Below are 115,343 nucleotides of genomic sequence, written 5' to 3' on the forward strand. Positions count from 1 at the left end.
GTCCGGGCCGTCGAGCTCGATCCGCCGGGACAGGTCGGAGCCGGCCACGGCCCGCGCGGTGCGGGTGATGTGGCCGAGCGGCGACAGGACGCGGCCCGCCATCGCGTAGCCGAACGCGAAGGCGATGACCGCGAGGCCGAGCAGGGCCAGCAGCGAGCGGCTCAGCAGGTCGTCGAGGGCGTGCTGGCGCTGCTGGTTCACGCAGTCGGCCATCGCGCGGTTGAGCTGGTCCGCGGTGGGGGCCGAGGGCAGGTTGCAGGTGCTGCTGCCGACCTGGCCGGAAATGATCTTGAAGGGGAGTTCGCTGCCGACGTTCAGGGCCTGCGCCGCGAGCAGGTAGATGATCGACAGCAGCATGATGCCGGCGATCAGGAACATGCCGCCGTACAGCAGCGTGAGACGTATGCGAATGGTGGGACGCAGCCACGGAAAGGGCGGCTCGGCCCTTCTGGGTTCCCACGTCGGCTTCGGAGGCGCCGCGGGCGGCGCGGGGGTGGCGGCCACGATGGATCAGATCCTGTACCCGGAGCCGGGCACGGTGACGATCACGGCGGGCTCGCCGAGCTTGCGTCGCAGCGTCATGACCGTCACGCGCACGACGTTGGTGAACGGGTCCGTGTTCTCGTCCCAGGCCTTCTCCAGGAGCTGCTCCGCGGAGACCACCGCTCCCTCGCTGCGCAGCAGGACCTCCAGGACGGCGAACTCCTTGGGCGCGAGCTGGACCTCCTTGCCCTCGCGGAAGACCTCGCGGCGGTTGGGGTCGAGCTTGATCCCGGCACGCTCCAGGACCGGCGGCAGCGGCACGCTCGTACGGCGGCCGAGGGCACGCACGCGTGCGGTCAGCTCGCTGAACGCGAAGGGCTTGGGGAGGTAGTCGTCGGCGCCGATCTCCAGGCCCTCGACCCGGTCGCTGACGTCGCCGGACGCGGTGAGCATCAGCACGCGGGTGGGCATGCCGAGCTCGACGATCTTCCGGCAGACGTCGTCGCCGTGCACGAGCGGGAGGTCGCGGTCCAGGACGACCACGTCGTAGTCGTTGACCCCGATGCGCTCCAGCGCGGCCGCGCCGTCGTACACGACGTCGACGGCCATGGCCTCCCGGCGCAGTCCGGTGGCCACCGCATCGGCGAGCAGCTGCTCGTCCTCGACGACGAGTACGCGCACGTCGCTTGTCCTTCCTCTGTCCACCGGCGGGCACGCTTCGGCGCACCACGCGGGCAGGTCCGTCACGGATGAGAGCTCCATCCTGCCCGTTTCGGCCATAAACCGGCTGTAAGACGGGGGAGGCGCCAGGGAAGCGCGTCCGCGGGACCGGGAATGCGAGATTTTCTTGTCGGGTTGAGGTTTCCACGGAAGAGAGCGGGGGGAGGACGGCTTTACACCCCGCGATCACGCTCTGCATGTGGCAAGCCACAGTGTGGTACGTCCAACGCTCCCCGCAGAGCGGGCGTGGGTGTCCGGCACCGTCGCCGCCCAGACCGGGCAGCGTCTGGGCACCCCATTCGGAGACGTGATCGCCCCTTCCATCGGCACACCCCCGTGCCACCCGACCCACGACCCAGGACGAGGGGGCGCAGCATGGACGCATTCACGACAGGACTTCTGCAGCGCATAAGGGCGACCGAGACCGATCTGACCCGGGCTCGCGAGACAGGCGACGACTTCCTCGCGGAGGTCGAGCAGGCCGAGCTGGACGACCTGCACCGCCTTGCCGCGGAGCACGGTGTGGAGGTCGGCGCCGCGCGCGTCTGATCAGCACGTACGAGAGCGGGGCCCCGGTATCGATCCAGTACCGGGGCCCCGCTCCGTTTCATCTCCGCCGGCCTCGGGCCACGGCGGTGCCGTCAGTCGTGCCAGGTGCCGTCAGTCGTGCCAGGCCCCGAAGTCCTCCAGGAGCCGCTGGAGGGGCTCGAAGACGCCCGGGGAGGCGGCCACCGCGAGATCGCCCGTGGGGCGTTCTCCGGGGCGTCCACCGGTCAGCGCGCCCGCCTCCCGGGCGATCAGGTCCCCGGCGGCGAGGTCCCAGGCGTGCAGACCCCGCTCGTAGTAGCCGTCGAGGCGCCCGGCCGCGACGTCGCACAGGTCGACCGCCGCCGAGCCGGAGCGACGGATGTCGCGCACCAGCGGGATCAGCCGCTGAGCCACGTCGGCCTGGTGGGTCTTGACCTTGGTCACGTAGTTGAAGCCGGTGGAGACCAGGGCCTGGTCGAGCGGCGGCGAGGGGCGGCAGGCCAGCCGGCGCTCGCCGACCCAGCCGCCGGAGGCCCAGGCGCCCCGGCCGCGGACCGCGTGGCAGGTCTCACCGCGCAGGGGGATGGCCACGACGCCGACGACGGTCTCGCCGTCCTGCTGGGCCGCGATGGACACCGCCCAGGTCGGCAGCCCGTACAGGTAGTTGACGGTGCCGTCGAGGGGGTCCACGACCCAGCGGATGCCGCTGGTGCCCTCGCTGGAGGCGCCCTCCTCGCCGAGGAAGCCGTCGTCCGGGCGGTGCTCGGCGATCAGCGAGGTGATCAGCTTCTCGGCGGCGATGTCCATCTCGGTGACGACGTCGATCGGGCTGGACTTGGTGGCGGCGACCGCGAGGTCGGCCGGGCGGCCGTCGCGCAGCAGCTCGCCCGCGCGGCGGGCGGCCTCGTGCGCGAGCTGGAGGAGTTCGGTGTGCAGGGGCTCGATCACGTGGTTCCTCACGCGTAGGGGCTGTCGGCGCCCGCGGCGGCGGGCTTGGGGGTGCGGGCCGGGCAGCAGCCGACCGGGCACAGGTCGTGCGAGGGGCCCAGCGCCCCGAGGGCGCACCGGGCCGGCTGCCGTCCGCCCTCGGCCGCGGCCCGCTCCAGGACCAGGTCGCGGACCGCCGCGGCGAACCGGGGGTCGGCGCCGACGGTGGCGGAACGGCGTACCGGGAGCCCCAGCTCCGCCGCCTTCGCGCGGGCCTCGGTGTCCAGGTCGTACAGGACCTCCATGTGGTCCGAGACGAACCCGATCGGCACCATCACCGCCGCCGGGACGCCCGCACCGTGCAGCTCCTCCAGGTGGTCGCAGATGTCCGGCTCCAGCCAGGGGATGTGCGGGGCCCCGGAGCGCGACTGGTAGACGAGCCGCCACGGGTGCTCGATGCCGGTCTGCTCGCCCACCGCCTCCGCGATCAGCCGGGCCACGTCCAGATGCTGGCGGACGTACGCGCCGCCGTCGCCGTGTCCCTCGGCGGGGCCGGAGGTGTCGGCCGCGGCGACCGGGATCGAATGGGTGGTGAACACCAGATGCGCGCCGGCCCGGACGTCCTCGGGCAGCTCGGCCAGGGACGCGAGGACGCCCTCGGTCATCGGCTCCACGAACCCGGGGTGGTTGAAGTAGTGCCGCAGCTTGTCGACCCTCGGCGGCTCCAGCCCCTCGTCCTCCAGGGTGGCCAGGGCGCCCGCGAGGTCCTCGCGGTACTGCCGGCAGCCCGAGTACGAGGCGTACGCGCTGGTGGCCAGCACCGCGATCCTGCGCCGCCCGTCGGCGGCCATCTCGCGCAGGGTGTCGGTGAGGTACGGCGCCCAGTTGCGGTTGCCCCAGTAGACCGGCAGGTCCAGGCCGTGCTCGGCGAAGTCCTTGCGCAGCGCGTCGAGCAGCGCCCGGTTCTGGTCGTTGATGGGGCTGATCCCGTCGAACAGGAAGTAGTGCTGTCCGACCTCCTTGAGCCGTTCCTTGGGGATGCCTCTGCCCCGGGTCACGTTCTCCAGGAACGGGACCACGTCGTCCGGGCCCTCGGGCCCGCCGAACGAGAGCAGGAGCAGGGCGTCGTAGGGGGTGGCATCGAGCGCTTCTGGCATGGGTCCGATCCTGCCACCCGTCGCAGACGGGCGAGAACCGGCGGGGTGGCGGGCGGGCGGCCGTGGCGGGGCGTGCGCGCCCGGCGTGCGCCCCGCCACGACCGGCACGGGTGCCGGATCTGCGCCCCGGACGGGACCCGGACCGCACCCGAGCCGCACCAGGGCGGCACCCGGCGGCGGGACGGCCCACAGGGGGCTGTATTAGGGTTACCTAACCAGTAAGCTGTATAGGCCAGCTACACGCCTTACCGCTGTTCGGGCCGTCCGCCGTGCCGGGGAGGGTCCCGGCCGAGCCGAGCCGACGGAGACCCGCGTGCCCAGCCCCTACCGCGCCCTGTTCGCAGCCCCCGGCTCCAGGAGCTTCTCCGCCGCCGGCCTGCTCGGCCGCATGCCGCTGTCCATGATGGGCATCGGCGTGGTCACGATGATCTCCCAGCTGACCGGGCGCTACGGCCTCGCCGGAGCCCTGTCGGCCACCATGGCGCTGGCGGCCGCGGTCATGGGGCCGCAGGTCTCGCGACTGGTGGACCGGCACGGCCAGCGGCGGGTGCTGCGCCCGGTGACCCTCGTCGCGCTCGCGGCGGCCGGCGGGCTGCTGGTCGCCGCGCACTTCGGGTGGCCGGACTGGGTGCTGTTCGCCTGCGCGGCCGGCATCGGCTGCGTCCCGAGCATCGGCGCGATGATCCGGGCGCGCTGGGCGGCCCTCTACGGAGGCACCCCCCAACTGCACACCGCGTACTCCCTGGAGTCCGTGGTGGACGAGATCTGCTTCATCTTCGGGCCGATCATCTCCATCGGCCTGTCCACGGTCTGGTTCCCGGAGGCCGGACCGCTGCTCGCCGCCTGCTTCCTGGCGGCCGGGGTCTTCTGGCTGACCTCCCAGCGCGCCACCGAGCCCCCGCCCCACCCGCGCGGAGAGCACAGCGGCGGCTCGGCGCTCCGCTCGGCCGGACTCCAGGTCCTCGTGGCCACGTTCGTGGCCACCGGGACGATCTTCGGAGCCGTCGACGTGGTCACCGTCGCCTTCGCCGAGGAACAGGGCCACAAGGGCGCCGCGAGCATCGTCCTGGCCCTCTACGCGGCGGGCTCGTGCCTCGCGGGGGCCGTCTTCGGACTCCTGCATTTCAAGGGGGCCGCGGAAGGCAGGTGGCTGCTGGGCATATGCGCGATGGCCGTGAGTATGATCCCCCTCCTACTGGTCGGAAACTTGCCGTTCCTGGCCGTGGCGCTGTTCGTTGCGGGCCTGTCCATCGCTCCCACGATGATCACGACGATGTCCCTGATCGAGCAGCACGTACCTCGCGCGAAACTGACCGAAGGCATGACCTGGGTGAGTACAGGGCTCGCCGTCGGGGTCGCGCTCGGATCCTCCGTGGCCGGCTGGGTGATCGACTCCGCCGGGGCGAAGGCCGGGTACGGGGTTCCGGCGGTGTCCGGAGCCGTCGCGGTCGCGGTCGGTTTCCTCGGGTACCGCCGGCTCAGCAGGCCGGTTCTGCAGCGGGGAGGGTCTCATGAGCACCGCAGTGAGCGAGAAGAGCGGCACGTGGCGTAACTGGGCGGGCAACGTCACCGCCCTTCCCGTACGGGAGGTCACCCCTGCCTCGGTCGACGAGCTCTCCGCCGCGGTACGCAAGGCGGCGGAGGACGGCCTGACGGTGAAGGCCGTCGGCACCGGACACTCCTTCACGGCCGCCGCCGCGACCGACGGCGTATTGATCCGGCCTCAACTGTTGACGGGCATCCGCAAGATCGACCGTTCGGCCATGACGGTCACGGTCGAGGCGGGCACCCCGCTCAAGCGGCTCAACATGGCCCTCGCGCGCGAGGGGCTGTCGCTCACGAACATGGGCGACATCATGGAGCAGACGGTCTCGGGAGCGACCAGCACCGGAACCCACGGCACCGGGCGCGACTCCGCCTCGATCGCCGCGCAGATCACGGGGCTCGAACTGGTGACGGCGGACGGGTCGGTGCTGACCTGCTCCCGGAGCGAGAACCCGGAGATCTTCGCGGCGGCCCGCATAGGCATCGGCGCCCTGGGGATCGTCACCGCGATCACCTTCGCCGTGGAGCCGATCTTCCTGCTCACGGCCCGCGAGGAGCCGATGAGCTTCGACAAGGTCATGACCGACTTCGAGGAGCTCCACACCGAGAACGAGCACTTCGAGTTCTACTGGTTCCCGCACACCGGGAACTGCAACACCAAGCGCAACAACCGCAGTGCGGGCCCCGAGAACCCCGTCGGCCCCATCCGCGGCTGGATCGAGGACGAGTTCCTCTCCAACGGCGCCTTCCAGGTGGCCAACATGCTCGGCCGGGCCGTGCCCGCGGCCATCCCCTCGATCGCCGGGTTCTCCAGCCGCGCGCTGTCCGCGCGAACCTACACCGACATCCCGTACAAGGTCTTCACCTCGCCGCGCCGCGTGCGGTTCGTGGAGATGGAGTACGCGGTCCCGCGCGAGGCCCTGGTCGAGACGCTGCGCGAGCTGAAGGCGATGGTCGACGCCTCCACCCTGCGGGTCAGCTTCCCCGTGGAGGTGCGGACGGCACCCGCCGACGACATCACCCTCTCCACCGCCTCGGGGCGGGAGAGCGCGTACATCGCCGTGCACATGTTCCGCGGCACTCCCTATCAGGCGTACTTCACGGCCGCCGAGCGGATCTTCACCGCGCACGAGGGCCGGCCGCACTGGGGCAAGGTGCACACCCGCGACGCGGAGTACTTCGCCGAGGCCTATCCGCGCTTCGGCGAGTTCACGGCGCTGAGGGACCGGCTCGATCCGGACCGGCGCTTTGCGAACGACTACTTGCGGAGGGTTCTGGGGTCGTAGCCGTCGCGCTGGGGTCGGGAGCCGGGGTGCCGTTCCCGGCCTCCGGCTCCGAGGTCGCGCCGGTCCCGGGGGTCGGCTCCGCGGACGTACCGTCGCCGCCGCTCCCGGTGTCACCCGATCCGGTACGACTCGTGGAGGGTGCCGGCGTCTTCCGGGAGGCCGGCGGCTCGGTGGGCGAGGACCCGGTCGTCGGTGTCGTACCGGAGTCGCGGTTCCCCGAGCCCGCGGAGTGCCCCTTGAGCGCGTCGCCGACCGTCGTGCCCGTGCCGCCGCCGCTGAAGCTCTGCCCCGACACCGTTTCGTAGGTGGTGATTCCGGCCATCGTGACGCCGAACACCAGGGCGGTCGCGACCAGCGGCCTCTTCCAGCTCCTGACCCGGGCGCGGTAGACGGTCCCCTCGGTGAACTCCCCCGGGGCGGCCGCTACCTGTCGGGCCCTCGGTTTCGGGGGTGCCTTCGCGTCACGGAGCTGTTCCCCGGTGCGCCGGAAGAAGTGCTGGAAGACCGTTCCTCCGCAGGTGGCGACCACACTCACCAGCCCGGCGCCCAGGATCGTCCCGTAGACACCGAAGTAGGACGCCAGTTTCGCCGCCACCACCGCGGCGACCGCGCTCCCCGCCACCTGGGGGACGCTCAGGTCCAGCCGCCTCTTCCTCGGTTCCCCGTCGGCCCCCGGCTGTTCGCCGCCGACATCCGGCTTCTCACGCATTCCCGGACCTTGCCTGCCTTTCCCGTACTTGATCGACCGATCGCACGAGAAAGGGACGTACGGGCGAAACGATAAGTTCCGTTTCTGCCGATTACGTGAAGTGCGCCACGTCTCCGGGCCGCCGCGAGGGCGCCGGGATCGGCCAACTAGCACCCCCCTCTAGAAGTTGGGCGGCGTGCCGATCCACGCAAGTGGCCCGAATGGAGTACTGTTGCGAGCCCTGGGTCCGGACTCCCGCCAGGGTGTCCGGGGCCTTGCAGGACCACCGGGAGGGGGCTCGTTGCACAGGGTGATGGAGTTCGTCACTTAGCGTTGCAAAACAGGTAACCGTGCCATAACGGCGACCCCGGGCCCGCGCCCGACACGCCGGGCAACTCGGCAAGGTTGTGGCAGGCTGCACCCGGGCAGGCCACACTCGACTAGCGGAAGCAGCGACGCACGTGACGTCGGCAGGCACCACCCGGGAGGTCCCCATGCCCGAACTGCGTGTCGTGGCCGTCTCTAACGACGGCACACGGCTGGTGCTGAAGGCTGCGGACAGTACGGAATACACGCTTCCGATCGACGAGCGGCTGCGCGCCGCCGTACGCGGCGACCGTCCCCGCCTCGGCCAGATCGAGATCGAGGTGGAGAGCCATCTCCGCCCCCGCGACATCCAGGCGCGGATACGCGCCGGCGCGTCCGCGGAGGAAGTCGCCCAGCTCGCCGGCATTCCTGTCGATCGCGTACGCCGTTTCGAGGGACCCGTGCTGGCCGAGCGCGCCTTCATGGCCGAGCGTGCCCGGAAGACTCCTGTCCGCCGCCCCGGAGAGAACGCCGGACCCCAGCTCGGTGAGGCCGTCCAGGAACGGCTGCTGATCCGGGGTGCCGAGAAGGACACCGTCCAGTGGGACTCCTGGCGCCGCGACGACGGCACCTGGGAGGTCATGCTCGCCTACCGCGTCGCGGGCGAACCGCACGCGGCGAGCTGGACCTACGACCCGCCCCGGCGGCTCGTCCAGGCCGTCGACGACGAGGCGCGCTCGCTGATCGGCGAGTCCGACGACCTCGCGGCGCCCGAGCCGAGCTTCCCGTTCGTGCCGCGGATCGCCCGGCTGCCCCGCGACCGCCCGCTGGACCGCGCCCTGGACCGGCAGACGGAACGGCCGAGCCTGCCGCCCGCCTCCTCCCCGGAACCGGCCGACGAGGCCGAGGACCGGGACTCGCTGACCAGCCTCCTGGAGGCGGTGCCCAGCTTCCGCGGCGACATGGTCGTGCCCGAACGGCCCGCCCCCGCCGAGCGCCCCGCCGCCGAGGAGCCCGTCACCGAGTCCGAGGAGGAGGAGCCGCCGGCTCCCGCCGCCTCGGCGGGTGCCGGATCCGCGTACGCGGACGTGCTCATGCCCCGGTCGGTGGGCAGCCACCGCGACCGGCTGGTCGGCGCGACCGACCGGCAGGCCGAGGCCGACGGCGTCCGCCCGGGCCGCCGGGCGGCGGTGCCGAGCTGGGACGAGATCGTCTTCGGCACCCGGCGCAAGAAGCAGGAGTAGTCGCATCGCGTCGAGGGGCCCGCACCGGACCGGTGCGGGCCCCTCGACGCGCGCGCGGCAAATCCCGTCCGTGTGCGGGTGTGTTGGTGTCTCCGACGCGCACGTGTGACGGGACCCCCGGCGTGCGGGCGGGCGGAATCCTCGACGTGCGGGCGGGGCTGGACCCCCGACGTACGGGCCCGGCGGGATCCCCAACGCGCGTGTGACGGGACCCCCAACGTGCGGGCGTGGCAGGACCCCCGACATGCGGGCCTGGAGGGATCTCCAACGCGCTTGTGACGGGACCCCCAACGTGCGGGCGTGGCAGGACCCCCGGCGTGCGGGCATGACGGGACCCCCGACATGCGGGCGTGGCATGACGGAACGCGGGACCGGGCGGCGGTGCCCGGTCCCGCGGGTGTCACTGCGGGTCGGGGCCCACCGCCACGGGCCGGTTCCCGTCCTGGGACCACTCCGACCACGAACCCACGTACAGCGCCGCCGGAATGCCGGCGACGGCCAGGGCCAGCACCTCATGGGCGCCCGAGACCCCGGAACCGCAGTAGACGCCGACCTCGGTGGCCGGGGCCGCGCCGAGGGACGCGAAGCGGTCGGCCAGTTCGGCCGCCGGCAGGAACCGCCCGTCCTCCGTGACGTTGTCGGCGGTGGGCGCGGAGACGGCACCCGGGATGTGGCCGCCCACCGGGTCGATCGGCTCGACCTCGCCCCGGTACCGCTCCCCCGCGCGGGCGTCCAGCAGCAGCCCGCTGCGGGCGAGCGCGGCCGCGCCGTCCGCGTCGAGCGAGGGACGGGAACCCCGGGCCGGCTTGAACGATCCGGGCTCCGGCGCCGGGATCTGCGAGGACACCGGTCCGCTCCAGGCGGCGAAGCCTCCGTCAAGCACACGTACCGACGGGTGACCCGAATAGCCCAGCAGCCACCAGGCGCGCGCGGCGGCCCAGCCCTGCCCGCCGTCGTACACGACGACATCGCGGTCCTCGGACACGCCCGCGGCCCGCATCGCCGCGCCGAAGATCTCGGGGTCGGGGAGCGGATGGCGGCCCGCCGCACCGGCCGGACCAGCGAGTTCGGAATCCAGGTCGACGAAGACGGCACCGGGGATGTGCGCCTTCTCGTACTCGGGACGCAGGTTGGGGCCGCCCAGCTGCCAGCGGACGTCGAGGAGGACGGGCGGGTTCGGCCCGGCCAGGTCACCGGCGAGTTCGGGTGCCGTGATGATGGCGTTCATGACTCCATCCTTGCGCACGGGGTGGCCGCGTCGACCATGTCGGGCTACTCTGCTCCGCCAGGTCCGGTCACCAGGCGTATGGGATCGGGCACATGCTGTACAACCGATGGCCACCACAGGGCGATCGCTCCGCGACGGCCGGCGGACGGCGGATCATGCGTTGTCCGTCCGTGCGCCGCCTCGCCGAGGGGGCGTGGTCCGCCCGTTCGGTACGACCGGTGGTGCGAACATCGGCACGGGGCGCGCACGCACGCGACTGAGTACGCGTGTTCGCAAGCGGAAGGTGACCGGCCACCGCGAGGGGCCGAGAAGAGAGTGACGATGACCGAGGCACGGGAATCGGCCGGCCCGAACGGCACCACGCACGCTCGGCACGCGCCCGGGACACCCTGCTGGGTGAGCCTGATGGTGCATGACACGGCCGCTACCCAGGACTTCTACGGAGCTCTGTTCGGCTGGGAGTTCCAGCCCGGACCGGCCCGGCTCGGCCCCTACGCGCGGGCGTTCCTCGACGGCCGGGAGGTGGCCGGGATCGGCCAGTTGCCGCCGGACCGGAATCTGCCGATCGCCTGGACGCCCTACTTCGCCGCCACGGACGCGGACCACACCGCGGAGACGGTACGGCTCAGCGGCGGGACCGTGGGGGTGGGCCCGCTGGACGCGGCCGACGCCGGCCGGCTGGCCATCGCCTCCGACCCGTCGGGCGCCGTCTTCGGGATCTGGCAGGCGGCGGCCCACCTCGGCACGGAGATCACCGGTGTGCCCGGCACCCCGGCGTGGAACGAGCTCGTGACCCGCGACACCGAGAGCGTCGTCAAGTTCTACAAGGGAGTCTTCGGCTACGAACTGGAGCCGACCGTGTCGGCCGACTTCGACTACGTGACCCTGCACATCGAAGGGCGGCCGGTGGCCGGCGTCCACGGTGTCGGGAACGCGCTGCCGCGCGACCGGGGCCCGCACTGGCTGACGTACTTCGAGACCGCCGAGGTCGACGAGGCCGCCCGCCTCGTCGCGCGGCTGGGCGGGCGCCTCCTGCGGGCGGCCCACGACTCGCCGCACGGCCGGGTGGCGACGGTGGCGGACCCGGAGGGGGCGGTCTTCTCCCTGATCCACGCCGTGAGTTGACCGGGGGTGCCCGGGCCCGGGCTCACCGTGTCCCGGGCTGATCGTGTCCCGGGCTCCTGGGCTCAATGTTCAGGGGCGCTCGGGAGCGGGCCTCAGACGGGGGCGATCGGCAGGACGTCCGGGGACAGGACTCCCGCGCGGGCCGTGGCCGCCGTCATACGGCGCCGGTGATGCCGGCGGCACAGGACCTCGTAGCCGATGCTCTCGTGCTGGTTGACGTCGCCGACGACGACCTGGGCGCCCTCGACGACCATCTCGCCGCCCACGGTGCGGGCGTTGTGGGTGGCGCGGGCGCCGCACCAGCACAGGGCCTCGACCTGGAGCACCTCGACGCGGTCGGCGAGTTCCACCAGGCGCTGCGAACCGGGGAAGAGCTTGGACCGGAAGTCGGTGGTGATCCCGAAGGCGAAGACGTCGACGTCCAGGTCGTCCACCACGCGGGCCAGTTGGTCGATCTGCGCGGGCGCCAGGAACTGCGCCTCGTCCGCGATCACGTAGTCCGCCCGGCCGCCCTGCGAGAGGTGGTCCACGAGGTAGGCGTACAGGTCCTGGTCGTCGGCCACTTCGACCGCGTCGGTGACCAGGCCGAGGCGCGAGGAGAGCTTGCCCTCGCCGGCCCGGTCGTCACGCGTGAAGATCATTCCCTGCAGACCCCGTGCCGAGCGGTTGTGCTCGATCTGGAGAGCCAGCGTGGACTTCCCGCAGTCCATGGTTCCGGAGAAGAACACCAGCTCGGGCATGGGGAGTTGAGCACCTTTCGGCAACAGGGAAGGAAGGGGTCGGGCGTCAGGAGCGTACTTGGAGGAGGGGCACCAGTTGCTCGGCCGGGGTCATCGAACCGTGGTTGCCGACCATCAGCGACTCCTTCGGCTCCCGCTCCGAGGCGGTGATCAGGACGTCGTCCCGGGCGGCGGCGATGACGTCGCCCAGCCGGCCGTAGACACGCTCGTCGACCCGGGGGCCGAACCAGCCGGCCTCGATCGCCTCGTCGCGGGAGGCGACCCAGAACTGCTCGCCCAGGACCTCGCGCCAGCAGGTCAGCACGTCCGCCTCGGCGCCCGGGACCGCGTACACGTGGCGGGCACGGCCCTCGCCGCCCAGCAGGGCGACCCCGGCGCGCAGCTCCCAGTCCTCGTCGAAGTCGATGCGGTGCTGTTCGCCGAACGGGATGTCGATCATGCCGTGGTCGGCGGTGACGTACAGGGCCGTGCGCGGCGGGAGCTGCTCCGCGAGGCGCTGCACCAGCCTGTCGACGTACATGAGCTGGCCGCGCCAGGGGTCGGAGTCGACGCCGAAGCGGTGACCCTTGCCGTCCACCTCCGCGTAGTACGTGTAGACCAGGGAGCGGTCGCCGCGGGCCAGTTGATCGGCGGCCAGGTCCATGCGCTCCTCGCCGGAGAGCCGGCCGTGGAACGTGCCGCCGCTCAGCGCGATCTTCGTGAGCGGTGTGTTCTGGAAGGTCGGCGAGGAGACCTGGGCGGTGTGCACCCCGTCCGCGTCGGCCAGCTGGAAGACCGTCGGGTACGGCTGCCAGGCGCGCGGCTCGGTCCACGGATTCCAGCGGAGCTGGTTCATCAGCTCGCCGGTGGCGGGGTTGCGCGCGGTGTAGCCGGGCAGGCCGTGGGCGCCCGGAGGCAGGCCGGTGCCCACGGAGGCCAGCGAGGTCGCCGTGGTGGCCGGGTAGCCGGCGGTGATCGGGCGTCCGGTGCCACCGCGCGAGGACGCGAGGAGGGACGTCATGAAGGGCGCCTCGTCCGGGTGCGCCCTGAGCTGCTCCCAGCCGAGACCGTCGATCAGGAACACGCAGTTCCGGTCGGCCGGGGTCAGCTCCGGTATGGCGGCGGCCGCTCCGGGCACGGACATGCCGGCGGCGAGCGTGGGCAGCAGGTCGGCCAGCGAACCGGCGCCGTACTCGGGGACGGGAGCGGAGCCGACGGCGAGCGGTTCCGGGTGGTCCCAGGTGGGCAGGGCCATCAGCGGGCGACGTCCGCGGTCGCCTCGGAGAGGGACTGTGCGAAGGCGAGGGCCTGGCGGACGGTCTCCGGGCCGTCCCCCGCCTCGCTGACCCGCAGGCTCAGGTCGTCGGCCGTCGAGTTGCCGGTGTAGCCGTGGTCCGCCTCGCAGTTGGGGTCGCCGCAGGCGGCGGGCTCCAGGTCGATGCGGGAGACGGCGCCCCAGCCGATGGTCAGGACCACTTCACGGGGCAGGGTGCCGGGGGTGTACGACTCGGGGTTCGCGACGACGCGACTGAGGACGACCGAGGAGATCCGGCCGAGCTTGACCGATTCCGTCGAGGTCGTGGCGTAGGGCGTCGGGGAGGTGGTGTCCGCGTTCTGTTCGTCGGTGTGGCTCACGATGAAGCGGTTGCCGGTGAGGACCAGCACGGTGACGTGCCGCCGCACCTCGTTCGCGTCGAACGTCGTCTCCTGGTGGACCAGGTACGACCGGATGGTCTCGCCGCCGATCGCGGCCTCCACCGCCTCGGCCACGAGGGCCGGGTAGTAGCCGCTGCGCTCGATCGCCGCTCGCAGCCCCTGGGTCGTCGTACTGGTCTTGGCCATGACGTCCATCCTACGGGGGCCCACTGACTGCGAGGCACCGCTCGCGTGGGTCTGTCGTGGACTGATCAGATCGCATCGCGCACGGTCGACCGGTGCGACGGGGACACGCGGGGCACGGCACGGGCGCCGCGGACGGGACGGGGTGGTCACGGTCACAGGGGCTTTCCCCGCGCTTGGCTCCGACGGTCCGTCCGTAAGGCCGGCACGGCGCCGGACGACCCAGGACCGGACGATCGGGACCGGACGACCCGGGTTCGGGCACCACGACGCCCGGACGACCCAGGACCGGCGGCAGAGATGCCCCCTGACGTCCGGGCCCGGCCGCGGAGACGGCTCGGGCGATCCGGGACCCGGCGGCGGAGCCGGCCCGGACGGCTCAGACGACGGGCAGGGTCCGGGGGCCGAGGTCGTCCCGGAGCGGGGCGCGGGCCAGCCGCACCGTGGCGCCCAGGACGCTGACGCCGACCGGGGCGACCACCACGGGCTCCAGGGAGACCGCGACGACCTCGGGGTGGTCGTCGACCAGCCGGGAGACCCGCAGCATCAGCTCCTCGAGGGCCGCGGTGTCGACCGGTGCGGAGCCCCGCCAGCCGAACAGGAGCGGTGCCGTCCTGATCGAACGGACCAGGGAGGCAGCGTCCCGGTCGGTGACCGGGACCAACCGGTGCGCGGTGTCCCCGAGCAGTTCGGAGGCGGCTCCGGAGAGCCCGAAGGAGAGCACCGCCCCGGCCGCCGGGTCGATCACCGCGCGGACGACGGTGTCGACACCGCGCGGGGCCATCCCCTGGACGACCGGGCGCAGCACCGTCGGCGGTCCGAACTGCTCGACCAGCTCCGCGTAGGCGCGGCGCAGCTGCTCCTCGTCCGTGACGTCCAGGCGCACGCCGCCCAGGTCGGCGCGGTGGCGCAGATGGGGGGCGGTGGTCTTGAGGGCGACGGGATAGCCGATGGCCCGCGCCGCCGCGGCCGCCTCGTCGGGGGTGGGTGCGGGCAGGGCGTGGTGCACGTCGATGCCGTACCGCCCGAGCAGGGCCGCCGTCTGCTCGCCGCCCAGGGTCAGACCCTCCCCGCGCGCGAGGAGCTCGTCGATCAGCCGGGCCGCTCCCTTCTCGTCGATGTCCTCGTACTCGGGCACCTTGCCGGGCTCGCCGGCCTCCAGGCGCCACTGGGCGTACTTGACGGCTTCGGCGAGGGCGCGGACGGCTCGTTCGGCGGCGGGGTAGGCGGGGATGAGCCGGGTGTCCGGGGCGGGTTCGGCGCGTCCGGCGGCGGGGGCGGTGTCCGAGGGGTGGAAGCGGGCGCCGGGCGCCGCGCCGGGCGCGGTCGCGGAGGGCTGCGGGGCGGTGCTCGCGGCGGCGGACAGCGCCTCGGCGAGGCCGCCCAGTTCGACGTGGACGACGAGTACGGGCTTGGCCGGGGCCTCCAGGGCGGAGGAGCGGAGCGCCTCGGCGAGCGCCGCGTCGGCGGCCGAGGTCTCCCCCACGGCGGGGATGGCCGTCACCACGACGGCGTCACAGCCGTCGTCGGCGAGCGCCTGCGACAGGGCCTGGTGGAAGTCCTCCGCCGAGGCCGCCGTGGTCAGGTCGCGGGGCGGCAGCGGCCGCAGTCCTTCGGCCAGGCACGCGTCGTACGTGAGCAGTCCCAGCGACTCGGAGTTCCCGAGGATCGCCACGCGGGGTCCCCGGGGAAGCGGCTGGCGGGCCAGCAGCAGGCCCGCGTCGACGAGTTCGGTGATCGTGTCCACCCGGATCACCCCGGCCTGGCGCAGCAGGGCGGAGACGGTGGCGTGCGGCAGCCGGGTGGCGCGTACGGCGTGTCCCTGGGGGGCGGCCCCGCCGTGCCGCGCTCCCTGGACGACGACCAGCGGCTTGGCGGCCGCGGTCCGCCGGGCGAGGCGGGTGAACTTGCGCGGGTTGCCGATCGATTCCAGGTACATGAGGGCGACGTCGGTGTCCGGGTCGTCGTACCAGTACTGGAGGACGTCGTTGCCGGAGACGTCCGCGCGGTTCCCGGAGGAGACGAAGGTCGACACGCCGGTCACGCCCGTGACGCCGCCGCCGCGGCGGTGCAGCCGGGACAGCAGGGCGATGCCGATGGCACCGGACTGCGCGAACAGGCCGATGCGCCCGGGGCGGGGCATCTGGGGGGCGAGGGAGGCGTTCAGCCGGACGCCGGGCGCCGTGTTGATGACACCGAAGGCGTTGGGCCCGATGATGCGCATCCCGTACGTGCGCGCGTGCCGTACGAGTTCGCGCTGGCGTTCGCGTCCTTCGGGGCCGCTCTCCGCGTAGCCCGCGGAGACCACGACCAGGCCCTGGACCCCGTGTTCGCCGCATTCCGTCACGACCTCGGGGACGCGTTCGGCGGGCACGGCCACGACGGCGAGGTCGACGGGTTCGGCGATGTCCCTGATGGAGCGGTGGGCCGGGACGCCGTCGAGTTCCTTCTCCTCGAAGGCGCTGTTCACTGCGTACAGGCGTCCGGTGAACCCGGCGTCGCGGAGGTTGTCCAGGACGCTGCGGCCGACGCCGCCGGGTGTGCGTCCGGCGCCGATGACGGCGACCGACCCGGGGGCGAGCAGCCGGTGCACGGAGCGGGCCTCGGCGCGCTGCTCCCGCGCGCGCTGGACGGCGACGGACCGGTCGGTGGGTTCGAGGTCGAACTCCAGGCGGACGACGCCGTCCTCGAAGCTGCGCTTCTGGGTGTAGCCGGCGTCAGTGAACACCTTGATCATCTTGTTGTTGGCGGGCAGCACCTCGGCGGCGAAGCGGCGGATGTCGCGCTCGCGGGCCACCGCGGCGATGTGCTCGAGGAGCGCGGAGGCGACGCCCCGGCCCTGGTGGGCGTCCTGTACGAGAAAGGCGACCTCGGCCTCGTCGGCGGGCCCGGAGGCGGGCATGCCGTCCGCGTCGATCCGGTCGTACCGCACGGTGGCGATAAACTCTCCACCGACCGTGGCCGCGAGGCCCACCCTGTCCACAAAGTCGTGGTGGGTGAAGCGGTGGACGTCCTTGGCGGACAGTCGCGGGTAGGGCGCGAAGAAGCGGTAGTACTTCGACTCGTCCGACACCTGTTCGTAGAAGCTGACCAGGCGCTCCGCGTCGTCGGCCGTGATGGGCCGGATGCGTGCGGTGCCGCCGTCGCGCAGCACCACGTCGGCCTCCCAGTGAGCCGGGTACGCGTGGCCGTCCGACGAGGTCTGCATGCGCCCCAGACTACGGCTCGCGTACGACAACGGCGCGAGGCAGTCTGAGGACGACGGGCGTCGGAGCCGGGCTCCGACCGACACCGCGGCGGGCGGACCACCGGGACCGTCCGGGCACCCCTCGCAATATGGAACACTGGTCTAGACAACCCTGAACACCCGAAGGGCAGCATCACATGGCTGAGCGCCGCGTCAACGTCGGCTGGACCGAGGGCCTCCACGCCCGGCCCGCCTCCATCTTCGTCCGGGCCACCACGGCTTCCGGCGTCCCCGTGACGATCGCCAAGGCCGGCGGCAACCCCGTCAACGCGGCCTCCATGCTGGCGGTCCTCGGCCTGGGCGCCGAGGGCGGCGAGGAGATCGTCCTCTCCTCGGACGCCGAGGGCGCGGACGTCGCTCTCGACCGTCTGGCGAAGCTGGTCGCCGAGGGGCTCGACGAGCTCCCCGAGACCGTCTGAACCACCCCGGACGACGCATCCGGCCGAGCCGCGCCCCCTCACGGGGAGGCGCGGCTCGGCCGTTTTCCGTACCGCGCCCGGCAATTCCCCCGTACCCCCGGCGCGCCGCATTCCCGCGTGCCGTGCACCCGGGAATGCGGCGCGCCGGAATTCCGGACACGCGAATAAAAGGGCATCAGAATAGGTCTCTTCCTGATATCCCCTCTTTGTATACGGCGCTCGTGTTAAAGGCGCGGGCCCGTCATGTTTACGGGATGTTGCGAACTTCTCACACGGTCCGTCCGGTCGCCGCCCGGAAATCGGAGCCGGTGGGCACCCGTGGCCCGTTCGGTGTGCAGTGCGGTGATCGCGCGGGCCCGCTCGCTGTCTCCCCGGGCCACCGCGTCCACGATTCCGCCGTGCTCCGCCCAGGACTCCGCGGGATCGGCCGGCGCGTCCACCGCGTACATCCAGGCGATCTTGTGGCGCAGCTGGGCGAGCGTGGAGGTCAGCGCCGGACTGCCGGACGCCTGCGCGAGCGTCTCGTGGAACCAGCCGCCCAGCGAGCGCAGATCGTCGCTGTGGCCCCGCCTGGAGCGCTCCTGGCCCAGCCTGACCAGACCACGCAGCACCTTGAGATGGGCCTCCGTGCGCCGCTGCGCGGCCCTCGCCGCACCCAGCGGCTCCAGCAGCATGCGCATCTCCAGGAGGTCCGCGGCCTCCTGCTCGGTGGGCTCCGCGACACACGCGCCCGCGTGCCGGCGGGTGACGACGAAGCCCTCGGCCTCCAGGGTGCGCAGGGCCTCGCGCACGGGGACGCGTGAGACGCCGTAGCGCCGCGCAAGCAGTTCCTCGGTGAGCCGGCCGCCGCGCTCGTAGACACCCGCGACGATGTCATCACGGATCGCCGTGCACACCGAGTGCGCCGGAATACGCATGACCGACCTCCGCTTTAATCCCCGTGAAACGCCGTCGATTGACGCTTCTTCAGTGACTCTATTGCAGGAAGCCTGAATTTCCGATGGCATGCCTGTAACCATGGATATTTTTTGGACAGACGGCGTCCGGAAACGACGATGCCCCGGCTCGCTGAGCCGGGGCATCGAAAGCGGCTGAGAAGCCGCGAAGTGTTGGTCAGACGTTGACGCCGTGCGAGCGCAGGTATGCGACCGGGTCCATGTCCGAGCCGTACTCCGCGGTCGTACGGGCCTCGAAGTGGAGGTGCGGGCCGGTGGTGTTGCCGGTGTCACCGGAGAGGCCGATCTGCTGCCCCGGGGTGACGGCCTGACCCACGGACACCCCGATGGAGGACAGGTGGCCGTACATCGTGTACGTGCCGTCGTGCATCTTGATCACGACTTGATTGCCGTACGCGCCGCCCCAGCCGGCCGTGACGACCGTACCGGCGCCGACGGCGTGGACCGAGGTGCCGGACGCGGCGTGGAAGTCCACGCCGGTGTGGCTGCCGGAGGACCAGAGGCTGCTGCTCGCCTTGTAGCCGGTCGAGACGTACGAACCGGTGATCGGCATGACGAAGGTGTTCAGACGCTTGCGCTCGGCCTCGCGGGCGGCACGCTCCTTGGCCTCGCGGAGCTTGGAGGCCTGCTCGGCGGCTTCCTTGCGGGCGGTCTGCTCGGCCTGCTTGCGCGCGGCGGCCTCGTCGGCGGCGCGCTGCTGCGCGAAGGCCTGGGCGTCGATCTGGTCGGCGACCGTGTCGTTGAGGGTGACGGTCTGGGTGAGCCCGGTCTGCTCGACGGAGGCTTCCCCGGCGAACGCGGGGGCGGCCAGGGTTCCGATCACACCGGTGGTGGTGAGCGCCGCGACCCCGACGGCGGTCGTGGTGGTGCTGTGCACCCGGCTGCTCGTACGACGATGCTTGCCGGTGCCACAGGTGAACGCCATGTAGGGGCTGATCCTTTCCTTCCCTCTCGCCTACCGGGTTAGCTGACGGGTTCGGAGCAGGAAGGTCTCCTACGGACCCCCTCCAGGGAGGGCGTCCGATTCACCCCAGGGACTGCGTGTGGGTCCCCGGCTCCCCTGACTCGCGTCATGGGGGACTCGGCGATGACTGTCCGGTGCCGCGGGCGCGGCGCACTGCGTGACGAACAGCCGGACCGACGCTAGACGGGGCGTGATTCGAACAACAAACGGATCACGATTTTTGTAATCCATCCCACAGGGCAGAAGGGCAACCGCCGTACCAATGCGGACATCTTGGGTGCGGTGGGGGAAAAGGGGAGGGCCCCTGACGGCTCTTCAGCCGTCGGGGCCCTCCTCGACCACTCGGGTCCTACTCGGCGGCCACCACGGTGACTTCACCGATTCCGAGCGCCCTGACGGGCTCGGCGATCTGTGCCGCGTCGCCGACCAGGACGGTGACCAGGCGGTCCGTCGGGAAGGCGCTCACCGCCGCCGCGGTGGCCTCCACGGTGCCGGTGGCGGCCAGTTGGCGGTAGAGCGTCGCCTGGTAGTCGTCCGGAAGGTGCTGCTCGACCTGGTCCGCGAGCGTGCTCGCGACGGCCGCCGCGGTCTCGAACTTGAGGGGCGCCACGCCCACCAGGTTCTGCACGGCCACGTCCCGTTCGGCGTCGGTCAGCCCCTCCGCCGCGAGAGTGCGCAGCACCTTCCACAGGTCGTCGAGCGCCGGACCGGTGTTGGGGGTGTCGACCGAGCCGCTGATGGCGAGCATCGCGGCGCCCGTGCCGTCCGGCGCGGAGCGCAGGACCTGCCCGAACGCCCGCACTCCGTAGGTGTAGCCCTTCTCCTCGCGCAGGACCCGGTCGAGGCGCGAGGTCAGGGTGCCGCCGAGGCAGTAGGTGCCGAGGACCTGGGCGGGCCACACCCGGTCGTGCCGGTCGGCGCCGACCCGGCCGATGAGCAGCTGCGTCTGGACCGCTCCGGGGCGGTCGACGATGATCACGCGGCCGCTGTCGTTCGCGGTGACCGGCGACACGGGAAGCGGTTCGGCGGACGAGCCGGTCCAGGAGCCGAGCGTGTCGGCGAGCAGCTCGTCGAGGTCGACACCGGTCAGGTCGCCGACGACGACGGCCGTGGCCGTGGCGGGGCGCACGTGCTTCTCGTAGAAGGCTCGGACGCCGGCCGCGTCGATGTTCCGGACGGTCTCCTCGGTGCCCTGGCGCGGGCGCGCCATGCGCGCGCTCGCCGGGAACAGTTCCTTGGAGAGTTCCTTGGCGGCACGGCGGGCGGGGTTGGCCGTCTCGTGCGGGATCTCGTCCAGCCGGTTGGTCACCAGCCGCTCGACCTCGCTGTCGGCGAAGGCGGGGGCCCGCAGGGCGTCGGCGAGCAGGCCGAGGGCCTTGGCCAGACGGGAGACGGGCACCTCGAGGGACAGGCGGACGCCGGGGTGGTCGGCGTGCGCGTCGAGCGTGGCGCCGCAGCGCTCCAGCTCGGCGGCGAAGTCCTCGGCCGAGTGCTTGTCGGTGCCCTCGGAGAAGGCACGCGCCATGATCGTGGCGATGCCGTCCAGGCCCGCGGGCTCGGCGTCCAGCGGCGCGGCGAGGATCACCTCGACGGCGACGACCTGCTGGCCGGGGCGGTGGCAGCGCAGCACGGTCAGACCGTTGTCCAGGATGCCGCGCTCGGGGGCCGGGAACGCCCACGGCTTCGGCTGGCCGGCCTGGGGCTGCGGGTGGAAGTCCATGGTGGCGAGCTCGGTCACTTCGCCGCCTCCTCGTCGGTCTCGTCGGCGGAGTCAGCCGCGTCGGCTGCCTCGGCTGTGGTCGGCTCGTACACGAGCACCGCGCGGTTGTCGGGGCGCAGGCGGGCCTTGGCGGCCTCCCTGACCTCCTCCGCGGTGACGTCGAGGACGCGCTGCACGGCGGTCAGGGCGAGCTGCGGGTCGCCGAACAGGACGGCGTACCGGCACAGTTCGTCGGCGCGGCCCGCGACGGTGCCGAGCCGGTCCAGCCACTCGCGCTCCAACTGGGCCTGGGCACGCTCCATTTCCCGCTCCGTGGGGCCCTCCTCGGCGAACCGGGCGAGCTCCTCGTCGACGGCGGCCTCGATGACCGGGACCTCGACGTCACCGGACGTCTTCACGTCCAGCCACCCGAGCGAGGGCGCTCCGGCGAGCCGCAGCAGGCCGAACCCGGCCGCGACGGCGGTGCGGTCACGGCGCACCAGCCGGTTGTAGAGCCGGGAGGACTCGCCGCCGCCGAGCACGGTGAGCGCCAGGTCGGCCGCGTCGCACGCGCGCGTGCCGTCCTCGGGGAGCCGGTAGGCGGCCATCAGGGCGCGCGCCGGGACGTCCTCCTCGACGACCTCGCGCAGCTGCTCGCCGATGACCTCGGGCAGGGAGCCGTCCCGCGGGGCGGGCTTGCCGTCGTGCCCGGGGATGGAACCGAAGTACTTCTCGACCCAGGCGAGCGTCTGCTCGGGGTCGATGTCGCCGACGACCGACAGCACCGCGTTGTTGGGCGCGTAGTTGGTGCGGAAGAACGCGCGGGCGTCCTCCAGGGTGGCCGCGTCCAGGTCGGCCATCGACCCGATCGGGGTGTGGTGGTACGGGTGGCCCTCGGGGTACGAGAGCGCGGTGAGCTTCTCGAAGGCGGTGCCGTACGGGACGTTGTCGTAGCGCTGGCGGCGCTCGTTCTTCACGACGTCGCGCTGGTTCTCCATGGACTCGTCGTCCAGGGCCTCGAGCAGCGACCCCATGCGGTCGGCCTCCAGCCAGAGGGCGAGCTCCAGCTGGTGGGCGGGCATGGTCTCGAAGTAGTTGGTGCGCTCGAAGCTCGTCGTGCCGTTGAGCGAGCCGCCGGCCCCCTGGACGAGCTCGAAGTGACCGTTGCCGTGGACCTGCTTGGAGCCCTGGAACATCAGGTGCTCGAAGAGGTGGGCGAGTCCGGTCCGGCCCTTGACCTCGTGGCGCGAGCCGACGTCGTACCAGAGGCACACCGCGGCGACCGGGGTCAGGTGGTCCTCGGAGAGCACCACGCGCAGGCCGTTGGCCAGGCGGTGCTCGGTCGCTGTCAGGCCGCCGGAGCCTGCCTCAGCTGTGGCCGTGTGACCCATGGGCATGTACGTCCCTTCGATCGCGGAACTGCGTCATTCCTGTCGGTCCTGCCACTGTATGCAAGCGCGCGGACGGCTGGCGCGGTTCCCGCACCTCGTACGCCGAGAGCGAGACTCACGCGTGTCCCCGACAGGTTCGGGGAAGCCCTCCGGGAACCGCCCCGGGCGGGCCCGGGAGCCGCCGTGCGCCGGGCCCGACGGCCGTTCGTGATCGTTCCCGGCGGCGTCCGCGGAGGGTGCCGCGGGGCCGCTACGGACGGGTCGCGGTCGGCGTTGTCAGTGGGGCGGTCCACAATGGTGCGCGTCAGCACCCGTTCATGCCCCGGCAGAGACTGTGAAGGAGCCGCAGCAGCGATGGCCCGCCGCAGCACGAAGACCCCGCCGCCCGAAGACTCGTACGAGGAGAAGATCCTCGACATCGACGTCGTGGACGAGATGCAGGGCTCCTTCCTCGAATACGCGTACTCGGTCATCTACTCGCGCGCCCTGCCGGACGCCCGCGACGGCCTGAAGCCGGTCCACCGCCGCATCGTGTACCAGATGAACGAGATGGGCCTGCGCCCCGACCGCGGCTATGTGAAGTGCGCCCGTGTCGTCGGCGAGGTCATGGGCAAGCTGCACCCGCACGGCGACGCGTCGATCTACGACGCCCTGGTGCGACTGGCGCAGCCCTTCTCGATGCGTCTGCCCCTGGTCGACGGCCACGGCAACTTCGGCTCCCTCGGCAACGACGACCCGCCGGCCGCGATGCGGTACACCGAGGCCCGGATGGCCGACGCGACGTCGCTGATGACGGAGTCGATCGACGAGGACACCGTCGACTTCACACCCAACTACGACGGCCAGGAGCAGGAGCCGGTGGCCCTCCCGGCCGCCTTCCCGAACCTGCTGGTCAACGGCTCGTCCGGCATCGCCGTCGGCATGGCCACGAACATGCCGCCGCACAACCTCGGCGAGGTCATCGCCGCCGCCCGGCACCTCATCCGCTACCCGGGGGCCGACCTCGAGACGCTGATGAAGCACGTCCCGGGCCCCGACCTGCCCACCGGCGGCCGCATCGTCGGTCTCTCCGGGATCAGGGACGCGTACGAGTCGGGCCGCGGCACCTTCAAGATCCGCGCCACGGTGTCCGTGGAGGACGTCACGGCGCGCCGCAAGGGCCTCGTCGTCACCGAACTGCCCTTCACCGTCGGCCCGGAGAAGGTGATCTCCAAGATCAAGGACCTGGTCGGCTCAAAGAAGCTCCAGGGCATCGCCGACGTCAAGGACCTCACGGACCGTGCGCACGGCCTGCGCCTGGTCATCGAGATCAAGAACGGCTTCGTGCCGGAGGCGGTCCTCGAGCAGCTCTACAAGCTGACGCCGATGGAGGAGTCCTTCGGCATCAACAACGTGGCCCTGGTGGACGGTCAGCCGCTCACCCTCGGCCTCAAGGAGCTGCTGGAGGTCTATCTCGACCACCGCTTCGACGTCGTGCGCAGGCGCAGCGAGTTCCGCCGCGGCAAGAAGCGCGACCGGCTGCACCTGGTCGAGGGCCTCCTCGTCGCCCTCCTGGACATCGACGAGGTCATCCGCCTCATCCGCTCCAGCGACAACTCGGCGCAGGCCAAGGAGCGGCTGATCGAGCGCTTCTCCCTCTCCGAGATCCAGACGCAGTACATCCTGGACACGCCGCTGCGCCGCCTCACCCGGTTCGACCGCATCGAGCTGGAGTCGGAGCGCGACCGCCTCAACGGCGAGATCGACGAGCTGACCGGCATCCTGGAGTCGGACTCCGAGCTGCGCAAGCTGGTCTCCGGCGAACTGGCCGCGGTCGCCAAGAAGTTCGGCACCGACCGGCGCACGGTGCTCCTGGAGTCCGCGGGCACGCCCGCCCCGACGGTCTCGCTCCAGGTCGCCGACGACCCCTGCCGGGTCCTGCTGTCCTCCACCGGACTGCTGGCGCGCACGGTGACCGCCGAGCCCTTCGGCCAGGACCCGGACGCCAAGCGCACCAAGCACGACGTGATCGTCTCCGCGGTGCCCGCGACGGCCCGCGGCGAGATCGGCGCCGTCACGTCCCTCGGCCGCCTCCTGCGCCTGAACGTGATCGACCTGCCGCAGCTGCCCGACACGGCGTCGGCGCCCAACCTCTCCGGGGGCGCTCCGATCTCGGAGTTCCTGTCCTCCCTCGAGCCGGCCGAGACCGTGGTCTGCCTGACGACGCTCGACGAGACCTCACCGGGTCTCGCGATCGGCACCGAGCAGGGTGTCGTCAAGCGTGTGGTGCCCGACTACCCCTCGAACAAGGAGGAGTTGGAGGTCATCACCCTCAAGGACGGCGACCGGATCGTCGGCGCCGTCGAGCTGCGCACCGGCGAGGAGGACCTGGTCTTCATCACGGACGACGCCCAGCTGCTGCGCTACCAGGCCTCGCAGGTCCGCCCGCAGGGCCGTGCCGCGGGCGGTATGGCGGGCATCAAGCTGACGGACGGCGCGAAGGTGATCTCCTTCACCGCGGTCGACCCGGCGGTCGACGCGGTGGTCTTCACGGTGGCGGGTTCGCGCGGGACACTGGACGACTCCGTCCAGACCACCGCAAAGCTGACGCCGTTCGACCAGTACCCGCGCAAGGGCCGCGCCACAGGCGGTGTGCGCTGCCAGCGGTTCCTTAAGGGCGAGGACTGCCTGTCGCTGGCCTGGGCCGGTCCGGTGCCGGGGCGCGCGGCGCAGAAGACGGGCATGCCCGTCGACCTGCCGGAGATCGACCCGCGCCGTGACGGCTCGGGCGTGTCGCTGGGCAAGCCGGTGTCGGTGGTGGCCGGCCCGGTGTAGCCCGCGGTCAGCCCGCCTCGCCGGGTTCCTGTACGTAGCGGAGGACGCCCCACATGCTGTGCTCGTCGGCATGCGGGGCGTCCTCTTCGCATGCCTCCAGTTCCTTCGCCAGTGCCGCCGTGTCGATCCCGGAGCCGATGAGGACGAGCTGGGTGAGCCGCTCGTCCGCCTCGGTCCAGGGCTCCGGGTAGAAGCGCAGGAACCGCCCGACGGCGTGCACGGCGTACCGGTTGCGGGTGTCCTGGACGCCGAAGTCGACGTACCCCTTGATCCGGTAGAGCCCTTCGGGCCGGGTGTCGAGGAACGCCATCAACCGCCTTGGCCCGAGCGGCACTTCGGAGCGGTAGGAGACGGACGTGTAGGTGGAGTGCAGGTGGCCGGAGTGGCCGCTGCGTTCGTGACCGTGGGTCTCGTGACTCGGCGCCTCGCGACCGGGCCTCTCGTGACCGAGGGGTTCGTGACCGTGGGCTTCGTCGTCGAGGCGGTGGAGGTCGTCGAAGGACAGCTGTCCGACGCGCTCCTCGCTCGGCCTGCAGTCGAAGAGGAACTCCGGATCGATCCGGCCGTACGTGGCGGGGACGATCGCGGCCCCGTCGGTGAGCTCCCCGACGGCCGCCAGCACCCGCCCGGCGTCCTCGGCCCGGTCGATCTTGTTGACGACGACGAGATCGGCGAGGGCGAGGTGCCGGTCGATCTCGGGGTGCTTCTCGCGGGTGCTCGCGAACTCTGCGGCGTCTACGACCTCGACGAGCCCTCCGTAGACGATCCCCGGATGCTCGCTGGCGAGCACCATGCGTACGAGTTCCTGGGGCTCGGCGAGCCCGCTCGCCTCGATGACGATGACGTCGATGCGTGCGGAGGGCCGAGCCAGCCGGTCCAGGTATTGATCAAGTTCGGTGACGTCGACCGCACAGCACAGACAGCCGTTGCCGAGCGAGACGGTGGAGTCGCCGAGCGCCCCGGCCACCGCCATCGCGTCGATCTCGATCGCGCCGAAGTCGTTGACCACGGCCCCGATACGACTGCCACCACTGCGGTGCAGGAGGTGGTTGAGCAGTGTGGTCTTGCCGGAACCCAGGAAGCCGGCGAGAACGATGACCGGAATCTGGCGGGTACTCGACCGACTCACCATGCGCCCTCTCTGAACCGGTGCGCGCACCGGCTCACGGGACCGGCGCTCACGCGGGAATTGAATGCCGACCCAGCATACGAGTGGGGGGAAACACCACGAAATGAACGATTGTCGGCGGCGCTCGCGGGGCACACGTTGGACATGGCGCCGGTGGATGCGACCCGCACATCCCTCCGTGCGCCTCCTCTCCGCCTCCCCGCCGATCAGAGCCGCTCGGCAACACTGGGAGGCGGCAAGCGCGCCGCCCAAACGCTCGTCGGTCCGCTCCCTGTCGCCCCACAACCGACGGCCGGCCGGACGGTCGCCTGATTCGGGGGTTGACATGGCCACACAGAACCATGGGGTGCGGACGCTGGGTTCTGCCGCGACGGCAGGGCTCGCGTTCGCGGTAGGGGTCCTCGCGGTCCTGGTCGCCCAGCAGCGTCGGTTCGAGGCACTTCGCCTGCGTGTCGAGCAGGCGCTGGAGGCCGAGGACCGGAACGCACGGCTGGCGGAACAGCAGCGCTTTCAGACCTACCTCCTCGACAAGGCGCTGAACGACGCGGATCTCGCCGAGGTCCTGAGCACGATCAACGAGGTGGACCCGACCAGACGACGCCAGTACCTCTTCGCCAATGCCATCTACACCAACGTGCTGCGGGCCTACCGGGCCGGGGACGTCACCTGGGACGAGCTTCACGGCCACCTTCGGGTGATCTGCCAGAGCGCCATCTTTCGCGACTACTGGGACGCGACGCGCCATCATCGCGCGAGCCTTCAGACAGCGTCGCAGGAGGCGCGGGTGGGCCGAATGGTGGACAGGCTCATCCGCGATCTGGATGAGTCGGATACGGAGGAATGGTGGGTCGTGGGTGAGTCACCCCCGGAGTCGAGCTAACATCTCGCCCAACTTGCGTCTCTGGTAACTCAGTTGACTCGCCAGTACGCTAATCTTACGAGGTAAAATGCTCAACTTTTTTCTAGATCGTCTCGGTATTGATATGCACCCCTCAAGTGCACTATGTACCGAAATGTGCAATACTGTGCCCCCGGTTTGCTCCATCTAAACCTTAGGACCGGGATCCAGTTGAAGATCGTGCGTCGTATCGGCGCATCTCCACGCGAACGAGGCAGCCTGTCGGGCGAGACGTGCCCCGACATCTTCGAGCTGAGCGACGGCAATTTCGCTGTTATCGGCACAGAAGCGACAGCGGCACTCGATGACCAGCTACCTGAGGACGCGGCACGCGCCGATTACGAGCGCATCGTGATCATCAGCAGGGAGACACTCCTGCGCGCCAAGAGGGACATTCCCGAGCAGTGAAGCGGCCATGGGGCTCATAGCAGGACACAGTCGCAGTCCGTCGAGATACGTCGGCCACCCCGGCCCGTCTCCGGAGCGCATTCTTTTCCCGGCCCGCCCTAAAGCCACTGCAGCGCCCGCACAGTATCCCTGTCGCCGGAGCCCGAGCCGCACCGACGCCCACCCGGCGTCACACCGCTCGACAGAAGCTTCCGAGGTCCAGCCCCGATCGGTGCTGGACCTCTCGTCTCGGCCCTTCCGATCACCGGTCCCCCGAAGCCGGGCGCAAGGATTTCGGCTGGCCTAGACGGACACCACTCTCGGCACCGCCACCGGCGCCTGAGGTCCCACATAGCGGGCCGCCGGGCGGATGATCTTCGTGTCCTCCGCCTGTTCCATGATGTTGGCGCTCCAGCCGACCACGCGGGCGGCGGCGAAGGTCGGGGTGAACATCTCGCGGGGCAGCCCGCAGAGTTCCATGACCACTCCGGCGTAGAACTCCACGTTGGTGTGCAGCTCCCGGCCCGGCTTGAGTTCGGCCAGGATCGCCTCCACCTGCCGTTCCACCTCGACGGCGAACTCCACGAGCGGGCCACCGAACTCCTGGGCGATCCCGCGGAGCATCCGCGAGCGCGGGTCCTCCGTGCGGTAGACGGGATGCCCGAAGCCCATGATGCGCTCACCGGCGAGCACCCGTTCCCTGATCCAGTCGTCGATCCGGTCGGGGGTCCCGATCGCGTCGAGGGTGTCCAGGGCACGGCTGGGAGCGCCTCCGTGGAGGGGGCCGGAGAGAGCCCCGACGGCACCGACGAGGCAGGCCGCCACGTCCGCGCCGGTGGAAGCGATCACCCGGGCCGTGAACGTTGACGCATTGAACCCATGGTCAATGGTTGAGATCAGGTATTGCTCGACCGCACGGGCGCGGGCGGCATCCGGTACGGAACCCGTCAGCATGTACAGGTAGTTGGCGGCGTACCCCAGGTCGTCGCGGGGCTCCACCGGCTCCTGTCCCCGCCCGATCCGGTACAGCGCGGTGAGCAGGGTCGGCACGGCCGCCGTCGCCGCGAGGCCGTCGTCGCGACGCCGACCGGCGTCGATGTCGTACACGGGACGGAACCCCAGCGAGGCGCCGAGCAGTGACAGCGCGGTGCGCAGCCCGGCGAGGGGCCCCGACGGTCCGGTCGCGGCCGCGATGGCGGGCAGTGCGGCCCGTACGTCGTCCGGCAGCCGGCGCAGCCGCGCGGTGTGCGCGGTGAAGGCGGAGAGCCGGGCCCGGTCGGGCAGCTCGCCGTGGGCCAGGAGGTGCCAGACCTCCTCGAAGGAGCATGCCTGCGCGAGGTCGACGGCCGAGTACTGACGGTAAAGGCCAGTAGCCTCTGCTACACCCCATCTTCCCTGGTCAGAGCGTTGATCCGCTCTGCCGGTACTTACGGGGTCGAATCGGGGTCGAATCGAGTGCACCGATCGTTCCACGGACCGGTACCCCCTCGCGTCGCGATGGGTAGCCTCGAACTGACAGTGAGTCTTGCACAACAAGGTCGGGTCGGGTCAAGTCCCCACGACGCGACATATGCGCGCTGGGGGACGTTGGTCACGGCGCTGCGAACAAAGATCCGAAGGTGCTCACCTTGACCCCCTGAACGGCAAGCGGGGGGTGGGCGTACGTGTCCCACGTCTCGTTGAAGTTTGCGTGACGCGAGAGAGCCTGCACCGTCTTGGGGTCGAACTCGCCAGAAGCGCCGAGTCGCGTCGTGTAGAAGTGCTTGAGGTCATGGAAGCGGGTCTCGTCCGGCAGGCCTGCCAGCTCCACGGCAGGCTTCCAGTGGTACCGGAAAGCCGCCCGTGTAAGGGGCCGGCCGAGGCGGTTGGTGACGATGAGGCCCTCGTCTGGCGGCGGGGCGTAGCCCCTTGCCCTCCGCTGGCGCTCGGTGTCCGCGCAGACCGGAGCCACCTGAGGGAAGGTCTCAAGATGCTCCTTCAGGCGCATGATCAGAAAATGATCCACTGGCAGCGTCGCGTAGCTGGCCTTGGTCTTGAGCTTCGCGGACTTGCCTCGCTGTCGCTGCTCCTTCACGTAGAGCAGATCCTGGTCCCAGTTCACGGCCTGCCTGGTGAGCCCGAAGGCCTCCCCTTCGCGAAGCCCAGCACAGGATCCGATCCACACCAGGATCTCCAGCCTCGGGTCCACTTCGCGCATGGCCGCGGCAAGGTCCGCCACCTGCTCAGGAGAAAGCGCAACACTGACGCGCGGATCGACGTCTGGGAGTTCGATGCGGGCACAGATGTTGGCAGGCAGTGGAACGTCCGCGTCAATCATGTAGTTCATGAGAATGCGCCAGGTCTTGTACACCTGGATGACACTGGACCCCTCGTTGAGCCCCGGCTGCTCCAACAGGAAATCGATGAAAGCCATCGTGTCCCGACGGGTCAGAGACTGCGAAGGTCTGGTTCCCGCGAAGGGCTTGATGTGGCACTTAAGATGGCTCTCATAGTTGCCAATCGTGTTGTCATTCTTCTTCTTCTTTTTCCGCCTTGCGATCATCTCGTCCGCATAGAACGCGACAGGCTTCTTTCCGGGCTCCGGGTCCACCCACGAGTTGCTGCGCAGGGCTACTCGTATCTTGTCCAGGTGATCCCGGGCCTCCTCCCATGTGCCGAACATCGGCCGACGGGGCTTGCCATTCGGATCCGTGTAACGAGCCTGCCACTGCAACCCCCTCCCGTGATCGGCGGACGGGTACAGTGGGTTCTTCTTGGTGCCGCATTTGCACTGCACTTCACCTGCTTTCGGATGCTTCTTGTGCCACCGGTCAAACGGTGCGTCGGACTCGGCCATGTGCCCCTTCCATGGGAGATCTCCAATTCCTCTGGGCCTGCGACACCTAGGGATCCAGGGGCTTAGGTGATCTGGCAAGCTCACCCTTCTTGATGCGCTCGAAGAGGTCATTGACCTCATGTTCGCTATAGCGCACCCGACTGCCATTCCTGTTCCCTCCCCGATTGTCTCCTGGGCCGGGCCGGTAGTACGGACCAAGAGGAACAGCGCGCAGCAGACCACGATTCGTCCACCGCCGCCGCGTCGAAGGCGAAATACCAAGCCGGCGTTCCACCTCACGGGGCATCATATATCGGTCTGGTGAATTAAAAGAAGGAGCTTCGGCAGCCTTTCCCGCTTTCGTCATGGCCGTACCGAGACCGATACTGCGAATGAATCCGAGTCGGGAAACCACCTGTACACCAACCCGTAGTCCGACAAGATCACGCCTCCCTTTGCCTAGCGGTCCTCCCCCTGGATGGACGGGCCCGGCGCAGGCATCACACATGGGAGCACCGCCGCCACGCCATCAACAGGTGTAGATGATCGAGGTAGACGGTAGCCCAGTCGAGCATGATGCAACAGGCATCTAGAGTCCCAGTTGTCACATATAGCTAGCTTTTGCCGTAAACGCCTGTAGATGAAAGTCGATGCGACTGCGAGAGCGAGGGTGTGACGGGGTCAGATTGAAGGTGAGGCCTACACCGCCGCGCAGGCCGTCAGCCGTGGAGGTTGCACCTCCATTAGGGGCACGCCTCAGGTACCTGGCTGGCCGGCTGAGCGGTAGGGAGCGAAAGGGGAGGGCGCGTAATTTGAAAGACATCAAGCTCGGATTCGCTATCGCTCGGTGACGCCAACGAGCTAGGGTCGCGACATGACAACGAGCGAAGCAGAGCAGAAACCCCTCCTACCTATAACGGTCGCGCGAGCCGCCCTTCAGAGCACCCGAAGCGACCAACTTCTATATGCGGCAGCTTCGCTATTGCTGCTTGCTGGACTACGGAGGGGGGAGGTATCGGGGCTTCTTGTTGGGGACTGGTTGTCAGGCAACGAACCCCGCGTGACGATACGAGGGAGGCGGCGAGTTCGGGATATTCGAGTAGCAGCAACTGCAGCCGAGGCTGTTGACGCTCAGCTGGCGGTGGCGCAGGCCGAGCCGGACGAACCGCTGCTATTGGGATTGCAGACGGCTAGGAATTCTCCCTATCCACTATCGCGACTTTTCCGGGCGCGGACGCGAGAAGCTGGTCTCGACGTAACGGTGTCCGATCTACGCCGAGCCGCAATAGCAGCAGCAGTGAGGAGAGGAGAGCCCCTGGCGCACATAGAGGCGTACTTCGGGCTGTCGAAAGCGGCAGCAGATAGGCAACTGGTAACCACGGCTGAAGGATACGACAGGGAGATCGCGGCTCTACTGGAAGAGGAATTCGTTTCCTGAGTTCCGCGGGGCCCGTGATTAGAGCGGTCGCCGCCTTCTCGATCTCGCGGCAGTTGGGCGCACCCAGCGCTCTTTAAGGAGCGATAGTTGAGAACCTGCCCGGCCCGTGGCGCCGCCACAATGTTAGGCGAGGTACAGGTTGGCTAACCGACGGCTTTCCATCCCCATGGCCGAGGTCCTGCGAATCCGCGTACGCATGCAATTCGATATTTTGCCTGCCCCAATACTATTGGGTCGTCATTGGCTGCTTGCAGTGCGAATGAGGTAAGCCGAAGTTCTCTTATATCCCTCAATATGGGATAGCCGACCCATTCCATCACGTCATGTCCGTACGCCTCGCAGAATTTTTTGTAGGCAGAACGAGAGATCTTGCCGAACGTGTCGGCTGCCACTGCAGTTGAAGTCAAATCCCACTCCGGTGGGCCCACCGCAGTGCGCTCAAAGTCCATCAGAAAAACCCCGTCAGAGGTAACTGCTGCGTTCCCACCCCAAGCGTCCCCATGGATCACGCATCTGCGTAGGCCGGAGGGGAGCTCCGTCCACGCCGCCTGGAGCTCCTCAAGCCGGTGCAGGAGCCACGCTTGATCTCCCTGATCAATGGCTTGAGCACCTCCGATACGGTCCGCGATCCGTACGAACGGCGCTATCTCTCCCAGAGTGAAGGGTGGGGATGGGAGTTCATGCAGTCGGCGTAGGAGTGGGGCAAGGTCCGATTCGTCTCCTGCGCGGTGTGGCGGTAGCTCTTCCCAGAATGTTGCTGTGCGCCCATCGACGGTTACGGGTTGGTCTCTGTCCAGTGGCCGTACGGCTGGCACGCCGTTCTGTGCAAGCCACCGCGTGACCTGTACTTCGCGAGCCGCAGCCGTAGATTGTCCTTGACGGGCAATGCGCACGACGATTCTTCCAGGAAGACGCCATAGGTCGTTCTCGGCCAGTCGAATGGGCTCCGCACCGTCTGGACTGAGGCCGACCGCCTTCACGATCTTTTCGAGAACAACGAACGACTCTTGGATGCGAGGAGACGTCATGCTTGAACAGTAGTGCGGATGCGTTCGCGTAGATCAGCGACTCCGGCACTCCGGCTGCGTGAAGCCGCGATGCGTCGCAACTCTTGTACATCGTCAACGGCGCGCCGAGAGCGAAGACGTCCGACCTCGTCGAGGGCGCGGTGACCAACTGTCACGGCTTCCTGGGGGTCGCCGGTGGCCATTCGGAGTGAGGCGAGCTTCGTCCCGGAAAGCGCACGGGACCGCACGTATCCGTCTCCGTGCTCCGCGATCGCGATTTCCAGACGCTCGGCTGACGCAGCTGGAGAGTGGCCGGCGAGGAGCGTCAGGTCGAAGAGCGCGTGGCCCGTGTCCCCATGATGCTGCGCGCGGTCGTAGTAGCTCATCCACGGGGCATCCTCACCTACCGTGGCTTGAGCGAAGATCTCATCTGAACGGCCGATCGCTCGAACTGCTTCGTCGATGTCCCGCATTTTGGCGAAGGCGCGGGCACGGGCGTTATGCAGCATCGCCTGCTCCTTCGGCGTCAGACGATCGGAGCGCACCAGGCCGTTCTCTGCGTGAGTCAATCCGTCGTCTGGTTCTCCGATCCAGATTGCCTGACGAGCCAGCCAGTTCATCGCTGACGCCCGGAGGTGCCAATTTCCGGCCCGTTCAGCACACTCGACGCCAGCGCTCAGGTAGAGCCGCGCGTCGTCGTGCTCGTACGCATCGAATGCGCTCGCTCCCATAACGACAGCGAGGCGGCCAACCGCGGTGAATAGCTCGGGCTCTAGGCGACCCGGGCACCGCACACCAAGCAAAGACGTGGCCCAACGATAAAGACCAATCGACGCGCTACGGACCAGACCTACACCTCCGTACTGGTTATCCCACCGAGCAAGAAGGGCCGAAGCCATCCAGACCTGCTCGACGTCGTCTCTACGGATGACCTTTGGCAACGAGGCGCTGTCAGGGGTTGCCAACCCCAGGGGGCTCAGCAAGGCGGCGCCACCAGCGAGGAACGATCGACGTTCCACGTCACTCCCATCGACGTCAGGATGCGTCTTTGCCCCTAGCGTGCCCGGTCCGGCGAGGTTCGAGGCCTGCGCCGAAGGCTCGGACTGGCGTTTGTCCGCATCGCGGCTCTGGTTGTCCGCATTCGCTTCGACACGACGCCAGAGCCGCCGCAGCGCCCCTCGTGCGTCAAGTGCATCATCGAACGAAGCCGCCAGGCTCGCGTTGCACGACCGCTCCCCCTTCTCGATCCTCTGGATGGAGGACCCGCTGAGCTGCACCATTGCCCCGAGGGACGTAGTTGAGAGGCCCCGTAGCTCACGCCAAGTTCGCAGTTCCACCCCGAACCAATGCGCCATGGACTGCGAGTCATCGAGAGGCTTGGGCTTCTGTGGCATGGTTTCCCCCTCGACAGTCTGATGCGGACAGTTTGCCGCTCACATCCGCTGTCCGCATCAGCATCTCCGGAGAGTGGTTTGGCTCTCTGGGAGAGCAGCGAACCGGCTTAGTCAGTCAACACCCGGCATGGTTCATCTCAAGCTGGCTGGCGCCGAGTTGACGGTGCCCCAGGTTCCACCCGGAGTGAAGCGTCTGCGGCGCGGGTCCCGTTGAACTGGTCCTAGAGCTACCGTCTTGAGCAACGTCGGCCCGGCAGCCGTACGGCTGCCGGGCCCACGGTGCTCAAGACGGGAGCTCTAGGACCAGGTAAACGGGACCCGCGCCCTTCACCCGCATGGCAGCAAGGAAGGCGGCCTCTACGCAGTCCGTTGACGGTTGGCCGCTGTAGCTGCTTTTGAACCAGTTGAGCTGTTCGATCACTTGTCTTCCTCGTTTAGGCGCGCAGGTGCGTCTTGCGGGCCTCGGCGATCATCTCGGCCGAGGATTCTATCGGGAGGGCTTCGGCGTGCAGGTAGTCGAACGCTGCCGAGTACAGGCGACGTTCATCGTCTTGTTCCAGGTACAGCGAACCTGAAGTGTTTTCTGCGTAGATGACGTCGAAGGCGGGGTCGGCGGCCCCGAGAATGATGAAGCCCGTCAGTGCCGCTGAGTACGCGCCTCGATCGAAGGGCAGGACCTGCACAGTGGTGTCAGGTGCCGAGCCGCGTTCGAGTAGGTGATCGAGCTGCTCGGCCATGACGTCGGGGCCTCCGACTCGGCGACGGAGGACGGACTCGTCGAGGAGGACGTGATACCGAGGGCGGCTCGGCTGGTCGAGCAGCTGCTGCCGTCGCATGCGGGTATCGAGGAAGGAGTCGACTTGCCCCGGCGGCAGCTCGTAGCCCGGAGTGCTCTTGATTGACCGAGCGTATCGGCCTGTCTGCAAGAGTCCAGGAACAACGCTTGAAGCGAACTGTCGGAGGCATGTGGCCTCGTTCTCCAAGGCGATCAGCATGCCCAATGTGCTTGGCACGGATCCCGCACCCGGCACCCACCATCCGTTTGTGGCCTTGGATGTCTTGGCTAGCTCGACCAGCGCCTCGCGTTCTTCGTCGGAAGCCCCGTAGACCCTGCAGAGTTGGTCAACTTGGTTCCAGCGAACGTTTCCCTTGCTGGTCTCGTATCGGCTCACTGTGGCTTTGGAAACGCCGGCGCGCTCGCCAGCTTCCTCGGCGCTGAGGCCTGTGGATCTGCGCAGCTCCAGCAAACGGAATGCCAGCTGACGGCGGCGGGTCGTCGGGCCGGGACCTTGAGTCGACTCGACGGCTCCCCTGGAGCCGTGCGGCTCGTCGGTCATGCGGCCCCCTCAGGACATCGTGCTTCCAGTGTCAGGTTCAGCTCGTAGTAGCCACAAGGAAGTTACACGGCGGAACGGCCACAGCGTTATGGGCCTGGCAACTCGCGGATCGCTCATGCGGACACTTCCGCCATGAGCGTTACGTGGGGAGCGGTACGCGCTGCATACTCCACGTCAGCCGTTCCATCAGTAGTTGCTCGGGGACGGTGAGCGATCTCGATCCGAGTGCGTCACCCCCACCGCGAGGACAGCCGCCATGATCCCTTCCTCTCAACTCCAACCTGCCGCGTCTCTTAGATGTGACACGGGGATAGACGACGGAGTTGATGACGGAGTGACCACACGAGCGATCCCCGCTGATTGGCTCCAGACCGGACAGATTCGACGCGCGATCGACGAACCGTTGCGATGTGATGGAGCTGAAAGCAGCTTGATCGACTTCGGCGTCAACCACACTGCCGAGTTAGCGTTCGGAAGCGTCTCGCCAATAGTCGTTCAGCATCTGGCTCGGCCAAGAGGGCTGCGTAATGGGGCCGCGGGGGAGCATCTCCTCGAAAACCGCTACCAGATCGACCACGAGTGTGCCGTCATCTGCATCGAGATCGGTGACATGCAGATCGTGCCCTTCAACACGCAGCAGCCGTGGGAACGACGTAGCGAGTCGGGCCGGCCGTCGGTGGTTGTGGTGCACGAAGGTCCCCGTTGCCGGCCAAGCCGGATTGTCACGAGGGCTGCGAGCGTGGAGTGCAACGTCGTCGGGCGATCCGAAGTTAAAGAACCAGGTGACCTGGAGATGGGAGAACTCCTCGATCCCCTGCAGCGTCTCCACCGGGTAGTCCGGATGCAACCGAATGATCGATTCCACACCGCCCTTGAAGTCGTCGAGCCGCCCGGTGTGACCGCCAACCACAGTGGCGATCACAGGCACTTCAATGGACTGTGCGGACACAACCTTCCCCTTCTCAAAATCGAGCAGGGCGAGACGCACGGTTGCATCGTGCTCGTCCTCGCCACCACGGCGCCGTCAGGCTACTCGTTCGAGCACGGCCTTGGCTCGCTCGTCGATCTCTGCTACCGCCGTGATCTGACGGTTCCGGAAGGGAGACAGCACTGTGCGCATGTTCACGACAGCATCGCGTGCTCTTCCCGACTGGACGCCTTCCATGGCATCAAGAGCCTGTGCCCACGTGTGGCAGGCTGCCTCGACGTTGCCCTGCTTGGCCTGCACAGTGCCCATGTAGCCCAGTGTCACAGCATGGGTCCGGCTGAACGTGTCGGCCTTCCTTGTCAGCACGCTGCTATTGAACTCGCGAAGGGCCCCTTCGAGGTCACCGAGGGTCCACAAGGTGCGCGCAGTTTCGTGAGCCAGCGAGGCTTGTTGGAAAAACCACACCCGGGGGGGATCTTCGTCGCCGGGCCGGGCGGCAGCGAGGTCATCCTCGGCCCGGAGGAGGGCTGCAATCGCCTCACGCTTCTGTCCGTCGGTCGCGAGGCTGCGTGCCTGCACGACGCCGAGCAGCGCGCGCTCCCGAGGTGTTGCCAGGGTGTACCGCTTACGGTCCACCGAAGCTGCCGCAAGTCTCACCCCTGCCCTGGGATGTCCCAAATCGGTTGCCTGATGGGCCATTGCGCGCAGAATGTGCCCAGCCAGCGGGGCTTCATCGGCCTCGGCTGCGAGCTTCAGGGCCAGTGTGAAGTAGCGGCGTGCTGCTTCGTGTTGCGAAGCGTCGAAGCTCATCCAGGCGGCCACGTACACGGCTTCGGAGGCGGCGGCAAGAAGGTCACGGCGTATCTCTTCGTTCGTGAAGACCCCGCCGACGTATCGAGCGACGTCGTCGAGGATGTACTGCCGCAAGGCGGTGCGACCGTCCATCCCGCCGTGCCGTTGGTCTCGCTTGGAGAAGAACTCGGTCATCTCTCGTACGGCAGCGACCTCGCTGGCACCGATCCGACGGCTCGTTGCCGCAGCACGGGCTCTGGCCCGCTCTGGGGCGTCGTCCCACCACTGCTGCCCGGGCAACACAAGGCCACCTACCGAGTAGGCGGCGCCAGCCAGCAGTTGGCGGCGTTCCAAGTCCACGTCGCTTCTCCCCAGATCCACCAGCGCGGTCAATGTATCGACGCGCCATTCGGATGCCGGGGCGCCCTCGGGAGTCGATGCCGAGAGCCCAATTTCCGCCAGTGTGACCGGGCGTTGCAACCGCCTGGACAACGTCTCGCACAAGATACGGGGTGCCCTGCCGGTAGGGCGTGTTCCGGAGATCCACATCGCGATGTGCGAACGGCTCGTGTTGAACAGTTCGTCCGCACCGACCTCCGCAGCAACCCTGACTACAGCCGCGGCAACCACGGGCTGCGACCAGCCAGTCTCCGCGATCACAGCGGCCAGTTGCTCGTTCCTACGTGCCATCCTGCGTCCCCGTTCACAAGAGAACGATTTTTGACGGGTTTGACGGCATCGAGGACTGGCCGGGGATACCAACCCGTCGTCATTCACGGTTCGCTCAAGGTCAACGAAACCACCATCTGCCTTTGCCCGGGAGGAAATCCGGTGAAGACCAGCCACGCGTCTGGTGCCGACGCCGGGACCAATCCCGGCGCCTCAACAACTGCTACCGCCGTCTCGGGGGGCGAAAGAGGGCTGGGCGCCGCCGTCCGCTCAGGTACGAGCAGCCATGAGTCAAGCATGAAGCAGCCTCAGACACAGGACGACTGCATCGACATGGCGAGCAGTGCCGCGCGACCGACACAGGTCCTTCGCCGCGCGTTCCTCCATACCGCCCTCCGGGAGGCCCACCGATGAGTTCTGCGACAGCCGTCTCACCGGCTGATGCGACACCGAGGTCATTGACCTCGCGCGCTTTCGAGGCGGCCATCGATCCGGACCCCGTGTACGTCGCCGACATACGGCACACGACTGCGCTAGTCATGCGGCAGTGGGACATGCCCGAAGGAGTGGTGGGCGACGTCCTGCTCGTCGTCTCCGAACTGGTCACGAACGCGATCGAGCACGGCCGGGGATCTGTGCGCCTGCGCGTTTGCCACGACGAAGGCGAACTGCGCATCGAAGTGACCGACGACAACCCGGCCGCGGCTCAGCTTGGCACCGTAAGCGAAGACGGCGAGAGCGGCCGTGGCCTGCTCCTGGTCGCCGTTCTCTCTCGGGACTGGGGAGTGAGCGACGACGGTCGAACCACCTGGGCAACGTTCCGTCCCCGGAGGAAGTCGTGATGGAGCCCGCCAAAGTCGAGAGGCGCGACCACGCTGCAGCGGCAGCCGAGACCGTCGCGTTGGTCCTCGCCGAGGACTCGCCCCTACCTGACACCCCCGAGGACGTGGAACAACTCGCCACCCGGCTGCGAGGCCACATCAGCCGGTTAGGGGTCAGCCTCCCTATCGACGAGCCTGTCTTGGTCCGTGCTCGACAACTGGGATCGGCTCCTCTGCCGGACGGATTCATGCCCAGCCGAGTTCATCTGGTCCGGCTGGCCGAGGCGACGCAGGAACTCGCAGACGCCGTCGAAAGGCTGACCCCTGCGGACCGGCACGCGGGCCAACCAGCAAAAGAGCGGCGGGTGAGACCCAGTCGCAACACAGTGCGTGTGCTCGTGTTTGCCATCGCACTGATCACCCTGGTCATCGCGGCTTCGCTCCCGAGAACGTGATGGTCGAGGAGACCTCGAATTCCCAGCCAAGCCGTGTCCCCAGCCGCTGCGGCGGCCACTACACCTCCCGGAAACCCGGGCCCCTGGAGTCCCCCACGATGAGACACCTCCCCCGTATCGAGCAGTACGGCCTGATTGGCGACATGCAGACCAGCGCACATGTCTGCGACGACGGCTCGATCGACTGGCTCTGCCTGCCCCGCTTCGACTCGGCCGCAGTCTTCGCCGCACTGCTCGGTTCGCGCGATCACGGCGCTTGGCGCATCGCTCCGGACCTCAGCATCACCAACACCGAGCACAGCGCGGTCGCAGAGCGTCAGTACCGTGGCGACTCCCTCGTCCTCGACTCCGTCTGGCGAACGCCCACCGGCACAGCACGGGTGACGGACTTCATGCCGCCGCGTGACGGCGCTCCTCAAGTGATCCGGATCGTCGAGGGCCTGGCCGGCCACGTGCCCATGCTGTCGACCTTGCGTCCGCGGCCTGGATACGGGCGCGTAACCCCGTGGGTCCATGGGGAAGGCGGGCGCATGGTCGCCGAGGCAGGCGCGGACGCTCTGTGGCTCGACGCCGTGATTGAACAGGTTGAAAAGGACGGTGCGATGGTCAGCGCCTTCACTATCACTGCCGGACAGAGCCTTGCGTTCGCACTGACTTGGTGCCAGTCCCACGCTGATGCCCCGGAGGTTCCGGACCCAGACGCAGCACTCGCCGAGACGATGTCCTTCTGGCAGGTCTGGGCCAACCAGTGCACCTATGAAGGGCCCTACCGCGAGGCGGTCGTCCGGTCCCTGGTCACACTGAAGGCGATGACGTACGCCCCCAGCGGCGGGATCGTCGCAGCACCGACCACCTCATTGCCCGAACAGATCGGAGGCCGCCGGAACTGGGACTACCGCTATACGTGGCTACGTGATGCCTCCACAACCCTGGCCGCCCTGCTGGGAACCGGTTACCGAGATGAGGCAAGGGCGTGGCGTCGATGGTTGCTGAGGGCTCTGGCGGGCGATCCGGAGAACCTCCAGATCATGTACGGGGTCGCCGGGGAGCGCGAGTTGCCCGAGCGGGAACTGGAATGGCTGCCTGGCTACGAGAATTCGGCGCCCGTGCGAGTGGGAAATGAGGCTGCCAGGCAGCTTCAGCTCGACGTGTACGGCGAGGTAGTCGAAACCCTGTACCTCGCACACCACAACGGTGTTGCCCGCTGTGGTGATACCGCAGTCCTGCACCAACGGTTGGTGCGGCAGCTCGCGCGACACTGGCAGGAGCCAGACGAAGGCATCTGGGAGATCCGCGGAGCGCGCCGTCACTTCGTGCACTCCAAGGTGATGTCCTGGGTGGCCCTCGACCGTACGATCCGCCTGGCCAAGGCCGGTGCCCTCGACGTGGACCTGTCCGACTTGATGGAGTTGCGCGACACCATCCACCGGCAGGTCTGTCAGCTGGGCTTCGATCCGGTGCGCAACACGTTCACCCAGTCCTACGGTTCCCGGGAACTGGACGCGGCCCTGCTACTGATTCCCCGTGTGGGCTTCCTCCCTCCCGACGACCCTCGCGTCATTGGGACCGTGGAAGCAATCCGCCGTGAGCTGTCGACGCCCGACGGACTCGTCCACCGCTACCCAACCACTGCCACTGGCAGCGGAGTTGACGGGATTTCCGGAGGTGAGGGGACCTTCCTCCTGTGCTCCTTCTGGATGGTCGACGCCCTTGCCCTCATCGGGCGTCTGGATGAGGCTCATGCGCTGTTCGGTCACCTTCTCTCGTTGCGCAGCGACCTCGGTCTGCTCGCCGAGGAGTACGATCCCGCCGCCGGACGGCAACTCGGCAACTTCCCCCAGGCGTTCAGCCACATGGGCCTGATCGAAAGCGCCCTTCTGCTGCAGCGGTTGGCTCCGGCCACACCGCGCCACCTGCCCGACAACTCCTCCTGGGGCTTGCTCGGACCCCGCGGCGACGCTGCGACCCCCATCGGGGCGCTCCGATGACCGACCACTCAACCTCCGCCCCGGCCGAGCATCGCCTTTCGCATGCGGACACGGATACGGCCGCGGTCCGGTCCGTCTACGAGATGCGCTCCTTGCGCACCGACGCCGAACGGGCGGAGGCGGTCGCACTGGTCGAGGACCGTCTTGGCTGGCTCACACGGCATGGACTGCCCAAGCCCGCCGGCGCAGACATTCCGGAGCTCTTCTGGAGCAAGGAGTTACGTACGGTCGGGCTGTTCGAGGACGGCCTCCTGCTGGCCTGCATGATCCTCGGCCTGGAGGCCGGCTCCGGGCGCGAGGGCAGCGCCGAAACAGGCTCTCGCCTGCTCCTCCATCACGTGTACACGCTTCCCGAGCACCCGGACGACATCGTCAGGCTGATCACCTTGTGGTCATCCGACTACGCCGCCCGCCTCGACCGGCCGGGTGTCCGTGCGGAGACCTACGCACCGCGCGAACCGAACACCGGTCCGACCCGCCGCTTCCTCGATCGTCTGCAGGAAATGGGCTGGACCGTGACCGGGACGGCCGCGCTGTTCGGCGAGCACGTCATACGTCTCGAACTGCGTGCTGAGGCTCGCCCTCCGCTCCTGCTCCTCATCCGCTGCGAAGTCCCCCTTCCTTTACCAGCCTCGTCGGACAGCAAGGGGAGAACATCATGACGGCCGGAAATCCGCTGCGGCCCGATCTTGCCCACGAACTGATCTCGCGCGCGCAGCAGGAAGCCGAGCGCTGGGCACGGCATGTGCGCAATGAACTCGACTCGGTGCACCTGGGGCAGGGCCGGCATGCCGATCATGTCAACGCCAAGATGCTTGCTCGTGTCCTGGCCGATCACGGCTGGCCGGGCCATCGTCTCGTCGGGCCTGCGGCCTCCCGCGCCGCCTGGCTGCTCGCGCTGCACGCCGACGACGAACCCGACTTCCAGCGTACGGCCGCCCGCCTGCTGCACCGTGCTGCCCAGGCCGGTGACGCTTGCCTGCAGCAGTGGGCCCATCTCCAGGACCGTGCCCTGGTCAACAGCCTGCAGTCGCAGGAGTTCGGCACCCAGTACCGCCTTGGCCCCGACGGTCTGGAGCCCTACCCGATCCGGGAGCCGGATCTCCTCGAAGCGCGCCGGGGCGACGCAGGTCTCCTTCCCTCCGCAGCGGTCTTCGCTGCTCTTCAGCAACGGCTCTCCGCTCCGGCCTCCCCAGGGACGCATGACGACACGATCCGCCTCACGGCCCTTGCGGGTGCAGCGTGACGCGGCCACGCACGCGCGGAAGAGCTGCACTCCGACCTGTGTGTGCTGCAGGTCAAACGCAGGTTAGGCAGCGCACTACGGACGAAAGGCCACAGATGAAGACCTCCTACGCCGTCCTCATCGCCTCCGCGGTGGGGGCGGTCGCGACCGGACTTGCCGAACGCCGACACCGCCAGCGGCTGACGCTGGACGCCGAGGTGATCCACCAGCAGCTGCTGGCAGACATCGCCACCGACCCCCAGCAGCAGGCGATATGGGCAACCGACGGCCTGCCCCCGCAGGAGTACGCCGAAGCGGTGCACTGCAACCGCCAGATCAGCCTTCTTGCGGTCAAGTTCCGCACCGGCCTTCTCAACCGTCACGCCCTCAGGGTGCAGGCGCGCTGGTTGATGCAGCGCCCTGCCGCCCGTGCCTATTGGAGGCGTTTCGGCAGTTTCCGGAAGGACGAAGCCGTGGACCGCTGGGACCGGCACCTCGTTTCCGTGCTGGCCCAAGAGTTCACCGCCGTCCCCGGATAGGCCCTTCCCCTTCTCCGCCCGCCTACGACGTGCCGCCGGTGTCTTCCTTCAAACCCGAGCCGGGGCACCGCGCCATTTCCTTGCGATCCCACGAAAAGGAGCCTTGAGTGACCAGCTTGCTCGCCGCCGTCTCCTTGCCCCCGGGCACCACCACGATCGGCAAGACGTTCACCTTCGAAGCCGGGCATCGGCTGCCCGGGCTTCCGCCCGAACACAAGTGCAGCCGCCAGCACGGGCACAGCTACCAGGTTGAGGTCGCCTTGACCGCCTCCGCCCTGGAAGCGCCCGGATTCGTCACCGACTTCGGAGCGCTTGCCCCGTTCAAGGAGTTCCTCGACAACGAACTCGATCACCGCAATCTGCACGAAGTGCTGCCCTTCGACCCGACCTCGGAGCTGTTGGCTCAGTTCCTGGCCGGCTGGTTCATCCAGAACCTTGAGCCGCACATCCCCGGACGCCTGGTCTCGGTCGCCGTTCGGGAGACCGAGCGCAGCTGGGCCCGGTTCACCGTGGAGGGGCAATGACCATGCACGGACCTGCACTTCCACAACTCGCTGAGGCCGACGCCGACTTCCAGGTGATCATCGCGGAGTGTTTCGGCATCGAGACGCCGACCTTCCAGGGCGAGGGACCCAGCTGCGGGCAGCCGGCCTTGTTCATCCGGCTGTCCCGGTGCAATCTGACCTGCACTCTGTGCGACACGAAGTACACCTGGGACTGGAGCCGGTACGACCCGGGCGAGGAATCGGAGAAGCGGTCGGTCGCGGACCTGGCGGCCTGGGCCGCATCTTCGCCTGTCGAATTGGTGGTGATCACCGGAGGCGAGCCGCTGATCCAGCAGACGAAGGTAGTCCCGCTCGTCCAGCGTCTGCTGGCAGCGGGGAAGCGCGTTGAGATCGAGACGAACGGCACGCTGAAGCCCGACCCGGCGCTGCTGGTCGACGGCGTCTGCTTCAACGTCTCGCCCAAGCTCGCCAGCTTCGGGGCGGACGAGGCCAAGAGCCTGGTGTCGGGTGCGCTGGAGGTATTTGCCGCATCCGGGCATGCGGTCTTCAAGTTCGTCGCCTCGTCGCTGGCCGACCTCGACCGGATTGCCGAGGTCGCCGGTGCACATGCCCTCGCGCCGGTGTGGATCATGCCGGAAGGCGCCACCAGCGAGGTGGTCATCGCGCGGACCCGTGAACTCGCGGACGCGGTCGCGGCCCGGCATTGGCACTTCACCACCCGCCTTCATGTGCTGGCCTTCGCCGACGCGCGAGGCCGCTGACCCCCCGCTTGTCCCGTCCTGGAAGCGAGAAGACGCTCATGACGCATGCTGTCGTCACCCCCATCATCGGCTCGGGGGACGCCTCACCGGAGTCCGCCGTGCCCGTCTCGCCCATCGACATGGGCCGGGTCGCCGACCTGATCGGCCAACTCCTGGTCGAACTGGGCGAGGACCCCACCCGTGAGGGCCTGATCGGAACCCCGGAGCGGGTGGCCGCCTGGTGGAGCGACCTGCTGTCCCCGACTGGCTCCGCGGCGGCGACCTGCTTCGCCGAATCCCACCTGAGCAACCAGCTGGTGGTGGTCGGCGGCATGAGCGTGTGGAGCGTGTGCGAGCACCACCTGCTGCCCATGAACCTCGCCGTCGCGGCCGGATACGTGCCGGACGGTGAGGTGGTGGGGCTGTCGAAGTTCGGGCGGATCGCGCGGGCACATGCCGGGCGGCTGCAGGTCCAAGAACGTTTCACCCGCCAGATCGCCGAGGAACTCACCGGCGTGATCAAGTCCGAGGACATCGCTGTCGCCGTGCGCGGGACCCACCTGTGCATGAGCATGCGCGGGGTACGGATGGAGGAGGCCCGGACCACCACCGTGCACGCCGGCGGGCGCTTCGGCAGCGACCCGGTGTTGTCCCAACAGTTCCTCACCATCGCCGCCGCGCAGTGGGGAGCCCGGTGATGGCCCCCAGCATCGACTTCTCCGTCATCGCCCCGCCCGCCTATCTGGAGCAGTTCGTTGGCCAGGAGCCGGCCCGTGTCCACCACGTGGCCGCCCAGCAGGTCCTGTCCGATGCCATGTATCGGGCCTTCTTCGCCCGCGAGGCCGAGCGCGGCGCGGAGATCATCGTTGACAACGGCGTCTTCGACCTCGGATATGCCCTGCCCGCAGCCAAGTTGGTCGACGCCGGGCGGGCGATCGGGGCGAGGGAGATCATCCTGCCGGACGTCATGCGCGATGGCGCGGCCACCGTGAAGGCGAGTGAGCAGGCCGCCAAGGAGATCAAGGACCTGGCCGGTGACGCCTTCCGGCTGTGTGCGGTGTTGCACGCTGCGGACGACGAGGAGTGGCTGCGCACCTATGACGCCCTCGTCTCAGGTGGCTGGGCCGGGGCCATCGCCCTGCCGGCCTCGCGTCGACCTGACCCGACCAGGCAGCTGTGCCGCACCCGCTGGGCGGCCACGGCCTACCTGGAAGAGCGCGGTCTGGTCGAGGCGCGCCTCGTCTACCGGTTGCTCGGGCTGGGCCGTACCGGCCATCTGGAGCTCATCGAGCAACGCGAGCACGAGTGGATCGCCTCCGTGGACGGCGCGGCCCCCGTCATCCTCGGCGCGATGGGGATCGCCCTGCTGCCCGAGGGCCCCTACGAGAAGCCCTCCACTCCCCGGATCGAGCAGCTCGGCCCGATCTCCGAGGACCGCTTCGGCCTGATCCGGCACAACATCGCCGTCGTCCGCACGGCGGCTGGCAGCAGCGTCATGATCGCCGAGGAGCGCCGATGACCTCCCTGCTCGCCGAACCCGCCCCCGGACTGCTGCGCGCGGCCCCGATCCCGGCCGACGGTCACACCATGGGGTGGGACAGTCTGCTGCGCTACCTGACGATCAAGGTGCACCATCTCATCCAGGACCGGGACTGGGACAGCATCCGCGTCATCGGCGGCTACGACCGCACGGCCGTGATCTCCCACCACGAGAAGACCGGCAAGCTGTTCAACTTCGAGCGGCCCACTGCCCAGGTCCACGGCAACGATCTGGTCATCAAGGCGTTCCCCGGCGCCGACTACGTCCAGCACTACGCACTGATCATCGCCGCCTATCTGGCCATGACCAACCGCCCCGCCGGCGCGGTCACCTACCAGCCGCCCGGGCAGGACGAGTGCCGCACCGCGCTCGACGGGCTCGACCTCGACCTGGACGGCGATCTCGTGATCGTGGGCTGGGGCCTTCAGTACCTCGCCCCCGACAACGGGGTGTGGACCCGCGGGCCCGGCTACGCCTGGCAGTGCACCGAGATCGCCGGCCGCCGCGTGGTGTACCTCGGATTCCTCCACAGCATCTGGGGCGACGTCGCCGGACAGGTCGTCGCCCGCCTGGCCGCACTCGGAGCCCACGACGTCGTCTACGTCGGCAAGGTCGGAGCCCTTGCCCCCGGCATCGAGCCGAACACATGGCTGGCCACCGGCAACACGAGCCTAGTGAGCGGCGCGCTGGTGTCCTGGGACGACTTCTTCGGTGACTTCGCCTCCGCCCAGGCAGGCGTGCACCGCGGACTGCATGCCACCTCGCCGTCGATCCTGCTGGAAAACCGCGACTGGCTAGCCAAGCACGCCGCGTACGACTTCGTCGACCCGGAGATCGGCCCCATGGGGGCGGCTGCCCGCCAGGCGGAGATCAGATTCGGCTACCTCCACGTCATCTCCAACAACCTGGCCCGGCACTACCCCGCCGACCTGTCCAATGAGCGGCACCTCGACGTCCTGCGCCGCCGCGCCGTCCTGATCGACCGCATCCGCGACATCATCACCGGCTGCCTGACCGGCCGCCCGCCCCACACCCTCCAAGGAGCCCGATGACGACCCCAGCACCCCCCGCAGCCCGCGGCCGTGAGATCACGGTCACCGGCATCGACGGTGCGGGAAAGTCCACCCTCGCCGCCCACCTGCACCAGGCCCTCAACGACGCCGGCCACCAAGCGATCCTCGTCGGCAAGCACTCCACCGACGTTCCCATGGACGCCGACCTTTCGGCGTACGTCGACCGGCTCAACGCACTGGTCTACCGCCGCGACGCCCGCGTGGCCCAGGCGTGCGGCGACCACTACTGGCTGCTGGCCCTGGCCTCCTGGTACACGCTCCAGGACCAGCTCGTCATCCGGCCCGCGCTCGCCGCAGGCACCCACGTGATCCTCGACAACGCCCACCACAAGATCCTGGCCCGCTACGCGGTCAACCCCGACGTCTCCACCCGCCTCGCCGAACAGGTCTTCGCCCACCTCACCGAACCCGACCTGGTGATCTTCCTGCGGATCAGCGCGGCCGAGGCCCTCGCCCGCAAGAGGTCCTTCACCTCCCTGGAGACCGGCCACTCCGGCACCGCAGACGCAGACTTCATCCGCTACCAGGACACCGTCCTGGCCCAGCTGCGCGCCTACGAGCAGCGCGGCGGATGGCTGTCGCTGGATGTCACCGACATGGACCGCGACCACGTCTTCAAGACCGCCGCCGCCGCGCTCGCCGACCGCCTGCACCTTCACCTCTGACCTGCCGCCACCTGCGAGGAACGCACCATGAAGTCCCAGGCCCTCCCCACCAGCGGAACCTACGTATGCCACGGCGTCACGTGGGCGACGGGAGACCCACGCCTTCTGCTCGCCCCGCTGCCCGGCGGGCCCCTGGTCTACGCCGAGATCATGAACCAGCACCTCGGCTACCAGGTCATCGGCGACGACCGGTGGTGCACTGGCTGGTATCGCTTCACCGACACCCACCACGTCGAAGCCGCCGCCTGCCCCGACCGGGCCCCCGCTGGCCAGAGCGGCCAGTGCGTCCACTGCGCTGGCCAGGACGACTTCCACTACGCCCACAAGTTCCACCAGGGCGGCCACGCACCCAAAGCCCTCGTCGCCTACATGGCGCAACCGCACTGGCTCTACCTGGCAACTTTCGCCGACGGAACAACCAAGGTCGGCACCGCCGCCGAACCACGCAAACGCTCCCGCCTGGACGAACAGGGCGCCCTGGTGGCCACCTTCCTCGCCCAGAGCCCCGACGGACGCACGGTGCGCTTCCTGGAGGACGCCCTCGCCCGCCGCCTCGGCCTGACCCAGACGGTCCGGGCCGCAGCCAAGCTGAACTCCCTGGCCGCCATGCGCGACCTCGCGCCGGCCCAACTCGCCCACAAGCGCCACCTCGACAGCGCCCTCGTGGCCCTGGACGCCATGAACATCACCGCGACCCCGGAGCCATGGACGCCGCCCGAGGAAGGGGACCTCGTGCGCGCCGGCGCCGAGCGGGTGCTCTACCCGCACGACGTGCGCGAGGGCGAGCACGGCTTCACCCCCGTTGCCTGTATCGGCTCCCAGGTCCTGGCCGCTCTCGACAGCGAGGACGAACTGCGCTACCTGCTCGACCTCGGCGCCCTGAAAGGGCGCCGCCTCACCCTCGGGGCGTATGCCTCCCCGTCCACCGCCGTTCAGTCCGCGCTCTTTTGACCCTGCCCGACCAGCCCGGCCCGCAGCGGCCGGGCCCTGTATCCGGAAAGTGAGGCACTGGCACCGTGGCACCCCAGGACGCCGTGCTCGGCTGGGACGACGACACCACGGCCGAGGCGTACGCCGCCTTCACCCGGACCTTTCCCATGTACGGCGCGACCAGCCGCGATCTCGCCCGTTGGGCCGAGCTGTCCGACGCCAGCCTGGTGGTCGACCTGTGCGGTGGCGCAGGTGCCACCGCGCGCGCGATCCTCGAACGGGTCCCGCACGAGGCGACCGTCCTCTCCCTGGACAGCGCCGCGGCGATGCAGCGCGTCGGCCGCCGCACCCTGACCGACCCCCGCCTGTCGTGGATCACCGCCACGGCGGAAACCCTTGCCGCCCACGTCCCGCCCGCCAGTGTGGACGCCGTGGTGTGCAACTCGGCGATCTGGAAGACCGACACCACCACAGTGTTCGCTGCGGTGAGCCAAGTCCTGCGCCCGGGCGGCCGGTTCGTGTTCAACGTCGGCGGAGGCTTCGCCGGAGTCCGCCACCCCGACGAGCAGAGCACGCGCACCGGGCCGTCACTCAACGCCCTCATCCACGAGATCGCCACCAGCGACTACGGCTATACCCCGCCGCCCGCTGTCACCAGCTCACCCAAACTGCCCCCCGAGACGATCACCCAGTACCTGGCCGACGCCGGCCTGCCCGTGCTGGCCATGGACGTCACCGCCCAGCGCAGCACCATGGCGGAGAAGAAGGCATGGCTGTCCATTCCCGTCTTCGCCCGCCCCGAGGGCAACTTCACCCATGCCCAGCGCATGCGGATCCTGGACGCCGCGTACGCCCTGACCACCCCCGACACACCGACCATCACGAGCTGGCTCGTCGTAGTCGCCCAGCGGCCGGGCGGACCTCAGTGAACATCCAGCCCGGCAACACCGGGGAAGACCACTGTGATCACACCAGCGTCGGCGTGCTCATCTCCTCTCCGGACGGGCTCTTGGTGTTCGAACGCGCGACACCACCCGCCGGGATCGCCCCGGTCGCCGGACACATCGACCACCACGGCAGCCCCGAACAGGCCGCACAGGCTGAGGCCGCCGAAGAAGTCGGCCTCACCGTGGCCCACCTGCACCTGCTGTTGGAAACGTGGCGGCCCAACCAGTGCCGCCGCAGACCAACCGGACCTGTCGGCCACCGCTGGTGGGTCTTCGAGGCTCAAGCATCCGGTCCCCTCCGCCCCTCGCCCCGAGAGGTACGCACCCCCCAATGGATACACCCCGACCAGCTCCAGCCCTACGCGCTGCGCACCGCCACCTACGCGCAAGGACACCTCAGCAGGCAGGAGTTCGAGCAGGAGCCCGGCCTCGCCCCGGTATGGGTCCGCTTCCTCAACGACCTTCACCTGGTCACACTGCCCGACGAGGCCGTCGCCCAGATCGACAACGTCATCTGAGCGACAGCTGGCAGCAGCGTTCAGCGAGCCTCGACCGGACGCTCGCCCACCAGCCGCCGCACGTGCGAAAGGACGCGCGCGCGGTCCTCCGGGAAGACGCTCTCCCACTCCGTATCGAGGCTGAACCATGCCGCCGGCTGGCCTTTCTCCCCGCCCAGCGGCGCCTGACGGTCGACGATCGCGGCGTACGACAGACCGAGCGTACGGGACCAGTCAGCCCGGTAGGACCGGACCGCCACAGCCGCAGGTTCGGGCAGCAGCCGGGCCGACAGACCGGTCTCCTCTCGCAGTTCGCGAGCCGCGGCCTCGCGTGGTGTCTCGGTCGGCTCCACCTTGCCTCCGGGCGGGACCCATCCGCGCACCCGGTGCTCGACCAGCAAGACGTGGTCGAAGTGGGGGTCGGTCACCCAGACCTCAGCCGCCAGGGGTTCCATAGGACGCTGCCGAGCCTGCTCCAGCCATGCCCGGGCGTCATCGAACTCCAGCGCGGCCAAACGAGCGTCGGCGACCACTGCTTCCATGATCTTCTTCTCAAATTCACCACGACTCACTCGGCTCACTTTATGCCGCCGTCGCGCACACACCGCGACAACAGACAACGGGGCCACCCGACCGTGTCCCGGGCTCGGCATCGGTCGAACCGCAGTCACATGGCGACCAGCAGAAGATGGGGCGGCGGGCCTTCGCGCGGCCCGGTTGACGGGAGAAGTGACATCCATGCGCAGTGACGAGACGACCACACGACACGCCTGGATGGTCCTTGGCGGCATCCACCTGCTCAACCAGACCGCGCCCCGCAGGGCGACCGACCCGATCGTGCTCGTACGAGTAGCACCGCAGGAGGTCTGTGTACCGAGCACCACCGTAGTGATCCGCTGGAACGCGCTCGGCGATTGCCCCGTCCAGGCCCTGAGCGCGGACAGCACATGGCGCGGGACCAGCCGGATCGAGGGCAAAGCCCTGTTCCCCGACGCCATCGCCGGAACCCCTCTGCACGAGCTGGTCGGAACCGACGCCGCCCCGGGTCTCGTCCCGCTGTGCTACCTCGCCGAGCATCCGGCCGGCGGCTACCACGCGTACGCCCAGATCCGTTTCCACCCCGAGGACGCCTGTTTCGTCCGCACCACCCGTGAGCCTGTCGGACACGGGCCGGTCGAGTTGCTGCGCTGGCTGGAGCCGGTGCTGTCCTCCCGCGCCGAGCTGAGCATGGCGCTCAACAATCATCTTCGGTACTTCCGCACCCACTTCGCGGGGACCGAGCTGGAGTACAAGTACACCCTCGATCCGGCACCGGACATCTGGGCCGCGTCCATGGGACTGCTCAAGGCACTGCGCGACGGGGAACTGAGGGACTGCCGGCCGGAGTACCGGGAGGAGTTCCAGGTCCACCACACCGAGAACCACCTGTTCGAGGTGACCGGGCCTGGCAGCGAAGTCGGCTACGCCTCGTTCATCCCCACGGTCTCCGCCGGATACGTACTCAAGCGCAAGTGGTTCACCGAGGACGCCTTCGCCCGCCGCGAGAGGTTGTCGTCCGGCCTTGACGTCACTCCTGACCGCTTCGAGGAGTACCTGTGCTCGGACCTAGGGCTTCAAGCGCGGGCCATGCCGCCGTTCCAACGCGTCCGCTACGACGTGCAGTGCGAGTCCATGCGCACCGGCCACGTCTACGGCATCTTCTTCGACCGCTGCTCCCTTCTGGCAGCACCGAACGTGGTGCTCTCCCAGTGCGAGTTGGAGTACCGCCGCTCACGCAGTGTCCTGGACAACGACACGGACGAGGTGTTGCGAGAAATGGAGCGGGTCAACGCCTGGCTCCGGAGCCACCTTGCCGCCCGCGGCTGGGCGCAAGACCACACCTTCTACTCCAAGCTGAGTTTCCTGCGCGATGCCGTCGCCGCCAACCCGCTACTGGCCCGACCGTAACCCGCCAATGTAATCCGAGCCCGGATTTGACCGAGACGCCCATCAAGATACGCAATCGACGCAGCTAATCCATTCAAAGGGCAGATAGCTTCAGCATTCACCTTCAGAGGCGGGGCGCCATGACACCCCTTGCAGATAGCTGTTTAAACCTCGATATGTAAACCGACCAGACAGGGGAAAGAAAGCCATGCCTACACTGACGCGCCCAACACTGCTGTACGCCGTGCTGGAAAAGCGCCAGTGGCTACGTTTCGAGGTGTTCCAGCTACAGCTGAAGGACGCCGGCGCCCGGGCTGCGGCCCACTATCGCAATCCACGCCTGGCCACCATGCACATCACGAAGACCACCTTCAAACGCTGGCTGGTCGGAGAACAGGAGCCCCGCGGCGACACGGCCACGGTGCTCGAATTCTGGCTCGGTCATAGCGTGCAGGAACTCTTGGGCCCAGCTCCGATGCGGAAAGTAGTCCTTGCCCGAGTTCCCCACGATGCGTCGCTGGCAGCCGTGCACCGTTTCGACGTCCGCTTCGACAGTTCGCACCTGTCCGTCAATGGGCCGCTGCCCGGCACGGGCGGGGTGTGGCACCTCGACGGGCTGCGAATACTGGACGGGACATCCGTCGCGGTCCAGATGTATGAGGCAGAGCCACGAGGCGACACCGTGGTGATCGGGCATGAGGACCGGGAACACCTCAGATATTTCACCCGCGCTCGTCGCAGGGCTCTACTCATCGCGGCGTTGGGCGCACGCGGGGCGGATGACCTGTATGTCATGGATGCGGCCTACGCTCGACGTCAACTGCTGATGCCGGTCAACAGGCTGCCGATTCCCAGCGCATACCGGCTCGATGAGCTCGTCTACGCCTTGCTCTGGGCGGCGTTGAACGTGGATGACAGCCTCCTGGCGGACGACCAAGCGCTCCACATCGAGCAACAGCGTCTGGCAGCCCATCTCGACCAACCGCGGTCTGCGGCTGCTCGTGCCGCCTATCCCGACCTCACGGAGGTCGGAGCGGCCTGGCTCGGATCGCATGCATGCGCGTCATACCTGCGGCGCCACCTGAGCCCCGCCGACGCCGCCCCTCTGCTGTGGTCGAGGGCCCAATATGGCGGACAGGCCGCGGGCTGGTTGTTGTTCACCGAACGGCACCAGGTACTGCAGCTGATGCAGGAGTGCTCGGCCGGCGCCGAAGGCACGGCGGGCTGCGTCCTCGGCATCCCCGAATCCGCCGTTAAGGACAGCGAGGGGTACGAACGGATTTTGCTGCTGCTCACGATCGCCCTGATGGAGTCTTACGGCCTGACGGTGCACATACACAAGGAGCAGGCATACTCCGACACTGCAGAATTCATAATCTCGCCGCAGCGGCTCGCCGTTATCGCCGACTGGCTTAGCTCGGACGCCGTCTGGCATGTCGACAGCAGGACCAGCAAGAGTGAGATCGACTCCTTTGCTCACGCCGTTGATCACGCACGGTCCCACAGCATCGCCTCTGCGCGCACTCCGTACGAGAGACTGCGTCAAGCGGCCAACTACCTGGAGTGCGACTGGGATTGGCTGGTCATGCGATGCCAGGAAGTGAGTGCGTACGGCGTCGGCGGCCTGCTGCAACTACGAAGCCATCTGATCCAGACCTGCGGCATCGAGCGCGCTCTTTCCTTTCTCAGTGATTCTGCCGCGTCCAGATAGGGGCAAGGCCATCCGTCGGGGGACCGCGCCGCGGACGACACAGCAACAGGACGAAAGCCGATCGGGACGTCGTCGCTCCGGGGGCTGGGTGACGGCCGCCCGCATCGAATCGGCGTCGTTCCCCTGCCGTGCGACCAGCGGGCGATCTCACCTGATACCCAATGCCCGGATCGGATAAGCCGACGGGCGAGCGTGTAGCGGGAAACGACCTCCGAACGATTCAAGTTGCTCTGGCAACGATCAGATCCATCGACCAGGCTGTGCGGTGCTCCTGTTACCGCTGGCAACAGATTTCCGGTTGGGACCAGAGGTGTTGGCGTGGTCAGCCCTCGGGAACGGTACGGCGGCCCTGCCGTGCGTCACCGGGGGAATCCAGACCTCGCGCAGGTCCGCTGGACACGGCAGACGGCTCTCCCAACGGGTTCCCCTCTGTCAGCAGTGGCTCTGCACCCGGCTCCGAGCAGTTGATGGCATGTACTGCGTCACCGATCCGGGTGTCGCGCCAGGCTGATGCGGCATGCGGTGACGAGGCAGGGGCCCGCCCACCCGTCTTTCCAAGGACATCGATGTCTGAACTCTCCCCACCCGCTCCGGCGGGTGCCGGCCGTCAAGGCGCACGGCACGCCGCACGCGACAAGGCTGCGGACGAATACGGCATCCGGCTACGGCTCGTACGGGCCGTGATGGTGCCGGCGGTATCCGAGCTCGTGCTCCTGGCCGCCGCAGCGTTCTACGGTTCGGCCGCGAAGCTCTCCGTTCAAAACGCGGCGTTGCTGGTGACTGGCGCGGCAGCCGCCGGGGTCGGCATCCTCGTGATCGCCTACCGGCACGTTCTATCGATCGCCTGGTCGGTAGAGAAAGAGGACCAGCTGTTCGGGGAATGGCTCGCGTTCCTGCGCCGGCGCGTGCAGGCGGGCAGCCTGGCCCTCCAGGAGTATGCGGATGCCGTGCGCCGAGGCGATCGTTCTGCGCAGCCGCCGGAGCCCGGCCCAGTGGAAGGCACCCACACCTTCGCGGAGCTCGTCCGGGCCGTAGACGCGTATCACGAGGTCGCAGTGACCTCGGTCGCTCAGGCGGTGCAACAGCAGCACTTGGCGGTGTTCGTGAACTTCGCCCGCCGGCTCCAGTCCTACTGTGAATCAGCCGTCAGCCGGCTGGAGACGGTCCTTCGGGACGAGGAAGATTCCGACCGGCTCACCGAGCTCTACGGCGTCGATCATCAGATCACGCAGATCGTACGGTCCGCAGGGAGCATGCTGGTGCTCGGCGGTGACAGGTCAAAGCGCATCAGCGAGCCGGTTTCCGTCAAGGCCGTTCTGCGTTACGGGATCCAGGAAATCCAGCTCTTCACCCGGGTCCAGATCACCGAAGCACCCAGCGCTCTCCTTCACGGCTTTGTTGTCGAGGACGTCACCCATCTGCTGGCCGAGTTGCTGGAGAACGCCACCAGGTTCTCCGAGCAGGAGGTCTTTGTCCGAGCCGAGTACGTCCCGGACGGGCTGCTGATCGAAGTAGACGACCGCGGTCTGCCGATGGAGCTTGCCGTACGCCGCCGGTTGAACGAACTACTGCGGGACCCTGACCAGTTCGACATAGCTGAGCATCTGATCCAGGACGGCCGCAGTGGCCTGTTCGTCGTCGCCCGCCTTGCCCAGCGCCACAGGATCAGAGTCGAGCTGCTCCGCAACAGGTACGGCAGTACCCAGGCGGCCGTGGTGATTCCGCATGCGCTGCTCGCTCCCCATCCGGCGTCCATCCCCCAGCAGAGGGAAGTCACCGGCGCTTCACAGGGGGCGGCGCTCTCTCCTGGAGCGGCCCCGGTGCCAGGGCGTGTCCTGCTCGCAGGAGGGTTGCAGCAGGCCGTGGCTGGGCCGCCGCCCGTGCTTCGCGCCGTGCCCGATCGCCCGCAGCCAGCGGCTGCCGACAGCGAACACCCGGCAGCATGCACGGCGGAGGTCTCGGCGCCACTCGGCCGCCAGGTGGCCGTCACTCAGACGTCCGCCCACGCTGTCGTCCCGACCCCGGGCAGGAAGCCCTTGCCCAAGAGGACTGGCAGCCACGTGGCTCCCCAGCTCCAGCAGGACCAGGAAATCCGGCAGCCGCATGCCACGCACAATCCGCAGCTCGCGGCCGGCTTCGCCCGAGGGTTCCGCGCTCCCGCCGCCGAGCCCTCCGAGCGCGCCGTCCCGCTGCCTGCTTCCTCTGCCACTTCTGCCCCCACTGACGAGGAGATGTCCTGATGAGCGCTAATACCACGAACGAAATCCTCGAAGGGCTGCTGCGCGGCTTCGTCGAACGGGTCGCGCATACGCAGGCCGCGGTCGTCTCCTCGACCGACGGAATCCGCATGCACGTGTACGGGATTGACAGCAATGACGATGCCGACCAGGCCAGCGCGGTCTCCAGCGGCATGTTCTCGCTGGCCAATGGCGCCGACCGCTCGTTCCTCGGTGGCGCCGGCTCCACCCGGCAGATCATCGCCGAAGTCGACGGCGGGCTCATCTTCATCACCCGTCCTGCATCGGGAACGCTGCTGACCGTGCTGGCCTCCCATGACGCGGACCTGGGCCTGGTCGGGTACGAGATGAAGATGCTCGGTCAGAGTATCGGCCCGGCTCTTGCGACCGCGCCGCGCATTTCCGCGACCGGATGATGACGGCCCCCGATCAGCGGCCTTTCATCGACGCCGGCATCGCTGCCCTGCGCCCCTACGCGATCACTCAGGGCCGCACCGAGCCAACGCACGAACTGGATCTCGTCAGCCAGGTGAAAGCCCGCAGTCCGGCGCCTAATCCGCCTCAGGGGCTGGTGGAGGAAGCCGTGTTCCTCCTCTGCCACCCCGAGGCGTGCTCGGTGGTGGAACTGTCCGCGTGGCTCAAGCAGCCCGTACACGTCGTGAAGATCGTGGTCTCCGACCTTCTCGACCAGGGGGTCCTCATCCCAGCTATGCCCGATGAGACCGCAGATGCCGCCGATCCCGTCGTATTGGGGAGGATCCTTGAAGGACTCAGAGGAATCTGACGCGCCTCTGGCGCTGTGGAAGATCCTCATCGCGGGAGGGTTCGGAGCGGGCAAGACCACCCTCGTCGGCGCGGTCAGCGAGATCGTGCCGCTGACGACCGAGGAGACCCTCACCCAGGCCAGCGTCCGTACCGACAGCGTGCACGGCGTGGAGGCTAAGACCACCACCACCGTGGCCCTGGACTTCGGCAAGATCACACTCACCCTCCAGCGGATGGCGCTGCTGCTGTTCGGCACGCCCGGTCAAGAACGCTTCTGGTTCATGTGGCCCGACCTGGCCGAGGGAGCGGTCGGAGCCATCGTGCTAGTCGACACCCGCCGCTTCGAGGAGTGCTATCCCGCTGTCGAGTACTTCCTCAGCATCGGGCTCCCCCTCGTGGTTGCCGTCAACCACTTCGACGGCGCAGACCGCTACGAACCCGAAGAAGTCCACACCGCGCTCGACCTGCCGCCCGGCACCCCCGTGGTGCTGTGCGACGCCCGCGAATCTGCCCAGGGGCGCCAAGCCTTGATCGTCCTCGTTCAGCACGCGCTCGCCCTCGCGACCCGCAACAGACCCTCCAGCCCGCTGCCCTCCCTCTCCAGGAGCACTCGTGTTTGACGCCACATCCGGCACCTACCAGCTGGCCCACCTACGTGCACAGACCCCGGCCCGGATCGCCCGTGTCCACAAGCTCGGCCTGTTCAACGAGCCGGTTCCGGAATTCGACCTGTTCGCCTCCGCCCTGGCCCGTGAATCGGGTACCGAGGAAGCCATGGCCATGGTCAACTTCCTGGGAGACCGGCAGTACTTCGCCGGCCTGTGGTTGCCATCGAGCGCCCGCGTCGACGGCGCCGTCACCATGTCCCGGGTGATGTCCCTGGAGCACGGCTGGTGCCCCGAGGTCGTCGACCGCGGCAAGGCCCTGCCCCTGTACGACGTCTGCCTCTCTCCGAGGTTCCGCACCAACGAGGTCGCCAACGAGTTCGGCATCCGCACGTACATGGGAGCCCCGCTCTTCGACCCTGAGGATCCCAACCTTCCGATCGGGACGGTCTGCGTCATCGGCACGCAGCCCCGGTCCAAGAACGAAGGCGCCCAGATGCTCACCTACATCAAGGAGCGCGCCGAGCAGGCACAGCTCCTCCTCAACCGCCGCGTCCACGAGCTGCTCTGACTCAGCCGGCCACCGCCGCTCCTACAGCCTGTGTGGGAGCGGCAAACAGCTGCGACCACTCTGGCTGCTGTGCGGTGCCCAGCGCGAACCTCGCCAGCCTGAGGCGCTGTACATCCGAGGTGCCGGCCGGGGCGAAGATCGCGTGCGCGTCCCGGAAGTACCGTTCGATGGGGCGGTCGGTGAACAGGCCGCACGCGGCGTGCACCTCCAGGCCCAACTTCGCCGAGGCCGTCCCCAGCTCGTAGTTGACGAGTTTGGCGTTCATCAGCTGCCCGTCACCCCGGGCCCCTCGGTCCAGCATGTCGGCAGCGCTGTACAACAAGGACTGGGCGGTCATCAAGTTCGACACCATCTGGCCCAACCGCTGCTCGACGGAGCCCAGTTCGCTGAGCGGCTTGCCGTAGCGCTGGCGGTCGGCTGCGAACGCCAGCGTTGTCTCCACGGTGGCCCGGTGGATGCCCAGGGAGACCGCTCCCAGGTTGGCCCGTCCGTTCAGGACACTCGCGGAGTCGGCGACATCCCGGCCGTCGCCCACGGAGCCGAGCAGGTTCTCCTCCGGCACCCATACGTCCTCGAAGACAACCGAGCCGAAGGAGAACCCCCTCAGCGCCATCGCGGGCACCGGCGGGTGCACCGACACACCGTCACGATCGCTCTCCACGAGGAACGCGGACAGGCTTCCCGGGCCTGAGTCGGCGGTACGGACCACCACGCAGTGCAGGTTGGCGATGTGGCTGTTGCCCACATGTGTCTTGACCGCGGTCAGTACCCAGCCGCCCCGCTGCCGACGGGCTCGGCCCTGCATGCCGCCGATCTGGCTGCCCGAGGTTTCCTCGGTGACGTCGATGGTGGGCATGACCTCGCCGGCCGAGATGGGCGGAAGCCAGCGCTGCTTCTGATCTTCACTGCCGAAGTTGACGATCATAGCAACAGGGAGCTGGGACGCCTGAGCCGCAGCGCCAATCGCCCCGCACACCCGCGCCAGTTCCTCGATCAGGACCACCTTCGCCAGATGGCCAGCGCCCATCCCGCCGTATGCAGCGGAATCGATCGTGACGCCGATCCACCCCCGTCGGGCGATCTCCCAGGCAAGGCCATGCTCCACAGCGCCCGTTGCCTCCATGTGCGCTATGCGAGGCGCCACTTCGGTCTCGGCGAACTCCCGGACCTCAGCCTTCAGTTGCTCGTGGCGCTCAGTGATGCCTCCGCCGAACACCAGCGTCCTCCCTCACATACGACGACGGCCCCGCCCCGTGCGCACCACGACGTACGCACCGACGCAGAGCCGACAAGCCACTCCGGCTTCCCTCCTCCGGCGCTCCCGCGCCCCGGAGGATCGGCCCCAAACGGGCTGTGCGCCTTCTGGCTGATGTCCCAGGTGAGCACACCTCTTCACCGTGACGATTTATCGCCTTCGTCGCACCGTCACTGTTGAATCGTTCAAGCGTCGTTTCCCGCAGCCGGCCGATCCCAGGGCACCCACACCGCGACGGAAAGGGGCGGTTTGCCGGGATCCCTCGGACAGTGCGTCCATCGAACGACCGCTGAACGATCGCACTGCCGTATGGCGGCGATCAGAACCTTCGGCCAATGTTGTGCCGCCCCGAGCAACCGTCCCCACGCATCGGCCTCACCCCCACACTCTCGGCGCCGAGCGGATCTGGGGCACCGGGGTGGCCCAGCTCCCGCTAACAGCGGTGGGGCGGGCGCCACCGTTCGGAGTTACCGGGAATCCCGACGGGAGACACAGGCATTTCCAGCAATCACCGTGTACGGGCCCCGCCCACCGCGTGGACCGCGCCTGCACCACCAACTGGCTGTTGCCCGCCGTGGTGCACGTCGAGGTCGTCGACATGACGGGCTTGAGCGATCACCACACGGTGGTCGTGACGTACGACCTCGACACGGTCGTCGATCCCTACCGTGCCCGTTTCGCTCTCACCGCCTGATCCGTCACTCCGCCGGAGTCGTCCGGCCCCAGAACCGCCAGGTCCGCCCGCGCCCCCGTCGCGGGCGGAGCTGGCCTCCCCCTTCACCCCACGTGCCGACTGACCGCACCGAGAGCCCCCGACAGCGAAACTCATGCCCCTAGCCTGCGAACACCTCAACGACCCGCCTGCCGATCCGGCCCATGCCGCGCCCGCGGCGCCGCCCGCCGGGGCGCCGGTTCTCCTGGAAGACGAGGACCTGAGCATCCTGCGTCTGATCGCGGCAGGGCGGCGGCGCATCGACATCGCCGACGTCACCTTCAGCAGCACGACCAAGATCGACACGCGCAGGCGGCGACTGTGCCACGTGCTCGCGGCGGACAACAGCGAGCACCTCGCCGCCCTCGGCACCGTGTACGGTCTGGTCACTCGCAACCACCTGCCCGGCGCGCCCATCGCACAGCCCCATGTGGACGAGGACGATCAGGAGGTCCTCAATCTGATCGTGGCCGGGTTGAGTGGATCGCGTATCGCGGCCCGGCTCCAGTGTGATGTCGACCCAGTGCTCACCGCCATTGCGCGGCTGGCCTTCGCGTTCCGCGCGGATAATCGGTGCCAACTCGCCGCTCACGCCGTGCTGGTGGAGGCGGTGACCTGCCACGCCGTCTCTCCGCGCTTTCCCTCCAGACCGTTGTCCGGGCTGCCTCCGTTCCTCATGACCGCTACGGGCACCGGCATCCTCCTGCCCACCACGCCTCCGCAGCCGTCGTCGGAATCCGCACGCCGAAGCCCCGCCAGCAGCCCGGCTGTCCGGGTACCCGACCCGACCGAATCAGACCGAAGCACACAGAAGGACGCGGAGCCGATCCCGCCGGAGTTGACCACCTGGGTCAGCAATTACATAGGGCACCACCCGGCATGGGTGCTGCCCAACGACGTTTCCGGTGCCCGCTCTTGGCGGATGTCCTCGCCGGAAGGGATCATCGAGCTGCGGATTCCCCGGACTCACGGCGACCTCCAGCGCGAGGTGTCCGCACACCGGCACGCCATCAACCGGCTTGACGCCGGACTTGCGCCACGCCTGGTCGGGTTCGACCCCAGACTGCGGGCGCTGCTGACGCGGGAGCCACGCGGCGAACGCGTGGACGACACTCCCGACAGGGGCCTGCACCTGAGGGAATCCGTCCACGAGCAGGCCGGGCAGCTGCTGCGCACCCTTCACGAGAGCACGCTCGGGGCTGGCGACCGGCAGGCTCAGGCCGCCGCGAACACCTTGCGGTACATCGACTACATCGACCGTGTGCTGGACCGGATCGACTCCCCACTGCTGGCCGTACGCCGTTCGGTCATCCGGCGCCGCCTGGCCGTCCTGCGGGAGGCACTGCCGAAGCTGCCGGACGGCTTCTGCCACGGCTCCTTCGGATTCGGCGCCTGGCGATGGCAGCGTCCCACACGTTCCCTGGCCCTGACTGGGTTCGCTCGCTCGCAAATGATGGCCGCCGTGGTCGATTTCGCCCGGCCGTCGCTGCTGTGGACCGACCGGCCCGCTCTGCATGAATCCTTCACCCGAGGCTACGGCCGGCCCATGGACGAACTGGAGCAACTCCTGCTCGGCGACTTCGCCCTCCTGGCCGCCCTTGATGACCTGTGGCACGCGATCCGGCTGGACGCCGCTGAAGCACCCCTGCACCTCGCCGATGCCGTATGTGCGGCCGTGGACCGGCTGCCCGGCCAGCCGTAGCCCCGCCGGTGTCCCCCCTGAACATCGTCCGTTTCAGAGAAAGCGTTGCTGACTATGCCTGGGCCCCCTCTGTGGCCTCACCAGCAAGAGGCCGTTGACGCCTTGGTCATGGCGTGCGGCACCGGGAAAACACGAACCGCGGCGGCCACGGTCGGCGCTCTGGCCGAACGGTCAGCGGTCAACCGTGTCCTGATCGTCGTGCCCTTCCTAGAACTGATCACGCAGACGCTCCGGGAATGGCGGGATGTCCTCGGTCACGCCGGACTGGGCCGGGTCGTCGCGGTGTGCTCCGACAAGGACGTCCTGCGCGATCATCAACCGGAACCGCACGCGCAGCATGCTGCCGTGACGACCGTCGGCGCCGCCCGAGTCCCACGATGCGTCCCCCGTCTCGTGGACCGCGGGGGCATTGGTACGCGGCGATTCGGCCACGGCCAACGCCCTCGCCCGTCCCGTAACACGGGGGTGCGCGACCTACGTGCCCCGGAATTGCACGGCAAGGACGCGACTCAAACACGCGTGTTCGAAAGCGGTGGCTGGCTCGTTGTCCCGGTCATCATCAGTCATCCCCAACCCGGCCTCATGGCCGCGCCGTTGCTGGCCCGTACCGGTACCGGCCGTCCTCGCCGGGCCCGGGCGTGCCCATCGAACCTTTCGGACCGCGAACCGCAGGAGGAACCATGATCCCCACCCCCGCCCTTGCCTGTCCTCTCCCCGCGTGTCCCGGGCCTGTCCAGGCGACCAGGCGCCCCGGTGTGACGGCCGATCGCGGTGTGGCCCTGATGTCCATCGGGGACAGCTCACGCCCGACACCGAGGTGGGGGGCATGACCGACCCGCACCTGCTGCCGGCGCCCCTGCGGGCCTGGGCCGAGAACACGCTCGGTGCGCTCGCTTCCGTACGCAACGCCTCGCCCCAGGCGTCCTCCACCGGTCTGTGGCACGTGGTCCGCGCCTGTGACAGCGCTCGCTTCGATATCAAGATCGCCCGAACGCCCGACGGGTTCACGTCGGAGACGTTCGCCTACCGGCACGCCGTGCCCGCCCTGGGCCCGGGGAGGGCGCCGCGCCTACTGGCCACCTCGCCCCGCCACCTGGCACTGCTCGTGACCGCACTGCCTGGCACGCCACTGTCTCAACTGCGGCTGACGGAGGGCGCGCTGCGGGAGGTCCACTGGCGGGCCGGATCCCTCATCGCGCAGTTGCACCAGGCCGGACGGCCAAGCGGTGCCGCGCACCAGGCAGCGTCCTCGGCACTGTCCCATCTCGCCGACCAGGCGGCTGATCACCTCGATGCGGTCGGCGACTGCTTGGCTGCGGACGAGAAGAAGTTCGTCATGGATCTCGCTGACCGTCTGCGCGTCATCGACCACCTGCCCCTCGGCTTCGTCCACGGGGGAGATCTCGCCTCGGCTCTCGTGTGCAGCGGCAGGTCGCAGCTGGCCGTGCACGGCTTCGCATCCGCGCGCTTCGCCCCGGTCGTCCTGGACTTCGCTGGCCTGGCCTGCGGGTACTGGAGCACCTGGCCGCGCCTGCGCACGCCGTTCTTCAACAGCTACGGCCGCACTCTCGCCCCGGAGGAACGGCTCGCCCTGCACTGCCTGATGGCTCTACACGTCGTGCGCTCGCTGGCCCAAGGACGCGCCCTGGGCGACCGTACGGCTGCCGACAGCGCCCGGGCTCTCCTCGGCCGGCTGAGGAACGAGGTGAGCGTGTGATGTCTGAATCCGCCGCTGATCCTCACCGACGGGCCGACTGTTTCCCGCCCGGGTCCGACACGAGGAGGGACCCGGTGAGCGCCGAGCCCCGGCCGGGAACGGCCGCTGGTGCGGTGGGGGCTGGCCGGGTGCCGCCCCCGCCGCCCGCCGAGCTGCGCTATGGCGGCAAGTACAGCAAGAACCCATTGGAAGAGGCCGCGTTCGCGGCCATGGTCCGCCGCCTGCCGTCGGTGCTGTCGCGGACCGCGCGGATGGCGTGGGCCATCGACCGCCGGGCTGTGCTGCTGCTGGCCGGCTGCCAGTTGGCCATCGGCGTCGGGGCCGCCGTCCAGCTGACGGCCACCGCCAACGCGATGCGCGCGGTTTTCGCCGACGGGCCGGTGCCCATTCGCATCCACCAGGCGCTGCCCGCCCTGCTGGTCATCGCCATGGCCGCGATGGCCGGGCGGGCGGCGACCGCGCTGTCGTCCTATGCGGACGGTCGGATCACCCCGCTGCTGACCACGGAGGCGGACAGCACCCTGGTGGAGGCGGTGTGCCGGATCGAGGCCGCTGCCCGCGCCGAGGACGGCTGCGCGGACCGGCAGGAAGCCGCGGAGATGGGGGTGGTGCGCAGTCACGTCATGGTGCAGGACGCCACCCGGCTCACCGCGGCGGTGGTCCGTATGGTCACCGCGAGTGGGGTGCTGACGGTGCTGCACCCGCTGCTGTTGCCCCTGCTGCTGCTCGCCGTAGTGCCCGCGGGCGTCGGAGCGGTGCTGCACGCGCGCGTCACCTACGAAACGCACTACGCGAACGTGGGCGACCGCAACGTACGGCAGAACCTGCGCGGCTGGGCCGCCAGCGCGAAGTTCACCGACGAGATCCGCGGCAACACGATGACCGGCTACCTGAACTTCTGGTATCGGTCGATCTCCGACCGGATCGACGCTCGCACCCTGGCCGCCGCGCCCAGGATGCTGAAGATCGTCCTGATCAGCTCGGCGATCGGCGGGCTCTTCCTGGCGGCCACTTGGGCCGCGTTGGCCTGGCTGGTGAGCAGCGGGCGGATCGAGCCGGCGATCGCCGGGACCGCGGTCGTCGCCGTGCAAACCACGCTCGCCGCGCTCTCCCAGCTGGTCATCTACGGGGCGGCCATGTTCCACACCTCGCTCTACCTCGCCGACATGGACTCCTTCCTTGACTACGCCGCCGAACGCGCCCCCAAACGAGGCGAGGTGACCATCAAGCGGCCGGTGACGGAGATCCGGATCGAGGAAGCCGTCTACCGCTACCCGGGCAAGGAGGAAGCGGCCGTGGACGGGGTGTCGCTGACGGTGCGCCAGGGCGAGATCCTCGCCCTGGTCGGCGAAAACGGGTCAGGAAAGTCCACCCTCGCCCGGCTGCTCGCCGGAATCTTCCTGGTCGACAAGGGCACGGTCTGCTGGAACGGCCAGGACGTCACCCGTCTCGCACCCGACAGCCTGGGGGTCCTGTCCGGGCTGGTGCCGCAGAACTTCGCGCAATGGCCGCTGTCCGTCCGCGACAACGTCACCCTCGGCCAACCCCGCGAAACAGGAGACGACCTGGTGTGGCAAGCCCTGGACGCAGTCGGCCTGCGCGAAGCCATCGAGGCGCTACCGGCCGGCCTGGACACCCTGCTGGCCCGGGAGTTGTGGGGCGGCAGCGAGCTGTCGGGCGGGCAATGGCAGCGCCTGGCCTGCGCCCGCGCCCTGTACCGCAAGGCGGGTCTGCTGATCCTGGACGAGCCGACCTCGGAGATGGACGCCCGCGGCGAGCACATGATCCTCGAACAGATCAAGGCGCTCGCCGGTGCCTGCATCACGATCGTCGTGACCCACCAGCTGATCAACACGAAGATCGCCGACCGGGTTCTTGTCCTGGAGCACGGCCGCATCTGCGAGCAAGGCACCTACGGCCAACTCGCTGCGGGAGGAGGCGTGTTCGCCGAGCTCCTGGCTTTGTCCAACGACCGCTGAGCGCACCGCTGCCGCGCCCCGGCCACCGGGGCGCGGCCCTCGGCCGTCGACAGCATCCGGAGCGTGTGCCCCTGCACCGAACTCGGCTGAGCCTGACCTGTATGCCCCTCATCCTGTCTCTTCAGGGAGATCACCACCGTGTCCGAACCCTCCCCACCCCTCACCTGTACAGCCGTGGACGATGCCGGCGCAGCGGCTGCTCGCCAGGCGATGGTCGCCCGCCTGATCAAGCATGGAGACCTCGCCCCCGGCCCGGTATCCGACGCACTGCTGACGCTGCCCCGGCAGGCGCTGATGCCGCAGGCGTACGTGAGGCGCAGCGCCCCGGATGAGACCCCGCCGTGCTGGGAACTGCTGGACTGGTCGGTGCCGGATGACCGGGAGGAGCTGCTGCGCGTGCTGCACAGCGGGGACAGCGTCTCCATCCAGCACGACGGCGAACCCCTGCGGGGGCGGGGGCGCGGCAGGCGGTCGGGCGGGGCGATGACGTCCATGTCCAGCGTGATGGGCATGACCAGCGTGCTGTTGCAGGAGCTGGATCTGCGGGGCGGGCAGCGGGTGCTGGATGTGGGGACCGGCGCGGGCGTGACCGCGGCCGTGGCCTGCCACGTGTGCGGGGACGCGGGCGTGACCACGATTGACCGCGACGCTCAGCTCACCGCTGCCGCCGAAATCCGCCTCGCCCAGCTGGGGTTCGCGCCTGCCGTGGTGGCGGGGGACGGCGAGGCAGGCTGGCCCGACCGGGCGCCCTATGACCGGGAGTTCGTCTCCTTCGCCGTCCCCAGGGTGCCGCCGGCGCTGGTGGAGCAGCTCGCACCCGAGGGCCGGCTGCTGGTCACGGTCGGCAGCAGCTCGCCATCCTGGCCCGGGCTGGCCATGGTCACTACGAACCCGCAGGGTCGTGCCCAGGGCGTACTTCGGGCGGTGGAGTTCGGGCACCGCGCCGGGTGGGGCTGGGACCGCCCGTTCCTGGATGCGGCCTTCCGTACGCGGATGGCCGCGCAAGCCGGTGTGACGGTGTCGAGGCTGAGGCCGCCGCCACCCGACGCGGCACGGGGGTTCTGGCTGGCGCTCGGCCATCTGCGGCCGGGCCTGGTGCGCAACTTCGGCGCCGAGGAGGTGGCCATCGGTGCTCCGCAGGACGACTCCTGGGTGCGGGTGACGCGGGACGGCGTGAAGTGCACGGTCACGGAGTTCGGGCCGCGCGGGATCTGGCAGGAGATCGAGGAGATCGCCACCCGGTGGCGGGCGGCCGGCGAGCCCAGCGAGTACCGGATCGAGTTCGATCCCGACGGCACGCAGTGGGCGGTCGCGGGCTCCGGCCGCACCCGGCTGTCCTGGCCCCTCAACGACGACCGCCCCTTCGAGAACGGGGACCTGCGGTGAACCATCGCGCCCCCTCCCGCATCACCGCGGATCCGGTGAAGCACCAGGCGCTGTCCGGGCCGATGGCGCGGGCGTACGCCCGCTTCCGGCCCGGGGTACCGGATGAGGTGGCCTGGCTGCTGGCCGACGCCATGACGGGCGTGCCCGCGGTGACGCTGCTGGACCTCGGCGCGGGCACTGGGCAGGTCGCCGCGGCGGTCCTGCCCGCGCTGCCCCGCACCCGGCAGGTGGATCTGGTCGACCCCAGCTGGGCCATGCTCCGCGAAGCGGCCCTGACCCTGCACCCCCTGATGGGCGAGTGCGCCCTGGCCTGCCACGAAACACCCGCCGAGCACTATGGCCCCCACCAACCCGTGGGCTACCAAGCCGACTTGATCACCTGCGCTCGGGCCTTCCACCGGATGGACCGCGCCGCCGTGCTGGCGATGGCCGAGCGCATCGCCGCCCCGCACACCGTGATCGCTCTCCTTGACGACGGCCCTGTGCTCGTCCACCGATCCGAGTGGACCGGTGCGCTACGGGACTTGATCCAGTCCTATCTCGGCCCCGGCCATCGCCCCCGGCGACCCTCGCTCCGCTCCGGGCAGGGCCTGCGGTACGAGGACGAGCTGGCTGGCTCCGCTTTTGGTGACGTCAGCCGGCACCTGTTCCGCTTCCCCCGGGCCTGGACGCCGCGGGAGGTGATCGGCTACTTGCGCACCCGCTCGGGCACCCGCCCCGAGCTGTTCGGCGAACGGCACGCCGCCTTCGAGACCGAGGCCGCGCGGCTGCTGGAGACGTACGCCGACGGCGGGCAGGTGACCGAGCAGGTGGACTTCACGGTGCTGCTCGCGCGCCGTCCCGGAGACGCGAGGTGAGCGGGCAGAGCGCCGCAGGGCGCTACCAGGTTCCGGTCGACGCGCACCTGATCCTGCTGCGCGAAGGGACTGAGGGGCAGCAGGTGTTGTTGTCCCGGCGGGCCGGTGAGGTGTATGCGAGCGGGATGTGGCATCTGCCGTCCGGGCATCTCGACGGCCCGCACGAGGACGTCATCGACGGCGGCTGGCGCGAACTGCTGGAAGAAACAGGCGTCCGGACCGAGCGGGCTAACGTGCGGGCGGGCGTCACCGTCCATCACCGTGCCCCCGCGGGCCGTGCCCGCATCGGGATGTTCCTCGTCGTCGGGCTCTGGCAGGGCGAGCCGGAGATCACCGAACCGGCGTTGTGTGACGGGATGGACTGGTTCGGATGGGAGGCGCTGCCGGAGCCGATGGTGGCCTACTGCCGGGCCGGGCTGGACGCCTACCGCGCTGGCGCCTGCCTGGCCATCCACTTCCAGCAGCCCGGCGACCCCATCGCCTACGATCCCGCCGTCGACCGGCTGCAGCTGATCCCCAACGCCCTCGCACCGGGCGATGCTGCGCTTCCGGAGGAGGCGGTGCGGGTCTTCGCCGAGGAGGCGGTCGGCCGGATCGCGCACTGGACGGACGCCTCCTGGCCCCGCGAGGAGAGCCAGGTCTGGCGGGCCACCGGGGCGCGCGGCGGCACCTGGTACGTCAAGCGGCACCAGAACGATCGGTTCCACGGGCGGGAGGTGGCCGCGCTGCGCCACTGGGTGCCCGCGCTCGGTGCGCGGGCACCGCGCCTGGTCGCCACCGACGGCGCACACCGCACGGTGGTGCTCACCGAATTGGCCGGTCGCCCCTTGCACGGCCAGACGCTGTCCGCCGAGGTAGAGCGGGACGTCCACCGGCAGGTCGGGGAACTCGCCGCCCGCTACCACCAGGCGGCCCCCGCCAGCCCGGCCCCGCCGCCCGGGCCGGGCAAACTCCAGCGCCACCTGGATACCGCCCGCCCGCTGCTGGCCGCCGGTGACGAGGATTTGGCCCTCGCCCTCGCCGCGCGCCGCGACGCCCTGCCGCCCGCTCCGTGGGTGCCCACCCTCGGCGACCTCCAGCCTCGCAACATCCTCCTAGAACCCGCCGGCGACGGCAGCCTGCGGGCCGGGCTGATCGACTTCGAGCGCAGTGAACTTGGGCCCGCGGTCCGCGACTTCGTCCGGCTGTCCGACACCTGGCTGGGCCGCGCGGACCTGATTACGGCGTTCTTCACCGGCTACGGACGCCCCCTGACCAGCGATGAGCAGGAGCGGCTGCGGTGCGAGGCCGCCCTCGACGCCGTCAGCGGCATCGCCTACGGCCACACCCACCACGACCCCGAACTCCTGGAGCGCGGCCTGCGCACTTTTCGCGCCCTGCGCACCCACACCTTCCTCTGAATCCACCCCTCTACCAAGCAAGGGAGCCTTCCTGGTGGCCTACACCACGCCCGACGAGTGGAACGCGCACTACGCCGACGGCAATGCGTTCCGCCAGCTCGGTGGCGCCGAGCGCCAGCTGCTCGCTCAGCACGCCCCGGCCGCGGACGGCGCTCTCGCCCTGGACGTCGGTTGCGGACTGGGGGAACTGGCCCGCCACCTCGCCGACAGCGGCTACACGGTCGACGCTATCGACTACGCCCCCGCCGCCCTCACCCGCGCCCAAGCAGACACAACGCCTGATACGCCGGTCACCTACCTGCTGTGCGACATCGAGCACGACGGCCGCGACGAACTACCTCACCCCGCATACGACCTGATCGTCTGCCGTCTGGGCTGGGCGTTCATCCGGGACCGCACCCGCATGATGAACCGGCTGCGCGAACGCCTGCGCCCCGGCGGCACCCTGTGCGTCATCACGCCCGTCCCCGCCGACGTGCCCGAGGGCAAGCGCGACATCGCGCTCGACGACGATGAGATCGGCCTGCTGTGTGCAGGCTGGAAGACCGCCGACCGCTACGACGCCGACGGGCTCGCGTTCATCGTCCTTCGCGACCCCCTCTCGGTTCCGGTCCGGTGCGCCGGCAAGGGGCGACCCACCCCGCACGCCCTGACCGGGGCCGGCGTCGTCGTCACCGACCCGAGGGGGCGGATCCTGCTCGGCTGGTCGGCCCACCAGGCGGTCTGGGAATTGCCTGGCGGGAAGAACGACGCCGACGAAGACTTCGTCGCCGCGGCGGTGCGGGAGCTGGAGGAGGAGACCGGGCTGACCGCCGAACCTGCGGAGGCGCGGCTGCTGGCCCTGCTGATGGACTCCGTCCACGGCATCCCCCGGCTGACGGCCGCCGTCCGTGTCACCGCCTTCCGCGGCGAACCGGCCGTCACCGAACCGGACTTGATCAGCCGCTGGGAATGGCACGAGCCTGCCGACCTGCCCGACCTCACCCAGCCGCTGTTCACGCCGAGCGCGCACGTCATCGACACCGTCTGGCCCGGACTGCTGCCCGGCCTGCCGCCCGTCCACCGCTACCCGAGTACCCCCACCGAGACCGCCGAGACCGCCGAACGGGCTGCCGAGGCAGCCGAGTTGCGGCAGGCGATGGCCGACCGGCTGATCGATGACGGCTATCTGGACGTGGGCAGTGCAATCGAGACCGCGTTCCGGCAGGTGCCCCGCCACCGCTTCCTTCCTGGCGTCGCTCTGGACGACGCCTACGACCCCATGCAGGCGCCGGTCACCAAACGCACCCCCGGTGGGCAGGCCACCAGCAGCGTCTCGGCCCCCTGGCTGCAGGCCGTCATGCTGCGCGACGCCCGCCTGGCCGCCGGTGACACCGTGATCGAGATCGGCTCCGGGCCCAACGCGGCTCTCGCCCAGCATCTCGTCGGCCCGCACGGCAGCGTGACGAGTATCGACATCGATCCCTTCGTCACCGACCGCACGCGCCGCTTCCTCGACGACACCGGCTACCACCACGTCCGCGTCCACCTCGGCGACGGCGAACAGGCCCCTGCCGCGCTCGCCCGGCCCGGCAGCGTGGATGCCCTCATCGTCACCGTCGAAGCCCGGGACATTCCGCCCGCCTGGGCCGACTGCCTCACCGAGGGCGGCCGGCTCGTCGTCCCGCTGCGCATCCACGGCTACACCTGGTCCATCCCCTTCACCAAACGCGACAACCTGCTGGTCGCGGATCGCTATACGGTGTGCGGCTTCGTTCCCTTCCAGGGCCCCGGCTACCGCCCGGACCACACTGTTCGGCTGCGCGGCGGCGAGGTCACGGTCCGCTTCGCCGACGGCACGCCCACCGACACCAGTCGCCTCGAAGCCGCTCTCGCCCTGCCCCGCACCGAACGTTGGACCGGCGTCACCATCCCCGGCCAGGTGCCCTTCGACATGCTCATCCTGTGGCTGGCCACCCATCTCGACCAAGGCTTCGCCCGCCTCGCCGTCGACGCCGACCTCGACACCGGCCTCCTGACCCGCCCCAAGGGCTGGGACGCCGCCACCCTCGTCCGCGACGACTCCCTCGCTCACCTCCTGACCCGCAAACTTCCCGACACCGCCGACCACACCGGCAGTGGCCTCTGGGAGTTCGGAATCCACGCCTACGGCCCCCACGCCGACACGCTCGCCGACACCCTCACCGGCTTCGTCACCGCCTGGGACCGCCACGCTCGCCCTACCAGTCCCCACCTCACCGTCTACCCCGCAACCCGTACCAACGACGAACTGCGCCCAGGCCACCACCTGGACAAACCGCATACCCGGCTCGTCTTCACCTGGAACCACCCAACGCCCTGACCCACCCCGGCCGGACCTCGCGCCACCAGCCGACGCCGCCACAACTCCGCTGACGCTGCGCCATGTCCGGTACGCCTCTCGATGACGAAGCACCTGCTCCCCGTGAAGGACTGCCCTTCGACCGAGGCGCAACAGCCTCGCTCAGCCAGTCGAAGCATTAGTGATCACGTACCTGGGCTGGACCAGGCACCTGCCTGCCCCAGCCCAGGCCGTACTCTCGTTGTCGGTGGCGGCTGGTATACCCCGGGGCATGAGCGATGGATCCGCACCGGGGCCCGGAGGGCTCCTCCCGTACCCCCTGACGGCGGCCATGACAAGCTCCCCATAGGCGGCCACTTACCGCCCCACTGATGGCCACGGGATTCCCCACGTACGGCCAGATATCTCCCCGCTCGCTATGGACGCATCCCGCTCGGCGAGGCTCGGGCGGGTGAAGAACAGCAGGGAGATCATGGAGATCCTTGAGGCGTACGACCTCACGGGCAGTTACCGCGCCGCAGCCGAGCTGACCGGCGTCGACCACCACACGGTGGCCCGGTATGTGAAGATGCGGGCCGCCGGCCAGCACCCGGACCAGCGCCGTCACCGGGCCCGCGCGATCGACGACTATCTGCCGAAGATCGAGGAACTGGTGGTCCGTTCGCAGGGCAAGATCCGCGCGGACGTGGTGCACAAGAGAATCGTCGCGATGGGCTTCACCGGCGGGGAACGCACCACCCGCCGCACCGTCGCCGAGGCGAAAGCCCAGTTCAGGGCCGGTCGGCGGCGGGTCTATCGGCCCTGGGTGACCGAGCCGGGGCTGTGGATCCAGTACGACTTCGGCGACGGGCCGACCATCCAGGGCCGCAAGACCATCCTGTGGTGCGCCTGGCTGGCCTGGTCCCGGTTCCGGATCGTGATCCCGATCTGGGACAAGACGCTGCCGACGGTCACCTCGTGTCTGGACGCGACGTTCCGCCGGATCGGCGGAGTGCCGGCCTACGTCCTGACGGACAACGAGAAGACGGTCACCACCGATCACGTCGCCGGGATCGCGGTCCGCAACCCGGAGATCGTGGAGGTCGCCCGGCACTACGGCACGACCATACGCACGTGTCTGCCCGCCGACCCGGAGACGAAGGGCGGTTCCGAGGCAACGGTCCGCATCGCGAAGGCCGACCTGGTGCCCAAGGACGTCAACCTGCGCGAGCACTACAAGACCTTCGGCGAGCTGGAGGCGGCCTGCCGGGCGTTCTGCGATGAGGTCAACTCCCGCATCCACCGGGCGACTCGGCGCAAGCCGGTCGAGCGGCTCGCCGAGGAACGACAGCAGCTGCACCCGCTGCCCAGACGGCCGTTCACCGCCGCGTTCGGCACCACCCGGCGGGTGAACTGGGAGTCCACGATCTCGGTCGAAGGAGTCCGTTACTCCGTTCCGCACGAACTGATCGACAACCGGGTCTGGGCCCGGTTCCACGGCGACGAGCTGATCGTCACCGCGGTCGGCGAGGACGGCTCGGCCCGCGAGGCCGCCCGCCACCGCCGCGGCCAGCCGGGCACCCCCGTCCTGGACGACGCCCACTACCCACCGCGGGAGAACAAGGACAACGACCGCACCCCGAAGGCCACTTCGGCAGAGGAAGCCGCCTTCCTCGCGCTCGGTCCCGGGGCAGCGTCCTGGCTGGTCGAGGCAGGGGCGGCCGGGGTCCGCCGCATCAAGGCGAAGATGGCCGAGGCCGTCGCCCTGTCCAAGCTCTACTCGGTGGCCGAGGTCGACCGGGCCCTGGGCACCGCCGCGGTCACCGCACGCTTCGCGGACAAGGACCTGCTGTCCATCGTCGACTACCAGGCCACACGCGAGCACACCGAACCCGTCCGCCGCAGCGAGGAACACTCCCTGCAGCCCGGCACCTCCGCCTGGTCCACCTTCGGCCTGCCCACCCAGCCCGCCTCCGACGTCTCCGAGCACGACGAAAGCGATCTCGCCTGATGGCCACCCCACTTCGCACCGTTCCCGGCACCAACGGCGACCCGCTCGCCGAGGCCATCGAGCTGACCCGGCGGCTCAAACTCCCGCACCTGCGGCGGGTGTTGGCCGACCTGATTCCCACCGCCAAGGCCCAACGCTGGGACCCGGCCGAGGTCGTCCGCGTCCTGCTGGCCGAGGAAGCCGCCGGCCGCGACCGGGCCAACCTCCACACCCGCCGCAAGCGGGCCGGTTTCCCCACCGGCAAGACCTTCGGCGACTGGGACGAGACCAAGTCCGCCATCCCGCGACCCACCCAGGACGCCCTCAAGTCCCTGGAATGGGTCGGGCGTCGGGAGAACTTCTGCATCTGCGGGCCCTCGGGCACGGGCAAGAGCCACTTCACCGAGGCCCTCGGCCAGACCGCCATCGAGGCCGGGCTGACCGTCTCCTGGTTCACCATCGAGGACCTGGGAGTCCTGGTCCGCCGGCACCGCGCGGACGACTCGATCGCCCGAGCCCTCGCGAAGATCATCCGCTCGGATCTGATCATCGTCGACGACATCGGCCTGCTGCCGGTCTCGCCGGACGCCGCCGAAGGCTTCTACCGCCTGGTCGACGCCGCCTACGAACGACGCTCGGTCGCCGTCAGCAGCAACCTCCACCCCTCCGGATTCGACGAGATCATGCCCAAGACTCTGGCCACCGCGACGGTCGACCGGCTCATGCACCACGCTCACATCGTCGTCACCCAGGGTGACAGCTACCGGCTCACCCAGGCCACCAGCGGACAGGGAGTGAAGCCCTTCAGCTGACCCGACCGACCCCAAGGCGGGGAATTATCTGGCCGCCACCGGGGACATCTCGATGGCCGCCAGCGGGGCGAACTCCTGGCCGCCTACGGGGAGAACGAAATGGCCGTTGACAACCCCCCAAGCTCACGGAAGAAGCTGTTGGCAGCGGACTGTCAGCGAGACACGGCATCATGGGCTGCTCGACACTGTGTTGTCGGCCGGGCCGTCAGGCTCCCATTCCCTTCCCATGGAGCATGCCCATGAGCCTCCACAGCGACCCCGGATATGTCTCCCCGGTGCACTCCGCGTTCGTCCGGGCGACCTCGGCTGCTGAGAAGGCGATGGGTGAACTCGCAGCTCAAGGGCAGCAGTGGAAAGAGGAATACATCACGACCGAGTTCTGCAAGACCCTTGTTCCCGAGGTCAGGTACACGGAGTTCAGCAGGACGCAGGAAGGCCGCGTCGGAGCCGATTACATCTGGTGGTGGGTCGACCGCAGCGGCCTGTGCTTCGGTTGCCTGGTTCAGGCGAAGGCCCTCAAGAAGCGCGGCGCCAAGTGGAAGATCGGTTCCGATAGCCCTCGCAAAACGGGCGATCAGATGGAGCGCCTCTTCCGGGCCGCCGACATCTTCAGCATCCCGGCCGGCTACATGCTCTACGCAGGCGACCCGGCCTACCGCGCCGATATGAGATGTTCTTACACACAGCACGATGGCGTTCCGTGCCACCTTCGGGAGGGCGCCGGCATAACGCTCATTCCTGCCTTGGCGGTGCAACAGGACGTGCGAACAGAGGCCCTTCGTGCAACCGCTCCAGCCAGGAAGCTGCCCTTCCTCCCTGAGACCGATGCACTCGATGCTTTCCACCAGGCCATCCCGCTCATCCGCCTCACCGACCCGGATCCATGTAAGAGCATCCTCAGCCACAGGGCACTCCGCTTCGATGGAAACCAGCACGACCTTCGGCGCTTCCTTGCGACCGACCAGATCGGAGCCGCGAAGGTCGCCCGACTGATCTTCGACGTGGTCGGGAAGATCGCCTCCGGACAGTACGAGACCATGACGCGCCCGGCTGTGGCAGATCCGACTCCCGCAACCGTCTTCTCCTCATACCCAGGAGCACGAGGTCATTTCGGCACTCCCTATTTCCCACATGTCTTTCAAGGGCTGCGGACCCAGCTACCCGAATACGTCGAGCGGTGCCTGAACGGTGACGTCCCGCCGGAGGTAGCCGAACACGCTGACGGCATTGTGGTCGCTCCGCTGTAAGGGTGTCCGGGCTGGAGCTCCAGTGTCAGACGGGCGGGCTGACGCCCGTGCAAGTACGCCGTGTGGGTGGTTCCTCGTCAGGGCTCCGCCGAGGTCTTCCGTCTGGGCGCCTTCCCGGGAGCCGACGTACCGCCGGGCAGCGAGGGTGCGTGGGCTTCGGGTTGCCGTCCTAGCCAGAAGGCGGCGACGGACGGCTCGGCCGAGTTCACCGGTCCCAGATGATCCGGTGGGTGGCGTTTATCGGTGGACGCCAGTCCGTTCGGCATACTCCTTCAGTCCGGGGAGGCTGACGGAGGAGTAGGTCAGCTCAGCCGTGAGAGTTCGGACCGCAGGTCGTCGGGCCTCTTCGGGAGCGTTGTGCTCGATGCCGCGCAGCGCGGTGAAGGTGCGGCGGGGGTCGCCGAGTTGGTGCCACATGCGGGCGGTGTCGGTGTAGTACCGGGCCCGTCGTTCCGGGGTGGGCAGCCGGGCCGGGGCGAGGGATCGGGCGTAGGCGATTCCTTCGTCTGGGGTGCCGAGGGCGTTGTGGATGCCGATGCGGTACAGGGCGCACTGCTGGGGGGTGGCGTCCACGGTGAACAGGCCGTTGCCCGCGTCGGCCGGCAGGCGACTGGTGGACTGTTCGGCTTCGTCGGCCAGGGCGAGCGCGGTGGTGCGGTCTCCGGTCACGGCGGCGCTGTAGGCGGCGGTGAGCAGCAGGCTGGTCCGTACGGTCAGCGTGGGAGCGGTGGGACGTCGGTGTTCGGCGTCAAGTGAGGTGGCGGTGCGGGTGAGCAGGTCGACGGCCGCCCGGCCGCGGCCGGAGCGGCGCATGGCGATGGCCAGGACCCGGGCGGCTTCGCCGATGGGGGCGGGCTGGCCGCTGTCACGGGCGGCACGCAGCGCCCGGTCGGCGGTGACCCAGGCGGCTTCGGAGTGGGCCTTGACGGTGAGCTCGGAGGCCAGGACGTAGGCACGGGCAATGATCGTGTGTGCGGTGTCGCGGGCCGTGCCGGTGAGGGAGTCCCGGGTGGCTTCGGCGGCGGCGATCAGCTCGGGCAGTTCGCGGCCGAGGGTGGCGTACCGAGCGGCGCGGAAGTCGCTGCGGGCGGCGGCGAGCGCGACGCGGAGGCGGTCGAGTGACATCGCGGGTGCGGCGGTTGGCTGAAAGAGGGCTTCTTCCAGGGGGCTGACCGGATCCGGTGCGGCGACGGCGGGGGTGGTTGTGGCCGTCAGGGCGGTGCCGAGGCCAGCCGCTCCCGCGAGAAAGGTTCTGCGTCGCACCGGGTCGTCCTCCTGGTCCACCAGGGCCTGTTCTGGAGCCACCTTAGTGGCCGAAAGGTTCGCCAGGGACGACCTTGTCGTTTCCTCGTGTGCGGGTCGCTCGCCTCCGGCAGAGGCGATGCCCAGTTCGGCAGGGGTGATGCCCAGGATCTGCGCGATGCGGATCAAGATCTCCCACGGCGGGGTCAGCTCGTTGCTCTCCACCCGGCTGACCCAGGCGGCGGAGTAGCCGAGCAGTTCGCCCAATTGGGCCTGCGTCATCCGCGGGGTGCACGCGTTGCGGCGGCTGCGGATCAGGGCGCCGAGGTCGATCGCCCGGGTGGGGGCGAGCGGGTGCGACAGTGCGGCGTGGGTGTTCATCAAGCCTCCCGTCCGCGCCCCGCGCCGGGGCGCTCTCACGGTAGCCCGTTGCGGCCCGCGAGGGGAGAACGCCTCGACGAACTTGCGAGTCCCGCAAGGGACTTGAGCATCGTGGCCAGAATGGTGCGCGGGCGGTGGGGCGGGCGGTTTGCTGACGGCAGCCGGCCCACGAGCCGGGACGCCGTAACCAGGAGGACGTTATGCCCGACACCACCGTGCCCAGCCCCGCGTCGGACAGTGGTCTGGTCCGCGCCCGTCGTCTGATCAGCGCCGCCCGAGCCCGGGGCGCCACGCCGTCGGACGGCGGCGGCACCGGCCGGTCGGACGGCAACGACTGACGCCACGGGAAGCGAAGCGATGACCTCTGTGTCCATCGCGGAGCGGCTGGGCCAGGACGACTTCCTGGCCCGGTCGCTGCACCGCGACTACGTCCTGGTCCGCGGCGCCGTCGCCGAGCCCCATGCTCTGGTCTCCTTCGGCACGCTCAACGCCCTGATTTCCATGCACCGTCTGGAGCCGCCGCGGCTGCGGTTGTCGGCCGAGGCCGAGATCGTGCCGCAGCACCGCTACGCCGTCCCGGTCATCACCCGTCGGCACACCGTCTGGCAGCGCATCCACCCCGACGAACTGCACCAGCAACTGGCCAAGGGAGCCTCGCTGGTGCTCGACGCGGTCGACGAATTGCACGAACCGATCACGGATCTCGCCCAGCACCTGGAGGGATGGCTGCGTACGCGTGTCCAGGTCAACGCGTACGCCTCGTGGACCGCCTCGGAGGGGTTCGGCACCCACTGGGACGACCACGACGTGATCGTCGTGCAGATCGACGGCTCAAAGCGGTGGCGACTGTTCGGCCCCACGCGCACCACACCGCTCTACAAGGACACCGCCGAACCAGACCCGCCGCCCGACCAGCCCCTCGCCGACGTCGTCCTGCACCCCGGCGACGTGCTCTACCTCCCGCGCGGCTGGTGGCACGCTGTCAGCGCCGACCAGGGCACCCCGTCCCTGCATCTGACCTGCGGGCTGACCCCCCATACCGGCGCCGACCTGGTGGGCTGGCTGTCGGAGGACCTGCGCGCACGCGCCCGGGTCCGCACCGACCTGCCCCTGCACGCCACTCCTACAGAACGCGCCGCCTACCTGACCGAGCTGCGCACCCTCATCCTCGAAGCACTGGACGACACGACGCTCCTGGACCGTTTCGCCACCGCCCGGGACGCCGAGGACCCCGGCCGGCCACGCCCGTCGCTGCCCCACCTGACCCAGGTTCCGGCACACGCCGGTCTCCAGGTCAGGCTGACCACCGGCCGCGCCCGCCTGACCAACGCCTGCGACGACGATGGCCAGAAGGTCACCCGGTTCAGCGCCATCGGCCAGGAGATCGACTTCTCCCCGGCCGCGGCCCCGCTGCTGCACCAACTCCTCGGCGGCGGCTGGCACCCCCTTGCCAGGCTTGCCCAACCAGCGGGTATCTCGCTCGCCGATGCAGCAGCCGTCGTCACCGAACTGGTCATCATGCAGGCAGCGAGCGTCCGTGACGGTGACCGGTGACCGCGGCGTTGGCGCTGGGCACCTACCGCCTGCGGAACGCCCCATCCGCCCTGCGCTGGGCGGCCTCCGCAGGCGCCGACTGGATCGATACCGCCCCCAACTACCTTCACGGGCAGGCGCAAAGCCTCCTCGCCCCCGTTCTTGCCGACCACCCGTACCTGGGCGTGGCCACGAAGGTCGGATTCGCCACCGCGGCAGTCGAGGAGGGCGCCGTCACCGCCGGCGTCCTGCGTCCGGGCACCCGCCACAGCCTGGATCCGGCGTATGTGCGCTGGCAGACCGACCGCAACCGGGCGCAGCTGGGCCGTGAGCATCTGGATGCCGTCTTCATCCACAACCCCGAACGCGCCGCACTACGCCGCGAGGCCCTCCACGACGTCCTCCGGGCGGCGTTCGCGGCGCTGGAAGCCAAAGCCTCCGTCGGACACATCGGCGCCTACGGCATCGCCACCTGGCACGGCTTCACCGAGAACCTGTTCACCGTCGAGATTCTCGACCGCCTGGCCACCGAAGCGGCCGGCACCACCGCTCACCACCTCGGCATCATCCAGCTCCCCGTCAACCTTGTCGTGGACACCGCCCTCACCCAGGCTCTGGACCAAGGCGGTCCGATCGCCGAAGCCGCCGCCCGCGGCTGGGCCGTGCACGCCTCCGCGCCGCTGCACGGCGGAGAACTCCCCGACCTGGCCACGGCGGAACTCGCCGCCCTCCTGCGGCCCGGACTGTCCACCGCACAGGCATGCCTGCTGGCGGCCGCCTCCTGCCCGGGTGTCTCAAAAGTCCTGCTCTCCGCCTCCACTGCGGCACACTGGGACGCCGCACGCGCCGCGCTCGCCGAGCCGCCCATCCCAGCAGATGCCCTGCGGAAGGTCCTCGATGTACTCGCCCCCCACCAGCCCTGCTGATGAACAGCGCATCCTCGCCGCCCAGACCACGGCCGCCGAGGCATTGGAGGTGACGGTCACCGGCCCGCGCCGCTGGGGCTACGCAGGCCGCTCCCTGGGGCAGCAGGCACACCACCCGCGCCACGGCGCGTGCTGGCTGCGGCTGATCTCCGCGCCCGTCGGCAAGGCGCACGGAAAGCTCTGGGACGGCACCCACCTGGCGGCAACTGCCTTCCCCGACGTGCGCCGCCCCGCCCTGCACGGCATCCATGATCTCGTCCGCGAGGATGCCGCCTACCGTGCCGAGCTCTGCGAGTTGGTCACTTCCCGCGTCTGCTCACCCGACCCGGTGCTGCGTACCGAACTCGCCCTGCCCGAGACATGGTGGAAGAGCCTGCGCACCGATCTCGACGCCATCGCCGGCACACCCACCGACCGCACCGCCGTACGGCAGGAGTGGATCAACCGGGCCGTACCCCAGTTCACCGGTCATCCCGCACCGATCATCGAACAGTGGGCGACGGCCCACGGTGACCTCCAGTGGGCCAACCTCACCGCCGACGGCCCCACCCTCCTGGACTTCGAGGGCTTCGGGGCCGCCCCCCTGGGCTACGACCCGGCCCTGCTGTACGTCTACTCGCTGCTCGCCCCTCACACCGCGGCCCAAATCCGCGCACATTTCACTGTGCTGGCCAGCGAACCCGGTCGAGCGGCGCTCCTCATCGTCGCTGCGGACCTGCTCCAATCCTGCTCACGAGGCGACCACCCGGAACTTGCCGAACCTCTCCGGTCGCTCACGGCAACACTTGCCTGAGCGAAATCCCGCTGAGTCTGGCCTGTTGTCTATTCCCTCGGTGCGGTGGCCACCGCACGGGCTGCCAGCCTGGAGAAGGCACACCCTGTTTCTCGCCCACGGTTGCGCGCCGGGCCGGGCACTCCCGGCGCGCGGCGACGGTCTTCCTGCCGCGGCCTGGGCCGCCCGTTCCGTGGCCGCCCGGCGGGACCGGATTGCTGGAGACCGGCTGAGTGTGGTCTGGCTGGACCTCGCCGTCGGCCGCCCCCGAGGGCGCGGACCTTCTCACCGAACTGGAAGCCTCCTGCGAGGAGTTGGACAACGAGGCAGCGTGGGAGCATGCCGCCCTTCCCTGGTCCAGCAGCGACGAGCGGCGCCAAGCACATCGCGCAACGATGCCTCGCCGCATGACGAGGCGCCGCGGTGACAGAATTCCGGCCCCGGCGAAAGAGCCGCGCCCCCGTCCGGCGGTGCACACCCGCCGGACGGGGGCGCGGCACCGCCGACGTCCCCGAGGTGATGCCGGCGCCTCCGATCGTCGCGCGGGGGTTGCGCGAGCAGAGCGGCGGTGAAGCGGGACAGGTACCGGGTATCGGACTGCTCGCCGTAGGCCCTGCTGGTGACGGGGAAGTCTCCCTCGACTGCCATTATCAGTGCCGAGGAGGAAGCCGGCGTACGCGAGCGCGTTGCATCGCCAGAGCGGGGTCGGCAACCAGTGGACCCGCCCTCTCATGATGCCGACCCAACCAGTGCGATGTTTCTGCCATACGTTCCAGACGGCGCCGCCACAGGCGCACAAGCGTTCCATATCTCTTGGCTGTGAACCGCTCCGGGATCTCCGGAGCCTCCATCAGCCCCGGAGCGGTTCACACCAGGCATGTGTGCCTCCGGCGAGTTTCGACGCCCGCTGATCTTGACTCCGCAGGACGGTCAAAACGCTTAGCAGCCAGAGGGGTTGACCAGGGCTCTGTACTGAGAACACTCGAAATGTCGTGATCGAAGGCGGCTCGACCGGTCGTTGGCGCAAGGTCACGCTGATCAGGCGAGTGTGCCTGTCTGCCGCGGGCAGCGGCAAAACGACCGTTTCGGAAGGAGCCCTCAGTAGCCGCTTCGCCGACCGCGTCGCCACGCCCAGAGCGCACCGATAGCGGCCACTCCCAGAGCCTCGAAGGCGGCGCCGGTGCCTCCGGGTGCGCCAGCGACCTTCGATGCGGCGAGGACTCCGGAGACGACAAGGAGGTACGGCAGGAAGAAAAGGACGGCACGGCCGCGACGGATGGGATCCATGGGTCAAGTATTCCTATTTGTCTGCTACTTGGCCAGAGCGATTCTCCGCGCACGCTCGTAAACGGTCTGCACCACTGCCTCGCTGTCTGGGAATTCGACGTCCCGGAGAAACGAGACCATGTAGGGGACTGACTCCGTTGCTTCCGAGGGTTGAAGTCGACGCCAGCAGCCGAGCGCGTTGCCGACGGCGCGAACGGTGGTGCTGTGCTGGGGTCCGAGGTGGAGGTGCCACGCCCGAGCTATGAAGACCCAACTCTTCAGCCCGTATTGGAAGTCCCGGCTGAGCCAGGCAATGTCAGCGCGCACAAGGCCGGCCGCCAAGGTGTAGAGGTGGTCCGCGCCGAACTCGGCGGACAGCTCTGCGAGTAGTTGATCGGCGGCGCGGCTGGCTTCGACGAAGCGGTTGTGGTTGGCGGTGGCGCAGATGGTGGCGAGCCGTCCGCGGTAGGGCTCGGGCAGTGGTTCGTACGGCCGGTCGGGCGGCACGGGGTCCACGGCGTGTGACTGCGGCGGCGACAGAGGCATCGGCGAAGCCGCTGCCTGCGGCAGGCTTGGTGACGCAGTGACCGGAGCGTTGCGGTCCAAGGGGTTGCTGGTGCCGTCGGTGTTGATCTGGATCGCGGTCGTGTACTGCGCTTGCTCGTCCTGGATCACTGCGCGGACCGGCATTTCCAGTGCCGCAGCCTCCAGTTGGAGGTGTGCCAGGACAGCGTCGTTGAGCGAGACGCCTGGCGGCGGCGTGAAGTACTCCTCGTCAATGAAGCAGATCCCGTCGGGTGTGATCCGAATCTGCACCGCGTCTGGAGAGACGTAGCTCACTACTGGTCCACCTGCTTGTCCGGGAGGAGGGGGATGGTGCTGATTCCGCCGGCGCTCGGGAAGCTCGGTTCGGCCCATCCGCGATACCGCAGACGCCATGCGCCGTCTGTGAGCTCTTTCCGCGAGACGATGGCGATCTTGCCTTGGAGTGGGTAGTCGTCCCCTACGTCGTTGCTGGCCACCTGGTCGTTGCCCAGGTAGAGGGCGACGTGTCCCGCCGCGCTTCCGGTGTCGTAGAACAGCAGCGCTCCTGCGGGCGGTGACATGTCGCCCGGGTGCGCGAGTCCGGCGTCGACGAGCCGGTTCCAGTGCATGTTGGCTGTTGCGGACCCGGACGAGCCCCAACCGTAGGCCTGGGCTACGAAGTTGTCGCACATCCGGTACCAGCCGGTCTTGCCCGCTTCGTTCCGGGCGCTCGCGATCGCCTGGGCGGCGGTCCGGGGGTTCTTGACCTTGAACGTTGCCCTGGGGTCCTTGCCGCCGGTGGCGGCTGGGTCGTCACAGCCGGTGCTGATCGAGGTGACGGCGTGATCCCCCCAGGTTTTGGCGACGAGCGAGCCGGCTGCGGACTCCCACTTGGCGTACTCGTTGCGGTACTTCTCGGCGGGACGCTGGATACTCGCGGCGACCTTGGTGAGGGCCTTCTCCTGCCAGTTGTCGATCTCGACGAGGTGGTCGTAGAACTGCCCGGATGCGTAGACCGGGTCGGTGAGCTCGCTGACGGTGCCCCAGCCTTGGGAGGGCCGTTGCTGGAAGAGTCCCACACTGTCCGAGTGGCCGTGGTGCAGGTTGTTGAGGGTGCTTTCCTGCATGGCAACAGCCACGGCGATGACCGCGGCACGAGGCGAAAGGTGCCGGGTACGGGCGACGTTGGCGATGGTGCCGGCGTTGCGCACCTGCCGAGGAGTCCACTCGGCGCTGTTCTGCGCACCTTCGGGATGCAGTGGAACCGTCACCTGGGCGGCGCCTGCGTCCTGTTCGCCGTCGAACTCCGGCTCCTCGCCTCCCGCGCCGGCTCCGCTTTCCCCGTCGCCGACTGACTGAAGGCCGCTCAGGCAGGTGTTGGCGTTGGCCTGGGTCGTGGCACCACTGACCGCGAGCACACAGAGAGAGAGCACCGAGACACCTGCCGCGGTGACGCCTATGGCGGCCTTGCCGAGCCCGTTCATCCCCACCCCGGTCATAAACATACGTAGATGACAGAAGGTCAGTGAACAGCAAGAGTGACGGAACGACCACCCATTCCGTGTGGCTCCCTATGGGCATCCGGGTGCGGTCCACCGGGTGAGGGCATCGATGCACCACTGATCGTCGCGCGGCGATCGAGATAACAGAGGCGGCACGCCTGCGCCTCAAGGGGGTGTCCATACGATAGCGAAAAGACGTGTGTGAGCTGCTATTACGCGAGCTCGCGCAGGATCCGTTCAGGTCAGGATGAAGGCCATCGATCCGGGTCGAACGACAGGGAGAGGATGCATGCTCCCGTCGCTCCGGGCGCCTCGCGATCGGGTCTCTCAATCTGTAAACGCTTGTTGTCAAGTTTGCCTGTATGTACCTTTCACCGTCATGGCCCGGTTCCGGGTCGACCTCCGTGACGAGGGTGGAAGGGAGTCGGGGGATGTCCGTTTCACAACATCTGGTGGATCTTGCAGCGAGCGGTGACATCGGCACCCTCGTAAACGGGCTGTCCCCGGACTGGGGCCCCTTCGGGCAGCTGGGCACCACCGGGCGAACCGTGATCCAAGCCCTCATGGCCGGCGTTGTTCTCGTTCTGCTGGGGCGCGCGATCCTCGGCGCAGTACACCTCAAGGTCGGCGAGGGCCAGCACGACGTAGCCCAGGTCAGCAAGGGTAAGAAAGAGATCGCCGGGAGCCTGGTCGGAGCCTTCGTCGTCGCTTCGATAGGGACGATCTTCACCATCGTGTACGGGATGGGCATCTGAGATGGCCCGCCAGAGCGCCCCGCGGAAGGGCACCCGAGTCCTGGTCGAAGAGACGCCGACGGATCCGACCGGAGGGAAGCCCTGGTGGCGGGGGATGGCCGTCACCGGAGTGATCTTCCTCGCGGTGCTCGTCCTCGCCGTGTCCATGAGTCTGTCCGGCGGCAGCAGCGGATCCGATTCCGACAGCTCGTCGGACGGCCAGAGCCAGACCGCCCCGGCGAAGCAGAACGGCACCGGAGGAGACACCAAGAGCACAGCCAAGAAGCTGGTCAGCGGTGTCCCGGTGGGCTATTCCCACAACCAGGCCGGTGCCGTGCAGGCCGCGGTGAACTATCAGGTGGCCCGGTCGTCCGCCGCGTATTTCACCGATGAGAAGGTCCGCCACCAGACCCTCACCGCGATGATGACCAGCCAGGCGCTGGACCGGCAGATCCGCAACGACGACACCGGGATGCAGCAGGTCCTCACATCCCTGGGCGTCACCAGCGGCAACGAGGACGAACTAGTCGCACGCGGTGCGGCGATGGGCACGCGGGTCACCACGTACACCGATCAGGTGGCCACCGTCGAGGTGTGGATGACCGGACTCGTCGGCCTCACGGACAACAACGCTCCGATGCCCGTCTCCGCGTCGTGGACCACGTACACGCTGACGCTGCAGTGGCAGTCCGGTGACTGGAAGCTGTCCGCGATCACGTCCGTCAACGGTCCGACCCCCTTGGACGCCGGAAGCGACAGCCCCACCAGCGTCGACGAGTTCCGCACGGCAGATCGGGAGTTCAATGCGCCCCCGTATGTCGGCTGAGGCCCAGCAGCGGGTGCGGACCCGGCTCGTCTGGATCACCGGCCTGACCGCCACGCTCAGCATCATGCTCGCCCCGGGCCAGGCCCAGGCGAACGACTTCTCTGACTGGTCCTGCAAGAACATCCCGTTCGCGGACAAGGTCTGCAACGTCGTCGAGAAGACGAACCAGGCGATCGACTTCGCGAGCGACCCCATGGGGTACATCGCCCAGTTCTTCAACAACGCCGTGACCAGCATCTTCACCCAGATGATGAAGGCCTTGGGCTCGACCACGCGGATCGACTGGCAAGACCCCGGGTTCCTCAGGACCTACACCATGGCCTTCGCCGCCTCCACGGTGCTGACCGTAATCCTGTGGCTGGTCGCCGTGGCCAAGAGGGCGATTCAGGGGGTGCAGCCGCTCCAGGCGCTCGGGGAGTCGATCGGCTTCCTCCTCATGTCGGTACTGGTCTCCGCCTTCGCGCCGCTGGCGGTCGCCTACACCGTGCGGGTCTTCGACGAGGCTGCGGAGGCGATGCTCAAGCCGGTGGCGGGAGACGCCGCCGACATGGTCGTCACCGTCACGACGGCGATGCTCGCGCTGATGCAGATCCCCGGCGGCGCGATCATCGTGATCTTCTTCTCCCTGGCACTGCTGTCGGCCGTGGCTGGCGTGTGGCTGGAGCTCATCGTCCGCAACGCGCTGATCCTGTCGGGCTTGGTGTTCGGTCCGACCGTGTTCAGCGGACTGGTCGACCGTGACCTGTGGGGGCACACCAAACGCTGGTGCGGCGTGATGGTCGCGATCATCGCCTCGAAGTACGTCACCTTCACCGTCCTCGCGCTCGCCACGGGCACGCTCGCCTCCGACTCCCCGAATCCCAGCCTCGCGCAGTCCTTCGCCACGGTCTTCACCGCGCTCGCGCTGCTGTTCCTCGCCCTCTACATGCCCTTCCAGCTCTCGAAGTTCTTGCCCGCGTTCGGGGACGAGGTGCGCGACATGTACGCGGCCCGCGACGACCTCAAGGGCCGGGCCAAGAACGTCGGCAGCCAGATGGGCGACTCCTACGGAGAACTCAAGTCGCGCATGGGCGGCGGCGGTGGTGACGGTGGCGGATCCGGCGACGACGGAGACGGCGACGGCGGGGAGGCCGAGGCTGCGGACGGCGATGCCCTGAGCGGTGGAGGCGGCGAGGAGGCCGCCGAGGCGGGGGCGGCCGAGGGAGCAGCTGCTGCGACCGGTGTGGGTGCGGCGGCCGTGGCCGCGAAGGAGGGGGTCGACGAGACCAAGGGCGAGGCCGAAGCGTCAGTGGAGCGCGGTGTCGACGGGGCAACCGCCGGTCTCGACTCCGATGGTTCCTCGGCTGCTTCGTCGGCGGGCGGCGACTCCGACAGCGGCGGCGGTCACACCTCTGGCGGGGCTCCCGGAAGAGCTCCCGATGCCGCAGTCCCGGACAGCGTGACGGCCGGCGGGGGGCCGGTGGATGAGGCAGGCCCGCAGTCCTGGCCGCCGGAGCCCCCGGACGAGCCGGAACCGCCGCCGCCGGACGAGGAGATGCGCTGATGCCCGTCCCGTCGCACGACGCCCAGGAGTAGTTGTGGCCCGTACCTTCACCTATCCGCGGCCGAGGCCGCGAGGCCTGCTCGGCCGCAAGCTCGAAGCCGATGAGCAGCTCGTCTTGGGGGCGGGCTTCGTCGGCGGACTCCTCGCTGCTGGGATCCTCGGCGGCATCCTGCTGAAGATCGTCGGCTTCGTGCTGATCGCGGGCACCTGTGCCTGGGCCACTCTGGCGCCGCACAAGGGACGCACCTACGTCCGGTGGTTCGAGATCAACCGGACCTACAAGAAGCTGCTGCGCGACGGCTCACTGCTGTACAAGTCCCGGGCGCCGTACGCCGGCCGGTACGCCGACGGCCGCCGCGTCCCGATCGATGTCCCGGTCGGCGTGCCCCGGAACATGCAGTGGATCACGGCTCGCACCGCGTTCGGGGGGATCGCGATCGTGCTGCAGCCAGACGAGCTGATGTTCACGGCCGCCGTCGAGGTCGAGGGCCTGCGCGACTTCGGCAGCCTGGACACCGCCGACAAAGAGTCCCTGATCCGGGCTTATGAGCACCTGCTGAAGACCACGGCCGACAGCGGCGGGCGGATCTGCCGCCTTCAGTGGATCAGCAGGGTCATCCCCACCGACCCCAACGCCCACGCCCGGGACGCCGCTGAGCGCCGGGACAAGAACAGCCCGATGGCGCTGCAGCAGTCGTACGAGGAGCTGATCCGGCGCGTCGCCGTCACCGCGGAGGACCGCCGGCTGCTGCTTGTGGTGGGGATCCCCTACACCCCGGACCTGGTCGCCGAGGCCCGCCGCTACACCACCCTCCACGAGGGCTACGCGATCACGCTCGGGCAGGAGATCGAGAGCTTCATCCGGACGCTGGGGCGCGGACAGCTGCGCCACGTCCGCAACCTCGACGAAGCCGGCCTGGCCTCCTACCTGCACCACTCCTACGACCCAAGTCACTGGATCGACGACACCGCCGGGATGGACCGGGTCACCTGCTGGCCCGCCGTACTCGATGCCCGCAACAAGAAGTACATGGCCTCCCGCAGCTGGGAGACCGCCGAGGACAACTGGTACTCGATGACCGCCTGGGTGAAGGAACTTCCCGTCCTCCCGGTCGGCATCAACTTCCTCGCGCCCGTCCTGCTCTACATAGAGGGAATCATCCTGTCGGTGTCCGTGGTCATGGACCTCGTCAGCACGGACCAGGCGATCACCGAGGCGATGGCGGACGCCACGAACGAGCTGGGCCAGGCGGACAAGAAGGCCGGTCGCATTGAGGACCCGCGGGAGCAGAAGGCCCAGAGCGCCTCGATCCGCACCATGCGTGATATCGCCGACGGCGCGGCGGGCACGCGGCTCACGGCCTGGATCACCGTCACCTCGCCCACCCTCGACGCCCTGCGCCGGGATGCCGACACGGTCCGCGCCGGCGCCACCCGCGCCGGACTGCGCATGGAGTGGTGCGACGCCGAGCACCACCGGGCCTTCGCCAACACCCTGCCCTTCACCGCCGGACTGCTGAAGGAAGGGCGGTAGCGATGCTGGAGATGCTGCGGCGCCAGACGCAGACCCGGCGACGGGCCGTCCGCTCGACCACCAGCCACGCCTGCGGTCTCTACCCGGCGGTCGGCGCGGCCAGCATGGACCCCCGCGGCGTGATCATCGGCCGGGAGGCCTACAGCGGCAAGGCCTACATCTACGACCCCTTCGTCCTCTATAACCCGCAGGCCCGTGTCCGGCTCGCCAGCGGGCACGCACTGATCCTGGGAAAGAGCGGATACGGCAAGTCCGCGCTGGAGAAGACCTACGTCCTGCGCCAACTGCGCTTCAAAGACCGCAATTTCGCGATCCTGGACGCGCAGGGCGAGGACGGAGCGGGCGAATGGGACGGCATCGCCCGGCAGTTGGGCATCACGCCGATCCGTCTCGTCTACGGCGCCGGGGACGCGGGCGAAGGGGTGCGGATCAACCCGCTCGACGGCCGCATCCCTGCCGAGCACCAGTTCAAGCTGCTCCTGTCCATGATGGAGATCCTCACCGGCACGCTCACCTCGCAGACGAAGTTCGCCCTGGCCGAGGCCCACAAAGCGGCGACCGCCGCCGCCCGCAAGCAGCAGCGCGTGGCGATCCTCTCCGATGTCCTGGACGCGCTCACCGCACCGCAGTCGGCCCTCCTCGGGCAACAGCCAGTCACCCCCGAGGAGTTGACGGAGTGGGGCCAGCCGGCAGCCCTGGCCCTGGACTCGCTGTGCAACCCCAGCCGGGACCTGGCGGGCATGTTCGACGGACCGACGACCGAAGGGATCGACCTCGACGCCCGGTTGATCATCTTCGATCTGACGAAGCTGCCGCGCGAGGGCGAGGCCATGCCGCTGCTGATGGCGGTCATCGGACCCTGGCTGAGGTTCGGATGGATCAAGCCGGACGACCGGATCAAAAGGACTCTGATCGTCGAGGAGGCCTGGCACATCCTCTCCCACCGGCCGGTCGCGCGGCTCTTCGAGGAACTGGTCCGCTACGGCCGACGCCTGGGACTGTCCTTCTGGGCGGTACTGCACCACCTCGGGGATCTGCTGCTGGAACAGGCCCCGGAAGCGGCGGCCATCCTGAAATTGACGGCAACCCGGGTCCTCTACCACATGGACCGGGACGAGGCCGAGACCACCGCCGACTACCTGGGACTTCCCGACTGGGCGCGCAAGGCGCTGGCGGACGGGTCCAACGTGTGTGCGCCCGGACGGGCCATCTGGCAGGTGGGCTCGCGGGTCAACCTCGTGGAGCATATCCGGACAAAGTTGGAGATTCGTCTTACGGACACCAACCGCCGGATGTCCGAGGGCCCGCGCGAGTCCGCAGACCCCCACGGCCATGCCTCGGCTCCGATTATCCCCCTTCGTAAGGGGGCTGCGGCATGATGCCGAAAGCGGCCACCCCGAAGACCGCGGCACGCCTGCGCCTCGGGCGCGACACCGTGTGGATCATCCCGCTGATCGCGGCGTTCGCGCTCACTGCACTGCTGTGGCTGACCGCGCTGGTGTCCGGAGCCCTGGCTCACGGACGGCCCGCGTCCATCACCTGGGACTCGGCGGGCAAGGCGGTCACCGCGGTCTTCCGGCATCCCGGTGACCCCGCCGCGGCCTGGCCGCGGGACGCGGGTGTGGCCGGTCCCTTCGTGTTCTGGCCCACCTTCCTCGTGCTGCTCGCCGCAGCCGTGTGGGGCACGTGGAAGACGTACTGGTGGTGGAAGCACCGGGGTGCCGACGGCGCCGACGGGATGGCCACCCGGGCCCAGCTGGAGAAGGCCATGGGCGAACCGCAGGCCCTGTCCCGCGCAGGGTCCCTGCGTCCCACGCTCGCCGAACAGAACCCCAAGACCATCACCATCCGCGACGTCGCCGTCTACATCGGAAGCGCCGACCCCACGGACATCCCTCTGTGGATCACGATCGAGGAATCGATGATCCTGGTCGCCCCGCCGCGCGAGGGAAAGACCTCCCAGATCATCCTCCCGGAAATCCTCGAATTCCGCGGAACGGTCCTCGCCACCAGCAGCAAGACCGACGTCCTCTACAACACGGCACTTCTGCGGCAAGAACACGGTCCCGTCTGGGTTCTGGACCCGACTGGACTGTCCGGCTGGCCGAATCAGCTGCGCTGGCCCTTGACCGCAGGATGCGAGGAGTACCAGGTCGCGCGAAAACGGGCCGAGACCCTCGCGGCAACCACCAAAAGCGAAGAAGGGACAAAGAATGGCGGTTATTTCGCGCTCAACGCGAAAACCCTTATTACCTGCTGGCTGCATGCCGCAGCCCTGCACAAGCGTCCGGTTCTCGACGTGCTGGCATGGGCGACGGACCCGGACAACCGCGAGGCGGTCGACCTGCTGGCGGCCAAGGGCAAGCACCTCCTCGCCGCCGCGCTGGCCGGTCAGCACGCGGCGGCCGAGGAGGAACGTTCCGCCACCTGGAGGACTGCGGAGCAGAGTTTCATCGCGCTCTACGACGAGAAGGTCGCTGAGATCTTCGCCCCCCAGGGGGACGTGGAGGTCTTCGACATCGAGACCTACCTCCGGCAGTCCGGAACCCTGTTCCTGATCGGCGAGGACGAAGAAGGAAGCGCCTTGGCGCCGCTGAACGCAGCCTTCGCCAAAGCGATGTTCGACACCGCCAAGAGGGTTGCCGCCCGCAGCCCCAACGGCCGTCTCCCGATTCCGCTCGGCTGTTTCCTGGACGAGCTGGCCAACGTCGCGCCATTGCCGGAAATACCGAGTCTGATGAGCGTCAGCGGCTCGCAGAACATTTTCATCATGGCCGTGCTCCAGGGCTATGCCCAGGCCGAGGAGCGCTGGGGCGCCCTGGGCGTCCGGAAAATGTTCGCCAGCGGCACCGTGAAGGTTTTCCTGGGCGGTATCTCGGATCCCGAGGAACTGAAGTCCTACAGCTCTCTCGCCGGTGAATTCGACGAGGACGTGGAGACCGTCTCCGACGACGGGGACCGGGTCTCGGTATCCACGTCGGTCCGCCGCCGGGCGGTCGTCGAGCCGGCCACGATCCGGATGATCCCGGAACGCGGCGGGATGGTGTTCCACCGCCGCACCCCCGCCACCCTCGTGACGTTCGTCCGGGCCCACGAGGGGACGCGGGCGGCCGAGATCAAAGACGCCACGCGCCGGGCGCACGAGATGGTCGAGGACCGCGTCCGCCTGGAGAAGGCGGGCGGCCATGGCTAGCGGCTTCGATGACATCTTCGCCGAACTCACCAACATCAACGCAGAGCAGGTACTCCTCAGCGAGCGCGTCAAGTTGCTGGAGGAGCAACTGTCGGTCACCGGCACGTCCGGCAGCGGGGACACGGACGGCGAGCGGGAGCGCCCGGCCGGCGAGCCGGTGCGGTGGCAGGAACTCGACGCCGAGCAACACGCCGTGCTCTGGCCGCAGTTCGTGTCCTGGGTGATCTGGGCGGCCGACCGTTACGAGATGACCACCGATCAATTGCCGCGCCAGTGCTGGTGGAAACACGGCGCGGTCGTCGAGGAACTCACCGCCCTGTGGACCTCCCACGAGTCGGCGTACGCGAGCGGGGAGGACGGCGGCTCGGCGCCCTACCTGTGGCAGGACGCCCTGGCCCGTGCCCTGGAGCGCATGGGCCGGTTCTGGCTCGGCTCCTGCCGCAACGGCCAGCACAAGGCCCGGCACCGCGATGCCGTCTGGAGCGGCGATGCCGACTACCTGGCCCTCCTCCTGGCCGCCGGAGACCGCGAGACCGACGGCAATCCACCCGGGCCGAGCCACGCGAAGCCGTCGGAAGACGACGAGGACAGCGACGGATGACGACACCACACAGGAGCCCGCGATGATCATGAACAGGTACGGGCGCGCCGCCTTCACCCACTGGCGAGAGCATCTGCCACACCGGTACGGGACGCTGCCGGATCCCCTGGCCTACTTCACCCAGCTCGGGATCGCGGCCGAGCGGCAGGCCGGGGAACTACGCGACGCGATGGTCCTCGCCGGAACGCCCGCCGACGGCGAGACCGAAGAACGGCGGTCCCACCGGATCGCCTCCGTCGGAGACGAAGCCGACCGGATCGTCCTCCACGAGTTGACACGCCCACCCGCCGCCGCGTTCCCGGACGGCACCATGCCCGTCCGCGTCATCGCCGTGCCGTCGTCCCCCTCCTAGCCACCGGCCCGCCAGCCGCACGCACCCCGCGTCTCTGGGCCCCCATCCACGCATCTGCCTTTCGCACCCTGGGAGCAGGCGTTGAGTACACCGCAGCCGCCCGCCGACGACCGTCCGACCAACAACGCCGACGGCTTCCTGCCCGGCCTGGACTTCGACGCCCAGGCGCATCGGGGGTCGGGCCGGGCTGCAGCACGCCCGGATGATCCGTTGGCGGGAGAGGATGAGACGGGGCACCCGGCCCCGTCCACCAGGTCCAACAGTGCCGAGCAGGCAGGAGAGTTCGACGATGAACCGGTACGGCGAGCAGGCGATGACGCACTGGAAGGAGCACAAGCCCCAGGCGTTCGGAGGGCTGGAGAACCCGGAGGAGTTCTTCACAGCACTCGGGGAGGAGATCTCGACGGAGATCGAGACGCGAGCCCGGGAACTGGCGGGTCAGGAGCCGAACGGGGAGGGATACCTGCAGCGCCTGCAGCGGCTGAACACCTCCCGTTTGACGGCGGAGGGCGAAGTGCTGCGGGAGAGGCTGCTCCTGGACGTGGAGCCGGACCAGGAGTAGCCCAGCCCGGGCCGCGTACGGAGCGAGAGCGGGTCGCGGCGAACATCGCGGCCGTGCACGTCGTTCTCCGCCTGCGGGCGGAGAACCGGCCGACCACCGATGCCGAGCGGCAGGTGCTCCAGCAGTGGACGGGCTGGGGCGCCACTCCGTACCTGTTTGACGAGCGGAAGAAGTTCTCCGCCACGTTCGCGGCCGAACGCGCCCATCTGCGGGACATCCTGTCGGAAGACGAGTACGCCAAGGCCCGCTCCTCGACCCTGAACGCCCACTACACCGATCCTGCCTACGCCCGCGTCGTCTGGCAGGCCTTGCGGCGATTCGGCGTGCCGGCCGGAGCACAACTGCGGGTGTTGGAGCCCGGCGTGGGCGCCGGACGCTTCCTCGCCGATGCCCCCGCCGATGCCGAGATCGTCGGCGTCGAGGTCGACCCCATCACCGCCGCCGTCGCCCGCGCTCTTTATCCGAACGCGCAGATCCTCACCGAGTCCTTCGCCGACACGCGCCCACCCGAAGAGGACTTCGACGTCGTCGTCGGCAATGTCCCGTTCGGCAAGTACAAGGTCACCGACCGGAAGTACAACCCTGGCCGGCGCCACTCGATCCACAACCACTTCATCCTCAAGAGCCTGGAGTTCACCCGGCCCGGCGGCATCGTCGTCCTGATCACCAGCCGCTACACCCTCGACGGCACCGACCAGACCCACAAGGAGGCCCGGGAGCGGATGGCCGCCCTCGGTGACCTCCTCGGCGCGGTCCGCCTGCCCAGCGGCGCCCACCAGGAGGCCGCCGGCACGCCGGTCGTGACCGACATGCTCGTCTTCCGGCGCCGCGCCGAGTCAGAGCCCGCCGCCGATGCCGACTGGCTGGCCATCGAGCCGACCGTCCTGCCCGGCTCCCGGCCGGGCGTGGCACCGCAGCCCATCGAGATCAACAACTACTTCGTGCAGCACCCGGAGATGGTGCTCGGCACACCCAAGGCCGACATCGCGCGGCACGGTCCCGATCTCGTCGTGCAAGCAGACCAGCAGGTGGACACCGCCCTCGCCGCCGCCTTGGACCAGGTGGCTCAGCGTGCCCAGGAGACGGGCCGCACTTTCACCGAGCGGATGGTCTTCCACGGGGCGCTGGAAAAGTACGACGGGCTGCTGGAACTCGGGCCCGAGGGCACCTTCACCGAGATCCGCAACGGCCGGCCCGTCCCGCACGTACCTGCAAAGACGCAGGCCAGGGAACTGCGCGAGCTGATCGGCCTGCGCGATATCGCCGTAGCCCTGCTGGACGAGGAGTCCGAGCACCACCTCATCACCCCGCGCATGACGCAGCTGCGGGCCGAACTCAACCGCCGCTACGACGCGTACGTGGCACGGTTCGGCCCGATCAACCGCTTCAAGGTCAACAACCCTCCTTCCGGCGAAGCCGCACAGGACGACAACGCGGCCGAGCGCCGGACCTACCCGCGCATGGGCGGGTTCCGCAACGACCCCTTCGCCCCGTACGTCTTCGCGCTGGAGAAGTTCGACGAGGACCACCAGAGCGCGACGAAGGCCGACCTGTTCGCCAAGCGGGTCGTTGCCCCGCCCGAGCCGCTGACCCGGGCGGACAGCCCGGAAGACGCGGCACTGATCTGCTGGGACCAGCACAACGAGATCCGCCTCGACGTCGTGGCCGCCCTGCTTGGCCTGGACAGCGAGCAGGCGGCACGTGAGGCGCTGGGCACCCTCGTCTACGACGATCCGGCCGGCGGTCTGGTGCGCCGCATGGAGTACCTCTCGGGCAACGTCCGCCGCAAGCTCGCCGCGGCCGAGAACGCCGCGACCAAGGACTCCGCGTTCGCCGTCAACGTCGAGGCCCTGCGCGAGGTGATCCCCCGCGACCTGCAACCCGCAGAGATCCAGAGCCGGCTCGGCGCCGCCTGGGTCGGCGCCAAGTACGTGCAGCAGTTCCTGCGCGAGATCCTGGAAGACGACGACATCAAGGTCAGCAACCTCGGCGCCCGCTGGAGCGTCAAAGGCGGAGACACCGCAAGCCTGCTGGCCCGCACCGTCTGGGGGACCCAGGCCCGCTCCGCCCAAGCCCTTGCCAGCAACCTGCTCAACAACCAGGAAATTCTGGTCACCAGGAAAATACCGCCCGACGGGCAGGTGGTGACAGACCGGCAGGCGACGGCGTTCGCCCTGGCGAAGTCCAAGCAGCTGGACGACCGCTTCCGGATGTGGCTGTGGGAAGACCCCGACCGGGCCGAGACCCTGCTGCGGTACTACAACGACCGCTACAACGCCATCGTCCCCCCGACCTACAACGGCGTGCAGATCACGGCCCCAGGACTGTCCAAGGCCTACACCCTGCACCCCCACCAGAAGGCCGCGGTCGCCCGGATCCGCGCCTCCAAGCACGGTGTCGGGCTCTACCACGGCACCGGTGCAGGCAAGACCCTCGAAATGATCGTCGGCGGGATGGAACTGACCCGCCTCGGCCTCGCCAAGAAGCCGGTCTACGCCGTGCCCAAGGGGGTGTTGGGCCAGTTCCAGCGCGAGTTCCTCCAGGCCTACCCGCGGGCCCGGATCCTGGTGGCCGACTCCTCCGACCTCACCGGAGAACGCCGGCACAAGTTCGTCGCCCGCTGGTCAACCGGCAACTGGGACGCGGTCATCATCAGCCACACTGCGTTTAAGAAGATCCCGATGTCCAAAGCGGCCCGCCTGGACTACATCAACCGGGAGGTCAAGCGCCTGGAGGCGCACCTCGACAACGCCGATGGCGACGACAAGTACACCGTCAAGGACATCGAGAACCAGATCGCCACGCTGAAGGGGCGGATCGAGGACGAACTCAAGACGCCAGGCGACTCGGGCGTGGAGTTCGAGCGGACCGGCTCGACGTACATCTTCTACGACGAAGCGCACACCCTGAAGAACCTCCGGGTGATCTCCTCCATCCGCGAACTCGCCCTCGAAGGCAACCAGATCACCGCGGACATGGACATGAAGCTGTCCTACCTGCGCAAGAACTATGGCGGGCGGGTGACGACCCATGCCACCGCCACGCCGGTGGACAACTCCCCGATGGAGATCCTGACCGCCATCAAATACCTCGCCCCTGACCTGCTACGCGACGAATGGGGCATCGAGGAGGACGACCAGTTCGTCTCCACCTACATTCAGCCCGTCAACCGGGTCGAGATGAGCCCGGACGGCAACTCCTTCTCCACTCGCGCCCGTTACGCCCGCTACGTCAACCAGACCGAACTCAAACGCGTCTTGTTCACGGTCGCTGACGTCAAACTCAAGCGCGATCTCCAGCTCGGGGAACCCGCCATCATCGGCGGCGAGATGCGGATCCTGGAGGCCGAAGCCTCTCCGGAACTGCGCCAGCACATGCAGTCGCTGGGCAAGCGGATGATGGGCATCCGCCTCGGCAGCCCGGACCTGAAGTACAACCGCAAGGGCAAGCTGGTCGAGGACAACACCCTGTGGATTTCCACGGACGGGCGCCTGGCCTCGCTCGACGTACGGCTGGTCAACAAGAGCACCGACGAAGCCCAGAAGGTCGACGTCGCCGCTGACGAGCTGTTCCGTCTCTGGCAGCTGCACAAGGACGACGTCTACTACGACGACGACGGCAACGAAGAGTCCAACCGCGGCAGCCTGCAACTCGCCTTCTGCGACCTCGGCGTGCCCGGCCCGGACAAGGAGTTCGTGTTCTACGAGGCGCTACGCGAGGCACTGACCGCTCGCGGCATGCCGGGCAGCCTCATCCGCTTCGACCAAGAGGCGAAAAACCCGCAGCAGAAGGCCCGGCTCGACAAGGACGCCCGCGAGGGGCGCATCGCCGTGCTGGTCGGCAGCCGCTCCGGCCTGGGGACCGGCCGCAACCTGCAAAAACGCGTCATCCACGTGATGCAGATCGACCCCACCTGGAAGGCCACACCGATCATCCAGAGCCTGGGGCGAGGCAAACGCCAGGGCAACCAGAACACGGCAATCCACCACACCGCGATCATCACCAAGAAGTCCTACGACCCGTTCCTGTGGCAGAAGGTCGCCACCAAGCAGCAATTCGCCGAGGCCATCCTCGACATCAACGACACCAGCCGCATCCTGGAAGCCGCCGAGGACGGCGACGACGGACGCATCCCCGCCGGCGTGATGTTCGCCGTCGCTGCGGACAAGCCAGAGCTGGAAGAGCTGGAGCGCGTCGAAGGCATGCTCGCCAAACTGCGCCTCGACCAGCAGATGTGGCACGACGAGCAATTCGCCTACGAAGTCACTGGCGAGCAGGGGCGACGGCGTGTCCAGGACCTCACGGCTCACATGCAGGAGGCCCGGGCCGCCATGGAGCGGCGCACCGCCACCCGGGGCGACGCCTTCACGATGACGGTCGAGGGCCGCGCCTACGACGAGCGCCGGGAGGCCGGCGAGGCGCTGGCCCAGCGACTTGAACGGCTGGTCCGCTCCTCGGTCAACACCGGCGGCCGACCACAGGACGCCGCCGTCGGGGAACTCGGCGGCATCCCGGTCCACGCTCTCGTAGAGCGCAGCTTCGAGGGCCTGATCGTGGGGGTGTCCTTCCAGGACGCTCCCGTCGACACCGTCTGGCTGTCGGCGAGCGGCCTGGCCAAACAAGACCGCGTCGGCCTCATCCGGAAGCTGGAAAACGCCCTGGACGGCTTGGAGACCGTTCACGCCAAGGCAGAGCAGCACATCGCGCGGATCGAGGCGAACATCGCGCGGGCCAAGGAGCTGGTAGGCAAGGCCTTCCCGCAGCAAGCCGAACTCGACAAGATCGAGGCCCAGCACCGCAAGCTGACCAAAGCCCTCGGCGTGCAGGGAGCCGCGGAGGCGAGCGAGCCGGAAGTCCACGACGCGGGGGTCACCGAACCCGGCGCCGAGTTGGTCGACGCAGCGGTCCACGACGCCATGGTCATGGCGGGCGGCTCTACCGACGGCTGGGTGGAGGTCGATCCGGGGACTCTCAAGCCCGACGACCTGAGCGATACCACCCGCGGATTCCTGGACGCGTTGGCCGACGGCACGCGTGCCCGGGCCATGCCCGATGCCGCGCCCGCCGGCTCGGATGCCGGTACGACGGAACACGCTGCGGCCGGGGCGGGCGGAGGGCCTGGCCATGTTGCCTCGGCCCCGTGGCCGTATCCGGATGAGGCTGCCGCCGTTGCGGGTGAAGACGCCGTCTTGGCGGACTTCGCCGCCTGGCAGAACTTGGACGTCGTCGAGGGGATGTCCGGCCAGAGCCAGGAACTGGCCGGACAGATGGAGCAGTCAGGGCTTGCGCTGGCCGAGGCAATACGCCATGCGCGTGACTCCGCCGACGAGACCCCTGTACCTGGCGGCGATCCGTGGGCCCTGGATCTCTTCCATGGTCTTGCTCGCGCCTGCGAGGACTTCCTGGCCCACCTGGACTCCCCACGCTTCAGGCCCAACGCGACCGGTCGCGCGATGAGGGACCTCACCGAGCAGGTGGCCCGCTCCGCCCGCGAGCACATCACTTACGTTGCTCCGCTGGAAGGCCGACGGCGCTCTGTACGGCCGACCACAGCACCAGCGAATCCTTCCTTCTCAGCTCAACCGGCGCCCGGCGCCGCTTCGCCCAACGCGGGCCGACCGTTCGATCCGGACCGCTGGTATCAGCACACCATGCTCGGCGGGACCCTCAGTGACTCGCGCGGCACGTTCCTCAACGACATGGTTCAACAGCTCGGCCATGACGGGTCGGACGTCGCGATCGAACCGGACGCCACAGGCGCGGTCGTGATCACCGGGCCCATCGGGTCGGTGAAGGTCACACCGCTCACCGAGGAATTCCCTGCCAGCGTAGCCCAGGCGTACGAGGCAGCCATCGACCAGCTCCTTCAGGACGCCCAGCGTGCTCTGCGCACCAGCGGCAGCCAGGCCGGTGACCTGTTCGATGCCTGGTTGACCGACCAACTCGAAAGCCGAGCTAGGTCGTTGAAGGCCGCCCTGGCAGGCGATGGTGACGAAACCGCCTTTCGGCAGGCGATGCGGGTGGGCTTCTATGAGATCGCGCCATGGGCTCATCCGGACACGGCCGACCGTCCCCAGCCGGGCCGAGCACCGCAGGAAACCGCGGCCGCAGCCGAACTGGTTGATGCCCCACCGCCGTCCCGAGCCCGCGCAGCCCAAGAGGCATCAGATGAGCTGGCCTCCGCGTCCGCAGCCGAGCCGGCCGCGAACCCGCCGACCGTAGGAGACGGTCTTCACGACAGCGCGCCTACGGCGGACAGCGCCCGGACCGTACAGGAAACCTCCGACTCCGCAGCCGAACCGGAGCCTGTCCCGGCGACGACACCACACGCGACCGCCCAGCGACCCGGGCACGTACCGGACACTCCCTATACCGACCGGAGCGAGTACTGGGCGGTGGAACAAGCGGCGCTGGCCGACTACCTCGTATGGGCGGCGGACCATGCTCGGCGTCTGCGCAGCCTGGACCCTGGTGACCTGGCGGATGCACTGAGGGTCGCCGCCGAAGCCGCGATAGGTGCCAGCCGGACGGCCCGGATCGCCCGCCTGCTCGGCCTGGAGTCCGTACCTGAGTGGTCGCACCTCCAGCACTTCGCCAACCAATGCCGTGCCGTGATCGAACAGTGGGAGCGGGAAGACGGAAGGAGCACCGAGGGCAACTGGGAGATCTACACGGGCCTGCGCGACCACGCATCCCGGTACCGCAGCACCGTCGAGGACCGCAGCAGCGACGCCTACCAGCAGTGGGTCCGCTCCCCGGAGCCTCTCACGCTCGACGAAGACGCCGTGGAATTCATCCCCGGCATCCTCCCGTGGGACCAGTACACCGTCGCCGGGCCCCGGGGCCTCTCCGCGGGCCCGGTCAGCGGCCGTGACCTCGCGGCCGGCCTGGCGCAACTTGCCGCCGACGGTACGGACCTGGAAGAGACCGAAGACGGACTCGCGGTCTCCGGCCCCGGCGGCGTCCGGTTCTCCGTTCAGCTCGCTACAGGCCAACCGGCCACCCCTGCACCGGCGTCCGCCGCGACGACCACACCAGCACCGCAGCCGGCGACGAGCACCGTCCCCTCGCCGGAGCCGGAGTCGACAACCGATCCGCGGACCGAGACTCCCGTGGCCGCAGCCTTCGCCCCGCTGGCCGGTGCGGGGGGCGAGGGCCTCGGCTCGGCGCTGCCCCAGGTGGCGAATCTGGCGATCGTCCTCGAAGGCTACGCGCACGCTGCGGAACTGGTCGGTGGACGGCACTACGTTGCTATGGCCGCCGAGCAGCTCCGGGACGTCCTCGCGCAACACGAGGGCGACCACCCGGGCCCGAAACCGGCACGCCACGCGGCGGTCGCGGCGGTCGCGGCGATCACCGGGAGTGAACCGAGCACGCCCGCCGACGTGTTCAGCCTGTACGACCGCCTCGCCGAAACCGCTGTACAGCTCGCTGACGACCCCCGTCACGACGTGAGGGCGGCTGCTCAGAAGGCCGCCCAGTACACGGAGCGCCACCTAGCGCGCATGCAGGCACGACGAAGCGACCTCGCCGACCTGCTCCTGGACGCATCCGACCTCGACGACGACCACACCGCCGTCCTCGACCACATCGACCCCCTCCGGCTGACAGCTCCCTGGTACCAGGACAGCGCCGAAATCGCCCGTGCTCTGTCTGACATCTTCGACAGCTTCCCGAAGTGGCCGCACGCCTACGACGACCACGGCGGGCCGTACTCGGACCAGCTGCGCGGAACCATGCTCATGCTGCGCCGGCCGCACGACACGGTCGCCTCAGCCCTGACTGACTGGATGGAGGTCACCTCCTACGCCCTCGGTGCCGCGCAGGAGGCCGAGGACGGAGTCAGCCGGTACGCGCTGCGCGACCTGGCGCGCAAGGCCTTCCAGCACCACCAGCGCCTGGCGGCCCACGAGCTGGGCATGGAGGAGACTCCGTACGAGGCGGCCGACGACTTCGTCGGAGGCGCCAACAAGGCGGAATCCGCGTGGAACAGGTGGATGGCGACCGATACCGCCAAGGCGCTGCTCGACAGCACGCCTGAAGGGTCGGCCGCCCGCGAGGCCCTCGACGCTGCCCGGGACACCCGGTATGCCGCCGATTTCGTCACGCTCGCCGCCGAGACCCTGGACGAGGTCAACCGGCACGTGACGGCGATGGCGCACGCAGCGTACGACCTGGTGCTGAGCCTGCGCTCCAGCGACTACCGGCACCCCGACGACGCCAAGCGGCTGGGCGACCTCGTCCGCTATTCCTACGAACACGCGGTCGCCTGCCGGGCCTCCACCGAGCGCCCGGAGACCGTCGCGGCCGTGCAGGCAGGCGTTGCCCAGCGCCGTCGGCGGCTCGACGCCGAACATGTCCCCGCCCCCGAGCCGCAACAGACCCCTCCGCTCACCGACACCGCCCTGGAGATCGAGCACCACTACCGGGGCACCGTGGTCCGCGGCACCACCAGCGAGGACTCCGACGCGCCCGTGCGTGCTGCTCTGGACCGCCACAAGTTCCGGTGGAGCCGCAACCAGGGATTCTGGTACCTGCGGCGCAATATGAGCCGGCCCACGCGGGACCTCCACGTACGGAATCTCACCGACGAGCTGACCCGCATGGGACGCCGGTTCCGCATGGTCGAGGAGCCCGAGCAGGACACGGCTCCCGAGATCGTCATCCCCGTTGGCCAGCCGTACACGTCGAAGGAGGATGCCCAGCACGACTTCTGGGAGATGTACGGCGCGCTGTCAGGGCTGAAAGACACCCCTGCGGGCCGACGTCTGATCGGACGGGGCCTCACCGACCAAGGAGTGCAGACCCGACCGGACGGCCAGGCGGTCTGGCTGGCCATGGAGGAGCTGTGCGACGGGCCAGTGGGGCGCGTGAGTGATCCGTTCACGCATCCGGCCGGCACTGTGGTCGAGCGCTGCACGAAGCTCGCCCGCGCCGTCCTGGTCCTCGCCCAGAATCTGGAGGAGGAGCGCTACCGGGCCCCCGTGGTGATGGGCCATTTCCGCACGATGAAGCAGTACGCCGTGCAGCTGGCCTCGCGCATCACCGCGACCGCCCAGCAGGGAGAGGACTGGCAGCAGATCTTCGGGACTCCCGCGCTCCCGGCAGCACAGACCGAGGGCGAACGCTCGGAACCGGTCGGACAGGAGCCCGCCCCCACACCGGACAGCCCCCGTCATTCCGACGTGCGCGAGGACGAGCAGGCCTCCGTGCCGACCGGCCAGACGGCTGGGTACGAGCCGACAGCGGTGCAGCAGCGGCGCATCGAGATCACCGTGGCGGCCAGGAGCGCCGCGGGACACCTGCTGGTCAACGTCTCCATCCCCGCCGAGCGCACCGGCGCCGCCCAAGAGGTTCCCGACCTGCGCGGCGCCGACATACCAGGCCTGACGCTGCCCGCGCATGCCGCGCTGCCCCTCCTGAAACGACCGGCGAAACTCTCCGACTCACTCGTGTCCGACGAGGAGGTCGACGCCTGGCTCAGCGAGCACCTGCCCGACAGCCCGGTAGCACCGGCCTGGAACGCTCCCACCGTACGCACGGTGATCCAGCGGACGGTCCGCGATCTGCTGCGCGACTCCATGGCCCCCGACCCCGAGGACGTCGCGGCCTGGCTGGTGAACACGGCGAGCGAGAACCCCGCTCTGGTCCAGGCCGCGCACGCCAACGAACAGGCCGACTTCCTCGCTGTCTTCGCGACCGCCGCCGACGAACTGATCACGGATGGCGGCTCGGAACACCTGCTGTGGACCTACCTCAAGGAGGACGGACGCCGCCAGGTCCTCGATCTGGCAGGCCCGCGCGCACACCGGCAGCTGCGTGTACAAGCCGCAGCCCCCGTCCCGCAGGAGCCAGGCCCGCTCGTCCCCGATGAGCAGCCGGCGGCTTCCCCCGCTGACGGCGCGAGCGAACGCGAGCGGAAGCGAGCCGAGTTCCAGGCCGAGAGCGCCCGTTGGTCCGCCGCGATGCGCGACGACGCCCAGGAACGGGCTGTGCGAGCGGCCGTCGCCGATGACCATCTGCGGGCGCTGCTTGTGGACGGGCGGCCCCGCGAGGAAGCCCGTCAGTTGTTCATGGCCTGGCTCGGCGCCGCCGATCTGTCGGCAACGGGCGCAGGAGGTGACAGGTTCCGGGACTGGTTCCGCCACGACCGCCAGGGAGTGGAGGAGCACTACGCGGAAGGCGCCTTCGAGCAGGTGTACGCAGCCGTGGCCGCAGCGCCGACCGATCAGCCCGCCGAAGCAGGCGTGGCCCGCCAAGCTGGCGCGGCGACGGCCGAATCGGCGACACCATCTGCCGCGAGCAAGAGTCAACAGAACACTGCTCCGCGCGACAGTAGCGCCGCCGAACCCTCGGCACAGGCCGTCAGTGAGGCCTCGACCGGTACACCCACCGGGTCCTCCCTGACCGAAGAACACCTGCACTCACTGCCCCTCGGTCCCGAGCACCGCCCCGGTGAGGACGTCCGTCTCGCCGTCCTGGCGACACTGCCCTTCCGGGACGGGCAGGTTCGCGACGTGCTCCTGCTGCTGCAACAAGTGGAGGACGACGGCGACGATCTCCTCGTGTACGGGGCGCAGATCGTGCCGGCAAACGATCACGTCGTCAGCAGCGTGGATGGCCGCTGGGTCCCTGAAGACCTGCTGTCCTTGCCTGGCTCCCGCGTACTGCCGCTCGCCCGCCCGATCCCCTGGGCAGAAGCCGAAGCCCTGGCCGCGATGCCGTACAACGAGGCAGTGCGCCGCCTTCCCATGACCGGCGCAGACGAAGGCAACAGGCACACGCCGGAGGCGCTCGCACCGACCGAGAGCCCCGCCTCTGAAGAGCAGGCAGCCCCGGCCGACGAACAGACCGCTGCGGTGGTGGCCGCCGACCCGGAACAGACAACCTCTCCTGCCTCCCAGCAGGTCGCTCCGGCCGCGCCCGAACTCAGCGACGCTCAGCAGCTGTTGAGTAGCGCCGCCGAGCCACTCACCCAGGAGCACCTTCGTACGCTGCCCCGCTACGACGAACGCCCCCCGAACGACGCGGAGATCCAGTTCGCGGTCGTGGCCACCCTCACGTTCCCCAACGGCGTGATCCCCGACGCCGTGATCCTGCTTCAGGCCGCTGAGGAAGACAGGCGGTACGGCGACTTGCTGCACGGTGTCCTGATCGCCCCGGAGAGCAAACTCGCACTCGCCTCCAAGACGGGGTACACGGTGTTCCCCCGTGACCTGTTTCACCGGACCAACGCCCGGCTGCTGCCACTTCAGGGCGACCTGACCTGGAAGCAGGTGGAGGAACTCGTCCAGCTCCCCTATGCGCAGGCCCTGGGACGGCTGGCCCTCCCCGCCCCCAACACCCCCTCCACAGGCGCAGCCGCTGGGGATACCCAGCAGCACCCCGACCAGCCCGAGCCAGGGGCTGCGGCTCTGCAAGAGCTGATCGGCGCCCTCGGCGACCGCGTCGCCATCGGTCACGTCGGCCCCAGCAGCCCCGCACAAGGAGGGAATGCCGCACCGGCTCCGGCGCCGGAACCTACGCCGATGTCCCCGGCTGACGAGCAACAGGAGGAGAGCGTGACGGCGACCGAGCCGGAGACGGCGGCCGAAGGACCCTGGACGAGCCGAATCAAGATCGTCAGCGACAGGACCGGTACCTACGTCACGGGCACGACAGGCGCCCCCACGGAAGACGGCCTTCGCGAGCTGTTGAAGCGGGATCGGAACTTCAAGTACGAGAAGGGCCGTTGGCGCTACAACGGCATGCGCGGGCAGAAAGAACAGGTCCTGGAGGAAGTCCGGGCCTTCCTCGCGGCCCGGGACGCCCAAGAGGGCGCGGTCGCGGCCGTGGCCAGCGGGAAGTACCCGCCAACCGCTCAGCAGCAGGCGATCATCGATGCGGCCGTCGAGGGCAAGCACGTTGCCGTGCAGGCGCTCGCGGGCACCGGGAAGACCTCAACGTTGGTGATGATCGCTGCGCAGATGCTGGAGCGGCGCATCGGCTACATCGCCTTCAACCGGTCCATCGCTGACGAAGCGAGCCAGAGGTTCGGTCGCAACGTCACCGCCCGGACCAGCCACTCCTTCGCTCTGCAGGATCTGCGCAACACCCCCTACCGACACAAGGTGTCCATCGCCGGCTCGCGCAACAGCGGTGCCCGGCGTCCCAAAGACGTCGCGGCTGCGCTGGGCATCACTGCTGAGATACGGGTTGGCGACCGCGACGGCAACCTCCAGCACGTCGGGCCCGAGGAGATCGCCAAGATCGTCATGGGGGCGCTCCGCCGCTATCGGCAGAGCGCTGATGCCGAACTCGGGCGCCAGCACCTCGGGGAGAAGTGGGCGCACGTCCCCGCCGCGCGCACGCTGCTGGAGTACGCCCGCCGGGCCTGGGCGGACATCGCGGATCCGAACAGCAACAAGATCTTCTTCGACCACGACGACTATCTCAAGATCTGGGCCCTGTCAGACCCGCGCCTGAACTTCGACACGATCTTCTTCGACGAGGCCCAGGACATCAATCCCGTGCTGAAGAAGGTGATCCAGGACCAGGACGCCCAGATCATCGTCGTCGGCGACAGCAATCAGGCGATCTACGAATTCCGCGGTGCCGTCGATGCGCTGCAGGACTGGCCGGCCGACGTGGTCCTGCCCTTGACACAGAGTTGGCGGTTCGGCCCCGCTGTCGCCGAGGTGGGCAACGCATACCTCGCTCTCCTCGAATCCGACCTCCGGCTGGAAGGCGCACCCACACTCGACACTGTCCTGGGAACCGTCGAAGAGCCCGATGCGATTTTGACCCACACCAACGTCGGCGCCATCTCCGCCGTCTTCGCCGGGTTCGAGGCAGGCAAGCGCGTGGCACTCGTCGGCGGCGGCAGGGACATCGAAGACATCGCCCGGGCCGCCCGAGATCTCCAGCAGGGCCGCCGCACCAAGCACCCCGAACTGTCGGCCTTCGAGAACTGGAACGAGGTCCAGGAGTACGCCGAATCCGACGAGGACGCGACCACCCTGCAGACGTTCGTACGGCTCGTCGACCGCTACACACCCCAGGGCCTGATCAACATGATCCGCGACCTGGTCCCGGAGGAAGCACGCGACGAGGAAACCCGCCCCGAACTGGTCGTCTCCACCGCCCACAAGTCCAAGGGCCGCGAATGGGACCAGGTCCAGATCTGGAGCGACTTCCCCCAGCCCAAGGAAGACACCAAGACCGGCGAACTCATCCTGCCCGCACAGGACAAGCTGCGCCTGGCCTACGTGACGGTGACCCGGGCCAGGAAACGCCTCGACATCGGCTCCCTCGGCTGGATCCACTCCATCGGCACTCTCGCGGACACCCTCCCCACCGAGATCACTGCCACCCCGGCACCCGAGCAGGCCGCCCCCGCCCCCGTCGCTGACGAGACCGCCGTCCCCGAACCGCCCCTGCCTCCAACGTCCCCAGAGGCCACGGAGAACCTGACGCCCGACTCCGTCCCCGAAGAGCAGCCCGAGCGCGCGATCAGCGAGGCGGCAGACACCGAGCCCGCCGCGTCGGTCCGCCAGGCCACTGCCGCCTCCGCGGAGTCTGCCGACCCTGAGCCGACCGACGACACCGAAACCACGACGGAGGCAACCGCCCAGACCGCCCAGATGGATCCCGGTGCCCAGGGGCAGCCCGAGCAGACCGCCCCTACCTTGCAGGACCCGGGCGAACCACTCAACGGCGCCGACCAGCCATCCATGTTCGCCGGCCAGGCGGACGACCCGCCCGCTGACGAGCAGACAACCGCCCCTGCCGCACAGGATGCCGAACCGGGCGTCGCGCCCTTGCCCTGGGACGACCAAAAGATCAAAAAGCGCGGTACGGCAGGAATCCGCCGTGGACAGAAGAACGAGATCCCCAACCTCGCCCGCGAACTGCGCGAGGCTCTCGGCGACAACCAGGTCCGCGACATCTGGGAACAGGACAACCCCTGGGCCCAGTTCGAGGAGAACCTCCGGCACACCCAGCACGAACTCCCGCAGCCCGACTCCGCACTGAGCACCCTGGTGACCCAGGCCGCGCAACAACTGCGCGCCCAGATCGACCAGCTCGCCACTGAGGCCTTCAACGACTTCGAGACCCTGATCCAGGCCCGCGCTGACGACCCGGACCAGCTGACCGAACTCGACACCCAGCTCGCTGAAGCGCATCGCCTGCCGGAACTCACCGACCCGCTGGTTCGCCAGGCCCTGATCCTCTGCCTGGAGGCCGTGGACGACATCGAGCGCGCAGCGCGCAGCCGCAATGTCAGGGCCGCCGCCGCACGGGACGCGCTGGAGCAGGTCATGGGGCTCGCTGGCACCTCGTACAGCCCCGACGGGCAGCAGGTGTGGCCGAACGTCGACGCGGCTCTGGCCCCGGTCAAGGTACAGGTGGACCGGGCCCGCGAACGCATCGCCGAGTTGCTCAACTCGGCGGTCACCGAACAGTACGCCCGCCTCCGCGGCCTCATCGCCGCCCACGGAGAGCAGCCGGCTGCGGAGCTCCAGGCCGAGGACGACAAGGCGCCCGTCCCCGAGGCCGCCGAGAACACCGGCGAGCCTCCGGCCCCCGCCGAGCAGGAGGAGCGCACCCCCGAGCCCTTGGATAACCGGGACATCGCCGAGGCGCTGGGCAAGATCAGCCCGTGGGACTTCGGCAAACTGATCTTCGAAATGGACCAGAAAAGGAGGGCGACCCCGCAACTGTACGAGAGCTGGATTCGCCTGCCGTCGGAGCCTGGTTACAACGAGGCAGGCAACGAATTTGCCAGTGCCTACTCCCGAAGCGGCTCCATCGAGATCGAGGTCAAGACCTCTGACGACGCCGTGGCGACGATCCGCGCCGGTCGGCTGACCCTGGCCAAGGCCATTGTGTGGCTCCGTCCGGCTCTGCCGCCGGAACGGCGTCAGCTGGTGGCGGCAGCATGGCGGACCGGGAACGCCATGTCCCGCAGTGAGCTGGGCTTCGAGGTCATCGGTGAGTCGGGCAGCTGGAAGGCAGCCGACAAGGAACTGTGGCGCATCCTCGTCGACACCAAGGCGAAAATGATCAAGGAGGCCTTGGAAGCTCACCTCACGGGTACCGCGGACGAACGAATCGCACGGAACCGGGCCGCCGAGAACTGGGAACAGGGGCAGATGCTGCCGATCGACTTCGGCGGCATGGAGGACTCCTTTGCCGAGATCGCCACGTTGGAGCGGGTGACCGCGCTCAGGACAGTACTGCCCGACCGGTTCAAAGGCGCCTGCCGCCTCAGTGAGCTCACACCGGGTGACTGCATCACCGGCGTGTCCGAGGAACGGCTGCCGTTCATCGTGCGAGAGCGTCCCGTCGTCAGCGCAGACACCGAAGTGTTCGTCGTCGGGGACCTCGTCGTCGGGCCGGATGACTTGCGTCCGTACACATGGGAATCCGGCGGCTACCCCGACGACCATGTCGAGCCTCTTCTCCTTCCGCAGTCGCTGGCCGGGCTCGTCGACCTCCCGGCAGACGCACCACGCCCCCTCGCGCCCGCGCCCGCAGCCTCAGCGACAGCGCGCGACACGCTCACGGCGGCGGAGCCCGTGCCGGAGGAGCCCCCCGTTGCTGGACCACCAACCACCGAGCCGGATTCCGCCACCGCGCCTGAAGCGGCTCCACGCGCCGACGGGCACCAGCCCGATGTGCCTGTGGCGGCCGAGGCCGCCGGCCCGGCACCCGGCGCCAACACCGTGCCCCAGCACCTGCCGTACGAGAACCAGGGCGACTTCCTCGACGATCTGTATGCCACGGAACGCACCTACGACGCCTGGGCCAACTCGGCCACGGGCCGGCTGCTGTTGTCCGAAGCCCGGGAACTGCAGGAAGAAACCGGGGTCACGGATGCCAACGAAGCGGCTCGTATCCAGACGGCCTTCCTCGGCGCGATCCTCTCGGCCGACACCACCCACTCCTGGGCTGACGATCTGCTCAGCGCCTGCCGAGACCTGCACGCGACCGTCGCCGAAGCCGGGCGCTCGCTGGCAACACGTACGGCGTTCGCGTCCGAGGAAGATCGACACCTGCTCCTCGCGGTGTACACGCAGGCACAGGAACAGCTGGCCCGTCTGGAAGCCACCCCGGACGTGCAGGCGCTGCTCGACAGCGAACACGACGGGGCCAGGCTGCTCTCCCGCTTCAAGGAGACGCGTCTGGCCGAACATCGCGGCGCTCCCACGGGCCCCGAAACCGCTTCGGCGGCAGCGCAAGATTCCGGTCAGGAACCGCCGAGCGCGCAGTCCGCACCGCTTCGGGAGGCCGACGCCTCCATCGCAACCGCGGGACCGGAACCGGCTTCGGCCGATCCGGCCGAGCCGGAGTTGACCGCCGTGGTGGCCGAGCTGCCGACGGCGCAGGAGGAGAGCACCCCGGAATCCGGACTGGCTACTGAGCCGCAGGAGGCGCAGACGTCTTCACCGGCCGAAACGGGCGCCGACGGCGGCTTCGACTTCTTCCGGGACGTCATCGGCGATGACCTGGTCGTCAACGGCGTCGTCTACAGCAGTGACGAGTGGGAGCCGGACCCCGAGGAGGGCGTCCGTCGCCGCACCGACGAAGAAGACGAGCCGGTGTCCGCCGAGGAACTGGCAGCGATGGAAGTGGACCAGGAGTACGAGGCCCTGATCGAGGAGGAACGCATGGCTGCGGCCGAAGCAGTCACGGGAGAACCTGAAGTTCCGGGGCAAGACGACTTCGACCGGCACTTCGAGGACATAGTCGCCCTCTTGCGCGGCGCAGAACCCCCGGCCGAGGCGCAAGCCCCCATTCCTCGGCCCCGATTCAGCACCGAGGACGAACAGCGGCTGCGGGAACAGTACGCCGCCACACGGCAGGCGCTGTCCGGGATCCTCACCAGCATCGACGCAGACCCGATCCTGCCAGCGGCCGAGGATCCGGCGGTCGAGGCCGGTGACGCCGCCGCCCTCGAAGCGGCGATGGGCAACGCCGAGGCCGAGGCAGGCTACTACTGGGGCACCCCTGAATGGACGATGATCCGCTCGATCGGCCAGGCAGGACAGCAACTCCGCGGAACCGTCCGAGAGGCGTTGCTGACCTACGCGGAGACGACGCTGAGCGACATCCGCGCGCACGGCGTCAACCGGACCATCGAAGCCCGCACGGCGCGGGCCATCTCCCACGGGGCGATGCACCTGGCGCGGCGCCTGGAGCGGTCGGGCCAGCGTGACTCGCGTGGCTGGCGGGCGGTATGGGGTCTTCACCGGGCCGCCGCGACCCGCGCGGACCGGTTGACCGGGCTGCTGCCCGCTGGCCAGCGCATCGACCTGGCCGACCAACTGGGCCGCGCCTGGCACTGGTTCACCGAGCGGCTCGCTGTCCGGCGCCAAGGCACGGGGAACAGCACGGGCCGGGACGAACAGGGCCGCATGCGCGTGATGCTGTCGAACAGCGTCGGGTCGATCGATCGCCTCTACGGTGCGGTCTCGGAGCGGCTCGGGGACCTGGCGCAGCATCCGGTGTGGCGCCGGATCGCATCCGTCTGGTCCGCGGCGCGCGAAGCCGTCAACAACGGCTGGCTCGGAGTAGGCCGCTTCATGGCAGACCGCACCACCCTAGGCACCGGCCGGGCGTTGTGGGTCCGGACACTGGAGATCATCTCGTCCGGTGCCCAAGCGTTGATCAACCGGCTGTCCGCGAACGGCGGCCGGAACGGCCTGCGGTGGAACCTGCTGCGTGTCCTGCGCCACGCTGCCGAAGATCACATCGCCCACATCCACGGTCACCTGCCCGAGGACGTGAGCACCCCGCTCGGCAGCTACGAATCCGCAGTTGACGAGGCGGCCGAGCAGATGCCCGTCGCGGGCGAGGAGACCGCATCGCAAGCGCCTGCGCCGGGGGGACTTTCCGCAGAAGAGAGCGAGGCCGCGCCAGCCGGCGCGACTCTGGCGGGGGATGCAGAGCGGTTCCGTGCGGTCGTGCTGCAGGTGGCGGCGAAGCAGTACACCCTGGCTCTGGACCTGAGCTACGACTACGGCGTCTCGGCGGCCGAGGCCGACACGCTGCTGGCCCGTATGGAAGAACTCGGCGTCGTCGGGCCTCAAGGCGACGGCGGCGTCCGGGAGGTCTTGGTCACGCCCGGCGAAGCGGAGAGCCTCCTGGACGCGAGCCCGGCGTCCGACCGTCCCGCGCCGCGATGGCAGCCGGTCAACCAACCGTTGACCCCTGCCTGGTTCGACGAGGTGAGGACTGCCATTCGAAGCGACGTCCAGCCCGATCGCGGGCTGTCCCGACGGGACTTGATGAGCCTGCTCAACCACGAGAACACACGGCCGGGCAACCGGGCGGACGCCGGTCGGCGCGCGAACGAGTGCGTGGACCTCTTCCTTCAGGGACGGGGCGCAGAGGTCCCGCAGCACCTGGCGGGCGAGGGCTTCGCCTACGTACGGGGCACATTCCACAGGGACTGGGCTCTCCACGAGGACGCGTCCCCCACGGCCTCGCCGACGGCTGCGAGCGGACAAGCGGAGGCGGCGGGAGAGCAGGAAGCTGCCGCCGGGCCGGGACTGCCGCGTCGGCGTCGGCCGACGCCGACGGACGGTCCGTCGAGGATCGAGCAGGCGGCTGCGGGACCGCGGCGGCAGCCCGCCCCGACGGCCGGGCAGAACCCGGCGGTCACTGCGGACGCCTTCGCGGTTCAGGCTCAACGGATACAGGACCGCGCCGACTTCGCACGGGCTGCCGCGACCAGCCCGGCCGAGGAACGAGCAGCCGGAGTCCTGCAGACCATCGCCGCGCACTCCCGGGCCACCGCTGACCGCATCGCCGGAGCGGCACCCGCCGGGGGGCCGTCGGTTTCTCCGCAGCCCGCGCTGACCGCGGAGGCTTTCCTCGCAGCGCTCAGGACCACAGCCCAGGCGCGGGGGGCACAGATCCCCGACGATCTGCTGGCAAGCGCCATGGAAGCGGCCCAGGAGGCGGTCGCCGCGGCGCCGCAGAGTTCCGCAGGCTCCGCAGCAGCAGCGCCCCGCCCGACGCGCCGGGGACAGGCGGAACGAGAGCAGGCCGAGCACCGGGTTCCCGGGCAGCACAACGCCCCGAGCGGCGTCGGCCGCAGGTAGGGCAAGACGATGCTCGGGGCTCAGGGCAGTGGGCGCTCAGGAAGCGGGGTAGACCGCGACCACGTCGCGGGTGCGGAAGACACCGTGCCCGTCCGCCGCCAGATACATGGGGACCTCGGCGGCCGCGGGCAGGGCTTTGGCCGCCCCGGTCCGTACGCTGACGCGGGCCGAGTCGCGCTCGGCGGTGTCCGTGCCGTCCTGGGCGATCGGCAGTCGCCCGTACACGGAGGTGGCTTCCGTCTGATCGACGGCGTGCACAATGCCGTACGCCGTGCCGTCGTCGGCCACGGCCGTCAGGTCGATGCCCTTGGTGCTGGCGGTGCTGGTGAAGCAGTGCCCACGTCCGGTAGCAAGGTCGAACCCGGCCTGGCCGGAGATGAGGAAGTCACCGTTCGGCGAGAGGCGGGTGGAGGACTGTGCGGATCCGGGCTGAAGGGTGAGAGCGTCGGCGGAGGTACAGCTGACCTGCGCCTTGATCTTCCCCGTGGCGAGATCGTGCACCACCAGCGTGGTCTTGTCGGTGTCGGAGAGAGCCGGCGGATCGGTCTGCGTGTCGCTGGTGTGCCAGGCGGCCACCAGGTACTGACCGGTGACCGCGAGCGGGATGCCGACGTGCATGCCGCTGGGGGCAACGCTGGTGCTGGTCCAGGCGTCGCCGACCTGGAATCCGTACGTGCACGGGGTGCCGCTCTCGGTCCACTGGTCACAGCCGTCCTGCTGCTGGAAGGCGGACACAACACCCTCGGCACTGGCGAAGGCCGGAGAGGCCTGGACGGTGCACGGCCCCGAGCCGCAGCCAGACACCTTCACCGGCTTCGTCTGCACGGTGCGATGGGCGCCGGCGGCCGCGTCGATCGCGACGGCCTTCTCGTGCACGCCGTCGATTGCGGGGCCGACCAGGAAACCCGAATCGGTGGCGGTGAAGGAGGAGGCGGTGTCGTCAGGTGCCGCCAGATCGAGGTGATGTTCGGCGGTTGCCTTGCTGTCGGAGTCCGCCGAGATGACGTCGATCGTGGTGGTGGGGCGCGACGTGGTCAGGCCGCTCCCGCTGGTCTTGCCCAGACGGGCCAGCACCACCGTCTCACCCGCCTTGCCCTCTTGGACGAAGACACCCGTACGTGCACTCGTGAGTGCCTTGGGGGTGAACGTCCACACGGCCTTGCCGCTGGTGAGGGAGAAGGCACGCACCCGCGAGCCGTCGGCGGCTGCCTGAATCACCAGAGCGCTCTGGGGTGCGACGGCGACGAGCGGAAAGCCGCTGGATCCCGGCTCGACATCGGTGGCCTCGGGGCTCGCCGACGTGCTCCAGCCGGTCTCCGTGGCGAATCCGTCCGGGACCGGGAGCCGGACCGGTGCCGCGGCCTTGTGTGTCGCCCCGGCGGTCGGATCGGCCTTGCCGCCCGAGGTGTCGCTGCAGCCGGCCAGCGCGCCGAGGATGAGTGCAGCCATTCCCGCAGCGAGGGCCCGGTGTGGTGCGCGGCTCGATCTTGTTGCCGAGGACGCGCTACCCGCACCGGTCGGCACGGGTATGGAGCAGTCAGTCATCAAGTCCTCCGTTCTGGGACGTGCATCGCAGGCGGTCGAAGCCACACTCTCACACTTTTTGATACCCCTGGGGGGTATTTTGTGGCGGGGGTGGCGCGACAGTCGGCTGACTTCTCCACAAGGGGAAGCCACCGTTCGGTGACGTTAGAGGTGAACGGCGCGGATGACGGGCGGCTTCGCCGCAACTAGTCAATCAATGCGTGTACTTGACGCATCACCAAAGGAGAACGGACTACATGGCCAGCACCCCCCGGCCCGATTTCGCGCGAGTGGCGCGCCTGCGGGGCGCCGAGCAGGGAGTGATCGAGGAAGCCGCCCGCCAGGGACTGATACCCGAGGACATCGCTCGCGCGCTCACCGCGCCAGGCGTGGGTGACCTTCTCCTGTTCCAGGGGTTCGAGGTGGTAGCGGATTTCGACGCCCTCGCAGGCCCCGGATCGGGTGTCGTGGGCGTACCCCGTCATCTGGTCGACGGAGACGTGCCCGCGCTCGTGGACGTGGCGGACGCAGCACTGTGTGCCGTGCTGTATCGCAGACTCCTGGTACGAGGAACCGCGACCGAGCAGGCAGCACTGATCAACCGCGACGTTCTGCTCCGTCTGTGGCCCCAACGGCTCGCACCACAAGCCGTCGCGCAGGTGTGGGAGCAGCGGTTCCCGGAGCTGACCGGACCATGAACACCGATGGAATGCTCGCGGTGGCCCGTATCGTGCTGTCCGCCTGCGGCCCGAACGGCTACCACCTGTCCGGATCGCTCGCACTCCATGCCCTCGGCGGCGCCGGGGCCCGACCCGCCCACGACATCGACGTGTTCACCGACCAGGTCCAGGACACCCCGGCGGTTCAGGCGGCCGTCGCAGGCGCGTTGGCCGCCCACGGGTACCGGGTGGAAGAGGTCCGGACCTGGGCCTTCCACCCGCTCGCGCAATGCGACCAGAACAGTGACCTGCTGGTCACACACGCCGAGTACGGCGCGGTCAACGTTCAAATGGCCCGCATGCCACGCTACTTCGCCCCCCGCTCCGCCGCAGGCATGACGGTCGCCGCCATCGGCGACCTCCTCTACGGCAAGCTGGAGGCTCCTGGACACCGCCTGGCTGCCAAGGACTTCGTGGACCTGGCAGTGCTTCACCGACACCTGGGGCAGCGGGACGTCGATTCCTATCTGGACGACTATGCAAACGGAATCGCGGGACTCCGACAGCTCCCCGAGACACAAGTGCGCGAAGACCTGTATGTCCGGCTGGCCCAAGTCGCCGACCTCCCGGACGCGGCATTCGCCGGTTACGGGTTGGACCCGCAGGCCGTGACGCTGCTGCGCGCCGAGCTGCTGGCCTGGGCAGACCGGATCGCACCGGCCGAACTCAACCCGAGCCGCCTGGAGCCAGACGTGGCCGCCGGTCTGGAGGGCCTGAACCAGGGGGACGTGCTGGCCACGCTGGCCCGACTGGCGCGTGCGGACTCCCTGGCCTTGCTCACCCCGCCCGAGCTGAGCAGCCGACGTGGTCAGGCCATGGACCGGGCGCTGACCGCCTCCTACGGACTCCGGGAGCTGGCCGAGCAACTTCCCGAAGGCGCACCTGTTCCCCCGGACGCCGCAGAGGCGATGCACCGAGTCCAGGAACTCATCGAAGAGGTACAGCGCATCACGCTGGAAATCCAGCGTCGCTCTCGGCTCACTGCACTCCAGCGCGCGGAAGAGGCTGCGGTACGGCGCGCTATGGCCGAGCAACTCGATGCCGACGAGCCCCCGGCCCCTCACCTTGCGGCGGTGAAACTGATGCTGCAGGTCGGTCGGCGGCGTCGGCACGCCGAGGCAGAGGAGGAACTCCAGCACCACCGGCCAATGACCGGTCCCGGCTACGGAGGAGTGCGGACATGACCGCCTCGAATGACGTCCCGCTACCAGACCAGCCCAGCCGCCCCGGACCAGGCGACGCGGACAGCCCCCAGGGCGACGGCGCCACCCGCGGTGACCGGGGCGACCGCGTACGGCTCGCGGACAAGTCGCTCCCACTGTTCGTGCTGCGCGAGCACGC

Annotated in this window: 90 protein-coding genes and 1 riboswitch (2 of these 91 cut by a window edge); of the genes, 61 read left to right on the forward strand and 29 right to left on the reverse strand. The window is 69.0% G+C overall.

The features are described 5' to 3' along the window. Together IO36_RS14555 and IO36_RS14560 are read right to left on the reverse strand one after the other, a co-directional pair. A protein-coding gene (locus IO36_RS14555) for a sensor histidine kinase (RefSeq protein WP_037620044.1) crosses the window boundary here: on the reverse strand, positions 1–504 show its beginning. The gene continues 729 nt to the left of window position 1, outside the view; the window shows 504 of its 1,233 coding nt (coding positions 1–504); its start codon is at positions 502–504; its stop codon lies off the left edge, out of view. Positions 505–510: 6 nt separating this feature from the next. Then, positions 511–1,164, reverse strand: a complete 654-nt coding sequence (locus IO36_RS14560) for a response regulator transcription factor (RefSeq protein ID WP_037620045.1) — start codon at positions 1,162–1,164, stop codon at positions 511–513. Between the two features lie 414 nt (positions 1,165–1,578). Here IO36_RS14560 and IO36_RS47400 point away from each other — a divergent pair, with 414 nt between their 5' ends. Further along, entirely contained in the window at positions 1,579–1,752 is a 174-nt protein-coding gene (locus IO36_RS47400) for a hypothetical protein (protein WP_167347400.1), read from the forward strand. Positions 1,753–1,863: 111 nt separating this feature from the next. Here IO36_RS47400 and IO36_RS14565 read toward each other — a convergent pair whose 3' ends face one another. Then, on the reverse strand, positions 1,864–2,679 hold the full coding sequence (locus IO36_RS14565) for an inositol monophosphatase family protein (protein WP_037620047.1): 816 nt from the start codon (positions 2,677–2,679) through the stop codon (positions 1,864–1,866). 8 nt (positions 2,680–2,687) lie between these two features. After that, entirely contained in the window at positions 2,688–3,815 is a 1,128-nt protein-coding gene (locus IO36_RS14570) for a ferrochelatase (RefSeq protein WP_037620048.1), read from the reverse strand. 313 nt (positions 3,816–4,128) lie between these two features. On the opposite strand from IO36_RS14570, the gene IO36_RS14575 reads away from it, so the two are divergent. After that, positions 4,129–5,367: an MFS transporter gene (locus IO36_RS14575; RefSeq protein ID WP_037620050.1), complete on the forward strand. Its 1,239-nt coding sequence runs from the start codon at positions 4,129–4,131 to the stop codon at positions 5,365–5,367. Beyond that, a complete protein-coding gene (locus IO36_RS14580; RefSeq protein ID WP_037620051.1) occupies positions 5,327–6,646 on the forward strand; it encodes a D-arabinono-1,4-lactone oxidase in 1,320 nt (439 codons plus the stop codon). The genes IO36_RS14575 and IO36_RS14580 overlap by 41 nt, the downstream gene beginning before the upstream one ends. Here the strand turns inward: IO36_RS14580 and IO36_RS44430 are convergent. After that, a complete protein-coding gene (locus tag IO36_RS44430; RefSeq protein WP_078943190.1) occupies positions 6,570–7,355 on the reverse strand; it encodes a hypothetical protein in 786 nt (261 codons plus the stop codon). The two genes, IO36_RS14580 and IO36_RS44430, sit on opposite strands and share 77 nt — an antisense overlap. A gap of 440 nt (positions 7,356–7,795) precedes the next feature. Between IO36_RS44430 and sepH the strand changes: the two genes are divergently transcribed. Beyond that, positions 7,796–8,884 (forward strand): septation protein SepH, encoded by a 1,089-nt coding sequence (gene sepH, locus IO36_RS14590; RefSeq protein WP_078943191.1) that lies wholly within the window; start codon positions 7,796–7,798, stop codon positions 8,882–8,884. Positions 8,885–9,284: 400 nt separating this feature from the next. Here the strand turns inward: sepH and IO36_RS14595 are convergent, their stop codons facing one another. Further along, positions 9,285–10,112: a sulfurtransferase gene (locus IO36_RS14595; RefSeq protein WP_037620057.1), complete on the reverse strand. Its 828-nt coding sequence runs from the start codon at positions 10,110–10,112 to the stop codon at positions 9,285–9,287. Between the two features lie 321 nt (positions 10,113–10,433). On the opposite strand from IO36_RS14595, the gene IO36_RS14600 reads away from it, so the two are divergent. Beyond that, complete coding sequence (locus IO36_RS14600) at positions 10,434–11,237, forward strand: VOC family protein (RefSeq protein WP_037620380.1); 804 nt, start codon at positions 10,434–10,436, stop codon at positions 11,235–11,237. Positions 11,238–11,329: 92 nt separating this feature from the next. On the opposite strand, the gene IO36_RS14605 is transcribed toward IO36_RS14600, so the two are convergent. The 4 genes from IO36_RS14605 to IO36_RS14620 form a co-directional block, all read right to left on the reverse strand. After that, positions 11,330–11,977 carry a thymidine kinase gene (locus IO36_RS14605; RefSeq protein ID WP_037620058.1) on the reverse strand — a complete coding sequence of 216 codons (648 nt, stop codon included), beginning with the start codon at positions 11,975–11,977 and terminating at the stop codon, positions 11,330–11,332. A 46-nt stretch (positions 11,978–12,023) separates the two neighbouring features. Then, complete coding sequence (locus IO36_RS14610; RefSeq protein WP_037620059.1) at positions 12,024–13,211, reverse strand: alkaline phosphatase family protein; 1,188 nt, start codon at positions 13,209–13,211, stop codon at positions 12,024–12,026. Continuing rightward, positions 13,211–13,798, reverse strand: a complete 588-nt coding sequence (locus IO36_RS14615) for a DUF5998 family protein (protein WP_037620060.1) — start codon at positions 13,796–13,798, stop codon at positions 13,211–13,213. Before IO36_RS14615 ends, IO36_RS14610 begins: the two co-directional genes overlap by 1 nt. 376 nt (positions 13,799–14,174) lie before the next feature. After that, the gene (locus IO36_RS14620) at positions 14,175–17,003 is read right to left on the reverse strand and encodes a bifunctional acetate--CoA ligase family protein/GNAT family N-acetyltransferase (protein ID WP_037620061.1); all 2,829 of its coding nucleotides are present in this window, start codon (positions 17,001–17,003) and stop codon (positions 14,175–14,177) included. Between the two features lie 176 nt (positions 17,004–17,179). Here IO36_RS14620 and IO36_RS14625 point away from each other — a divergent pair, with 176 nt between their 5' ends. Beyond that, the gene (locus tag IO36_RS14625) at positions 17,180–17,461 is read left to right on the forward strand and encodes an HPr family phosphocarrier protein (protein ID WP_037620062.1); all 282 of its coding nucleotides are present in this window, start codon (positions 17,180–17,182) and stop codon (positions 17,459–17,461) included. Positions 17,462–17,685: 224 nt separating this feature from the next. Here the strand turns inward: IO36_RS14625 and IO36_RS14630 are convergent, their stop codons facing one another. The 4 genes from IO36_RS14630 to IO36_RS14645 form a co-directional block, all read right to left on the reverse strand. Beyond that, positions 17,686–18,378, reverse strand: coding sequence for a GntR family transcriptional regulator (locus IO36_RS14630; RefSeq protein WP_037620063.1), 693 nt, complete (start codon positions 18,376–18,378; stop codon positions 17,686–17,688). A gap of 196 nt (positions 18,379–18,574) precedes the next feature. Further along, positions 18,575–19,342: a M23 family metallopeptidase gene (locus IO36_RS14635; protein WP_037620065.1), complete on the reverse strand. Its 768-nt coding sequence runs from the start codon at positions 19,340–19,342 to the stop codon at positions 18,575–18,577. A gap of 12 nt (positions 19,343–19,354) precedes the next feature. Continuing rightward, positions 19,355–19,514: riboswitch (cyclic di-AMP (ydaO/yuaA leader) on the reverse strand. Positions 19,515–19,730: 216 nt separating this feature from the next. Further along, positions 19,731–21,119: a M16 family metallopeptidase gene (locus tag IO36_RS14640; RefSeq protein ID WP_037620067.1), complete on the reverse strand. Its 1,389-nt coding sequence runs from the start codon at positions 21,117–21,119 to the stop codon at positions 19,731–19,733. After that, positions 21,116–22,471, reverse strand: coding sequence for a M16 family metallopeptidase (locus IO36_RS14645; protein WP_037620383.1), 1,356 nt, complete (start codon positions 22,469–22,471; stop codon positions 21,116–21,118). Before IO36_RS14645 ends, IO36_RS14640 begins: the two co-directional genes overlap by 4 nt. A 354-nt stretch (positions 22,472–22,825) precedes the next feature. Here IO36_RS14645 and IO36_RS14650 point away from each other — a divergent pair, with 354 nt between their 5' ends. After that, positions 22,826–25,285 (forward strand): DNA gyrase/topoisomerase IV subunit A, encoded by a 2,460-nt coding sequence (locus tag IO36_RS14650; RefSeq protein WP_037620068.1) that lies wholly within the window; start codon positions 22,826–22,828, stop codon positions 25,283–25,285. A 7-nt stretch (positions 25,286–25,292) separates the two neighbouring features. On the opposite strand, the gene IO36_RS14655 is transcribed toward IO36_RS14650, so the two are convergent. Continuing rightward, positions 25,293–26,417 carry a CobW family GTP-binding protein gene (locus IO36_RS14655; RefSeq protein ID WP_037620070.1) on the reverse strand — a complete coding sequence of 375 codons (1,125 nt, stop codon included), beginning with the start codon at positions 26,415–26,417 and terminating at the stop codon, positions 25,293–25,295. Positions 26,418–26,739: 322 nt separating this feature from the next. Here IO36_RS14655 and IO36_RS14660 point away from each other — a divergent pair, with 322 nt between their 5' ends. Continuing rightward, complete coding sequence (locus IO36_RS14660; protein ID WP_037620072.1) at positions 26,740–27,294, forward strand: DUF6082 family protein; 555 nt, start codon at positions 26,740–26,742, stop codon at positions 27,292–27,294. A gap of 189 nt (positions 27,295–27,483) precedes the next feature. Next, the gene (locus IO36_RS14665) at positions 27,484–27,720 is read left to right on the forward strand and encodes a hypothetical protein (protein WP_037620384.1); all 237 of its coding nucleotides are present in this window, start codon (positions 27,484–27,486) and stop codon (positions 27,718–27,720) included. Between the two features lie 282 nt (positions 27,721–28,002). Here IO36_RS14665 and IO36_RS14670 read toward each other — a convergent pair whose 3' ends face one another. Further along, positions 28,003–29,160, reverse strand: coding sequence for a citrate/2-methylcitrate synthase (locus IO36_RS14670; RefSeq protein WP_245173279.1), 1,158 nt, complete (start codon positions 29,158–29,160; stop codon positions 28,003–28,005). 130 nt (positions 29,161–29,290) lie between these two features. Continuing rightward, positions 29,291–30,535, reverse strand: a complete 1,245-nt coding sequence (locus IO36_RS14675) for a tyrosine-type recombinase/integrase (RefSeq protein WP_245173281.1) — start codon at positions 30,533–30,535, stop codon at positions 29,291–29,293. Between the two features lie 853 nt (positions 30,536–31,388). Between IO36_RS14675 and IO36_RS44440 the strand changes: the two genes are divergently transcribed. After that, positions 31,389–31,952, forward strand: a complete 564-nt coding sequence (locus IO36_RS44440; RefSeq protein ID WP_078943196.1) for a tyrosine-type recombinase/integrase — start codon at positions 31,389–31,391, stop codon at positions 31,950–31,952. 143 nt (positions 31,953–32,095) lie between these two features. Here IO36_RS44440 and IO36_RS44445 read toward each other — a convergent pair whose 3' ends face one another. The 6 genes from IO36_RS44445 to IO36_RS14690 all read right to left on the reverse strand — a co-directional run bounded on the left by IO36_RS44445 (position 32,096) and on the right by IO36_RS14690 (position 38,100). Next, positions 32,096–32,980 (reverse strand): phosphotransferase enzyme family protein, encoded by an 885-nt coding sequence (locus tag IO36_RS44445; RefSeq protein WP_078943197.1) that lies wholly within the window; start codon positions 32,978–32,980, stop codon positions 32,096–32,098. Next, on the reverse strand, positions 32,977–34,353 hold the full coding sequence (locus IO36_RS44450) for a helix-turn-helix transcriptional regulator (RefSeq protein ID WP_078943198.1): 1,377 nt from the start codon (positions 34,351–34,353) through the stop codon (positions 32,977–32,979). The genes IO36_RS44445 and IO36_RS44450 overlap by 4 nt, the downstream gene beginning before the upstream one ends. Before the next feature lie 283 nt (positions 34,354–34,636). Beyond that, on the reverse strand, positions 34,637–34,774 hold the full coding sequence (locus IO36_RS49335) for a DUF397 domain-containing protein (protein ID WP_078943199.1): 138 nt from the start codon (positions 34,772–34,774) through the stop codon (positions 34,637–34,639). Between the two features lie 13 nt (positions 34,775–34,787). Beyond that, positions 34,788–35,690 (reverse strand): helix-turn-helix domain-containing protein, encoded by a 903-nt coding sequence (locus IO36_RS14680; RefSeq protein WP_037620073.1) that lies wholly within the window; start codon positions 35,688–35,690, stop codon positions 34,788–34,790. A 463-nt stretch (positions 35,691–36,153) separates the two neighbouring features. After that, the gene (locus IO36_RS14685; RefSeq protein WP_037620390.1) at positions 36,154–36,639 is read right to left on the reverse strand and encodes a TrmO family methyltransferase domain-containing protein; all 486 of its coding nucleotides are present in this window, start codon (positions 36,637–36,639) and stop codon (positions 36,154–36,156) included. Between the two features lie 75 nt (positions 36,640–36,714). Continuing rightward, positions 36,715–38,100 carry an NsdA family TPR-like regulatory protein gene (locus IO36_RS14690; protein ID WP_037620076.1) on the reverse strand — a complete coding sequence of 462 codons (1,386 nt, stop codon included), beginning with the start codon at positions 38,098–38,100 and terminating at the stop codon, positions 36,715–36,717. A 389-nt stretch (positions 38,101–38,489) separates the two neighbouring features. Here IO36_RS14690 and IO36_RS14695 point away from each other — a divergent pair, with 389 nt between their 5' ends. From IO36_RS14695 to IO36_RS14765, 15 genes are all read left to right on the forward strand, one after another. Then, positions 38,490–38,921 (forward strand): ATP-binding protein, encoded by a 432-nt coding sequence (locus IO36_RS14695; RefSeq protein WP_037620077.1) that lies wholly within the window; start codon positions 38,490–38,492, stop codon positions 38,919–38,921. Then, positions 38,921–39,355, forward strand: coding sequence for a DUF6415 family natural product biosynthesis protein (locus tag IO36_RS14700; protein ID WP_051900477.1), 435 nt, complete (start codon positions 38,921–38,923; stop codon positions 39,353–39,355). Before IO36_RS14695 ends, IO36_RS14700 begins: the two co-directional genes overlap by 1 nt. A 98-nt stretch (positions 39,356–39,453) precedes the next feature. Further along, on the forward strand, positions 39,454–41,343 hold the full coding sequence (locus tag IO36_RS14705) for a glycoside hydrolase family 15 protein (RefSeq protein ID WP_078943225.1): 1,890 nt from the start codon (positions 39,454–39,456) through the stop codon (positions 41,341–41,343). Between the two features lie 83 nt (positions 41,344–41,426). Further along, positions 41,427–42,005 carry a hypothetical protein gene (locus tag IO36_RS14710; RefSeq protein ID WP_037620079.1) on the forward strand — a complete coding sequence of 193 codons (579 nt, stop codon included), beginning with the start codon at positions 41,427–41,429 and terminating at the stop codon, positions 42,003–42,005. Next, positions 42,002–42,589, forward strand: coding sequence for a DUF6624 domain-containing protein (locus tag IO36_RS14715; RefSeq protein WP_037620081.1), 588 nt, complete (start codon positions 42,002–42,004; stop codon positions 42,587–42,589). The genes IO36_RS14710 and IO36_RS14715 overlap by 4 nt, the downstream gene beginning before the upstream one ends. A gap of 95 nt (positions 42,590–42,684) precedes the next feature. Further along, on the forward strand, positions 42,685–43,107 hold the full coding sequence (locus IO36_RS14720) for a DUF6082 family protein (RefSeq protein ID WP_051900479.1): 423 nt from the start codon (positions 42,685–42,687) through the stop codon (positions 43,105–43,107). Between the two features lie 107 nt (positions 43,108–43,214). Beyond that, positions 43,215–43,631, forward strand: a complete 417-nt coding sequence (locus IO36_RS14725; RefSeq protein WP_245173282.1) for a 6-pyruvoyl trahydropterin synthase family protein — start codon at positions 43,215–43,217, stop codon at positions 43,629–43,631. A 53-nt stretch (positions 43,632–43,684) separates the two neighbouring features. Further along, positions 43,685–44,374, forward strand: coding sequence for a 7-carboxy-7-deazaguanine synthase QueE (locus IO36_RS14730; protein ID WP_342455117.1), 690 nt, complete (start codon positions 43,685–43,687; stop codon positions 44,372–44,374). 38 nt (positions 44,375–44,412) lie between these two features. Beyond that, complete coding sequence (gene folE / locus IO36_RS14735) at positions 44,413–45,051, forward strand: GTP cyclohydrolase I (protein WP_037620086.1); 639 nt, start codon at positions 44,413–44,415, stop codon at positions 45,049–45,051. Continuing rightward, positions 45,051–45,872, forward strand: a complete 822-nt coding sequence (locus IO36_RS14740) for a hypothetical protein (RefSeq protein WP_037620087.1) — start codon at positions 45,051–45,053, stop codon at positions 45,870–45,872. The genes folE and IO36_RS14740 overlap by 1 nt, the downstream gene beginning before the upstream one ends. After that, on the forward strand, positions 45,869–46,945 hold the full coding sequence (locus tag IO36_RS14745) for a nucleoside phosphorylase-I family protein (protein ID WP_037620090.1): 1,077 nt from the start codon (positions 45,869–45,871) through the stop codon (positions 46,943–46,945). The genes IO36_RS14740 and IO36_RS14745 overlap by 4 nt, the downstream gene beginning before the upstream one ends. Beyond that, positions 46,942–47,631, forward strand: coding sequence for a dTMP kinase (locus IO36_RS14750; RefSeq protein WP_037620092.1), 690 nt, complete (start codon positions 46,942–46,944; stop codon positions 47,629–47,631). The genes IO36_RS14745 and IO36_RS14750 overlap by 4 nt, the downstream gene beginning before the upstream one ends. Before the next feature lie 27 nt (positions 47,632–47,658). Further along, positions 47,659–48,582 carry a DUF2797 domain-containing protein gene (locus IO36_RS14755; RefSeq protein ID WP_037620094.1) on the forward strand — a complete coding sequence of 308 codons (924 nt, stop codon included), beginning with the start codon at positions 47,659–47,661 and terminating at the stop codon, positions 48,580–48,582. Between the two features lie 65 nt (positions 48,583–48,647). Beyond that, positions 48,648–49,490, forward strand: coding sequence for a class I SAM-dependent methyltransferase (locus IO36_RS14760; RefSeq protein ID WP_037620097.1), 843 nt, complete (start codon positions 48,648–48,650; stop codon positions 49,488–49,490). After that, the gene (locus tag IO36_RS14765) at positions 49,487–50,026 is read left to right on the forward strand and encodes an NUDIX domain-containing protein (RefSeq protein WP_051900481.1); all 540 of its coding nucleotides are present in this window, start codon (positions 49,487–49,489) and stop codon (positions 50,024–50,026) included. Before IO36_RS14760 ends, IO36_RS14765 begins: the two co-directional genes overlap by 4 nt. A gap of 20 nt (positions 50,027–50,046) precedes the next feature. Here IO36_RS14765 and IO36_RS14770 read toward each other — a convergent pair whose 3' ends face one another. Beyond that, complete coding sequence (locus tag IO36_RS14770) at positions 50,047–50,577, reverse strand: NUDIX domain-containing protein (protein ID WP_245173284.1); 531 nt, start codon at positions 50,575–50,577, stop codon at positions 50,047–50,049. 166 nt (positions 50,578–50,743) lie between these two features. Here IO36_RS14770 and IO36_RS14775 point away from each other — a divergent pair, with 166 nt between their 5' ends. The 7 genes from IO36_RS14775 (at position 50,744) to IO36_RS14805 (ending at position 57,820) form a co-directional block, all read left to right on the forward strand. After that, positions 50,744–51,952, forward strand: coding sequence for a hypothetical protein (locus IO36_RS14775; RefSeq protein WP_037620101.1), 1,209 nt, complete (start codon positions 50,744–50,746; stop codon positions 51,950–51,952). Between the two features lie 187 nt (positions 51,953–52,139). Beyond that, positions 52,140–53,642, forward strand: a complete 1,503-nt coding sequence (locus IO36_RS14780; protein ID WP_051900482.1) for a hypothetical protein — start codon at positions 52,140–52,142, stop codon at positions 53,640–53,642. A 566-nt stretch (positions 53,643–54,208) separates the two neighbouring features. Beyond that, positions 54,209–55,882 carry a histidine kinase gene (locus tag IO36_RS14785; protein ID WP_158997351.1) on the forward strand — a complete coding sequence of 558 codons (1,674 nt, stop codon included), beginning with the start codon at positions 54,209–54,211 and terminating at the stop codon, positions 55,880–55,882. Next, a complete protein-coding gene (locus tag IO36_RS14790; protein ID WP_037620103.1) occupies positions 55,882–56,295 on the forward strand; it encodes a roadblock/LC7 domain-containing protein in 414 nt (137 codons plus the stop codon). Before IO36_RS14785 ends, IO36_RS14790 begins: the two co-directional genes overlap by 1 nt. Further along, entirely contained in the window at positions 56,292–56,663 is a 372-nt protein-coding gene (locus IO36_RS14795) for a DUF742 domain-containing protein (protein ID WP_078943201.1), read from the forward strand. Before IO36_RS14790 ends, IO36_RS14795 begins: the two co-directional genes overlap by 4 nt. Further along, complete coding sequence (locus IO36_RS14800) at positions 56,608–57,264, forward strand: GTP-binding protein (protein ID WP_078943202.1); 657 nt, start codon at positions 56,608–56,610, stop codon at positions 57,262–57,264. Before IO36_RS14795 ends, IO36_RS14800 begins: the two co-directional genes overlap by 56 nt. Further along, complete coding sequence (locus tag IO36_RS14805) at positions 57,257–57,820, forward strand: GAF domain-containing protein (protein WP_037620107.1); 564 nt, start codon at positions 57,257–57,259, stop codon at positions 57,818–57,820. Before IO36_RS14800 ends, IO36_RS14805 begins: the two co-directional genes overlap by 8 nt. 1 nt (position 57,821) lies before the next feature. On the opposite strand, the gene IO36_RS14810 is transcribed toward IO36_RS14805, so the two are convergent. Next, positions 57,822–59,036: an acyl-CoA dehydrogenase family protein gene (locus IO36_RS14810; protein ID WP_051900486.1), complete on the reverse strand. Its 1,215-nt coding sequence runs from the start codon at positions 59,034–59,036 to the stop codon at positions 57,822–57,824. Between the two features lie 574 nt (positions 59,037–59,610). Here IO36_RS14810 and IO36_RS47405 point away from each other — a divergent pair. From IO36_RS47405 to IO36_RS14865, 12 genes are all read left to right on the forward strand, one after another. Further along, a complete protein-coding gene (locus IO36_RS47405; protein ID WP_167347398.1) occupies positions 59,611–59,769 on the forward strand; it encodes a hypothetical protein in 159 nt (52 codons plus the stop codon). A 133-nt stretch (positions 59,770–59,902) separates the two neighbouring features. Then, positions 59,903–61,489 carry an aminoglycoside phosphotransferase family protein gene (locus IO36_RS14815; protein ID WP_037620113.1) on the forward strand — a complete coding sequence of 529 codons (1,587 nt, stop codon included), beginning with the start codon at positions 59,903–59,905 and terminating at the stop codon, positions 61,487–61,489. 108 nt (positions 61,490–61,597) lie between these two features. Continuing rightward, positions 61,598–62,173, forward strand: coding sequence for a DEAD/DEAH box helicase family protein (locus IO36_RS49165; RefSeq protein WP_342455118.1), 576 nt, complete (start codon positions 61,598–61,600; stop codon positions 62,171–62,173). Between the two features lie 142 nt (positions 62,174–62,315). Further along, positions 62,316–63,206 carry a phosphotransferase gene (locus IO36_RS14825; RefSeq protein ID WP_051900490.1) on the forward strand — a complete coding sequence of 297 codons (891 nt, stop codon included), beginning with the start codon at positions 62,316–62,318 and terminating at the stop codon, positions 63,204–63,206. Between the two features lie 74 nt (positions 63,207–63,280). Further along, complete coding sequence (locus tag IO36_RS14830) at positions 63,281–65,185, forward strand: ATP-binding cassette domain-containing protein (protein WP_245173286.1); 1,905 nt, start codon at positions 63,281–63,283, stop codon at positions 65,183–65,185. A gap of 138 nt (positions 65,186–65,323) precedes the next feature. Further along, positions 65,324–66,571: a protein-L-isoaspartate O-methyltransferase family protein gene (locus tag IO36_RS14835; protein ID WP_245173287.1), complete on the forward strand. Its 1,248-nt coding sequence runs from the start codon at positions 65,324–65,326 to the stop codon at positions 66,569–66,571. Beyond that, positions 66,568–67,428, forward strand: coding sequence for a class I SAM-dependent methyltransferase (locus tag IO36_RS14840; RefSeq protein ID WP_245173288.1), 861 nt, complete (start codon positions 66,568–66,570; stop codon positions 67,426–67,428). Before IO36_RS14835 ends, IO36_RS14840 begins: the two co-directional genes overlap by 4 nt. Beyond that, positions 67,425–68,828 (forward strand): phosphotransferase, encoded by a 1,404-nt coding sequence (locus IO36_RS14845; RefSeq protein WP_037620118.1) that lies wholly within the window; start codon positions 67,425–67,427, stop codon positions 68,826–68,828. Before IO36_RS14840 ends, IO36_RS14845 begins: the two co-directional genes overlap by 4 nt. A gap of 34 nt (positions 68,829–68,862) precedes the next feature. Beyond that, on the forward strand, positions 68,863–71,169 hold the full coding sequence (gene fxlM / locus IO36_RS14850) for a methyltransferase, FxLD system (protein ID WP_037620121.1): 2,307 nt from the start codon (positions 68,863–68,865) through the stop codon (positions 71,167–71,169). A gap of 430 nt (positions 71,170–71,599) precedes the next feature. Continuing rightward, entirely contained in the window at positions 71,600–73,138 is a 1,539-nt protein-coding gene (gene istA / locus IO36_RS14855; protein ID WP_037620123.1) for an IS21 family transposase, read from the forward strand. Then, the gene (gene istB, locus IO36_RS14860) at positions 73,138–73,929 is read left to right on the forward strand and encodes an IS21-like element helper ATPase IstB (RefSeq protein ID WP_037620124.1); all 792 of its coding nucleotides are present in this window, start codon (positions 73,138–73,140) and stop codon (positions 73,927–73,929) included. The genes istA and istB overlap by 1 nt, the downstream gene beginning before the upstream one ends. Positions 73,930–74,168: 239 nt before the next feature. Further along, entirely contained in the window at positions 74,169–75,176 is a 1,008-nt protein-coding gene (locus tag IO36_RS14865; RefSeq protein ID WP_037620125.1) for a hypothetical protein, read from the forward strand. A 237-nt stretch (positions 75,177–75,413) separates the two neighbouring features. Here the strand turns inward: IO36_RS14865 and IO36_RS14870 are convergent, their stop codons facing one another. Beyond that, complete coding sequence (locus tag IO36_RS14870) at positions 75,414–76,799, reverse strand: helix-turn-helix domain-containing protein (protein WP_078943206.1); 1,386 nt, start codon at positions 76,797–76,799, stop codon at positions 75,414–75,416. A gap of 200 nt (positions 76,800–76,999) precedes the next feature. Here IO36_RS14870 and IO36_RS46820 point away from each other — a divergent pair, with 200 nt between their 5' ends. From IO36_RS46820 to IO36_RS14885, 4 genes are read left to right on the forward strand one after another with little or no spacing between them, the layout of a single operon-like run. After that, the gene (locus IO36_RS46820; protein ID WP_158997355.1) at positions 77,000–77,137 is read left to right on the forward strand and encodes a hypothetical protein; all 138 of its coding nucleotides are present in this window, start codon (positions 77,000–77,002) and stop codon (positions 77,135–77,137) included. A 19-nt stretch (positions 77,138–77,156) separates the two neighbouring features. Continuing rightward, positions 77,157–78,353, forward strand: coding sequence for a cupin domain-containing protein (locus IO36_RS14875; protein ID WP_037620126.1), 1,197 nt, complete (start codon positions 77,157–77,159; stop codon positions 78,351–78,353). Beyond that, the gene (locus IO36_RS14880) at positions 78,350–79,258 is read left to right on the forward strand and encodes an aldo/keto reductase (protein ID WP_037620127.1); all 909 of its coding nucleotides are present in this window, start codon (positions 78,350–78,352) and stop codon (positions 79,256–79,258) included. The genes IO36_RS14875 and IO36_RS14880 overlap by 4 nt, the downstream gene beginning before the upstream one ends. After that, positions 79,230–80,051 (forward strand): hypothetical protein, encoded by an 822-nt coding sequence (locus IO36_RS14885; protein ID WP_037620128.1) that lies wholly within the window; start codon positions 79,230–79,232, stop codon positions 80,049–80,051. Before IO36_RS14880 ends, IO36_RS14885 begins: the two co-directional genes overlap by 29 nt. Positions 80,052–81,341: 1,290 nt before the next feature. Here IO36_RS14885 and IO36_RS14890 read toward each other — a convergent pair. Further along, entirely contained in the window at positions 81,342–82,136 is a 795-nt protein-coding gene (locus IO36_RS14890) for a hypothetical protein (protein WP_037620129.1), read from the reverse strand. Beyond that, complete coding sequence (locus tag IO36_RS48145) at positions 82,136–83,326, reverse strand: hypothetical protein (protein WP_245173289.1); 1,191 nt, start codon at positions 83,324–83,326, stop codon at positions 82,136–82,138. Before IO36_RS48145 ends, IO36_RS14890 begins: the two co-directional genes overlap by 1 nt. Positions 83,327–83,754: 428 nt before the next feature. On the opposite strand from IO36_RS48145, the gene IO36_RS48150 reads away from it, so the two are divergent. From IO36_RS48150 to IO36_RS14950, 10 genes are all read left to right on the forward strand, one after another. Then, positions 83,755–84,078, forward strand: a complete 324-nt coding sequence (locus tag IO36_RS48150; RefSeq protein ID WP_037620131.1) for a hypothetical protein — start codon at positions 83,755–83,757, stop codon at positions 84,076–84,078. Between the two features lie 94 nt (positions 84,079–84,172). Next, positions 84,173–84,883, forward strand: a complete 711-nt coding sequence (locus tag IO36_RS14910) for a DUF8175 domain-containg protein (protein ID WP_245173290.1) — start codon at positions 84,173–84,175, stop codon at positions 84,881–84,883. Next, positions 84,873–86,426, forward strand: coding sequence for a hypothetical protein (locus IO36_RS14915; protein WP_051900492.1), 1,554 nt, complete (start codon positions 84,873–84,875; stop codon positions 86,424–86,426). Before IO36_RS14910 ends, IO36_RS14915 begins: the two co-directional genes overlap by 11 nt. A 34-nt stretch (positions 86,427–86,460) precedes the next feature. Next, positions 86,461–87,960 (forward strand): SCO6880 family protein, encoded by a 1,500-nt coding sequence (locus tag IO36_RS14920; protein ID WP_245173292.1) that lies wholly within the window; start codon positions 86,461–86,463, stop codon positions 87,958–87,960. A gap of 2 nt (positions 87,961–87,962) precedes the next feature. Continuing rightward, positions 87,963–89,339 carry an ATP/GTP-binding protein gene (locus IO36_RS14925; protein ID WP_037620134.1) on the forward strand — a complete coding sequence of 459 codons (1,377 nt, stop codon included), beginning with the start codon at positions 87,963–87,965 and terminating at the stop codon, positions 89,337–89,339. Further along, positions 89,336–91,153 carry a type IV secretory system conjugative DNA transfer family protein gene (locus IO36_RS14930; RefSeq protein WP_037620136.1) on the forward strand — a complete coding sequence of 606 codons (1,818 nt, stop codon included), beginning with the start codon at positions 89,336–89,338 and terminating at the stop codon, positions 91,151–91,153. Before IO36_RS14925 ends, IO36_RS14930 begins: the two co-directional genes overlap by 4 nt. Continuing rightward, positions 91,146–91,754 (forward strand): hypothetical protein, encoded by a 609-nt coding sequence (locus tag IO36_RS14935; protein WP_037620137.1) that lies wholly within the window; start codon positions 91,146–91,148, stop codon positions 91,752–91,754. Before IO36_RS14930 ends, IO36_RS14935 begins: the two co-directional genes overlap by 8 nt. 22 nt (positions 91,755–91,776) lie before the next feature. Beyond that, complete coding sequence (locus IO36_RS14940; RefSeq protein WP_051900493.1) at positions 91,777–92,106, forward strand: hypothetical protein; 330 nt, start codon at positions 91,777–91,779, stop codon at positions 92,104–92,106. A gap of 289 nt (positions 92,107–92,395) precedes the next feature. After that, positions 92,396–92,668: a hypothetical protein gene (locus IO36_RS14945; protein WP_209441206.1), complete on the forward strand. Its 273-nt coding sequence runs from the start codon at positions 92,396–92,398 to the stop codon at positions 92,666–92,668. Positions 92,669–92,721: 53 nt separating this feature from the next. After that, positions 92,722–111,759: a UvrD-helicase domain-containing protein gene (locus tag IO36_RS14950; protein WP_037620140.1), complete on the forward strand. Its 19,038-nt coding sequence runs from the start codon at positions 92,722–92,724 to the stop codon at positions 111,757–111,759. A gap of 36 nt (positions 111,760–111,795) precedes the next feature. On the opposite strand, the gene IO36_RS14955 is transcribed toward IO36_RS14950, so the two are convergent. Further along, positions 111,796–113,208 carry a hypothetical protein gene (locus IO36_RS14955; RefSeq protein WP_245173293.1) on the reverse strand — a complete coding sequence of 471 codons (1,413 nt, stop codon included), beginning with the start codon at positions 113,206–113,208 and terminating at the stop codon, positions 111,796–111,798. A gap of 332 nt (positions 113,209–113,540) precedes the next feature. Here IO36_RS14955 and IO36_RS44475 point away from each other — a divergent pair, with 332 nt between their 5' ends. The 3 genes in view from IO36_RS44475 to IO36_RS14970 are tightly spaced (each overlapping or abutting the next) and all read left to right on the forward strand, a layout consistent with a single transcriptional unit that may run on beyond the window. After that, on the forward strand, positions 113,541–113,981 hold the full coding sequence (locus tag IO36_RS44475; RefSeq protein ID WP_051900495.1) for a hypothetical protein: 441 nt from the start codon (positions 113,541–113,543) through the stop codon (positions 113,979–113,981). Further along, complete coding sequence (locus IO36_RS14965) at positions 113,978–115,186, forward strand: hypothetical protein (protein WP_158997357.1); 1,209 nt, start codon at positions 113,978–113,980, stop codon at positions 115,184–115,186. Before IO36_RS44475 ends, IO36_RS14965 begins: the two co-directional genes overlap by 4 nt. Continuing rightward, positions 115,183–115,343, forward strand: partial view of a DUF1173 family protein gene (locus tag IO36_RS14970; RefSeq protein ID WP_078943207.1) — the 5' portion only. The gene runs 1,141 nt beyond the window's last position; only the first 161 of its 1,302 coding nucleotides appear in the window; the start codon lies at positions 115,183–115,185; its stop codon lies off the right edge, out of view. The genes IO36_RS14965 and IO36_RS14970 overlap by 4 nt, the downstream gene beginning before the upstream one ends.

The organism is Streptomyces aureus (assembly GCF_000725495.1).
GTDB lineage: Bacteria > Actinomycetota > Actinomycetes > Streptomycetales > Streptomycetaceae > Streptomyces > Streptomyces aureus_B.

What these genes read in the sequence shown, in the direction of transcription:
- IO36_RS47400 (WP_167347400.1), top strand. Translation starts at nt 1,579, where the DNA reads ATGGACGCATTCACGACAGGACTTCTGCAGCGCATAAGGGCGACCGAG.
- IO36_RS14570 (WP_037620048.1), bottom strand. Translation starts at nt 3,815, where the DNA reads ATGCCAGAAGCGCTCGATGCCACCCCCTACGACGCCCTGCTCCTGCTC.
- IO36_RS14580 (WP_037620051.1), top strand. Translation starts at nt 5,327, where the DNA reads ATGAGCACCGCAGTGAGCGAGAAGAGCGGCACGTGGCGTAACTGGGCG.
- IO36_RS44430 (WP_078943190.1), bottom strand. Translation starts at nt 7,355, where the DNA reads ATGCGTGAGAAGCCGGATGTCGGCGGCGAACAGCCGGGGGCCGACGGG.
- IO36_RS14595 (WP_037620057.1), bottom strand. Translation starts at nt 10,112, where the DNA reads ATGAACGCCATCATCACGGCACCCGAACTCGCCGGTGACCTGGCCGGG.
- IO36_RS14600 (WP_037620380.1), top strand. Translation starts at nt 10,434, where the DNA reads ATGACCGAGGCACGGGAATCGGCCGGCCCGAACGGCACCACGCACGCT.
- IO36_RS14605 (WP_037620058.1), bottom strand. Translation starts at nt 11,977, where the DNA reads ATGCCCGAGCTGGTGTTCTTCTCCGGAACCATGGACTGCGGGAAGTCC.
- IO36_RS14610 (WP_037620059.1), bottom strand. Translation starts at nt 13,211, where the DNA reads ATGGCCCTGCCCACCTGGGACCACCCGGAACCGCTCGCCGTCGGCTCC.
- IO36_RS14615 (WP_037620060.1), bottom strand. Translation starts at nt 13,798, where the DNA reads ATGGCCAAGACCAGTACGACGACCCAGGGGCTGCGAGCGGCGATCGAG.
- IO36_RS14620 (WP_037620061.1), bottom strand. Translation starts at nt 17,003, where the DNA reads ATGCAGACCTCGTCGGACGGCCACGCGTACCCGGCTCACTGGGAGGCC.
- IO36_RS14625 (WP_037620062.1), top strand. Translation starts at nt 17,180, where the DNA reads ATGGCTGAGCGCCGCGTCAACGTCGGCTGGACCGAGGGCCTCCACGCC.
- IO36_RS14630 (WP_037620063.1), bottom strand. Translation starts at nt 18,378, where the DNA reads ATGCGTATTCCGGCGCACTCGGTGTGCACGGCGATCCGTGATGACATC.
- IO36_RS14635 (WP_037620065.1), bottom strand. Translation starts at nt 19,342, where the DNA reads ATGGCGTTCACCTGTGGCACCGGCAAGCATCGTCGTACGAGCAGCCGG.
- IO36_RS14645 (WP_037620383.1), bottom strand. Translation starts at nt 22,471, where the DNA reads ATGGGTCACACGGCCACAGCTGAGGCAGGCTCCGGCGGCCTGACAGCG.
- IO36_RS14650 (WP_037620068.1), top strand. Translation starts at nt 22,826, where the DNA reads ATGGCCCGCCGCAGCACGAAGACCCCGCCGCCCGAAGACTCGTACGAG.
- IO36_RS14655 (WP_037620070.1), bottom strand. Translation starts at nt 26,417, where the DNA reads ATGGTGAGTCGGTCGAGTACCCGCCAGATTCCGGTCATCGTTCTCGCC.
- IO36_RS14660 (WP_037620072.1), top strand. Translation starts at nt 26,740, where the DNA reads ATGGCCACACAGAACCATGGGGTGCGGACGCTGGGTTCTGCCGCGACG.
- IO36_RS14675 (WP_245173281.1), bottom strand. Translation starts at nt 30,535, where the DNA reads ATGGCCGAGTCCGACGCACCGTTTGACCGGTGGCACAAGAAGCATCCG.
- IO36_RS44440 (WP_078943196.1), top strand. Translation starts at nt 31,389, where the DNA reads ATGACAACGAGCGAAGCAGAGCAGAAACCCCTCCTACCTATAACGGTC.
- IO36_RS44445 (WP_078943197.1), bottom strand. Translation starts at nt 32,980, where the DNA reads ATGACGTCTCCTCGCATCCAAGAGTCGTTCGTTGTTCTCGAAAAGATC.
- IO36_RS44450 (WP_078943198.1), bottom strand. Translation starts at nt 34,353, where the DNA reads ATGCCACAGAAGCCCAAGCCTCTCGATGACTCGCAGTCCATGGCGCAT.
- IO36_RS14680 (WP_037620073.1), bottom strand. Translation starts at nt 35,690, where the DNA reads ATGACCGACGAGCCGCACGGCTCCAGGGGAGCCGTCGAGTCGACTCAA.
- IO36_RS14690 (WP_037620076.1), bottom strand. Translation starts at nt 38,100, where the DNA reads ATGGCACGTAGGAACGAGCAACTGGCCGCTGTGATCGCGGAGACTGGC.
- IO36_RS14695 (WP_037620077.1), top strand. Translation starts at nt 38,490, where the DNA reads ATGAGTTCTGCGACAGCCGTCTCACCGGCTGATGCGACACCGAGGTCA.
- IO36_RS14700 (WP_051900477.1), top strand. Translation starts at nt 38,921, where the DNA reads ATGGAGCCCGCCAAAGTCGAGAGGCGCGACCACGCTGCAGCGGCAGCC.
- IO36_RS14705 (WP_078943225.1), top strand. Translation starts at nt 39,454, where the DNA reads ATGAGACACCTCCCCCGTATCGAGCAGTACGGCCTGATTGGCGACATG.
- IO36_RS14710 (WP_037620079.1), top strand. Translation starts at nt 41,427, where the DNA reads ATGCGCTCCTTGCGCACCGACGCCGAACGGGCGGAGGCGGTCGCACTG.
- IO36_RS14715 (WP_037620081.1), top strand. Translation starts at nt 42,002, where the DNA reads ATGACGGCCGGAAATCCGCTGCGGCCCGATCTTGCCCACGAACTGATC.
- IO36_RS14720 (WP_051900479.1), top strand. Translation starts at nt 42,685, where the DNA reads ATGAAGACCTCCTACGCCGTCCTCATCGCCTCCGCGGTGGGGGCGGTC.
- folE (WP_037620086.1), top strand. Translation starts at nt 44,413, where the DNA reads ATGACGCATGCTGTCGTCACCCCCATCATCGGCTCGGGGGACGCCTCA.
- IO36_RS14740 (WP_037620087.1), top strand. Translation starts at nt 45,051, where the DNA reads ATGGCCCCCAGCATCGACTTCTCCGTCATCGCCCCGCCCGCCTATCTG.
- IO36_RS14745 (WP_037620090.1), top strand. Translation starts at nt 45,869, where the DNA reads ATGACCTCCCTGCTCGCCGAACCCGCCCCCGGACTGCTGCGCGCGGCC.
- IO36_RS14750 (WP_037620092.1), top strand. Translation starts at nt 46,942, where the DNA reads ATGACGACCCCAGCACCCCCCGCAGCCCGCGGCCGTGAGATCACGGTC.
- IO36_RS14755 (WP_037620094.1), top strand. Translation starts at nt 47,659, where the DNA reads ATGAAGTCCCAGGCCCTCCCCACCAGCGGAACCTACGTATGCCACGGC.
- IO36_RS14775 (WP_037620101.1), top strand. Translation starts at nt 50,744, where the DNA reads ATGCGCAGTGACGAGACGACCACACGACACGCCTGGATGGTCCTTGGC.
- IO36_RS14780 (WP_051900482.1), top strand. Translation starts at nt 52,140, where the DNA reads ATGCCTACACTGACGCGCCCAACACTGCTGTACGCCGTGCTGGAAAAG.
- IO36_RS14785 (WP_158997351.1), top strand. Translation starts at nt 54,209, where the DNA reads ATGTCTGAACTCTCCCCACCCGCTCCGGCGGGTGCCGGCCGTCAAGGC.
- IO36_RS14790 (WP_037620103.1), top strand. Translation starts at nt 55,882, where the DNA reads ATGAGCGCTAATACCACGAACGAAATCCTCGAAGGGCTGCTGCGCGGC.
- IO36_RS14795 (WP_078943201.1), top strand. Translation starts at nt 56,292, where the DNA reads ATGATGACGGCCCCCGATCAGCGGCCTTTCATCGACGCCGGCATCGCT.
- IO36_RS14800 (WP_078943202.1), top strand. Translation starts at nt 56,608, where the DNA reads ATGCCGCCGATCCCGTCGTATTGGGGAGGATCCTTGAAGGACTCAGAG.
- IO36_RS14815 (WP_037620113.1), top strand. Translation starts at nt 59,903, where the DNA reads ATGCCCCTAGCCTGCGAACACCTCAACGACCCGCCTGCCGATCCGGCC.
- IO36_RS49165 (WP_342455118.1), top strand. Translation starts at nt 61,598, where the DNA reads ATGGCGTGCGGCACCGGGAAAACACGAACCGCGGCGGCCACGGTCGGC.
- IO36_RS14825 (WP_051900490.1), top strand. Translation starts at nt 62,316, where the DNA reads ATGACCGACCCGCACCTGCTGCCGGCGCCCCTGCGGGCCTGGGCCGAG.
- istB (WP_037620124.1), top strand. Translation starts at nt 73,138, where the DNA reads ATGGCCACCCCACTTCGCACCGTTCCCGGCACCAACGGCGACCCGCTC.
- IO36_RS14865 (WP_037620125.1), top strand. Translation starts at nt 74,169, where the DNA reads ATGAGCCTCCACAGCGACCCCGGATATGTCTCCCCGGTGCACTCCGCG.
- IO36_RS14870 (WP_078943206.1), bottom strand. Translation starts at nt 76,799, where the DNA reads ATGAACACCCACGCCGCACTGTCGCACCCGCTCGCCCCCACCCGGGCG.
- IO36_RS46820 (WP_158997355.1), top strand. Translation starts at nt 77,000, where the DNA reads ATGCCCGACACCACCGTGCCCAGCCCCGCGTCGGACAGTGGTCTGGTC.
- IO36_RS14875 (WP_037620126.1), top strand. Translation starts at nt 77,157, where the DNA reads ATGACCTCTGTGTCCATCGCGGAGCGGCTGGGCCAGGACGACTTCCTG.
- IO36_RS14885 (WP_037620128.1), top strand. Translation starts at nt 79,230, where the DNA reads ATGTACTCGCCCCCCACCAGCCCTGCTGATGAACAGCGCATCCTCGCC.
- IO36_RS48145 (WP_245173289.1), bottom strand. Translation starts at nt 83,326, where the DNA reads ATGTTTATGACCGGGGTGGGGATGAACGGGCTCGGCAAGGCCGCCATA.
- IO36_RS48150 (WP_037620131.1), top strand. Translation starts at nt 83,755, where the DNA reads ATGTCCGTTTCACAACATCTGGTGGATCTTGCAGCGAGCGGTGACATC.
- IO36_RS14910 (WP_245173290.1), top strand. Translation starts at nt 84,173, where the DNA reads ATGGCCGTCACCGGAGTGATCTTCCTCGCGGTGCTCGTCCTCGCCGTG.
- IO36_RS14915 (WP_051900492.1), top strand. Translation starts at nt 84,873, where the DNA reads ATGTCGGCTGAGGCCCAGCAGCGGGTGCGGACCCGGCTCGTCTGGATC.
- IO36_RS14925 (WP_037620134.1), top strand. Translation starts at nt 87,963, where the DNA reads ATGCTGGAGATGCTGCGGCGCCAGACGCAGACCCGGCGACGGGCCGTC.
- IO36_RS14930 (WP_037620136.1), top strand. Translation starts at nt 89,336, where the DNA reads ATGATGCCGAAAGCGGCCACCCCGAAGACCGCGGCACGCCTGCGCCTC.
- IO36_RS14935 (WP_037620137.1), top strand. Translation starts at nt 91,146, where the DNA reads ATGGCTAGCGGCTTCGATGACATCTTCGCCGAACTCACCAACATCAAC.
- IO36_RS14940 (WP_051900493.1), top strand. Translation starts at nt 91,777, where the DNA reads ATGATCATGAACAGGTACGGGCGCGCCGCCTTCACCCACTGGCGAGAG.
- IO36_RS14945 (WP_209441206.1), top strand. Translation starts at nt 92,396, where the DNA reads ATGAACCGGTACGGCGAGCAGGCGATGACGCACTGGAAGGAGCACAAG.
- IO36_RS14955 (WP_245173293.1), bottom strand. Translation starts at nt 113,208, where the DNA reads ATGGCTGCACTCATCCTCGGCGCGCTGGCCGGCTGCAGCGACACCTCG.
- IO36_RS44475 (WP_051900495.1), top strand. Translation starts at nt 113,541, where the DNA reads ATGGCCAGCACCCCCCGGCCCGATTTCGCGCGAGTGGCGCGCCTGCGG.
- IO36_RS14965 (WP_158997357.1), top strand. Translation starts at nt 113,978, where the DNA reads ATGAACACCGATGGAATGCTCGCGGTGGCCCGTATCGTGCTGTCCGCC.